This is a genomic window from Labrenzia sp. THAF82, from assembly GCF_009363435.1.
GTDB classification, from domain to species: domain Bacteria; phylum Pseudomonadota; class Alphaproteobacteria; order Rhizobiales; family Stappiaceae; genus Roseibium; species Roseibium porphyridii.
The window spans coordinates 815903-931245 of record NZ_CP045354.1 but is presented as its reverse complement, the minus strand read 5'-3'; the positions used below and the strand labels follow the sequence as shown (position 1 = coordinate 931245).

The window sequence follows — 115343 nt, the reverse complement described above, 5'->3', positions numbered from 1 at the left end:
CTGTCTGCGAACAGGATATGGTTGAGCGTGGAATGCACGGACCGGAAAAACGCACCTTTGTCCGCTTTTCGCTCCGCATCACTCAGATTGCCTGCCGCCTCATAGGCCTTTTGCGTCATCCAGCCATTATAGGCTGCCATGCGTCGATAAAGCTCAGGATCAATATGCGTCAACGTCAGTGACCTGCTGATTGCGCGATCACTTTGATCGGCGGATGCTCAACCTCTTCAAAGCGTTGGCTGTCTTCGTTCATGACCCTGAGTTCACCGGAACCGATATCGAACCAGGCACCGTGGAGCCGCAGGGTCTCGTCCTGAACAGCTTTTTCAACGAATGGAAATGTCATCAGGTTTTTCAGCGACTGGCGTATCCCGGCATATTCCATGGCCAGTTGCGGGTCGTCCGCCTGATCCAGAGGCATGCACGCCATTGCGATCGCAGCAGGTTCCAGCAACTTGATCCAACGGCCGATAAACTGTCCCGTTTCCATTGGCGCATTGGCATGTTCACGGAACGCTTTAACGCCGCCGCACTGTCCGTGACCCATGACGACGATATGCTTGACCTTGAGGCTACCGACCCCGAACTCGATCGCTGCACTGGTGCCGTGCTGACCTTCTGTATCTTCATAGGGCGGAACGAGATTTGCGACATTGCGTACAACAAAGAGCTCACCAGGACCCATGTTGAAGATGCCTTCGGGGGTTACACGGCTGTCGCAGCAGGAGATGACCATCACCTCCGGTTTTTGCCCGTAAAGGGCGAGCCTTTCGTGGGTCTCACGGTTCCTGACAAAACCCTTGTTCAGATAGCGTTCGTAACCATCCAGCAGATGCTTGGGCAAGCTCAAATGCCGATCTCCCGATTTGCGCTGCCAGCGTGGCAGCTTCCTCAAAAGACCTTTTTATCAGCTTCCTGAAACGAAAAAATCCGATGATATACGTATATTACCGTATAAATCAGAAGCGTTCCGCGCGCAGCACAGAGCAGTCTGTCACGGTGACGACACCGATGTGCCGTTCCACGACGCTGAAAGCCGCATCCAATAGCGCATCCAAGCGGTCAGGCCGGATGATACAGATAATCTGGATCATGCCACCAGCACGCGAAACCTGGCCTTCACGACTCCAGCGCCCGGACCGCCCGCTGCCGCCCATAACCGGCAAAATCGTATAGCCCGTCACACCTGCTCCATCGAGTGCATCCGTCAGCCGCGTTTCCATCGGTGCCTCGATGGTGATTTCGACTCTTTTGGCGTCTTTCATTTCCATGGCGACATCCTCAAATGACCTGCGCAAGCGATAGATATAGCGGAATACCGATCGTCAGATTGAACGGAAAGGTAATCCCGAGTGACATGGTCAGGTAAATTGATGGATTGGCTTCGGGCAAGGCAACCCTCATTGCAGCCGGCACCGCAATATAGGACGCCGATGCGCTCAGCGTCATGAGCAATACCGTGCCTCCCGTGGAAAGGCCGATCATGCTGGCGGCGATCAGACCGGCGAAGGAACCAATGATCGGCATGACAATACCGAAAAGGATCAACCCGGGACGCAGATAATGCGCACTCGACCTGAGGCCACGGCCAGCGACCAGACCCATATCCAGAAGGAACAGGCAAAGCACACCTTTGAAGGGAGCAACAATGAAGCTCTCGATATCCGACAAGCCTTGTGGACCCGACAGGAACCCGATCACGAAGGACCCGACCAGCAAAACGATTGAACCGTTAAAAAGAATTTCCCTTAAGAGCCCCTTGGAATCCTGTGCCCGGCCTTCATTGGCCGCCTGTGTTGAAAACCTGGCGGCAAGCCACAAGGCCGACAGGATCGCGGGCGCTTCCATGACGGCAGCAACGGCAACCAGATAGCCTTCGCTGGCTATGCCCTGGCTTTGCAGAACCGACGTGGCCGCGACGAATGTCACGATTGAAATCGAGCCGTAGTGGCCAGCGACCGCGGCTGCGTCCAACGCATCAAGCCGTGTCATCACTCGCAACAGGCCAAATGCAACAAACGGCAGGAGAAAAGACAGGATCAACCCCGCTATCAGCGAAAAAACCAGCGTGGCGTCGACACCATGATCGCTGACACTGACACCGCCTTTGAAGCCGATCGCAAATAATAGATAGATCGAGAGGGTTTTTGCAGCTGCCTCCGGCACCGAAAGGTCGGAGCGGACCAGAGCTGCTGCCAGGCCAAGAGCAAAAAACAGAATGATAGGCGACAACAGGTTTTGTGCCGCCAAATTCAAAATCGTATCGACCAAGACCAATGCGCCCCTGCTGCGGCCAAACCTCGAGATCAATCGTGGTTTGCACCAGATCTGCCCCACCCTTGTCGTCGCAAATTGCGAGATACGTAGGATTACTTACCCGCGACATAGCCGCTCGGCCAGCGGGACGCAAGAGCTGAGCGCTTAAGCTAAGGGGTGATCAACTGCCGGGTGGGCTGCAACGATGACTCAAGTCGCAACGTTGACTTCATGCGGCAGCGGCTCCGTATCGCCATGGTCTTCATAGGCATGACGAATGTTGTCCGCCGGCAATCGGTCCACGGGCCCCCGGAGCGGGTTGACCGGACCGTGATCAACGCTTGGTTCCAAGGCACTCAAGGCAGCCGCACGATAGGCCGCGACGCCGTCAAGCGCATGACTGTCAACAGGATGAGACTCTACAAGAACCGCCGGATTGTCCTCAGACCCTCCGGTTTGTGTTTCATGGCGCTCTGCGGTGTTACGCTTCTTTCTGCGGTCGTAGCCGGTGCCGTCACCGTCGCGGTCCGCTGGATACTCTGTCGCATGCGCCACGACCTGGGCCGAGTGCGGCCGCTCAATCGTCGCCATTCCGGCCTCCTGGCCATTCAGAGAGGGTTCGCCTTCTGGCAAACCTTCCTGAATATCTCAACAAAGAGTTAACAAAGCTTTACGTTAAGTTAACCCGTTGTTTCGGATAGGACAATAGCCAGCCCAACGTCAGGACAGAGCTGAACTATCCGCGCACTCCAGTTCGGTCGAGCTGTCCCGCCTTGCGCGGACTAGGCCGCCTCATCCGCACGCGTTCCGACAATTTTCACAACATCGGCCATGATGTCGGTTAGCTGGAAGTCCTTTGGCGTATAGACCGCCGCAACGCCCATGGCCTTCAGCTGCGCAGCATCCTCATCCGGAATGATGCCGCCCACCACGACTGGAATGTCATCTGCGCCTGTTGCACGCAACTTCTCCATGACATCTCGCACCAACGCCAAGTGAGACCCGGACAGGATCGACAGTCCAATCACGTGGACATCTTCCTCGACTGCCGCATTGACGATTTGAGCCGGTGTCAGTCGGATACCCTCATAAACCACTTCCATGCCGCAATCGCGCGCGCGCACGGCGATTTGTTCGGCACCGTTGGAATGACCATCGAGACCCGGCTTTCCGACCAGGAACTTCAACCGTCGCCCGAGCGTCTTTGAAACGACGTCAACGTCACCTCGAACCGCTGCGAGGTCACCAGCTTCATCACGCACTGCCTGACCGACGCCGGTCGGAGCGCGGTATTCTCCAAAGACCTGGCGCAGCGTTCGGCCCCATTCGCCCGTGGTGACGCCGGCCTTGGCCGCCGCGATCGAGGGCTCCATGATATTGCGGCCTTCCTGCGCGGCCGACTTCAAATCTTCAAGGGCTTGCTCAACAGCCGCATCATCGCGCGCATCGCGCCAGGCCTTGAGCTTTTCAATGGCCTCGCCTTCAACATGTTCGGGAACTGTCAGGATTGCACCATCGTCCCCCGTTGCCAATGGAGACGGTTCACTGTCCGTCCATCGATTGACACCGACGACCACTTGATCTCCAGCTTCAATTGCCGCCAATCGCGCCGAGTTGCTCTCCACAAGCTTGCGCTTCATATAACTGGAATCCACGGCCGCGACGGCACCTCCCATTGCGTCGATCCGGGCCAGCTCCTCACGCGCTTCCGCTTTCAGCGCTTCAACCTTTTTCGTGATCTCCGTCGACCCATCAAAAATGTCGGCATATTCCAGCAGATCCGTTTCGTAGGCGACAATCTGCTGCATTCTCAAAGACCACTGTTGGTCAAACGGACGTGGAAGGCCAAGCGCTTCGTTCCAGGCCGGCAACTGGACCGCACGCGCGCGTGCGTTTTTGGACAACACGACCGCAAGCATTTCAAGTAGGATGCGATAGACGTTGTTTTCCGGTTGCGGTTCGGTCAAGCCAAGAGAATTGACCTGAACGCCATAGCGGAAACGACGGTAACGCTCCTCCTCGACAGCGTACCGTTCACGGCAGATCTCGTCCCAGAGTTCAGTGAACGCACGCATCTTGCACATCTCGGTGACGAAGCGCATACCGGCGTTGACGAAGAAGGAGATCCGGCCGACCGCTTTGGGAAAGTCTTCGTCAGGAATGGCACCGCTAGCCTTCATGGAGTCCAAAATGGCGACAGCCGTTGCAAGCGCAAAGGACAATTCCTGGACCGGCGTGGCACCTGCCTCCTGCAAGTGATAGGAGCAGACATTCATCGGATTCCACTTGGGCATGTTGGAATATGTCCAGGCGATCACGTCCGTTGTCAGTCTGAGCGACGGCGCGGGTGGAAACACATACGTACCGCGAGACAGATATTCCTTGATGATGTCGTTCTGGGTGGTGCCTGAAAGAAGCCTCCGGTCAGCTCCCTGTTCGTCAGCGGCCGCAATATAGAGCGACAGAAGCCAGGGCGCCGTGGCATTGATCGTCATGGACGTGTTCATGCGTTCCAGCGGAATCTCGTCAAAGAGCGTATGCATATCGCCAAGATGAGCAACCGGCACACCAACCTTGCCGACTTCACCACGTGCCAGCTGATCATCAGGATCATACCCAGTCTGGGTTGGCAGATCGAACGCAACGGACAAGCCGGTCTGCCCTTTTGCGAGATTGCCCCGGTAGAGTTTGTTCGATTCAGCGGCTGTTGAATGACCCGCATAGGTCCGGAAAATCCAGGGCCGGTCCCGCTCCTGCCCCTTTTCACCTGTTGCGCTCATACCGCTATCTCCTCCGTGATCGACCGGCCTGCAAGACTACACATGAAATCCGTTCGCCTGATCAATCCTCAATTGGCCCAACACCCAGACCGTATAGCCACGATCAATGGACGTTCTAAGGCATTCTCCAGCCTGTTTTTTTCGCACTCGGCAACACGGCTTTGGTCGGTTTGTGACACCCCGCAACACGTGCACCCGAATTTACGCGCTTGCGAGATTTTTCTCTCGCAATGCAAAATATGCTTGGCATCAAAACGCAAGTTAAGCAATAGTCGAATAGATGTACGCGTCATTTTGAACAATAGTTGCGCAAAACCGGGTTTCGATCCGAACGCGCTTTGTGCAATTGCGAAATTATGCGGCGACCAAAAAATGCCCTGGGAGGGGAAGTATGACAGCAGCGCCTGAAGCCAATGACAACCTGACGCGGGGAGAAGCTCCCTTGAAAGATCTATATGAAGTCGGCGAGATTCCGCCCCTCGGTCATGTTCCCAAAAACATGTACGCATGGGCAATCCGCCGGGAGCGTCACGGCGCTCCGGAAGAGGCAATGCAGCTCGAGGTCGTACCGACCTGGGAGCTGGACAGCCACGAAGTGCTGGTCCTGGTGATGGCCGCAGGCGTCAATTACAATGGTATCTGGGCCGGTCTCGGAGAGCCCATCAGCCCATTTGACGGCCACGGAGCCCCCTATCACATTGCAGGCTCTGACGCGTCAGGCATTGTCTGGGCGGTCGGGGACAAGGTTAAGCGCTGGAAAGTGGGTGACGAAGTCGTCATTCACTGTAACCAGGACGACGGTGACGACGAGGAGTGCAACGGCGGCGACCCGATGTATTCCAACAGCCAGCGCATCTGGGGCTATGAAACGCCGGACGGTTCGTTTGCTCAATTCACCCGCGCTCAGGCCCAACAGCTGATGCCTCGCCCCAAGCACCTGACCTGGGAAGAAAGTGCTTGTTACACACTGACCCTGGCAACGGCTTACCGGATGCTGTTTGGTCATCACCCTCATGAACTCAAACCCGGCCAGAACGTGTTGGTCTGGGGTGCTTCAGGCGGTCTCGGTTCCTATGCTATTCAGCTGATAACCGCAGCGGGCGGCAACGCCATCGGTGTCATCTCGGACGAAGACAAACGCCAGTTCGTTATGGAGCTTGGCGCCAAGGGTGTTATCAACCGTAAGGACTTCAAGTGTTGGGGACAGCTCCCGGCGGTTGGCTCCCCGGAATATGCGGAATGGTTCAAGGAAGCTCGGAAGTTCGGCAAGGCCATCTGGGAGTTCACCGGAAAGGGCAACAACGTCGACATCGTCTTCGAACATCCTGGCGAAGCAACGTTCCCGATCTCAACATTTGTCTGCAAGAAGGGCGGCATGGTTGTGATTTGTGCGGGCACGTCCGGTTTCAACTGTACCTTCGACGTGCGCTATATGTGGATGCACCAAAAGCGGCTGCAAGGATCTCACTTTGCACACCTGAAACAGGCGTCAGCCGCGAACAAGCTCATGATCGAGCGTCGCATCGATCCTTACATGTCTGAAGTTTTCCCCTGGGATCAGATTCCCAAGGCCCACACCAAGATGTGGAAGAACGAGCATGCACCTGGAAACATGTCTGTATTGGTCTCTGCGCCGACCACAGGCCTGAGAACCCTGGAAGATGTGCTCGAAGCAGGCAAACGCTAACACAAAGAGCTCCCCAGAAGGCCATACTAAGAGCCTCAAGCAGCCTTGCCAGTCCGCTCAGCGGGCTGGCTTTTTTTGCACGAAATTTGCAACTCCTTAAGCTGCTGCCGCAATTCTGCTCGGGTTTCGCTCCATCACCTGTCGATGGCAAGCGAATCGCTGTCCTTTTGCGTCTGGAGCATCATTTCGTGATTGATTTACCCAAGGCCCGATCCGTCCTGCAACTGACCGCAGCCGGCCTCACTCTCATGATTGTGTCTGCCTGCATGGGTGAACGCCTGCAAACGCCGCCATTTTACCAGGATCTGGCGAAGACCGACGGACAGGTCGACCCTGCAACGGCGGCGCAGATGATATCTCAATATCGGATCAACAACGGCCTGCCGGCTGTGACACCGGATGCCCAGCTGACGGGCATTGCGCAAAGCCAGGCCGATGCAATGGCGGCAGCGGGATCAGTCAAGGCGTCGTTGGCTGCAAACCAGCAACTTGCCACGCGCATGAACAGCATTGGAGAGCCCAAAACCGCTGCGGCTGAAAACGTCAGCGCCGGCTACCGGACCTTTGCCGAAGCATTTTCCGGCTGGCGGGAATCTCCCAATCACAATCAGGTACTCCTGACACGCGACGCAACGCGTCTCGGCATTGCGACCGCGTATTCAGCCAATGCCAAGCACAAGGTTTTCTGGTCCTTGGTCATGGCAGGTCCAAGGCCGGCCCAGTAATGGACCGCCCTATTATCTGACGCTTTCAAAAGACCTTAGTAACGGCGCGGCGGATAGTAAGGCCGGTATGGGCGCACGACGCCTGGAGGCCGACGATAAATCGGATAGTTTCGATTGTACCGAGGCACACCGATGTAAACACCTGCGTTCGGGATCGGCCGACCATAGTAGTTGCCTCCACCGCCATAATTCAGATAGCGCCCGGACACCCAGCCCTTGGTGTTTGCAAATGCTGCATCACACCAGCTGAAATTCGCCGTACACCCGAACACTGTAACCGCACCGCCGTAAGGCACAGTGGTAATGACCGGATAGTTGGTTCCAGGTCCGGCACGCATGTTCAGGTTCGCCGTTGTATAGGCAATCGCCGGTCCGCCGGATTGGGCGGCCGCAGGCCAGGCCATTGCGCACAGCGCCAGGATTGCAAGCGGCAATCGGATCAATGTCATTCTCGTCAGCTCCAACAGGTTCGCCACGGCACCTTATCGCTTTGCACCCTCAAAGTGGCGAAACTGTAGCGGCTAAATGACAGATCCGTAAGCTGGTATCGGCCCGCTTGACGGGGAAATTTCCGCCCGGCGCAGGTCCTAAACGCCCAGGCGCGATCGAGTTTACTTGCATAAAGTGCACGCTTCGGCTTCATAATCGCCCTTTCCGGACAAGCGGGGAGGGGCTATGTGCGCGTTATCCAGAATATTCAGATCCATCACATTAAGCGTGGCATTTCTGGCAGCAGCGTCTGCGGCAAGTTACGCATTTGACGGGCATGCAGGGTATTACTATCCCGAACCCCAAACGCGGGAAGTCTATATCTCAGAGATCAAAACAGCCGCCGACGCCAGCAAACGGTCGCGAGCCGCATTCGTTGTCGGTCTCGCAACCCTTCAGGAAAAACAGTCCTGGCACCCGGGCTATCACCTGTTTGCAAAAGGCGGGGACCTTGAGAAGCTGATCATTGTCGCATCCGGCAACGGACAATACGACACGCTGTTTCGCTTGAGAGCGCTGCTTGCTTCACTTACGTCGAAAGCCCGCTCAACGGAACTCTTTGCCCTGTCCGATCAGCCTCATGAATTGAATTTCTTCGATTTCTGCAAACTGATCGGATTTAGTCAGGTGACCGTCAGCAACGGCAAGGACGTGGCACATCAGGTCAAGATCCGCTAGTGCAGGACTGGCGTTTCCTACCCAGAGCTTCGAAAATTCGAGCTTTCCGAGAACCGTTTAGCGCCGCAAGTCGCCCCGCAGCCAGGCGCGGTATTGCGATCTGGTCCCGAAGAATACGTTCCGGTCAACATCACCCTTGATTCCCTGGACACGGCCTTCCGCCGTATATTGCCAAAAGTACCAGTCATCGCGTTGATCGTAGATGTTGTTCGGATAGTCGGCCACGGACCTCAACCAGAACTGCTCACCCTTGAGCGCTCCGACCAGACGATCGCGGTGAAAATCGACCGAGGAATAGATAACCGGCCGCTTGCCGTAGTGTCTTTCCATTTCGTCGAGGAAGATTTTCATGTCCCGCACGATCTGTTCACGAGGGGGGCGAGTGGTACAGGTTTTGGAATGAGCATTCCATTCCATGTCCAGAACGAGTGGAATTGCCTGCGGGTCGACGGGAACGATTTCTTTCACCCAGGAGATCTGCTCTTCGACCGGGCGGCAGAAATAATAGAAATGATAAGCTCCCCGCGGAACGCCTGCCTTGCGTGCCCCGATCCAGTTATCCACGAAGCGTGGGTCGACATGATCCCCGCCCTCCGTGGCCTTGATCCAGGCAAAGGCCGCTCTTCCGGATTGTTTCACTGCCACCCAATCGATATCACCCTGCCAACGGGAGATGTCGATGCCGTGGACGGCATAGTCTTCAGGCGTTGGATCGGGGAAATCATAAGCTGCACAAGAGCTTAGAAAAATGAACCCAAAGACAGAACAAATGGACTTGATGAGCGCCAGCACAACATCCTCGGCAAAGTTAAGAAAGACTTTCCATCACTGCCCAAAATGCGCGGGATTTCCTAACGGAGTGTAGACGAATTCACGATTTCTGCGCACAAACACGTATCAACTTTCAACCCGAACCGCGATTAAGCGGAGATTGCGGCAGTTCAGAGTCCGAATTGACCCCTTCTCGCTTTTTCCGTGCACAGGCTCATTTGAGTGCCGGTTTTGTCAAAGAGTTGCGCTTCTCAAAGCTTCAACGAGTTATTTTTGAATTTGATTCTCGCCTTGCCCCCAGTGCGATTGAGAGACAACAGACCCAATGGCCAGTTCAGTCAGCCAGAAAATTCGCGCCCGCCTGATCCGATCATCCGTCCAGCCGCAGCTTTCACTGGACGAGGAAAGACGCCAATGGGAAGACGCGGTTTGTGACGACGTTATTGCAGAACGGTGCTCGGAAAAACCGGAGATGATCGCGGGCACCAGATGTCTTTGGCTGATGCCGGACAATCCTCAGCCTGACGACATTCTTCTTTATGCCCATGGTGGAGGACTGGTAACGGGAGCCATCGAAACGCATCGGGTTTTCTGTTCGCAAATCGCTGTTGCACTGAACCGAACCGTCCTGATGGTCGGCTACAGGCGATTGCCCGAACACCACACGTCAGCCCCGCGAGACGACTTTCTGGCCGTCTATTCTCATCTTATCGCCAAAGATGCCAAATCAGACCGGATTGCCTTTGCCGGAGACAGCAGCGGTGCAACCGTGATTCTTTCTGCGTTGCACCGGCTGCATGAGACAGGAACGGCACTGCCATATGCCGCCGTTTCTCTGTCAGGGGCCTTTGACACATCGCTTTCCGGCGAGAGCTTTCAAAGCAGAGCAGACGTAGACCCGGTCTTGTCGCCTGAAAGCCTGATCGACTGGCAAAAACACTTTATCGGCAGGATCGATCTGGCTGACCCGGTAATTTCTCCGCTCTTTGCAGAATTCCACTGTCTGCCACCGGTTTTGCTTCTCGCCGGTGATCATGAGCTCTGGCTGAGTGATTCCGTTCGTCTGGCAGAGCGGCTCAAGGCGAAAGGCATTAGTGCCTCGTTGTCGGTCTACCCGGACATGTGGCACGTCTGGCCAATGTGGCCAGAGCTCCCCGAGACAGTTGAAGCTTTTCTCGAAATTGACCGCTTTCTCACCAGAACGCGTCAGCTTGTGTAGCTGCCGGCTCTCCCCTTCCCCGACGCGAATCTGCGTCCTTCGGAACCTGAATTCGTTTGCACTTGCGCGCCGAATCCTTATGTCTTGACGGACCTCTAATCTTTGGCAGGAAATCCATGAGCGAACGGCTGAAACTCGTCACCTGGAACATCAATTCCGTCCGGCTTCGTATGCCGATCGTAGAACAGCTGATTGAGGAAGTTTCACCCGATGTGATTTGTCTGCAGGAAACCAAATGTCCGGACGCTAATTTTCCGGAAAATGCTTTCCGCAAGGCCGGTTACGAGCACATGGCCATAAACGGACAGAAGGGTTACCACGGCGTGGCAACGGTCTCCAAGCGGCCGCTGAGCAATGTCGAGAAGCGCGATTTCTGCAATGTCGGCGACAGCCGCCATGTCGCCGTGGATGTCCCCTTTAATGGCTCTGCCATGCGTGTGCATAATTTTTATGTTCCGGCAGGTGGTGATGAACCGAACCGGGACATCAACCCGAAATTCGGCCACAAACTTGATTTTATGACTGAAATGCAGTCGTGGCTACAGGGCGGCGAGACAGCGCGTCCAGCGGTACTGGTTGGCGATCTGAACGTAGCTCCCTATGAACACGATGTCTGGTCGCACAAGCAGCTTCTGAAAGTTGTCTCCCACACGCCGATCGAAACCGAACTTTTTGAAAAAGTGCGCGAAACCGGGGGATGGCTCGACGCCATGCGCCAATTCACACCGCTCGAAGAAAAGCTCTACACGTGGTGGAGCTACCGCGCGAAAGACTGGTCAAAGGCGGACAAGGGGCGCCGGCTTGACCATGTGTGGGTCTCGGAACCGCTTGTCCCGCACATTAAAGGCACATCGGTCCTGCGCGACGCACGCAGCTGGGAGAAGCCGTCGGATCATGCGCCGGTGATCGCCGAATTCACATCGTGACAATCACCTTGCCGCGCACACGGCGCGCCGCGATTTCATCAAGTGCTGCGCCAATGTCCTCAAGCGGATAAGTGCCGTGAATATGCGGCTTCAACTTGCCCTCCTGCACCCAGGCGAGAAGCTGCTGCATGTTTTTTCGATGACCCTTCCGGTCCCGGTCGATTGCCGCTCCCCAAAAAACACCCATGACGTCGCAGCCCTTGAGCATGACGATGTTGAGCGGAATTCTTGGAATGTCCCCGGCTGCGAATCCGATTACCAAAAAGCGCCCTTCCCATGCCGTTGCCCTAAGGGCCTGCTCTGAAAGGTCTCCGCCAACAGGATCATAGACAACGTCAACGCCCGTTCCTCCAGTCAGATCCTTGAGGCTTTCCTTGAGTGGTTGCCGGGAATAGTCGACGGTCAGATCCGCGCCTAGCGTTCTGGCAAAAGCCAACTTTTCCTCCGAAGACGCACAAGCGATGACTTTCGCCCCCATGACCGACGCAATTTCCACGGCAGCCTGTCCAACACCCCCGGATGCACCCAGGACTGCAACGGTTTCGCCAGGCTTGAGATTGGCGCGATCACGATAGGCATGCAACGTTGTGCCATATGTCACGATCAGACCCGCAGCGGTTTCAAATGGAATCTCATCCGGCAAACTGACGAGATCCTCCGCTGGAACCGCTACAAGTTCCCGCGCCGCGCCCCACCGCATGTACCCCATGACGCGGTCACCGGGCGCGAAAGCGGTCACATTCTCGCCAACCTGCTCAACAACTCCAGAGAATTCGGCACTTGGCGAAAACGGCATCTCCGGCTTGTACTGGTACTTTCCCTGTATGATCAGCGTGTCGAAGAAATTCAGCGCGCATGCCTTAACTCTCACAACAACGTCGCCGGGCTCTGCATCTGGCGCGGCGATGTCCTCAACAACAAGACTGGACGGTGGACCAAACGACTTGCAAAGACAGGCTTTCACGACAACCTCAATCATCCGGGTTAGCGGCAGCGTGCGCAAGACGTCCCCTGCCTGACGTTCCGCTACCCTAGCAAGCGTCACGGTCAACAGATATTGGCATTCTGGATAAAGCTCACCTTCAAAGCCGGATGAATTTCCGCTATGAGGCTGCCAATTGAAATCAGCGGACAAACGGATGCGCGGATATTTTGCAGTCGGGGCAGAAGGCCTCTCGAAACGAATGAACCTCGGCACGCTGATGCGTTCTGCCCATGCGTTTGGTGCAAACTTCTTCTTCACAGTCGATGCTGACAAGAAACTTCGCAGCGCGCCTCCGTCTGATACGTCCAAGAGCCCTGGCCATCTGCCGGTATTCAATTGGGACAGCGTCGACACCATGGATCTGCCTCGTGGATGCCAACTGGTCGGGATCGAACTCACCGACGATTCCATCGATCTGCCCAGCTTCGGCCATCCCCTCCAGGCGGCTTATGTCCTTGGACCAGAACGCGGATCGCTGTCGCCGCATATGATCGAACGCTGTGACCATATTGTGAAGATACCGACCAAGTTCTGCATCAACGTTGCCATGGCTGGTGCCATAGTCATGTATGACCGTCATCGCGCACTCGGCCGCTATGCGGACCGTTCGCTGACCGCCGGTGGCCCAAAGGTGGAGCGGCCCAAACATGTCAGTGGTGGCCCCGTCATGAGAACGGGACGCAAGGTTCCCGGCACCTGACGGATTGTCTGCCAGGACATTCCGATCTGTAGATGGATCTCGCATCCGGATCGGCAGAGGCGACAACGGGTGGTCATCAGCTGTGAAGTCAGGATTATTGGCCCGACTGTCAGCTCATACGTGCCAACGGAATGTTCTTTCCGGTCAATTCACTTGTCGCCTAAGAGCGGCAGCAGCAGAATCCAGCTTAAACCTGCGTGCAATTTCCTTGTAACCCTCAAGCCCGGTGCTTTCACCGTGAAAAGCAAGGCTTGAATCCAGAGCCTTACCCGATCTGATGTCCTGAAGCGTCATGACATCAGGGCTCAACTCGGAGACGAGCATGATAATCGGGTCGCCATCTTCTTCGTCGAAACGGGCACCAAACTCCATCCGCATATCGACCAGCTGCACGCCAATTCCGAAAAAGACCCCGGTCAGAAGATCGTTCAATCTCAGCGCTATATCGTTGATAACATTGATTTCTTCAGGTGCGATCAGATCAAATGCTGTCAGATGACTTACCGAAACACGGGTGGGTTTCTTGCCGAGCCTGTCAGGACGAACAAAGAACTCCAGCAGCGGTTCGGGAAAACGATAATTGGGCTCCAAACCAAAATCCGATACCAGGTCGCCTGCCGCAAGGTTGCGAACAACAAGATCGAACGGAAGCTGTTCGGTCTCGTAAACTGCCTGTTCCTGTTTTCCTGCACGCGACGCGTAGTGAGTATCAATGCCCTGATCTCGCACAAACTCATGCAGGTGAATCGAAATGGTATTTGCCAATGCCGCCTTGCCCGGAATGCTTTTCATTTCCAAGGCCGGATAGGTCAAGGCAATGTCGGAGACTTCAACGACCGGTCCGTCAGCCAAATTCTTGAAGATCCGGATATCCTCGTTAAGAATGTTGTCGTTCGGCAACTTCAGCCTCCCAATTCTTGAAGTATTTCATGCTTATCCGGGCGATCTGGCCTAGTATTCCGAGCTGCTTAGGACCGGGGACGAGCAGAACCCAAGTGTTGTCTTTGAAGCGGCAATCCATGTTCAGTGTCCTGACCCAGAGCACTCGGGAAAAAAAAGCGCCGCAGACCGCGCTTTCCACTCCCCTGATCTGCTGGTCCCAGTCCAGGGCAGCGTTTGAGAAAGTTGTTCGATCAAGGAGGTTGGAAAAATCGGACAAGCCTGATTGGTCCAGGATCAGAAAACTGGGTTCAAATTCAGCAGCGTCTTCCTGAAACACAAGATGCGACAACCCATTGGAAGAAATTACATATATATTCCAGATATTTGGGAAAAATTTAGAGGCTTTCCGGTATTCTCGGACGATGTGAAACTCCCGGCCACGATACAATTTCTCGAGCCACAAATCGCCACTCATTTGATCCCGTCCAAAAAGGACGCCGATGGTTCATGCCCCTGTTCCGCTGCCATATTGATCAGCACTTCCGCCCAGTCGAGATCTGTCTCGTTTTTCACCAAGTACATTGCCAGATTATAACCGGCATCCAGATCTCCGGCTTGGAACGCCTTAAGCAGCCAATAAGCGCAATCTTTTTTGTTCTCCGAAAAACTGTCACGACAATAAATATTACCGAGATTGAAAAACGCAGGAACAAATTCTGCAGCAGCACTTTCACTGTAATATTCTATTGCTTTTTCAGTACTTTGCTCGACTGTCCCACCTTCCTCATAGAACACACCGACATTGTATGATGCAACCGGACTGCCCTTGCGACTAGCGAACTCATAAAGATCAAAGGCAAATTCCAGGTCAGCGGCTGCCTCTGCCTTTTCCGCCAGTTGCAGAACGCCCGGTATGCCTTGTTCTTCAAACAGGCAGTTCATTTGCCGTGTTTCCTCCGTCTCCCTTTCACATGCGCCAGGAAACACCCTGCCATCTGTCCCGGAGGCGTTTGTGGTCAGATAGGCAGACCAACCCGAAAGGGCCGCGAAGAAACACAGCACCTGCGTGAATTTTCCAGGCCTCAGTCGGATAGTCTCAGCCCTCCATTCACAAATGCGCCTTTGTTGTTCGGTCCGACCCGGCTTCCGCTGCTGATTAAAGAATGAGAACCGGTAGAAAAATTGTATCGATATCCGGCAAATCCGCCGAGCGTGCTTGTCTTCTTCTTCTGACTGTAGTTCCAACCGATATCCTTCGTGGCGGCAACGAGACCCTTGGAGTCGAGGCCTTGCGAATAGGTGACACGCACTCTGTTCGGTACGAGGCGAACGAGCCTCCCACCCGTATTGCCCCAGAGTTTTCCGAGTTTGCTGGTCGCGTTTCTTCCCGAAAGGATATTGGCAAGATTGTTGTCGATATTCACCCGCACTTGCGCAGTGCCCGATGCTGTAATTCGGGTCTCATAGGTGGCTTTATAGACCCCAAGCCTTGTTCCCCATCTGATAACTCTGCTGGGGATCTTCGATGCTGGCAGCGTGCCACGATTGATAATCGCTCCCCCATCAGCACTCAATCGCTTTGCGAAATTCGCCGACCATCGGCTCGTTCTCGTTTTTGTCGCAGATCTCGTGGCTTTTGCCCGATCACCCCGGAACCCACCGCGGCGGGGAGGACCGCTGGAGAGCCTGGTTTTGTTTTCCACAAGACTGGAATATCGTGATCTTGGGGAACTTGCCTGGATATGCGCCCTGCCTACCGAGGAGCGCCGGTTGGAAGCTGTGGAGGGAGCTTTCGAGCTTCTGACAGCCTGTGCCCGGCTGCCTCGGTAGCCACCCCGCCGGGGTGGCCCTTGGGAAACCTGTGCCTGCCCCCCTGTGAGCTGGCTGTAACGCGACCGAGAGGAGCTTGCCGGAATATGCGCACGACCTTGAGAGGAGCGTGAGGCCGTCGTGTTCGTCCTCGCCATGGACCGGCCTGCCCGCACCTGTTGGGCCTTTAGCCCTCGATAGCCGCCCCGCCGAGATGGCCCACGCGAGACGTTTGCCCCGGACTGGGACAATCGACTCGATTGAGAGCGGGAAGAACTCGCCGGGATATGCGCTCGGCCAACCGAGGCGCTGGATCTGTTCCTCGTCGCTCCAGATCCCGAAGCTCTGACGGCCTGTGCCTGTTCTCCACGATATCCGCCACGTCTCGAAGGTCCGCCAGACATCACCGATGTCGCTCCGGTTTGCCGGCCTGATCGGGACCCAGAAGATGATGCACTGGTTTGAGTTCGCCCACGGGAACCGATCGTCTGGTTTCGGGTCACACCAGAATTTGAGGACCTTGTTGCCGCTGCCTGGGCACCCCGATAACCGCCCCGCTGGCTAGGCCCACGGGAAACCGTCGACGTGTTACGGGAAACCTGACTATACCGTGAGCGCGATGAACTGGCGCTGATATGGGCGCGGCCGCTCGAGCTGGCAGGCCTGCTGCTTGTTGTCGTTGAGCGGGAACTGCTCACGTTAGCCCGCGCGGCTTTGGCCCGGCTGCCTCGAAAACCGCCTCGGCTGGTGGGACCGCCAGAAGTTCTCGTCTGGCTAGTGGATATGCCGGGCGCACCGCTGCTCGTGCGCCGGCTTGAAGCGGTCGGTCTTGAAGATGAACTGGATCTGTTTGTGGTAGAACGGGACGAGCCGCCGCCACCCGATCCGCTGCCGCCTCCGCCACCGCCGTAAGCGTTTAGGCCTGAGACCGGGTTTACGAGAGCCTCTTTACCCCCGACAGTCAACTCGGAAGGCCATCGTCCGAGAGTGTCGCAGATCACTGCAATCTCACGGGTCGAAAGAACGCCCTCAGGAACAATGATCTCGTTATCTGTAACGTGAATAAGGGCTCGGCCTTGACCCGGAAGAAATGACATCCGCGATATCTCCTGAACAAGCCCCCGGAAAAATTACAAGAGGCATTTCGTAAACACAACACCTCAAGTTGCATGTTCTTGCATTTTTTTCTTGTAGACACCGCCAACCCGCACATAGTCCATCTTCTCGTAGAAACGCCCGATACGGTCGGCCTGATCCTGAGTGGAAACCGAAAAACAGATTTCGATGACGGACTTGGTTCGCGCCCAGGTCTCAAAGGCACGCATAAGTTTGATCGCAATCCGGGATTTGCGGTCCTCGGGATATATGTAGAACAACTCTTCGGCAGCCATGAGGTCGCGCGAAAAAATATAGTCGGTAACGTAGCCGAAGAGCGCGCCCTGAAGGCGCCCACGGGATTTGTGGACAAAGATCTTATGCGTTTCGGTCTCAGCCAGATACATTTCTGCAAATTCACGCGCCCGGAGCGGGTCGAAGGTGATTGAACGGTAGGCCGTTTCTGAAGCGATCGCTGCACCAAGGTTTATCAATGCATCAATATCGGAGGGCTCGGCAATCGAGACACCATCTTTGACAAGTTCACCTAACTCAAGCTCGCGGCCGCACCCCACCGTATGGCTGACCAACTTTCCCATACGCTCCTCCAGCAGGGCTTTCTGTTCTTCGCTGAGCTGATCCAGCGGTAAAACAAGGTCTCCCGGTGAAGCGGTGGCAACATACCGGTCCTGGCCATGAACGAGACCATTTTCGCCAAGAAGGTTGGCTTCTCTTGCTCTCAGTGCAGCCCGTAAGGCACTCGCGTCATGCGTGGGCGACTGCCCTGTGATCAGATTTTTACGTATCCGCCGCATCAGTTTGGCTCTTTCAAACTCTCATCAAGGGCTTTGTGGAATGGATCGGTGAGATAGGAGAGGATTGATCGCTTGCCGATCTTGATTTCCGCGGTGGATGTGATGCCAGGCAGCAGTTCAAATCCGGAGGGCAGATTTCTCAGTTTGTTGTGGGTGATGGACACCCGCGCCTTGTAGTAGACCTGCGTCTGCCCGCTGGACTGGTCTTGAAGGGCATCCGGACTAATCGAAGTCAGCTCACCTTCCAATGTGCCGTGCCGTTGAAACGGAAAGGGATCCAGCTTGATGCGGACGGGCTGTCCGACATGCACCCATCCGATATCCTGCGGCGTCAAGTCGAGTTCCACATCCAGTCCCTGATCGGTTGGGACGAATGTGAACAGCACTTCAGCGGCTTCGACAACCGACCCAACTGATTTGTTGGTGACCTCCAGGATGATGCCGTCCGAGTCGGCCCTGAACTCATCAAACTCGCCCATCTTCACGATCTTCTGCAGATCGAAACGCAACTGTTCAAGCTCCGTCGTAATTGCCAACAGCCGCTCCTCGATACTGAGCGCGTAAGACGACAGAAAGAGTTCCCGCTCCACCTGCACCACATTTTTCTGGCGCGCATACCGGTCCTGCTCCCGTTCCTTTTCCACTTGTGCGGCTTCCAGGCGCTCAACTTCCGTAGATGCCTCCTGAAATCGGATGCGTGAACCCGCATTTGATTTCAGGAGTTTTTCAGCGTTGTCGAGCTTGATCTTAGCCAGTTCTTTCTGCGCTCGAAATTGCGAAGCCTGTGCGCGTGCAACTTCGATCTGGGAATCAAGCGTCTGGACCTGAGCGTGAAATTTTTCCAGCGTTGCATCCTTCTCAAACTGACGCCGTTTGAAGAGTTCAAGCTGCAGATTGGAAAGTTCGGACGTTTGCTCGGGCCTGAAAGCAAGGCCGGATTGCTCGGCCTCGAGGCGCGCGCCTTCCAACTCAAGAAGGCGGATTTTTGCCTGAAGCTGACCCCTGTCGGCCTTGGTGAGCGTGGGATCCAGCGACGCTATCAAATTGCCTTCTTTGACGTAGTCCCCGGCCTTTGCATCCAAGCTCCGGATGACCGACGGTTGGTAAGGTTGCTTGACGACCGTTCTCGACTGACTGACCAGCTTGCCGCGTGCTGTGACGGTCCGGTCTATCTGAGCCCATGCGGCCCAACCGACTGCCGATACCATCAGAAACAGGATCGTATAAAGGGAAACGCGTGCCAGATACGGCAAGCGCTTCAGCTCCACTTCGACGGAGTCCGGCTGAAAGGGAATCGCATGCCGCTCGACCCTATCTGAGGTACCATCGGCAAGCTCGGACAGTTCAGTGGTTCTCCGGTAACCAAACGGATCACGCATAATCTGCCCCAAGAGCATTTTTCACCTGAATGTCCCACATTCTTTGAAACGCCGGGGAAAACCGCGGGCTCTGTTCATCCAGCAACTCCCGGCGTGGCGCGAAGGCTTCGACACGCCCCTTGTCCAGAACCAGAATGCGATCCGCGTCGTGCAGGGTCGACAAACGGTGTGCGATAATCAGCATGGTTCTGCCATCGGCTATCTTGCTCAGATTGCTTTGGATGATGGTCTCCGACTCAACATCGAGTGCGGACGTTGCCTCATCAAAAACAAGCAGCTTCGGATTGCGCAACAAGGCCCGCGCGATCGCCAGCCGTTGCCGCTGGCCGCCCGACAGATTTGTGGCATTTTCTTCCAAAAACGTGTCGTAGCCCGAAGGCAGGTCTTCAATAAAACCCGCCGCTCCGGCAAGCTGAGCAGCCTTCCTGACGTCTTCCAGCTGCGCGTGCGCCACCGTCAGGGCTATGTTTTCCCGAATGGTTCCGCGAAACAGGAAATTCTCCTGCAGCACGATGCCCACCGATCGCCGCAGATGCGCAAGATCGATTTCCCGGAGATCAATCCCATCGAATTTCACTCTGCCGTCGTTGACGGCATAAAGACCTTGCACCAATCGGGCCAGAGTGGATTTTCCCGACCCGCTTTCTCCAACGATGCCAATTGTTTCACCGGCCTCGATTGAAAAGGAGACATCCTGAAGCGCTGGCTTGTCCGAACCGTCATAGGTGAATGTGACGTTCTCAAAGACGATTTGCCCCGAGACATCCGGCGTAAGCGTTTGTGAGGAAGAATTGCCCTCCGTCCTGGTGTTCATGATGTTGCCGAGCATCCTGACGGCCAGACGCGCCTTTTGATACTCATGGATCATCTCGACAATCTTGATCAGGGGTTGGCTGACATTGCTGGACAGCATTTTGAAGGCAATCAGCTTGCCGACGGTCATGTCGCCTTTGAAGACCATATGAGCGCCCACAAATAAAATGACGACGGACATCAGCTGCTCTAGCGTTTGGACGATGCTCTCTGCCGTCGTTCCGATTTTATCGACTTTGAAGTTGGTTCGAACCGATTGCGCCGAGCTGTTGTCCCATATGCGGTTTCGCCGTGGCTCAAGAGCCATGCTCTTGATGGTCGAAATGCCGTGAATACTCTCCACAAGCAGGGACTGCCGCTCTCCTTCCGCCGAGTAAAGGCGCATGAGAGCGGAATAGAACGGACGGATCATTCCTGCGATGACCATGGCGATCAGAAGGGAGAAGCCCACCACGATCAGTCCAAGTTCCCAGCTATAGAGAAAAAGAAGCGGAATAAACACAAACAGCGCGGTCGCATCGAGGGCTGTGGTCAGAACGTTTCCGGTCAGAAAATCCCGGATTTCATCCGTTTGTTGCATATGCTTGGTCAAAACGCCGGCAGTCGAACGCTGAAAGAACGAAAGGGGCAACCGGACCAGATGACCGAACGTCCGGGTGGCCGTTCTCATATCGATTTTCGACGTTGCGAATGCGAGAAGGTAGTTGCGCAGAAAGTTGAAAACGCCTTGGAACAGCAGAACAATCACGACAGCGACCGCGAGCACATTCAACGTCTGAAAGCTCTGATGGACAAGCACCTTGTCGACCGTGATCTGGAAAAAGAGCGGGACGGCCAACGCAGTAGCGTGGATCATCAGAGCAATGAGAATGATCTCCGTGAACAGCACTTTCTGTTTAAGAGCCTCTTTGAAGAACCAGCCCAGGCCGAACTCGCTGGCAACGGCCTCATCCGTGGTTCTCCTGAAGAGATATATCGTGCCTTTCCAGCCACGACTTAAGTCTGTTGCTGCAATCGGTTCATGCTCGAATTGCTTTGTCTCCAGGCATCTTTGCGCTGAAAAAACATAGTCTCTGCCAGTTTCAGGATCTTCCGAGTAACCGGAAATTAGGAGGGTCTCGCCCGATTTGAGAACTAAAATGACCGGATAAGCCTGACCCAGCTTCCCAAATTGGCTCCAAGACAATCGCTTCGAAGAGACCTGCAAACCCAGATCCTGCGCAATTCGCAGAAGGCGCATCTCGGTAAGAGGTTCTTCTCCTATGGAGTATTCAAATTCAATCTTGGCGCGGTCTGCCGCCAACTCATGATGCTTAGCGATTTCGATAAGGTGATCAAGCGCTTGTGGATCGAGTTCGCCTTCATTCATGAGTGAAAATCTTCCATTGGCTTAAGTCTAAATAGTTGCTCACAGATCACAAATTCTATCAAAAGTTGTGTTTTTGCACGTAAGAATAGAGTGGAGCGATAAATGCAAGTTCAGCACCGTCTGGTGCCGGCTTTCCTTGTTATTCTTTTGTGAATTGACCTGAGCACAGCGACGGACGTTCCACCGGGATTGCTTTGCTGCTGAGCGCAATCAAAGCGCGTTTGAGTGACCGGACAGGTATTGGTACTTGGAGCGAAAATCGCATTTTTTACAATCCATTGCGCCAAAAAGGCACCTGCGGAACGGGTGCGGACAGTGTCCAGCTAACAACAATATCAGCCGGGAGCCGTTTTTCGATCGCCCGCGATTTCCCAGTTAAGATCCCGATCAAGTTCGGCATCAATGTGGCGATGGCCGGCGCAATGGCTGTCCGGGATCGTCGTCCGACCAACGCATTCCACACCGGCCGCTCCGTCCTCGCCGGCAAGCTCAGTGCAAGCGGCGCGGCCTCCTACAAGAATTTCCTTGCCTTGACAGCCTCGCGACAGTTTTCATTCTATCGCTGTGGGAGGCTGCTGATGACTGGAATACGGAAAGCAATTGCGGGACTGATTTTCTTTCTGGCCTTCGCCGGACCCGGTCCTGTCCTGGCTGCGGGCAAAGCCGCGCTCGTGATCGGCAACGGTGCCTATCAGGCGATGCCAGCACTGCGTAATCCGGCGAACGATGCCAACCTGATTTCAGCAAAATTGGTGGAACTGGGCTTTGATGTGGTCCGGATCATAGACGGAAACCGCCAGGATTTCTGGGATGGGCTGAAGCAATTCGGCCGCAAGGCACAAGGTGCCGATGTGGCCCTGGTGTTTTATGCAGGCCACGGCGTTCAGGTAAACGGTCGTAATTGGCTACTGCCCGTCGACGCGGAAATCGAAGCCTCAACGGATCTGCCGGCACAAGCGCTCAAGGCGAACGATCTTCTGGAGATCATGGAAGCATCCGGTGCGAAGCTAAAACTTGTTTTTCTGGATGCGTGCCGAAACAACCCGCTGCCAAGATCCTTGTCTCGCGGCGCCGCCAATGGCCTTGCCCGGTTGGAGGCGAATGCTGCCGGCATGATGATCGCCTTTGCGACTTCGCCGGGGGATGTCGCATTGGACGGAAGTGGCAACAACAGCCCGTTCACAGAAGCCCTTGCCCGTTTGATCGACACACCGGATTTGGAAGTGCGCCATCTGATGGGGAAGGTGCGCGAAAGCGTTTATGTCTCGACCGGTGAGCGTCAACTCCCCTGGTTGAACGAAGCGTTGATCGGCGAGTTTTATTTCGGAGGACAGTCGTCAGAAGCCGCCGCACCTGCGACCCAATCCGACGCGACAGCGGCCAAAGTGGATAGCGGGTCGGCCGCACAAACGGCTCCTCTCGTGGCAAGCCGGGCCGAACCGACGCACTTGCCGACACCGCCATATCATCGCGATCTCTGCCAGTCGGTAAGAGACCTCGGCGGCACTGTAGAGTTTTGCGCCAGTTCAATTCTCGATCCGCAATTCGGCAACCGCTATGGTCCGGGCAATCTGTTCGATCAAAATCCTTCGACAGCCTGGGTGGAAGGTGTCCGAGGCGACGGTGCCGGGCAGAAAATTCTGATAGCCTTCGACCGTCCGCGCCGCGTTGCAGGTTTTCAGATCACAAACGGCTATGCAAAGAACCGCGACATCTACCGAAAGAACGCACGCGTCAGAACCGCGATGATTACTTTGTCAGATGGCTCCACTCAAAGCGTGTCGCTGCCCGATGACATGCGCGCAAACCGGTTCACTTTCGGCGCGCCACAAGAAACGACATGGCTGGAGTTCGAAATCGGGTCCGTTTTTGCCGGCGCAAGATACAGTGATACAGCCGTATCTGAACTGATACCGATCTTTGCCGACTAGGTCGTACACTTGGAACTCACGGCAGCGCTATCGGCCGCCGTCAACATATTCTCCGTCGAACCGGAACACTGCGTGACCGCTGTTGTTGTGCTGCGGTGGCACACCCACGTACATCTGCATGAAGAGTGCACCTTTCGCGTCTTTGTAAAAGGGTGCTCCGTTCCAAAGCTTGATCTTGAAGACCTCGGCATTTTCGGTTTTGAACGCCTTCACCAGCATTGCCGGAACATGGGTGACCAACTGATGATGGAACTGAGACGCCTGAGTAAAGGTGATCAGATCCGCGTCATTTTCCATGATGCGCGGCCGCGAAAACCCACGCGTTATTCCACTGTTGCCAAGGGTGTAATCGACCACATTCCCGGGAGCTTCGGGATCGGGCAGCGTAATACTGGCCCGGTCCTGGCGGAAGGTCATCTCAAAGAACCTGATGTCCTTGCCAAGCGTGGTTTGAAATTGCACGAACGCATCCGACATGCCTTTTAACGACATATAGCTGTCGAAGGCGCGCAGGCTTTCCGGCAACGTCACTGAATGGATGCTGGCATCCGGGCGCACCCGCACCACAGCTTTTTCGCGGCCACCAGCGGCGCTCTGCAATTCTATGACCCACAACACGCCACGCTCGCTACCCGCTGGCGGCGGCCTGGTTGCCTCTACGCGATCGACATGGGTCCACCCCGCTGGCACCTCGGCGCGCGCGGCGGCAATGATCTGCGGCAAACGGGCCAGTCCGCTGGCCGTAACGGCGAATGGCAGGCTCCGGCCTGTCAAAGTGTAGAATGACATCGGCTTGGCTACGGCACCCCGGCGAAAGCTACCGCCGTTCCATCGATAGGCCTGGACTTGCGCCGGATCGGTCGGCTCCACAGCATCGATTTCAACGCCGTGGGTCAGAACACTGATTTTAAAAACACTTTCCCCCGTACCAAAGATATCAGCGAAACGGCCCTGTGCATTTTCGAAAGGCCAGTCGGATTGGGTCCGCAAATTCATCGAGCGGCCCCGCTCGGTATGGCTGATGTCGGCACCATCTAACCGCCCATCGGCCAAAACATAAACCTGACCGAATTCGCGGCCGCTTTTGATAGAAATGTTCCACTTAACGGCCCATTGGGTCTGTCCCAGGACCGGACCCAACGAGGCCACAGCCGACGTCACTTCGCCCGGCACTTTCGTCGGCAGGCCATCCGGTGCGCTACCGAGGATCTCCCACAATCTGGAAATCTGAACCTCTGCCTGACTGAAGCGCCCCGGCGGCACGATGAAATTCGGACCATCGGCCATGTGCATCGGCCCCTGAACACTATCCACGAAGCCCTGATCATTCTTGATACGCTGAACCGTCCAAAGATTGAATTCTTTTCCGTTTTGTCCAGTCGCGGCAATGACGGACAGACTGCCTGGCTGGAGCCGCAACCACAAAAGATCGCTACCGCCGATTTGCTCGCCCAAGAGTGTCCAGGCAGTGTCAAAAGTTTTCTTGTCGTTCAGATAGGTGTTTTGCGCCGATGCAGGTAATCCTAGCGAAACGATCAGAAGAAACGGCACGGCGCCGCAGAGCAGACGTAGCAATTTGGCCATAGCACACCTCGAACTTTCTTGAATGGATCTATCTCGTCCTCAAAAAACAACACGCTCAAAGGTCTCAAGTTGCGATCTATTCCAGTTTATAAGGCCTGCGAGTGCCTCATCCTTGGCGGACAGGCGACGCGCCATGGTCATGTCTTGCGCAATATCCGTCGCGGTCCGAAACTGCCCGGCAGGGTATCAATCTCGATTCCGCTTGGGCCGAAGCGCAGAACAGGCTTCACAACTATGAGCTATTAAAAAGTTCCGCCTTCAACCTTAGACGGCACGAAGCATACCGGATGTGATGCGGCTCACAATCGACCTCTTTTTCAATGTTCCATGGCTAATTGTGGCTTGAAATGGCCCGGAACGGCGTCAAAGCCCTTTGGAAATTAGCGTTTCTCGATCGCGAAACTGAAAGACCGGTTCGGAAAAGGCTCATCGCGCAGCGTGAAGTGCCACCATTCTCCTGCGTAGTTCCGAAAATTTCCAAGGCGCATAAGCTCGACAAGTTTCTTGCGCATTTGCTGCGCCTGCTTTCCCACAACCTTAGCATCGGTGCGGCTTGCCGGGTCGAAACAATCGAAGGGCGTACCGAAGTCCGCGGTGCCTAGGTCGCCTCGCGCGCAAACTGTCTGCTGTTTCCGGGGTTCGGCAACATCCAGAAACTCCAGGGAAACATCCACGGTTGACCCTCTGGCGTGACTGCTTTTGGCTCCGATATAACCCTGACGGATCAATTGTGACCGTGGAACAGACGGATAATACTCCCTGTCTGTCTCCTGCCCTGAGCCAACCCACGCGACCATGGCGTCAACGGCGGTCTGTGGGCGATAACAGTCAAACACAACGAGGGAATACCCGGACTGGACTGCAGCATTTTGCACTTTTGCAAGAGCCTTAGCCGCAGCTTCCGTCAAAACGCATTCCTTTGCCCCGTAACCGGGCAACCGTTTGCGCATGAAATTCTGCCGGCCAGCATATCGAATGTCCTGCCGGATATCGGGTACATAGTCTTTCAGATATACGAAGCCGTCAGGCATGGCATCGGCACTAGCGGACGGGCCAAGGCCCAACATCAAAGTCGTCACAAGAAGCAGACGACTAGTCCACATCAACCGCCTCGTCGGCTTCGATCAGCTGCCGGAGACGTCCAAACGCGAGCCTGATCCTGGACTTGACTGTTCCAAGCGGCAATCCGGTTGATTCTGAAATTTCGCTGTGAGACTGGCCGGCAAAAAAGGCCAGTCGAACGACTTCCTTTTGTTCGTCCGGCAATTTCGTCAAGGCAGCCCGCACCCGTTCCTCGCGCAGCCGCGCATCCATTTCGTCTGCGACATCCGGAAGAGGAGTCGGCTGCAACGCGGGTTCTTCGGGATCGAGCTCAGCGGTTTTTTGCCGCCGAAGCCTGTCAATGCGCCGGTTGCGCGCGATCCTGTAAAGCCAAGTGCTTGCAGAGGACTTTTTGGGGTCGAACAGATCAGCCTTGCGCCAAAGTGTCACCATGACATCCTGGGCGATCTCTTCAGCCAATGCGCCATCGGCGCCCTGGTTCATAAGATAACCCTTCAGACGCGGGGCAAAGTGATCGAACAGCTCCACAAAAGCGGTTTTGTCCCGCTCTGCAGCGACCCTTACGATCAGTCCGGAAAAATACTGCGCTTGCGCCAAAGGCCACTCTACTCCCTGCCGGCCGTTCGGTTACGCATCAATCTTTAGCAGGTTCGGCGATTTTCGAAAGGGGGGACTATAGTCTGCCACACTGTTGCCTCGATTAACCTTGAGAGCCATGAAGCTATGGATCGACGGTACCGAAAAATGAAGCGTCCAAAAAACAAAAAACAATTGCCGAGCTTCAACTCTTTCGTAACCCGCTTTAATTTATCATTAAAGCAAGGTTTATAAGACTGTCGGCAATTGAATAGAATTGACTGAAACTCAAGTCCAAACGGTGTGGAGATGATGAAAGCAAAATCGCTGGTTCTGGCCATTGCAGGTCTTGCTGTTTCGAGTGCAGTGGCTTTCGCGCAAACCCCGACGCTCATTAAGCAACACAAGGATTGGGCAGCTTATGCTCTGACGGGTGGCAGCGGGAAGGTTTGCTATGCGCTGACCAAGCCGACAACATTGCTGCCCGGCGACCGCAATCACGGAGATGTTTTCTTTTTCGTGACGTCACGGCCAGCCGAAGGTGTGAGCTCCGAACCGAGCTTGTTGGTCGGCTATCCCTTCAAGGACAAGTCTTCCGTGTCCGTGGACGTTGACGGTAAGACCTTCACGCTCTTCACCAACAATGATGGTGCATGGGTGGAAAATGCGGCAACAGAAGCCCAGCTGGTCTCAGCCATGAAGGCTGGCCGGGAAATGACGGTGGCCGGTGAATCCAGCCGAGGCACCCGCACGACTTACAAGTTTTCCTTGTCGGGTGTCACTGCCGCAATCGATACAGCAGGATCGGCCTGCCGCTAACGCGTCAGGTCCTTTTCACTTGCTGACAGCAAGCCGGGCGAGCAATTTCTGCTTTTCCGGGCAATTGCGTTTGCCGCGCACCCTTTGAGTGCGTGTAACACGCCCATTCAAGTCGCGAACCTTGATTTTCCGACCATTTTGTGGTTTTGGGAGCGCTTGAATTCTAACCTGTATGTCAGGTTGCCCGGCAGGCGCGTTTTCTTCTTAAAGAACAGCAATATCGTGCGCCGGATGAGATGATGGATCACGACATGGCGATTACGCTCGATATCGCGCATGACAACGCGAATGCGCCGACAATTTCAGCTGACCCGGCAAGTCAGCAGACGGCTGAGGAAAAACCGACACTGATCGGCCTGTCGCGCGAAGAACTTGGCGAGTTGCTTGGCACCATTGGCATACCGCAAAAACAATGGCGGATGCGGTCTTCGCAGCTCTGGCATTGGCTCTACGTGCGCGGTGTTTCCGATTTTTCGCAGATGACCAACATCGCCAAGGACCTGCGCCAGAAGCTTGATGATCATTTCTCGATTGCACGGCCCGACATCGTTTCCGAACAGATTTCTGTCGATGGCACACGCAAATGGCTGTTCCGGTTTCCCCCACGCGGTGCCGGTCGCCCCGTTGAAGTGGAAACGGTCTATATTCCCGAAGAAGGGCGCGGCACGCTTTGCGTTTCTTCTCAGGTTGGCTGCACGCTCACCTGCACCTTCTGTCACACCGGAACACAGAAACTGGTTCGCAACCTGACGGCTGAAGAAATCCTTTCGCAAATCCTGTTGGCCCGGGACCGACTGGGTGATTTTCCGGACGCCGACACTCCTCAGGGAGCGATCGTTCCGTCCGAAGGCCGCCTCATTTCCAACATTGTCATGATGGGAATGGGCGAACCGCTCTACAATTTCGACAACGTCAAGAAAGCGCTTCTGATCGCCTCCGATGGCGACGGCCTGTCCCTTTCCAAGCGCCGCATCACGCTGTCCACGTCCGGCGTCGTTCCCGAGATTTTCCGCACGGGAGACGAGATCGGCTGCATGCTTGCTATCTCACTGCACGCCGTTCGCGACGACCTGCGCGATGTCCTGGTTCCGATCAACAAAAAATGGAATATTGACGCTCTGCTGGACGCCTGCAGAAACTATCCGGGTCTCTCCAACGCCAAACGCATTACCTTTGAATACGTCATGCTGAAAGGCGTTAATGACAGCAACCAGGAAGCCCTTGAGCTTGTGCGTCTGCTGAAAGGCATCCCCGCCAAGATCAATCTGATCCCGTTCAACCCGTGGCCCGGGTCTGAATACGAGTGCTCAGATTGGGAACGGATCGAGGAGTTCGCCGATATCGTCAACCGCGCCGGTTACGCGTCCCCGATACGCACACCCCGCGGCAGGGACATCTTCGCTGCATGCGGCCAGTTGAAATCGGCATCGGAACGCATGCGCAAGAAGGACCGGGAAGCACTCGCAGCGTCCTGAATGCTCACCTCCTATGATCTGACCTACAGCGGCCAATTAGCGGCTGTTTTTGGTTTTTCTGGACGGCAATGCCGTTCAATATCGGACAATTCCGTGTGAACGTCATTTTTACCACCATGAATTACAGCAAAGGCTGCATTACCTATCCTTGAGGCACTCCAGTCTCGGCGACGGTCGGACGGTTTTTGAGGAGAAGGTCTATGCACATGAAGTCCGGCAGAACCATTTGTATTGCTTTTCTTATCGGTCACATCAGCACCGCAGCATTCGGTCAGAATGCAGGTATCGCAGGTATCGACAGTCACATTACCATTGAAAATCCGGCGGATTTGGCCGGCCCTGAAGCGTCGGCGATATATGACGACCTGAAAGATCGCCTCGCAACCAACTATGCGATGTCGCAGCTGAAGGAAATCGAAGACTACCAGTCATGGCCGCTCTTCAACACCGCACCTTACATCTCTGCTACGCACGGCCAGCGCTACGTCAACAACTATGCCAACGCTGTTGCATCGAACTACGCAGATCTCGAAGAGGGTGAGCTGCTTCCAACCGGTTCCATCCTGGTCAAGGACAGCATAACCGTGACCGACGATGGCGGTATTTTTCCAGGCGCATTGTTCGGCATGGAAAAACTTGCCTCCGGCGCAAGCCCGGAGACAGCAGATTGGCGCTATTTCATGGTCATCCCGGATGGCTCCATCTATGGCGATACAACGGGTGCCAACCCGGACCTCATGACGTATTGCCATGTGTGCCATGAAGCTGTTGCTGACCGGGACTATACGTTTTATGTGCCAGAAGATTTTCGGTTGACGCAATAGCGGTTTCTAGCGGGATCGGAAATCCGACAAAAAGGCCGCCCTGAGGCGGCCTTTTCGCAAGCTATTCAGGAAAAGCTTAAACCAGACCGTTCTTGGCCAGTGGCAGGCTGGTTACCCAGTTGCCTTTTGCCGCGGCGATCGCATTGGCGACAGCCGGACCGATTGGCGGTGTACCGGGTTCGCCGATACCTGTCGGAGCTTCATTCGAAGCAACAATATGCACTTCGATTTCCGGCATGTCGGACATGCGGATCGGCTCATAGGTGTCGAAATTGGTCTCTTCAACAACACCGTCAGCCAGCGTCACCTGATTGCGCAGGATCGCACCAAGGCCATATCCGATGCCGCCTTCAACCTGGGCCACAATATTGTCCGGGTTGATCGGCGTACCGCAGTCGACCGCAGCGACGACCTTTTCCACCTTCACCGTATCGTCATCCCGGAAAGAGATCTCGACAACTTCAGCAACATAGGAACCGAAGGACTTGTGCACGGCCACACCGCGGTGACGACCTTCAGCAGGTGGCGTATCCCAACCGGCCTTCTCTGCAGCAAGTTTCAACACAGCCACTTTCCGTGGATCGTCCTTGAGCATCTCCAGACGATAGGCGACCGGATCCTTCCCGGCTTCCTTCGCCAGGCGATCGATCATGGTTTCCATGACATAGGCCGTGTGCGTGTGACCGACAGACCGCCACCAGAGCACCGGAACCTGGGTTTCCTGGAAAGCCTGATCCATGTTCATCATCGGGAACGCATATGTGGTGTCATGCGCCCCTTCGGTCATGTTGTGGTCGACCCCGTCCTTCATGAGCATCTGCTCGAACGGTGTGCCCTTGATGATAGACTTGGCAGCAATGGTGTACTTGAACGCCGTGACATTGTTGTTCTCGTCGAGACCAACCTTGACCTTGTGCGCGGACATGGGGCGATAATACCCACCGGCCATATCGTCTTCACGGGTCCACACGATTTTCACGGGCGCAGCGTCCATACCGTCCGCCCGCATGGCCTGGGCAAGCGTTGTCGCCTCGACCACAGGATGCGCGTCCGCTTGCGCCCGGCGGCCGAAGGAACCACCGGCCCACAAGGTGTTGATCTTCACCTTCTCGAACGGAATCCCGAGCACGGTGGCAGCCACGTTGTGATCGATGGTCTGAATCTGGGAGCCAAGCCAGAGTTCGGCACTTTCACCATCAAAGGAAATCGCCACATCCAGCGGCTCCATCGCACCGTGGGCAAGAAACGGAAAATCGAAATCCTCCTCGATCACTCGAGCCGATGCTTCCAGAGCGGCATCGATGTCACCATCGTCGCGCACGTTCAAGCCCGGTTTGGTGGTCATTTCCTTCAGCTCTGCCATCATGACATCGCTGGAACGGGTTTCTGCAGCGCTGTCATCCCATTCAACTTCAAGCAGTTCACGCCCTTTGATCGCTGGCCACGTGGACGTTGCTATAACGGCGACACCATTCGGGATCTGCAGGACATTGACGACGCCGGGAACCTTCTTGGCTTCGGTCGCATCGAAGGATTTGACCTTGCCGCCAAAGCGGGGCGCGCGCGCAACCGTCGCAACCAGAAGACCATCCGGCTGAAAGTCCATTGTGTAGGTGTTTGGCGCACCGACTGTCTTGTTCTTGACGTCGACACGCGGGAATGACTTGCCGATATAGACCCACTGATCCGGTGTTTTCAGTGTGGGTTCGGCAGGCACATCTTCCGCGGCCGCCAGTCCGGCCAGCTCGCCAAGTGTCGCTGACTTGCCGGAAGCATGAGAGACGACACCGTTTGCAACTGAGATTTCGCCAGCCGGCACGCCCCAGTCCTTGGCTGCAGCAGCGACAATCATGGCTTTGGCAGCAGCGCCCGCCTGTCGGTATTGCATAAACGAATTCGCCATGGCGGTGGAACCGCCTGTTCCCTGAACACCAAAGAGCGTGTTGGCGTAGACCTGGGGATTTGACGGTGCGAATTCAGCCGAAACCTGTTCACGCGCGGCGTCCAACTCGTCGGCAACAAGTGTCGCCAGACCTGTCGCTGTGCCCTGCCCCTTGTCGAGGTGTTTGGACAAAACGACAACTGTATTGTCCGGACGGATATGGACGAACGGCTGGATCAACTCCCCGTCACCGGCAGCGGCCTGCGCTGCACGAGGCAGGTTCATCGCCAACACAAGCCCGCCGACTGCACCGGCGGAAATCTTCAGGAAGCTGCGGCGGCTTGGCTGAGCTGCTTCGAGCGGTTTTTGCAAGAGGTGCAACATCGGTTAGCCCTCCATCTTGTCAGAGGCAAGGTGAATGGCCTTGCGAATACGGGCATAAGTGGCGCAGCGGCAGACGTTTCCGTCCATGGCAGCGTCAATGTCTTCGTCTGTCGGCTTCGGCGTTTCGGCGAGCAGAGCCGTCGCGGCCATGATCTGCCCGGACTGACAATAGCCGCACTGCGGCACATCCAGTTCGTTCCAGGCCGTTTGCACTGCTTCGGCAGCTTTCGTGTTGATACCTTCGATGGTGGTGATTTCAGCACCATCCAGGTCTCCCACCAGTGTCTGGCAGGACCTAATGGCGACACCGTCCCAATGTACGGTGCAGGCGCCGCAGGCTGCGATACCACAACCGAATTTGGTTCCGGTCATTCCAAGTTCATCGCGCAATGCCCACAGCAGCGGGCTTTCAGGATCCGCATCAAGCGTGCGCGTTTCCCCGTTGATTTTTAGTGTAACAGACATGAGGAGGAGGCTCCTTTGGCTGGCCTTATCTGGCTAAAGGAAGTAAACTACACCGTGCAGTTTAGTCTCAGATTTCGCATCTGTAAACGCCACAGTTTACATAGGGCGCATTTTTTGGGATGAAAGGGCTGGGGCACCACAAACAGATGAATAGGCAATCCGGGGCGAAACGAGCTGACAATGTCGGTATCTGACCAGAAAAAGAAGCAGATCATCGAAGCGGCAATCGCGGAATTTCAGGAAAGAGGCTTCGCGGGTGCGAGCATGGATCGCATTTCAGATCGTGCTCAAGTCTCCAAACGGACTGTCTACAATCACTTTGAAAGCAAGGAAGTTCTGTTCAAAGGTATCAACCAATGCCTGGCCGATCAGATTAACTCGGCGTTGGAAATGCCATATGATCCGGACCTTCCTATCCGCGAGGCGCTGATCCGCCTGGGGTGGGCAGAAGGGGAATTGATGATCAATCCCTGTTTCATGAGCCTTGCCCGCATAATCATGAGTGAAACTATCCGTGACCCCGAACTCGCTGCGGATATGAACAGCCGCATGACCAAACTATCCGTTTTTGCCGAGCACATCCAGGAAGCCATCAAAGAAGGCAAGCTGTCCGCTGACGATCCATCGGTTGCGGCCGAGCAGTTTCTGGGCCTTCTCAAGTCAAGGGCTTTTTACCCCAATATCTATGCCAGTCGTGTGCCGGAGCGACCCGAGATGGAAAAGATTATTGAGGAAAGCGTCGACATGTTTTTGGCACGATACGCAGCAAAGGCGGTCTGACAGCCCTGCCCTGCCAAAACTGGCAAACCTCATCCAGCAGGCTTGCCTTAACGCTAACCTGCGTCGCCGACCGGCTTTTCCAGAAGTTTGCCCCAGCGGGTTCTTTCCGCCATCTGCTGCCGGGTTTCGTTCGAGATCAGTCCCTTGACATTTTCCGGCACCCAGCCACCGCCAAGACCCTTGTAGACAGCGATCAGATTGGTAAGCACATTCGCCTGTGCCGCGATAAGACGCGTCTCGGCCAGAAGCAGACTTCTTTGTGCATCAACCACCCGATTATATGACGCTGTACCGTCCTGATACTGCGCCTCGACTTCCCCCACCGAGCTACGGGCGGCCCTGACGCTGCGCCTGAGATAGACCGCTTCCTGCTTTGAGCGCAAAAATGCCGTGAGCGCATTTTCAACTTCTGCATAGGCGTTCAAAACCGTGTTCTTGTAGTTCAGAAGCGTTTCCTGAAACTCGGCATCCTGGACCCGAACGTTGTTCTGGATACGTCCATAGTTCAGAAAATTCCAGGAAAATCCGGGATTGATGAAACCTGCTGTCGAGCCGTTGTTGAAGAGGTTTGAAAAATCATCTGCCCTCACTCCGATAGCACCGGAGATGGTAAAGGCCGGCAGAAGATCCGCCTTGGCGACCCCGATCTGTGCCGATTGCGCAGCTGCCACATATTCTGCCTGCCGGATATCAGGGCGTCGGCGAAGCATATCGGCCGGAACGCCGATCGCGACTTCCGCTGGAACCCTCGGATAGCGGCCACCGGAACGGAGCCGCGACTTCATGCCTCCTGGCGGCTCACTCAACAGCAGGCTCAAGGCATTGTAAGCCTGTGAGAGTTCAGCTTCATAGCCGGGAATGGATGCGAGCGTGTTGTTATAAAGCACGGTGGCTTCATCGACATCCAGCTTGGTTGCAGCTCCATTTTCAAGGCGCAACCGAGTGAGATCGAGAGACTTCTTTTGAAGCGCGGCATTCTTGCGCGCCGACGTGATCAGCTGCTGTATTTCGCGCGCAGTGACGTAAGTGGCGGCAATATCACCGGTCAGCGTCACCAGTGCATCATCATAAGAAGCGATGTTGGCCTTGAGGTTCGCATCAGCAGACTGAATGTCGCGCCTTATCTTGCCCCAGACATCAATTTCCCAGGCGGCGTCGAAGCCGGTCGACACACGCGTAATGTGATCATTGACCAGCCCGACTCGCTCCAGATCACGTATGAACGGATCATTGGCACTGAAACGGATGCTTTTGGATCCGCCATTCAGTTCCTGAACTTGCGGAAACAGTTCACCGGTTGCAATACCGAGCTGCGCGCGGGCCTGGTAGACCCTGACACCGGCTGCCTGCAGTCCGACATTCTGCCGGTAAGCCTGCGCAATCAAGCTGTTGAGCGTTTCATCCTTGAAGACGTGCCACCACGGCACGGAATGGGCGCTGCGGCTGGTGAAACCGGTCCGGTTGTCGATGGTGAGATTGGCACCTTTGCTCCAGCTGTCGAGAACCGGAGCCTCGGGACGTTCGAAATCGGGTCCGACCATGCAACCACCAGCGAAGAGCACGCCTGCGAGCACCCCCCAACGACCCAATTTCCGCAACCGCCCCATACGCTGAAACTCTCACTCACACATCAAAGGGAACAATGAAATTGACCCACGAATAAAGTCGCATGTTCACACGTCTCAAAACCGCGACCCAGCCGCCGCCTCCACCGGTGTAAATGGCAGCTGCACCATGTGCACCCGCAGGATACCGTTTCAGTGCGGGGTCGTCGTCCAGATCGATCTCGACCGCAAATCGGCCTTGCGGGCTCATGAACATGAACTCAGGCACGCGGCCTCGCGGAATGATCTGGCCCTGTCCGGTACCATCCCAGATCGCTTTGACCTTACCCGTGAAAATCTGGCCCGGATAAATGTCGAGCGCCACTTCAACCGGCTGGCCTGGTTCCACGAATTTCAGATGTTCCTGGTAAAAAGTCGCCAGAAAATAGGGATCGGCGTCAGCAACGAACGCCGCGATTGATGCAACCCTGAATCCGCCGACGACGAGACCAGGCCGTGCCTGCTGGGAAATGATGACGCCGTCTTCCGGGGCATAGATTGTTGTCTGATCGACATAATATTGTGCCTGCTCGACCTGCGCCTCGGCACCGGCAACCTGCGCATTGACACCGTCTATCTTTGCCTCAGCGGCAAGTTGAGCCTTTTTCAGGTTGTCACGCGCTTCGTGCACCTGTGCTTGAGCTGCTGCGAGCTGCGCCTCCCATTTGTCGAGTGTCTCCTGTTTGGCTCCACCCTTGGGAACAAGGTCTGAATACCGCTTCACTTGCTGTGCCGCATAAGTTTCGTTGGCCTGCGCAGCCTCAAGCGAATCCTGTGCGATGTGAATGTCTTCTTCCAGAATGAGCGCATTCTGGCGTGCATCAGCCAGGTTTGCCACGGCCTCGGCCAGTTGAGCCGCATAAAGCGTCTTTTCGAACTGGTAAAGCTTGTCGCCTTTTTTCACCTTCTGGTTCTGAGCTATAAAGACCTCTTCCAAAACCGTTGGGTGTGGCAGGCGTGGCGCAATCTGGATTGTCTGCCGGATCACGTGCCCGTCAATCGTATACGGCGTGAAAAACCGGAGAAGCACGACCAGCAGGAAAAGGACGTGAAATCCAACCCAGAAGGTCACAACACCCCAGGCGATATTGAATTTCAGCCATCGAAACTTGTAAAAAACCAACCAGGCAAAGAGCGCATAAACACCCAGGATCAGAAGTGCGATCGTCATGTATGCGCACCATCTTCTGGTGATGAAGACTTGCCCGTTGGACTATTTGTCGGCGGCTCAGCCGCATCAGCTTCAGGTGCGAGCTTTTCTCCGCCCTGCCGTGCAGTGCCGTCTTCGGGTTCCATATCTGTGTTTTTCGGCAGCTTGCGAACGTCGACGGTCATGGAGTCGTGATAGGCCCAGATCAGGGCATGTATCCAGGGAAAGACAGTAAACAGCCCGATCCAGCCGCCGAGTTTTACCGATTCTGCATGCGGATGATTGCGTTTTTCCGCAAGTTTTCCGGGCAATCCGCCCAGCGTCACCATCACGTAAAAAAACGCAATGACCACCAGAATCAGGATTACGAAGGTCAGATAGTCATAGTGGTCGAGTTCAAAATCGATCAGACTCATACCGCCTCCCAGTCTGGCCGCTTGGTTCGTTCACTTCCTGTTAACACCCTCTTCCGCCTTCGGGTCAATTGCAAGTTTCAAACCTCACTCGTGTTACCTGCAGTCTGTTTCCTGCCTGCAACAGATTGTCCTGCCCTTGCTGACGCCTAAGGGCTTGCACCGGGTAAAGAACCGGCTAAATTGCCGCAAATTTTCAACGGCGCGGACATACCGCCCCAAAAGCGAACTGGACCCTTCCTCTATGGCGCATGGTGACATCAAGAAAGTCGTGCTCGCCTATTCCGGCGGCCTCGACACATCCATCATCCTGAAATGGCTGCAAACGGAATTTGACTGCGAAGTCGTAACCTTCACAGCAGATCTCGGCCAGGGAGAGGAACTGGAACCGGCGCGCCGCAAGGCCGAGATGCTCGGCATCAAAGAAATCTATATTGATGACCTTCGAGAGGAATTCATTCGCGACTTCGTCTTTCCGATGTTCCGCGCCAACGCCGTCTATGAAGGGGTTTATCTGCTGGGCACATCAATTGCCCGGCCGCTGATCTCCAAGCGCCTGATCGAAATTGCCGAAGAAACCGGCGCTGATGCGATTGCCCACGGTGCAACCGGCAAAGGGAATGACCAGGTTCGCTTCGAGCTCTCAGCCTATGCACTGAATCCGGACATTAAAGTTATCGCCCCATGGCGTGACTGGACGTTCAAATCCCGGACCGATCTGCTCGACTTTGCCGAAAAGCATCAAATCCCGGTGCCGAAGGACAAGCTCGGCGAGGCGCCTTTTTCTGTGGACGCCAACATGTTGCATTCATCTTCTGAAGGCAAAGTTCTGGAGGACCCTGCGGAAGAAGCACCCGGGTATGTTTACCAGCGCACAGTTGATCCTACAGAAGCGCCGGATGTCGTCACCGAAATCGAGATCGGTTTTGAAAAGGGCGATGCCGTTTCTCTCAACGGAGAAAAAATGTCTCCGGCAACGCTCTTCGCCAAGTTGAATGACTATGGCCGTGACAATGGCATTGGCCGCCTGGATATGGTCGAAAACCGGTTTGTCGGCATGAAAAGCCGTGGCGTCTACGAGACACCGGGCGGCACCATCCTGCTTACGGCCCACCGCGCCATGGAATCCATCACGCTCGACCGCGGTGCAGCGCACCTCAAGGACGAGTTGATGCCGCGCTATTCCGAACTGATTTACAATGGCTTCTGGTTCTCGCCAGAGCGCGAAATGCTTCAGGCCCTGATCGACAAGAGCCAGGAGCATGTCACCGGCACCGTGAGTTTGAAGCTCTACAAGGGCAACGTCATTCTGGTTGGCCGGTCCTCGCCTTATTCGCTTTATTCAGAAGAACTGGTGACGTTTGAAGACGATCAGGGTGCATATGACCAGAAAGATGCTGCCGGTTTCATCAAACTGAACGCCTTGCGCCTGCGCACTTTGGCCAAGCGTGACCGGCTCGGCTAACGAAGAATGATATGGAAAATCCAGCGGCAGATCTGACAGACAGTCTTGCAACTGCTGGATTTTTCGTGCTGGGCGGGTTCTCGCCCGGCCCGGGCGATCCGGTTCCGGTTATGACAGGTGGCAGGCACCCAAAGTCTTTGCTTCTTGTCGGCAGCACTGGGCCAACTCTCTGGCCGCGACTGACCTCAAGCCCGGAATTTTCTGACAACAGATCCGACCCGCTCGACCGCTACACGAAAAGAACTTTGAGTGCGATTGCCGGCGCGAATGATTTTGAAGCGCTGTTCCCGTTCGAAGGTCCTCCTTTTCATCCCTTTCAGCAATGGGCGCAGGCTTGTGGCGGATTTTCGCAAAGTCCGATGGGCGTCTTGGCCCATCACCGCTATGGACCCTGGACAGGATTTCGGGCTGCGCTCCTCTCAGAGCAAACATTCGATCTGGCGACCAGGTCTGACGTTGTGGGCCCATGTGAGACCTGCAGCGGAAAACCTTGCATCGCTGCCTGCCCAGTAGGCGCGCTTTCGGTCGAAAACGGGTATGACGTTCCCAAATGCCGCGACCATCTTGCCGCTACGGAAAACGCTACCTGCTGGAGCGGCTGTCTTGCCCGCAGAGCTTGCCCAATAGGTGAAGAGCACCACCAGGAACCTGCAAATGCTCGGTTCCATATGGGCAGTTTCGCTGACATTAGTCCTACTGAGTGATGGTAGTTGAAGCCATATCTTCCCGTGTCATTGAAGCGTTAGGATTCAAATGCAGCCAAGCAACTCTACCCGGCACAAATAACCCACGGCCTTGTCTAGTCCAAACTGGGGGATGATGGTCTCCGACTAAAAGGATTTGTGTGTTTTGTAGCTTCGGATTCAGCGCAATTTCACGAACTCGAAACAACACATCCATCCACATTTCAGTGATGTAACAGACCGTCCAATCGTCAAACAAAGTTTCGTTCCCGCAATTCAGCCGATTTGTTGCGGCACCGGGTTCAACAGGCAAATGAGTATTTAGTGTCAACCAATAAGAAAATTTTGGCTTCTTGCTTGGCTTTAGCAAGTAAGATTCGACAACATCTGCAATATCGAGATCGCATAGGCCTCTGAAAGTCAATCCACAAACCCGGTTCTCTGGCAAATGTCGACTTCCCTCAAGCTGCTCTTTAAAGAATAGTTTTTCGAAGCCAATTCTTGGGAACCATGTTTTTCTTTGAAACAGGTCTCCCCCAAATGCGTGAAATGCCGCGGTTTCATAGCCGTTGTCCCGATATTGAGCAGGTAGGCAATCAAATTCGCGCTCTTCTAAGTAGTCATAATAGTCCCCCCAACGACCGCACAACTCCCTCGATTCAGCGCTCGTTGTCGAACCCTTATAAGGTCCTGTTCCAGTAGCAACTTCAAATCTAGATTTTATTTCAGGCGTGTCGAAAATTTCCCAGAGCAGATTTTGATGAGCTGATCTTTCAAATGCTCCCATCCCTTCTATCATTACCACCAAGACATTTTGATCTGGGTGAATTGCAGAAAACGAATCTAGGTTCGTTTGGGAAACCGCGGAAGAGAATTTCGCACCACTCCGCAAGGTATTCGCCAGAGTGGACTGTGATGACAGATTCATTGAAACATCCGCGATGAGTATGAAACAGCAACACAGTATTGATGGGATCAGACTTACTTTTTTGAATTTTTCGCGATTTCGAACGATCAGGAATACGTAAAGCGCAACAAACAATAAAATCATACTTGCAAATAAAATGTACCCTGTGAAAGAAAATAGTTCCAAAGTTCCCAAGTACCTAACCGAATCTAAAAGCAGATACCAGTTGAGATTAAATACACCGGACACAACAATAGTTAAGTCTATACTGGCAACAATTATTGCGAGTATAATTAAAGATAAAAGCCTCAAATAAGCGCCGGCAACCGCAAGTATAAAATAGAGCGCGATAGGAAATATCCTGACTGGGCACACAAAAAAAGATAAAATGAAATAAGGAATGCTTGGCAGTATACAGGAAACAAACGCAAATATTATTGCATCCAAATATGATGTATCATTCGCGTCGGCACTACACCTACCGACATGAAGCGTTGCTTCTGCCATTTTAAATTAGTCTCCATAAAAAATACAATATAAAATTGTATTAGAGTATGGAAACTTAACGAACGCTTTCTGTTTTACAACTTATTCGCGAAACAATCAAAGATTTAGTTTTTTATGTTTAACAATGAATGAGTGCGTCCCTTCACATAAGTTTCTGCGCAAGAATTAACAGAAAATGGAAGTTAACACACTGTCTTGAAATGGAATTTCTCCCTCAAGCTGCATGTAGATCACTAATATCAGTCTTCTGGTCAACTAAATTTTGACCCGTTCAAACTAAGAAATCGATCTAAATCAACCAACACGGAATGGGTGCAAAACTCATAGGCTCCGTAAACGAAAATGGAATGGGCAAGTCCTTATTTATGTAAAAATAAAATATACAAGTAACTTATTTGATAGATATTTCCGAAACTAAGTTAAAGACCAATAATTACATATGAAATCACCGAACATATCTCCAAGGGGCATTAAAACCAGAAATGCGGTGAGCAAGAAAGAAATGTATGTGCTCACTATACTACTTGCTTCCGCGTCCGAAGGGTCGGCAAAAATGTGTTTTGTGGCTTTACTACTTCGTTCGGGGGTATGAGATCACAGTGTACCTTGTTCTGTTCACAATAAGCCGACTGATTTAGCGGGACCAAGACGACAAGAAGTTGGTGGCCAAGCTTCCACTTAATCCAGCTTCACCACACCCTCTTGATCCGGGCACGTCTCAAGAGCCTCGGCGGCTGTACGACCATCACCCAATGGGGCGTCTGGCCAGATTTCGGACAGTGGGATCAAGACGAACGCCCTGTCACCCATGCGCGGGTGCGGGATTTCCAGATCGGTCTCTTCGACTTTCTCAAGACCATAGATCAGAACGTCAATGTCGATCTTTCGCGGCCCCCAGCGGATGTCGCGCACACGACCGAGTTCGGCTTCAGTCTCCAGACACCGCTTCAAGAGGTCTTGTGGAGACAGTGTCGTATCCACCACGAGACATATGTTGACATAGTCATCCTGCGGGACCGGGCCCCAGGGAGGCGTGCGGTAGTCGGACGAACGCGTCACGACCGTGATGCCGTTGGTCCGGTCCAGCAGCTGGACGGCGTTTTCAAGATTTGCTTGCGGATCACCAAGATTGGATCCAAGCCCCAAGGCACAGCGTGTTGGAGCAAGAGGAGACTTTTTACTTATGGGCATTCAGATCGGGTTCCGTTCCAGCCAGGTTGCCTCCAGCATACGCACGCACTCGGCATGTGGACGCACGTCATGTGCACGAACTATGACCGCGCCTTTTGTCATCGCCGTAAGGTGCACGGCAAGCGAGCCGTATAACCGTTCTTCCATTTCGGCATTCAAGACGGTTCCAACCATCCGCTTGCGCGATGCCCCGGCCAAAAGAGGAAGGCCGTGCTTTTTTAAACTTTCGAAACGATTCAGGATGATGAAATTCTGGTCGATGGTCTTCCCGAATCCAAAACCCGGGTCGAGCAGCTGTTTTTCCTTAGGGATCCCCGCGCGGTCGGCCAATTCCATCGAAGCTTCAAATGCGCGGTCAATGTCACTGAGAATATCCAGATCAGCGTCGGCACTTTCCCGATTGTGCATCATCACCACGTGCACATCGGCTTCCGCGACAACGTCTGCCATTTCCGGGTCTTTCCGAAGCCCCCAGACATCGTTGACGATGACAGCCCCTGCATTGCACGCGCGCCGTGCGATTTCAGCCTTGTAAGTGTCGATAGAGACAGGCGTTCCAAGCGCGATGACACTTTCCAGAACCGGGTCGAGTCGTGACCATTCAACGTCAAGCGAGACAGGTTCCGAACCTGGCCTCGTGCTCTCGCCGCCGACATCCAGGATGTCTGCGCCTTCCGCAATCATCGTTCTGGCGTGATCAAGCGCTGCACTTGCCGCATTGTGATGTCCGCCGTCGGAAAAGGAATCCGGCGTGACGTTCAAGATGCCCATGACATGCGGGCGGCAGTCAGGAAGACGATATTCGGCGGCTTTCACGGTACTTGTAATCCCTGTTCGCAGGCACCTGATGCCTCTTTCACGATAAAGGGTCAAGCCGTTGTCGACGTGCTGTGCCGCAGACGACGGAATTGAGCTATTCTGCGGCTGCGGTTTGCGGTATCCGGCTTTTAAGAACCAGATATCCGACGATTCCGGCAATCGGCACCAACGGCAGAACCACACCGAAGCCGAGCAGTTGATCGCCCAGCAGGGCAATGATGACGCTCGCAACAATCGCGACACCACATTGCAAGAACCCGACCATGGACGATGCCGCACCGGCAATTCCCGGGAACGGCGCAAGGGACTCGGTGAAACTGGCTGGCAAAACCAGCGCCAATGCAAAGGTGAACAGGCCGACCGGAGCCATGACCGTGGCAATACTCGGCTCCTGTGTCAGCGTCAGGAAACTCATCAGAAGGGCTGCAACGACCCAGAGAGCCAAACCGAATGGCACGAGTTTTCTTGCTTCGACAAATCGCAACAAGCGGCCGGTGAGAACGGTTCCGACGATGAAGGAGCCGGATTGCAGAACCATGGTCAAGCCAAACTCCGAAGGCGACAGACCGACCTTGTGAATGAGAACGAACGGCAAGATCGTCGCAAACGTGTAAAGGCTGCCGAGGCCGCAGCCGATAAGAAGCGCAGGCGACATGAAACGCGGGTCGGTCAACAGGGTCATGTAGTTGGACGCCAGACGACGCGGTTTCAGATGATGTCTGCCCGGATCAGGATTGGTTTCGGCCTGAAAGAAGGCAACCGCGATCATGAGAGCAAGGCCATAGACAACCATGCACCAGAAGATTTCGCGCCAACCTGACAGCTCAAGAACGAAGCCTCCGATCGTCGGAGAGATGGCCGGACCAACCGCGAGCATCATGGCAATCGTATTCATGATCTTGGCCGAAGCTTCACCGGTAAACTGATCGCGCACAATCGCCCTGGAAACGGCAATGCCAACGGCAGCTCCTACACCTTGCAGTGCCCGCGCCACCAACATGAATTCGACGGTAGGGGCGAACGTCGCCAATATGCTTGACGTCAGGTAGAGCAGGAGAAACGCCATTGCGACCGGCTTGCGGCCGAAGGCATCGGACAGCGGACCACAAACGAGCTGCGCCAACGCAAAGCCGGCAAAATAGGAGGTTAAGGTCAGTTTGACAGCGCCGTCCGTCGTTCCGAAGGCTTCGACAAGCGTAGGCATGGCAGGTGTATATAGCGCCATTGAAATGGGACCGATGGCAACAAGTCCGGCCCCCAGAAGCGAAGTCCGTCTTGCGCTCATGATCGAGCTTTTTGACGTCATTTCTGTTTCCCTTTGGAAACCTCCTCAAGCAAACCGTCTTTCATGGTTTGCAGCAGCGCTTCCAGTACTTGCCTTTTGTCGGATGGGATGTTGTCCAGCGCCCTTGACCGCACGGCCTGAAGAGCTGTCCCGATATTTTCCAAAAGAGGCTGAGCCTTTGGGGTTAATTCAACCAGTTTGGCACGCCTGTCATTCGGGTCTGTACAGCGATTGATCAGTCCGGCTTTTTCCAGCGTATCGAGATACCCGACCAGGGTCATCGGCTCGACATACATGGCATCGGCCAGCACTGCCTGACGCTGGCCGGGCAAACGCCAGACATAGAACAGCGTTCGCGCCTCGCCTGCTGTCAGACCGGTATCGACTTTACTGAGTTCAGCTTCAAAATTCCGTCGCAACAACCGTGCAAGATCCACGACCAGCATGGTGACGCCGACATTCGGTTCCGGAAGACCCATTCCCGCCCCTTTTTAATAAGGTTACCTTACGAACTAGGGGCTAATCTTCACCAAGTCAATGCAACGAATGGACATCGCATTGCACAATTCCCCCGCCGCACGTATAAAGGCGCCAAATTCGGCCGGGTGCCGATCCGAAATTACCTGAATTCCAGACAATGTGTGCGGGTCCGCAGGGGCCCGCTCTGTCTTTTGGAGCCCATATATGAACCTTCGTAATATTGCCATCATCGCGCACGTTGACCATGGCAAAACAACGCTCATCGACGTCCTTTTGAAACAATCGGGCGCCTTCCGGGACAATCAGCGCACTGAAGAGCGCATGATGGATTCCAACGATATTGAGCGCGAGCGCGGTATCACCATTCTGGCGAAAGTGACTTCGCTGGTCTGGAAAGACACGCGGATCAATATTGTCGACACCCCAGGCCACGCAGACTTCGGCGGCGAGGTTGAGCGCATCCTGCATATGGTTGACGGCGTTATCCTTCTGGTTGACGCGGCCGAAGGCCCCATGCCGCAGACGAAATTCGTGCTTGGCAAAGCGCTCAAGCTTGGCCTCAAGCCGATAGTCGCCATCAACAAGATCGACAAGCCGGAACAGCGCGCGGAAGAAGTCCTCGACGAGGTGTTCGATCTGTTTGCGGCCCTCGATGCCAACGAAGACCAGCTGGACTTTCCGGTTCTTTACGGATCGGCCAAGCAGGAATGGATGGCGCAGGAGCCGGAAGGTCCGCAGGACAATATGGATCCGCTCTTCGACATGGTGCTCGACAAGGTCGCCGCACCTGCCGCCGAACCGGGCGAATTCCGCATGCTGGCGACAACAATCGAATCCGATCCGTTCCTTGGCCGCATTCTAACCGGCCGCATTGCCTCCGGTACGGCTCTGCCGAACATGCCGCTCAAGGCATTGTCTCGCGACGGCGGCTCTGTCGAAACCGGGCGTGTTTCAAAAATTCTCGCATTCCGCGGACTTGAGCGCCAGCCAATCGAAAAGGGCGAAGCGGGCGACATCGTTGCCATTGCCGGCCTGACCAAGGCAACGGTTGCCGACACGCTTTGCGCACCGGGAGTTGACGAGCCACTTCAGGCGCAACCGATTGACCCGCCGACGCTGTCCATGACTTTCCGTGTCAATGACAGTCCCCTTGCGGGCACCGAAGGCTCGAAGGTTCAGTCACGTGTTATCCGCGAGCGCCTGAAGAAAGAAGCTGAGGGCAACGTTGCCCTGAAGGTGGAAGACACGGACGAACCCGATGCCTTCATCGTGTCGGGTCGCGGCGAATTGCTTCTGGCAATCCTGATTGAAAACATGCGCCGCGAAGGTTTTGAGCTTGGCGTTGGCCGCCCGCGTGTCGTTTATCAGTATGACGATGCCAACAACCGGCTTGAGCCAATCGAAGAAGTTATCATCGACGTTGACGAAGAACATTCAGGCATCGTCGTCCAGAAACTTCAGGAGCGCAAAGCGGATCTGCTTGAAATGAAACCGTCAGGTGGTGGCCGGACGCGACTGGTCTTCCATGCACCGACGCGAGGACTGATCGGTTACCAGGCAGAACTCTTGTCGGATACGCGCGGTACGGCAATCTTCAACCGCCTGTTCCACGGATATGAGCCTTACAAGGGACCAATCCAGGGCCGTCACACCGGTGTGCTTCTCTCCAACGGCACGGGCGAAGCCGTTGCTTACGCTCTGTTCAACCTGGAAGATCGGGGCCCGATGATGATCGAGCCTGGAACCAAAGTCTATCCAGGCATGATTGTCGGAGAGCACACACGCGGCAACGATCTGGAAGTCAATGTTCTGAAAGGCAAGCAGCTCACCAACATCCGCTCTGCCGGCAAGGATGACGCGGTCAAGCTGACAACGCCAATGAAACTGACGTTGGAGGCCGCACTGTCCTATATTTCGGACGATGAGCTTGTGGAAGTCACACCAAGTTCCATCCGGCTGCGCAAGGCGATCCTCGACCCGCATGAGCGCAAACGCGCCGAGCGTGCGGCGAACAAAGAATCTGCCTGATACATACATCAGGAACAAAAGACAAAAGCCCGGGCAGGACCCGGGCTTTTTCATGCCTGTCATCCGACAGCGTTTCGAATGACGGTCAATCCGGCGGCAGCGGCGGCTATCCGCCGCTGCCGGCAGTCTTAGAAGTGCACCGATTTGGCATCCAGCGGCTTTTGAAGCGGCGGAGCGAACTTGGTCAGGTCGATACCCTCAACGGCCGTCTTGTACTCATCCACTGTCGGCGTTCTGCCGAGGATTGCTGAAAGGACAACGACAGGCGTTGAAGCAAGCAGGGACTCGCCTTTCTTGTCGCCCGAGTCCTCAACCACGCGTCCCTTGAAGAGGCGGGTTGATGTCGCCAGAACCGTATCGCCCTTTGCAGCCTTTTCCTGGTTGCCCATGCACAGGTTACATCCGGGCCGTTCCAGATAGAGGATGTTCTCGTATTCGGTTCGGGCAGTGTTTTTGGGCGCAGTGTCGTCAAACTCGAAGCCCGAGTACTTCTGCAGCACTTCCCAGTCGCCCTCGTCCTTCAACTCATCGATAATGTTGTAGGTTGGCGCGGCAAGAACCAGCGGAGCCTTGAAGTCGACGCTGCCTTTTTCCTTTTCCAGATTGCGCAGCATCTGGGCGACGATTTTCACGTCGCCCTTGTGCACCATGCAAGACCCGACAAAACCGAGATCGACCTTCTTTTCCGCACCGTAGTAGGAAATCGGCCGGATCGTGTCGTGGGTATACCGCTTGGAAACATCCGCGTTGTTCACATCCGGGTCGGCAATCATCGGTTCATTGATCTCATCAAGATCAACGACGACTTCCGCGAAGTACTCGGCATTGGCATCCGGTGTCAGGGCCGGTTTTTCTCCGGATTTGATTTCCGCGATGCGCTTGTCGGCGATATCGACCAGGCCCTGAAGCATTTGGACTTCATTGTCCATACCCTTGTCGATCATGACCTGAATACGGCTCTTTGCGATCTGAAGCGATTCAATCAGCGTCGCATCTTCGGAAATGCAGATTGACGCCTTGGCCTTCATTTCTGCCGTCCAGTCGGTGAAGGTGAAAGCCTGGTCCGCAAGCAGCGTTCCAATGTGCACTTCGATGATCCGGCCCTGGAAAACGTTGTCGCCAAACTGCTTGAGCATCTGGGCCTGCGTCGCATGAACAACATCCCGGAAGTCCATGTGATCGGCCATTTGCCCCTTGAAAGTCACCTTGACCGATTCAGGGATCGGCATGGTTGCTTCCCCGGTCGCTAGGGCAAGAGCAACCGTTCCGGAATCTGCACCAAATGCGACGCCTTTGGACATTCTGGTGTGGGAATCGCCACCGATAATGATTGCCCAGTCATCCACGGTGATGTCATTCAAGACCTTGTGGATCACGTCCGTCATGGAGTGATAAACGCCTTTCGGGTCGCGTGCGGTGATAAGGCCGAACTTGTGCATGAACGCCATCAGCTTGGGCGTGTTTGCCTGGGCCTTCAGATCCCAGACCGATGCTGTATGGCAGCCTGACTGGTAGGCGCCGTCAACAGTTGGTGAAAGAACCGTGGCCGCCATGGCCTCAAGCTCTTGAGAGGTCATCAGGCCAGTGGTGTCCTGCGAGCCGACAATGTTCACCTTGACGCGAACGTCGGAGCCAGCGTGCAGAACCTTGCCCGGCGTAACGCCGACCGCATTCCTGTTGAAGATCTTTTCAACCGCTGTCAGGCCCTGGCCTTCATGAGAAACTTCCTTGGAAGGAGCGAAAGCGGATTTCAATTCGACACCGAGCGTCTCGCAGGCAAAGCTCTGCAGCTTCTTGCCGAATACGATCGCATAGGACCCGCCAGCCTTCATGAATTCGAGCTTTTGCGGATTGAATGAGGCAGCGACATCAACAAGTTCTTCGTCGCCACCTTCGTTGTAGAGCTTCTTCTTCTTGGAGTTGATGGTCAGGACAGTGCCGGTTTCGACCGAATATTTCTGTTCCAGAACCGGATTGCCGTCGTTGTTGAGGATCGGGTTGCCGTCGGAATCCAGCTTCTTGACCCAGTTCTTAAGGTCGATGCCGATACCGCCTGTCACGCCTACAGTCGTCAGAAAGATGGGAGAGATGCCATTGGTGCCGGCCACGATAGGCGCGAAGTTTACGAACGGCACATAGGGGCTTGCCTGTTTGCCAGTCCAGAGCGCAACATTGTTGACGCCGGACATGCGCGATGAGCCCACACCCATTGTGCCCTTTTCCGCGATCAGCATCACCTGCTTGTCCGGGTGCTGAAGTTTCAGTGCCTGAATTTCCTCCTGCGCACGCTCGGAGATCATGCACTTGCCATGCAGTTCCCGGTCGGCACGGGAATGGGCCTGGTTGCCGGGGGACAGAAGGTCGGTGGAAATGTCGCCTTCGGCGGCAATATAGGTCACCACCTTGATTTCCTCATCGATCTCCGGGAGCCTCGTGAAGAATTCAGCTTTGGCGTAACTTTCAATAAGGTCTTTTGCAATCGCGTTGCCACTTGCAAAAGCCTCTTTCAGACGGTCCGTATCTGCCTCATAGAGGAATACCTGGGTCTTCAGCACATCGGCTGCATCTGACGCAATTGCCTGATCATCACCGAGCGCCAGATCGAGCAGAACCTCCACCGAGGGGCCGCCCTTCATGTGCGAAAGCAGTTCAAAGGCAAAGGATGAGGAGATCTCGGCAACGTCAGCCTGGCCGAGAATGATCTCTTTCAGAAACTTGGCTTTGACACCGGCAGCGCTCGTAGTTCCGGGCAAGGTGTTATAGATGAAGAACTTGAGAGACGCTTCCCTGTGCTCGTTCCCCTGATCCTTGATCTGGGCAACGATTTCTTCCAACAAGGCGCCGTCTTCTATGGGCTTTGGATGCAAGCCTTGCTCTTTGCGCGTGTCGATTTCTTTCAGGTAGTCTTGATACAAGCTCATGATGGTCCCGGCGTCCTGGTGTTGTTCGAAGCTTGACCACCGGATCGCAGTTTGTCTGGCGAGCCGGGAGAAGCTGGCTGAGCGCGGTTTTAATTCAGTATACAATGGTATGCAATATCTTTCCATTCGATAAATACGGGATTTTTCACGTTGCGGCATTTCAAGCGTCAACATGATCAAAAAGCGCGTTACCACCTCTTCAAGCGATCGATCGGCAACCTTAAATAAGCGTCGCGCAGCCGAGCCCTGTCTGGTGAAAAACGCCAAAGATTGCTATAGGAGCGCATTACAGAATTGCGGCGGCGAAAGAGGGAGAGGCTCTCTACCGCATCCCGCGAAAATGCGCTTGTTGAAGGACCTGTCCTGCTCCTGACCTGCGCTTTGAGAGAGTATGCAAGGCACCGGAAAAAACGCAGCCGGACCTTTGCGCAATGAAGGAGATTGCACGTCGTGACCCAGTCCCTCGACAGCTTCAAGTGTAAGAAAACGCTGACCGCAGACGGCAAGACCTATACCTATTTCTCAATTCCCGAGGCGGAAAAAAACGGTCTTGAAGGCGTCTCCAGACTGCCGTTTTCGCTAAAAGTTGTCCTTGAGAACCTTCTTCGCTTCGAAGACGGGCGCTCCGTGACCAAAGATGACATCATTGCTTGCGCGGAATGGCTCAAGACGAAAAAGTCCACTCATGAGATCTCCTATCGCCCGGCCCGTGTCCTGATGCAGGACTTCACCGGTGTGCCGGCCGTTGTGGACCTTGCCGCCATGCGCGATGCAGCCGTGAAGCTTGGTGGCGACCCGAAGAAGGTGAACCCTCAGGTTCCAGTCGATCTCGTCATCGACCATTCTGTCATGATCGACTTTTTCGGCACCAAGGACGCATTCAAGAAAAACGTCGATCTGGAATATGAGCGCAACCAGGAACGGTATGAATTTCTGCGCTGGGGTCAGTCTGCCTTCGACAATTTCCGCGCAGTCCCTCCGGGAACCGGTATCTGCCACCAGGTAAACCTTGAGTATCTGGCCCAGACAGTCTGGACCAGGGAAGACGGCGGCGAGACGATCGCCTATCCGGACACGCTTGTCGGCACCGACAGCCACACAACTATGGTCAACGGCCTTGCCGTTCTCGGTTGGGGTGTCGGCGGCATCGAAGCGGAAGCCGCCATGCTCGGTCAGCCGATTTCCATGCTGATCCCTGAAGTCATCGGTTTCAAGCTGACAGGCAAGCTGAACGAAGGCATCACCGCCACCGACCTTGTGCTGCGCGTGGTTGAAATGCTGCGCCAGAAGGGTGTGGTCGGCAAATTCGTTGAATTTTATGGCCCGGGCCTCGACAATCTCAGCCTCGAGGATGCAGCCACGATCGCCAACATGGCGCCTGAATATGGCGCAACATGCGGCTTTTTCCCGGTCGACAAAGAAACCTTGAAGTACCTGGAAGCAACCGGGCGCGACAAAGATCGCGTTGCGCTGGTCGAGGAGTATTCCAAGGCCCAGGGCATGTTCCGCACCGGCGGCGAAGAACCTGAGTTCACCGACACTCTGGAACTCGACATTTCCACCGTCGTGCCGGCCATTTCCGGTCCGAAGCGCCCACAGGACCGCATCAATCTCTCCGACGCCGCATCCGGCTTTGCCACAACCATGGCGGAAGAGTTCAAAAAGGCGGGCGAACTCGGCAAGCGCGTCAGCGTTGACGGCAAGGACCACGACCTTGGCAATGGCGACGTCGTCATCGCGGCGATCACGTCCTGCACCAATACGTCCAATCCCTCCGTTCTGATCGGTGCCGGACTGGTGGCGCGCAACGCCCTGGCAAAAGGCCTGGATGTCAAACCCTGGGTGAAAACCTCATTGGCGCCCGGCTCGCAGGTGGTGACCGACTACCTGGAGAAGGCAGGCCTGCAGGGTGACCTCGATGCTCTTGGCTTTGATCTCGCCGGTTATGGCTGCACCACCTGTATCGGCAATTCCGGTCCTCTGGATCCGGCAATTTCAAAGGCAATCAACGACAACGATCTGATTGCCTGTTCCGTATTGTCGGGCAACCGCAACTTCGAAGGCCGCGTCAACCCGGATGTCCGCGCAAACTATCTGGCCTCGCCGCCACTGGTTGTTGCCTATGCGATTGCCGGCAACCTCAATATCAACATCACCGAAGACCCACTTGGCAATGACAGAGACGGCAACCCCGTCTTTCTGAAGGACATCTGGCCGACCACGGAACAGATCAGCGATCTGATCCGCTCCTCGATCAACGAAGACATGTTCCGCACGCGCTATTCCGACGTCTTCAAGGGCGATGCGCACTGGCAGGCGATCAAGGTGGAAGGCGGCCTGACCTACACGTGGCCGGTGTCGTCTACCTATGTGCAGAACCCGCCTTACTTCGAAGGCATGACCATGGAGCCGAAACCGCTTCAGGACATCAACGACGCAGCGGTCATGGGTCTTTTCCTAGACAGCATCACCACTGACCACATTTCACCGGCTGGTGCGATCAAACTCGACAGCCCGGCAGGAAAGTATCTTTCAGAGCATCAGGTCGCACAAAAGGACTTCAACTCCTACGGCTCCCGCCGTGGCAACCACGAAGTCATGATGCGCGGCACATTCGCCAATATCCGTATCAAGAACCAGATGGTTCCTGGCGTCGAGGGCGGCGTCACCATGAAGGATGGCGAGAAGGAATGGATCTACGACGCCTGCATGGAATACAAAGAAGCCGGTACGCCGCTGGTTGTTTTTGCGGGCAAGGAATATGGCACAGGCTCGTCCCGCGACTGGGCGGCCAAAGGCACCAATCTGCTTGGTGTGCGGGCTGTGATCGCCCAATCCTTCGAGCGCATTCACCGGTCCAACCTGGTCGGCATGGGTGTCATTCCGCTCACCTTCAAGGACGGTGAAAGCTGGCAATCGCACAACATCACCGGCAAGGAACGCGTCACCATCAAAGGCATCGCCGATATCCAGCCGCGCCAGATGATGAATATGGTCGTCACTTATGAGGACGGCACCACCAAAACCATCGAGTGCCTGTGCCGTGTCGATACCGAGGATGAGCTGGAATACATCAAGGCCGGCGGCATCCTGCACTACGTGCTCCGGAACCTCGTGACTGGCTAAGGCGGGTTACACACGAACAACGATTTCAAGGCCGCTTTTTCAGCGGCCTTGATAGCTCTAAGCTTGGTAAACCCGGCGCTCTTTCCACGTCCATTGAAGGCAATTTCAGCTTCCGGAAAGAGTGCCTGAGGCCGACTGTATCACTTGATAAAAGATACTCTGCGTTGAGCCTGAATCCACAAAATCGCTGAAGATCTTGTAGTTGCAGTAATTTACAATCACAAACACGGAAATTGCGGCGGCCATATCCCGAAATCGCGGATTTTTTACAAAACCGGATACCCGTCCGTCGTCATCGCTCTTCTTGAGCGACATGAAGTCTGAGAATGTCATCAGCACGAAAAAGACAGTAGCAAGGGCTGGATATACCCGCGAGAGACTCTCGATGTCGTTGTAAAAGGGAAATGCATCGCCCCATATGAATACGGCTGTGAGAACGGATACCAGCGTCACCGTGTAGTGCCCGGCTAGAAGCATAAAGACCCTTCGGGGCTGGATGCTATCTATTTGGAATAGAATTCTCGCCATCGCCGTTACCAGTGAAAGCACAATGATGAGAAGCAATATGAAGCTGGTTTGAAATGCAACGGTCGTAAGCTTTTCTTGAATTCCCAGAAAAGGAGCACAATAGACGCTCAGCAATGCAAGCAGCGAGGCGACCGCAACAAGCTCCTGCCAGCCGATGTCTTTGGTCTCGAACACTGTGATGTAGTTTGTACGCCAGATCTGCACCAGCGTCTTGTCGTACTCTTCTGACATCTCTGCCATATCTTCAGTTTTCTTCAAAAAATTTGAGAGTAAAATTCACCGACGTTGGCGTCGAATTTAAAAATATATCATTGAAAGCCAAATAAAGGCCGACATGATCCGCTCTTAAAGTCCTATATATTCTCACACATACCTTACCGGGCCCACCATATCTTTGCATCACCACTTCCAGTATGTGGCTCAAGGTGTCGCCCGACAAGTTCATGTTGCCAGGGAACGCAAAGTTACTTCGTTTGGTAACATCACTAAACGTATCGGTGCCATCATCGAAGGTGAGGTGCCAACCCTTCTTTTTGTCGAACAAGTATCGAGCCCTTGAGACCAGTGACGATCCGGATGGCAAAGCACTGAGGTGGACCTCCTGGTAAACGTCCAAGTCGACGTCCGCGACAAGATTTGCATTGAACGGCGGGCGGGAAAATCTTTTGTCGAAATCAGCTCTAAGAGCCCTTTTGAGATTATCACCATACCCTACAAGAGCGCTCTTCCTGTATTCAATGGTCTCCGACAGCTTTCCGCTTTTGACGAGGTAGTAATTCTCACGCTTAGGCCCAGTCGTGTAATAGATCGCCTCGACCGGAACTTCGTTTTCAAATTCGGACACCAGAAGACTGTTCCCCCTGCGAATGCTCGCAGGGCGCCATTCGTCGTCCGAATGTCTCGATTTATACTTATAGTATACACCTTCACCGAAACCGGAGTTCTCGTGAAAGCTCACGAAATCGGCAGGACATGAAATATACTCAGTACTTATCGCTGCAGTAGACCAGGAAAACGCAGTAATAAAAGCGACGAGCGGCCTGATTAAGCTAGAGCCGAACATAGAATTTTCCCCAAAACCCCTAACCTGCTATTCTATCTTAAGGTGAGATTTTCCAAAAAGCCAACCTGCTTTGGGACACCTGATCACGACTGCTCCGGAACCTCTATCTCCGTTGGCAGCCTGATAATCGGACGCTTCGTAGCAGGGATAAACTTCGGCTCACAGTCTACTGTTAAGTTCCTGCGGCGTTCTCTGGGAGATTTCAATGTCAGATCCAAACTCATCCCAACTTTCCCTCATCGCGCCGGTTTTTCCGGTAAGCGATGTCGCCACCGCAGTCGCCTATTACCGGGACAAGCTGTTGTTCGAAGTGCGCTTCGAGTGGGCCGACAATGAAGCAGAGCCTACGCGTTATGCCATCCTCGGCCGTGACAAGATTGAGCTCCATCTGACGGGAGGCGACACGCCTCACCCGAGGACGGCTTATTGCTTCGTCGATGGCATCGACGGCTATTACGAATTGGCGAAAAAGGCCGGAGCCAACGTCACTGAGGACATCGGCGACCAGCCCTGGGAAATGCGTGAATTCGAAACGAAGGACCCGGATGGCAACGCGCTGATATTTGGTGAACACCTCAGCCGGATGACCGATTGAGCAAACCTCAAGCCTGACCAACGTTTCCGACTTCCTCACCGACCTGATCGGGAAGGATAAACGCTTTCCGTGCAGGGTTTTTTACGGGTCGGACGCGTAATGATTTCAATCTCGACTGCAACGGCTGTCCCGTGATTGTCATCACAACACACTTCTGAGCACTGACCTAAGGTAATCCTCATTGAACGCCTTCCGAACATTCGGATACCGGAGACGATAAATGTGGGATTTTGATTTCGGACGCGCCATCGGCCTGATGGTGCAAACTTTGCCTTATCTGATTTTTAGAGTGATCGTTTATGGCGCCATGGCCGCCGCATATGTGCTCGTGACCGGCCTTGGTGCCGGGGTCGGCTATGGGCTTGGCTGGATCGGCGGGCCTGACAGTCAGGCCGGCTTTGCCTTCTGGGGCGGCTTGCTGGGCTTCGGCCTCACCGCCACAGCGATTTACCTGTTGCGTGAATACCTGCTTTACACCGTAAAGGCCGGTCACATCGCAGTTCTGGTGGAACTGATGGACGGCAAGGAGCTGCCGGACGGTCAGGGACAGGTTGCTTATGGCGGGAGCGTCGTAAAAGACCGCTTTGTCCAATCCAGCGCCCTGTTCGGGCTGGATCAATTGATCAAGGGCGTTGTCCGGTCTATCAGCAGATTTGCCGAAGGCATTGCATCGGTTCTGCCGATCCCGGGCCTGAACGGACTGGTGTCCCTTTTCCGGGCCTTCTTGAAAGTCGCGGTCGGCTTCGTCGATGAAGTTATTCTGGCGCATGCGATCCGGACCCGCTCGGACAATGCCTGGGGCTCGGCGCGTGAAGCACTGGTGCTTTATGGCCAGAATTACAAGCCCATGTTGAAGAATGCCGCCTTCATCGCGCTCTTCACTTACCTCCTCGCCTTTGTGGTGTTTCTGGTGATGCTCGCGCCGGCTGCGGCGATTGTTTACCTGATGCCAGGCTCGTGGAGTTTTGGCGCGCTGGTGTTTGCCATTGTCTTTGCCTGGGCGGTGAAGGCAGCCGTGCTTGAACCGCTTGCGGTCACGCTGATGATGCAGGTCTATTTCAAGGTGACTGACGGCCAGGTACCGAACCCCGAATGGGATGCGCGGCTGTCTGAAATGTCGGACAAGTTCCAGGAGATCAAGGAAAAGGCCTTCACGACCAGCACCGGTGCTACCGCACCGGCTGAATAAGACCGACGTCACCACGCAAGTTGGTGACGAACAAGATTGTCAGGCGACCTGAAACCGTGTTCCATGCCTGACAATCATCTACTGTTTCAGGTTTTGGTGGAGATTTTCATGAAGTCGATTGCGAGCGCTGCACTTGTTCTGGGACTGTCAGGACAAATTGCCCATGCTGATCCGTGTCAGGATCGCTTCACCGAGCTTTATCTTCAGCTGGACCAGGGCGTTCCCACAAAGACGATCGCAATCAACGCTTTCAAGGGTGCTCCGCCTTCGACGAATGAATTTTTGTATCTGAACGAGGATCACTATCTGACGGTTCCAACCGAGCCGGCAGGACCCTGGGTGCTTGGATATGAGAACGTTCTCTACCAGTCCGCAGATGACGGAAAAAGCTGGCAAAAGATCCGGGAAATGGACACTGGCGGCAATGCCGATCAGGCCAGGGCGGACAAGTTGGCAAATGCTGAAACAATCCGGAACGCAGCCTGTTCAGAGGAGGAAATGAACGGCGAAACTCTGGATGTTGTCGCCGCCGACATCACCGTCAGCCAGGGTATGGTCACTGAAAACCGCTATACCTACTGGGTGCGGCGGGCAGACAGCTTCATCGTCAAGGCGGTCTATGACACCAAGGCGCCGAATTTCGAGATGGTGGTCACGCAGACAATCGAAAAGGCGCCGGGCCTGACCCTTCCGACACCTTGAGCGGGTTGACCACTGTCAGACTGATGATCCGGAAGGTTCACCCTCTGCCGCGATAGGACGGCACGCCCTGGTCCGGTATCCAGACACCTTCCGGTGCGGGACCCGTCTGATAGAAAACATCAATGGGGATTCCGCCCCGCGGATACCAGTACCCGCCGATCCTCAGCCAGTCAGGCTGGAGCAAGTCAACGAGGCGCTTTGCGATGGAGACCGTGCAATCCTCGTGAAAAGCCCCGTGATTGCGAAATGAGCCCAGAAACAATTTCAGGGACTTGCTCTCCACCAGAAAATCCCTCGGGACGTAGTCGATCACCAGATGCGCGAAATCAGGCGCGCCGGTAATGGGGCAAAGCGATGTAAATTCCGGCGCAACGAACCGCACCATGTAGCCAGTCCCTGCCTGCGGGTTCGGCACTTTTTCCAGCACAGCTTTCTCCGAATCATCCGGTAACTCAGTGGATGTTCCAAGCTGAGTGAGATTTTCATAAATGCTCTTGTCGCTCATGCAATTTTCCAAAACCCTGAGATGCTCTGAAATAGCCAGCGGTGGTTAGACCTCGGCAGGACGGCCTTTTAACAGGTTCTCTTTGAAAGAGAAATTCATCGACGAACATGCAGCGAAACATCCCATTTTTGCGCGCGCAATCATGCTGTTGACATTTCTCTACAATCGTATAGAAATTAATTTCTATACAGTCGAAGAGAAACTGAATTATGGCCCGACCCAAAGGTTATGATCCCGAAGAAATTGTGAAGCGTGCCACACACGCATTTTGGCAACACGGCTACCAGGCCCTGGGCGTTCGCGAACTGGAGCGCCTGACCGGGCTCAACCAGTTTGCGCTCCGAAGTGAGTTTGGCGGCAAGGAAGGCCTTTATCTTGCCGCGCTCAATTTTTATTCCGAACAGGCAATTTCAATCGCAATGGAGCCCATGAGAGACGGTGGCGGCGTCCCCGAAATTATTGCCTTCCTGCGGTCCTTGATCACCGATGGCTCAATGACGTCGAGCCCCCATGGATGCCTCGTTGTCAACACCGGCATCGAGAATGCACGGGTTGGCAGCGCGGATTTGGACAAAGCCGCCAGACACTATTGGAACGCTCTGGAAAAATGTTTCGAGGCATGCCTGCAAAACGCGATTGATGCCGAAAAAATTTCATCATCGATAGACGCCAAGACTTATGCCAAAGGACTTGTATCGGCGGTGATGGGTGTTCACGCCCAGAACCGACTGGAGGGGAAAAACACCGGTGGCCGGCACCTCGTCGATCTATTGTGCAAACAGCTGACATCACTGGAGACGTCATGACCCGGCATGCACCAGCTCTTGTCCAAATTGAGGGCCATGAAAGCAGCTGGACCATCCAGCGCGGCAACCTCAGATGCAATGTCGTCGGGCTCAAGGACGGCGGCACATGTCTTTACAGTCCTGTTGAAAAGACAAGCAAAGTCGTCGGAGAAGCAGCTCCGATCCGCTTCCTGCTCGCCCCCAATAACTATCACAACAAGGCCGTTCTTGAGCACCTTGCAGCGTTCCCGCAAGCAGAACCGGTCTGCTCCGACAAGGCCAGGCCGAGACTTGAAAAAATCACCGGAACGACATTCGGTTCTTTGACCGAACTGGCTGACGCTCTCCCCGATCATGTGACCATTCTTGAACCCGATGGTCTGAAGACAGGCGAAGTCTGGTTCCGTCTTCAGGGTGATGATGGCGTAACATGGATCGTCACCGATGCGTTTTGCGGCGTCTCGGAAAAGAAAGCTCCTGAAACAACACTTGGTTTTCTAAAGTCGTTCCCGAAATACGGCCTTGCCGACAAGAAAGTTTTTTCAGCTTGGGTTCAAAAGCAGTTGAAGGCTGAAACCCCAAACATGATCGTTCCCTGCCATGGCGGCATCGTGAGGGGGACCGATCTCAAGATAGATATTCTGGCGCTGCTCGAACAGCTTTAAACTCTCAGCCAACAGCCTCGAGACACGTCCAATTTGCATCACGCCCAGATCGCCATCCGCAAGCCCCGGTCATCCCGGCGATAGTCCTTCGGAAAGGGTTCGGCTTTCCCTTTCGAAATCCGCTCGGCAATCAGGGAATTGGCAGCCGCATCCAGAAGGTCATCCCTGCCACAACCGCGTGGTGGTTTCTGGTCCAGAAAGTCTTGCGGCAACCCGTGTGCCGTGAGCAGACCCCGGCGTTGATCCAGTCCCTCCGCGTTGGCCCGGCTTTTGACCTTTTTCGGAAGGCTCATCGCCTGTTCGCCATTCAACCGCCAAAAGGCCAGTTCGGGGTGCACCTCAAACACCCGTTCCTCCAGTTCCGGTGTCATGACTGCATCGATATCCCGCATTTTCGGAAAGAGGTAAAAACACTGCTTGGAAACCTTCTTGGGAGGTTCCGATGTCCTCATCGCAGCCTCGCAGGCCAAACGATAGTCCTCTTCGTAAACCGCGGGACGGGCCGGAACCTGAAAGACCGACGACTGGCGGTCACCAAGGTGCCGGCGCGCGGCTTTTTCCGGCCCGCGCCCTCCAGGTCCGATCGCGTCCGGCAAACCGATCGGCATATCGACGGCGATGATCGAAAGGGATGGCTTATGCTGAAGAATGTCCGCGAACGTCACAAACACCTTCAGAGCAATATCTTCCGGGTCTGCCAGGTTGCGCAGTACTGCAATCCAGCCGGCCTTACAGCCGTCGACACCAGCAACAAAATCCTGCCGGTCTTCAGACACGGGACTTTGCTTCCAGTATCCGCCTTGAAGTCACAAGCGCCATGGCGCGGACAACCGATTGCTGCTCTTCGGCAAACAGCAACTCATCAGCACCTTTCTTGACACTTCGCGCGACGAGCTCAAACACCGAGGCGGATGCCCGTTTCAGAGCTTCTTCGTCATCAAGGCCTTCAAGCAAGTTGCTCAAGAACAGTCCTGCAATCAGATCGCCTGTCCCGTGCGGCGGGTTCGCAATAACCGCATGTTCGGCAGCAACCGCACCACGGGGCCCCGCCAGCAGATTGGCAACCGCATTTCGGCGCATTGCCGGTGATGACGTAACGAGAACCCGCTCGTTGCCAAGGACACGTGCAGCAGCCAATGCGTCGAGCTCGCTTTCGACAGCGCGATCTGTCAACCAACCAAGCTCAAAGGTGTTGGGTGTTACGATATCGGCAAGTGGAACAAGCTTGTCGCGTATCGCATGTGCCGTCGCCTCGGGCACATAAAGACCACCTCCTGAGGCGGACGTGTGGTCACCCATCACAGGATCACACAAATAAGGTGCTTCCGGCGACTTTTGTTTGACCGCTTTCACCAGATCGGCAACAGCCTCTGCTTGCGAAGCCTCACCAAGATACCCCGAAATCACCGCCCCGACTTCACCGAGCTTGTCTGCGCCTGCAAGATCCGCGGCAATGGATCCGAACTCGGCGCTTGGTGGAACGATCCGGGTTCCTTTGCCATGCCCGGGATGCCAGGGAAGCAGTATAGTGGGCAGAAACCAGACATCGTGTCCGATCCGTTCCAGCGCAAAACTCAAACCTCTGCCGCTTATCCCCCCGCGGACCACCTGCGACGTGATGATGAGGATCGACTTTTTCTGTGGCTCGGGGTCACCATGCGTCATAATCTGCGTGTTCCCTGGAAGAGCGCTACTATCGACTGATGTCAGAAGGTCCGGATTCCTTAAGCGGCATCCGAGTTGGATTTAGGATCGGATCCATACCGTTTTTCAATATATTCCAGTACCATTTGCTTGAACTCGTCAGCGATGCGCTCACCACGCAGCGTCGTGACTTTCTCGCCGTCGACAAATACCGGCGCTGATGGTGTCTCACCGGTTCCGGGCAGCGATATGCCAATGTCTGCATGTTTGGATTCGCCCGGGCCGTTGACGATACAGCCCATGACAGCAACGTTGAGATTTTCAACGCCTGGATATTGTTCCCGCCAGGATGGCATGGAAGCGCGAATATGATCTTGAATATCGCCTGCAAGTTCCTGGAACACGGTTGACGTCGTCCGCCCGCAGCCCGGACATGCAGCGACAATCGGCACGAATGCGCGAAAGCCCATGACCTGCAGAAGCTCCTGTGCGACCTGCACTTCCCTGGTGCGGTCACCTCCCGGTTCCGGCGTCAGCGAGACCCGAATGGTGTCGCCGATGCCCTGCTGCAACAGGATGCCCATCGACGCGGCCGAGGAGACAATCCCCTTGGTGCCCATGCCTGCCTCGGTCAGACCAAGATGCAGGGCGTAGTCGCACCGGCGTGCCAGATCGGCATAAACGGCAATCAGATCCTGAACCTGGCTGACCTTTGCCGAAAGGATGATCTTGTCCCGCCCCATTCCAAGAGCTTCGGCGCGCTCGGCTGACAGAAGCCCGGATTGGATAATCGCTTCGCGCATAACGGCTGAGGCCGACACGGGCGCTTCACTTTCCGCGTTTTCATCCATCAGCTTTGTCAAAAGCTCCTGGTCAAGCGATCCCCAGTTGACGCCGATCCGCACCGGCTTTTCATATTTAAGTGCGATGTCGATGATTTGAGAAAACTGCGTGTCCCGCTTTGCCTTAAAACCGACATTGCCTGGGTTGATGCGGTATTTGTCCAGAGCTGCCGCGCAGTCCGGATAGTCATTGAGCAGCTTATGGCCAATATAGTGGAAGTCACCGACCAGCGGCACGTTTACGCCAATTCGCTCGAGCCGCTCCTTGATCCGCGGGACCTGGGCAGCTGCCTCTGCCCGGTCTACGGTAATCCGCACGACTTCGGACCCGGCACGCGCCAGCGCTGCCACCTGGGCAACGGTTGAATCCGCGTCAGCGGTATCAGTGTTGGTCATCGATTGCACCACAATCGGTGCGCCGCCACCAACCATGACGTTGCCAACGCTCACGCCGACGGAATTGCGGCGGGGCAGCGGGTTTGCGAAATCATCAATCATGACAGAAACCAATCGGACCTTTCACGTTTGCCAACCATATGAGGCATCTTGGCGCGACTTTCCAGCGAAGGATTAATGGCTGCGGCGAAAAAGGGCAATTTGCACCGGCGTCGCCTAGGCGCTTGCCAGCGTTCGTTGCATTCGCCAATGTGAACAATTACAACGCCAGCAGACAGTTTTAGACCTTTCGTTCCAGCTCATTTCAGGGAAACCGCATGTTCAAACGGCTTCTGACCGACTCAATCGCTATTGTATTCGGCAATCTCGAAACGGTTTTCAAAACGTGCGGTGCCTGGTTTGCGCTTCAGTTCGTCTTGTCATTGGTCGTTCTGATGATTGGCGGCGATATCTCCGGTGAAGCTCAAGTCGGCAATCTGTCCGGCACTGCAGTACTTTTGATCCTGATCAGCGCCGTGGTTGCCCTGGCAGCGTCCGCTTCAATAGCCGTCGCCTGGCACAGGTTCGGTCTTCTGGGCGAACAACCGGCGACGTTTCACCTAAAACTTGGTCCCCTGGAGCTGCAGTTTGTCTGGAAACTGATCCAGCTTTTTTTCATCTCAATGCTTGTGCTCATACCGGTCATGATCGTGGTGTCGCTGCTCGGCATGGCTTTGCCGCCAGTTGTCGGGGCCCTTCTGGCCGCAGGCCTTCTGCTATTCTGGATCATGCCCCATCTGGTGCGACTAAACCTCGTCTTGCCGGCTGTCGCGATCGAACGGCCAATAGGCATCATGGATGCACACAGACTTGGAAACGGCCTGGGTTGGCGCATGCTCTGGTCGCTGATCGTCTTGTCCCTTCCCTTCCTGCTCGTGAGCATGGGACTTCAATATGTTCTGGCGCTTGCCGGAGCCAGCCTCCCGGTTGTTCTCATTCAGATCAAGGTTCTGATTTTGAACGTGTTACTGCAGATCATCGTGACGGTGCTTGGCATCTCAGTAATTACGGCCGGGTATCGAATTGCGACAGAGCAGCCCGAAGTCAGCGACAACCCCGAAAGGACCTGACAAGGACACCCCATCTGGTGTTTATCGGCCAGAATCCCTACCTTGGGCGATGACAGCGGTCTATCCGGGAGCAGGATATGTTCATTACCGTGCTGGAACGGTCTTTTTCCTTGGCGCAGCACAATGTCGGCACGCTTCTCAAAACCGGCTGGGCCTATATTCTTCTTCTAATTGCACTCAATTTCGCAATTGGTGGCACCTTGATGCCAGAAAGTGGCTTCAAGACTGTTTCCTACATGACCGAACCGGTGGCCGAAGCCGACGAAGGAGCATTGCGTGCGCTCGCAGCGATCGCCAACCTGCTGGTCGGGTTTTCAATCGCGATTGCCTATGTCCGCCGCATACTGATTGAAGCCAACGATTTTCCGATCGTGTTCGGCAAACGCACCATTCGCGTCATTCTCAACCAGATTATCCTGGGGCTGATCGGCATGCTCTCGCTGATACCCCTTGTCATTGTTGCCTCCTTGCTGGCGGCCGTGACAGCCGGCTTCGGACTGTTGCTACTTTTTCTGGCGCCCTTCATTGCGCTCATGGTGGTCCAGCGCTTGTCTGTGGTGTTACCCGCCGCAGCCGTCGACGATCCCCTCACCTTGAAAGAAAGCTGGCGGGCGACATCAGGACTTGGCTGGGCCATGGCATTTGCAGCCCTCGTCATGAGCCTTCTGGCTGGATTTCTGATCGCAATGTGGGGCTTGTTGCTCAGCATCAGCGACGGTTTGTTGCCAGCCAGCGAACTTTGGCCGCAAATCAGATCTGCCATATTCCCGATGGGGACCATGCTCATTTTTGTCTGGATCTTCGCCAGCCTCCACGCGACGTTTTATGGATTAATTCGTGAGCGCTTTGCTGAAAAGCTCGGGTTGAAAACCGAGGACTACACAATGGCGGATGAAATAAAATCTGCCGCGCGAGCCAAAGCGCGCAAAGCACTGGCCGGAGCAAACCGGATGGATCGGCGTTAGTCGGCATTCGAAGCCGCACGCCGCAATGAACCGAGCTTTCGGGACGCCGCAATCACTTTTCATCATTCCGATGTTGCAGCGCGGCGTGAACTGGTCGAATGTTGGGCAACTGTTTTTCTCATCGGGAGATCTTGAATGCTTGCCAACAAAACCGCCGTCGTAACTGGCTCCACATCCGGTATCGGCCTTGGGTGCGCCAGAGCATTTGCGGCAAAGGGTGCCAATGTGGTGATCAACGGCCTCGGTGATGCAGACGAGATCGAGAAGACCCGCGCGGCCGTTGAAGCCGATTTTGGTGTGCGCTGCACCTATTCCGGTGCGAATATGCTGAGCGGTGACGAAATTGCGGCCATGATTTCCGACGCGGAGAAAGAATTCGGATCCGTCGACATCCTAGTGAACAATGCGGGCATCCAGCATGTCTCTCCCGTCGACGAGTTCCCGGTCGACAAGTGGGACGCAATCATCGCCATCAACCTGTCTTCTGCCTTTCATGCCGTTCGCGCGGCGCTGCCGGGCATGAAAACGCGCGGTTGGGGCCGGGTTATCAACACTGCCTCTGCGCACGCATTGGTCGCCTCGCCATATAAATCCGCTTATGTCGCCGCAAAGCACGGAATTGCCGGGCTGACAAAAACCGTTGCCCTGGAAGTCGCCGAACAAGGCATTACGGTCAATGCGATCTGCCCGGGTTATGTTTGGACGCCATTGGTGGAACGGCAAATCCCCGACACTATGAAAGCCCGTAATATGACCGAAGAAGAGGTCAAGAAAGACGTTCTTCTGAAGGCCCAACCGACCAAACAATTTGTGACCATCGAGCAGGTTGCCGCTTATGCCACTTTCCTGTGCTCAGATGATGCTGCGTCGATTACGGGGTCGATCCTTCCGATCGACGGTGGCTGGACTGCGCAATAACGCTTGTCAGGTCGATGACAGCTGATCACGGAGGGCCGCCGTGGCCTCGCCCAAGAAAATAAATCTCGCCCTTCAAGGTGGCGGCGCTCACGGCGCTTTCACCTGGGGTGTGCTCGACTGGTTTCTGGAAGACAGCCGCTTTGCAGTGGATGCCATCACAGGCACATCCGCCGGTGCCATGAATGCCGTTGTCATGGCCAGCGGTATGGAGGCAGGTGGAGAAGAAGGGGCCAGGGTCAGTCTCGAAGCCTTCTGGCGCGAGGTCAGCGCGCGCGCCCAGTTCAGCCCGATACAGCGTTCACCACTCGACATTTTGCTGGGGGAATGGAGCCTCGATCATTCGCCGAGCTATCTTTATTTCGACGTCATGTCACGCTTCGCCTCTCCTTATGAGTTCAATCCGCTGAACATGAATCCGCTCCGGGACGTTGTCGACGACATTGTCGACTTCGAGAAAGTGCACTGTTGTTCGGGACTCAAACTGTTCATAGCTGCAACCAACGTTTTTACGGGCAAGATCCGGATCTTCAGCGAAAAGGAGGTCACGATTGATGCGGTAATGGCCTCAGCCTGTCTTCCCCAACTTTTCCAGGCGGTCGAGATTGAAGGAGAGCCTTACTGGGACGGGGGCTTCATGGGCAATCCGCCCCTTTATCCGCTGTTCTACAACACAGACACCCCGGACGTTGTTCTTATCCAGATCAATCCGCTCGAGCGCAAACAAGTACCCAAAACCGCGCGGGAAATCGTCAACCGATTGAATGAGATCACTTTCAATTCAACGTTGCTTCGGGAATTGCGCGCGATTGATTTCGTCACTCGGCTTATTGAGGACGGCAAACTGTCCGATGAGGAATACACCAAGGTTCATATGCATCGGATATTTGCCAGCGAACTGAAACCGCTTCAGGCATCGTCCAAACTCAACGCCGAATGGAGTTTCCTGACCGAATTACGGGACCTCGGGCGCGAAACTGCCAAACAGTGGCTGGACACGCATTACGACGACATCGGCAAACGGTCGACCATCGACCTGCGGTCGGAATTCTCTTAACGCTTTGCTAACCGTATTTGCAGGCAGCCTTGCAAATTGCAATGCATGACTGGTGAAGCAATCCTAAATGAAATCAGTATCTAGTTCTGCAGGAGCGCCGCATGACTAGATCTTGATGCTTTTTTGACAAATTCAAACTGGCAAGGCTTTTGCGAATGAATTGGCACGCTGATTGTCAGGTTGTGCGTCGTCAGCGCTTTTGTGACGGAAGAAGCGGGCACCTGCGACCCCGCCCGCTTCTTCCCTCCGCTTCCTCCCGGTTGCTCATTTCCCCATAGCAAATCACTTCACAGGTTGGACAAATCCAGCGCTTCTTGACGTCCATCACATTTCTTTTTCATATTTTTCCGGTCTTGTGGGGTGCAGCGGTCCTTAAACTGCCGTTTTGGAGACCTATTTTTATAAGAAGCATTCAAAAAGGGATGAGCAATGGGCGACAAGGTATTCCAAATTCTGGCAGGCTGCCTCGGCGCCTTCGCGCTATTTGCGGTTTCAAACAGCGCGTTCGCCGAAAATGACCTGAAACGTATGGCGGAGATCAAGGAAAAGGGCGGATGCCCGAGCTGCGATCTGCGTCTGGCCGAACTCAGGTTCTTAAATGTCGAAAATGCAGACTTCAGCCGTGCCAACCTTCGCGAGGTCGATCTCAAAGAAGCGATCCTCCCAAATGCGAATTTCCAAAGAGCGGATTTCCGCAGAGCGGAGGCTGAGCGCGCAGATTTTTCCGGCAGTGACTTTACAGACGCAACCATGCGCTCCGTCGATCTGGAAAAAGCAAACTTGAGCAATGCCAAGTTTGAGGACACCGACCTTCGCGAAGCCGACCTCAACACGACCATCCTGACCGGCACCGCGTTCGATGGTTCGGATATCAGAAATGCCTCTTTCATCAGATCAGTTGCTGAAAATGCGTCCTTCAAAGGCGCAAAAATGGACGAGGTCAACCTGGAGCGCGTCGACCTGAGCAACGCCAATTTTGAAAATGCCCGACTTCGCCAGGCTAAGCTCGACCGCATCAAGGCACACAACACCAATTTTGCGAATGCAGATTTTAGCGGCGTCCGCCTTGTCAGTGCAGATCTGACAGGTGCGAATTTGACGGGCGTTGATTTCGATGGCGCGCTGCTCCGTAGAACACGCCTTGTCGGTGCGGATCTGACGGGAGCCACCAATCTCGATCCCAGCCGCATTCTTGGCGCTTGCGGAGATGAGAACACCAAGCTTCCGAGCGGCATCAAACTGATCAAGTGCTCTTACTAGGGTCAGTTTCCGTTCGAAATCTGTGCCAACAGCGAAAGAGCGCTTACCGGTTTCACTGGCTAAATTGTTGAAGTCGATTTTGTTTGCGGCCCGCCCAATCGTGCGGGCCGCTTTCTTTGATCAGGCCAGATGATGCACACTCTGGAGGCCATAGACCGGAGTAGGTAAACCTTCCATCCGCGCTTTCAGCTGCAGCGCCAGAAACTGCGAGTAGTGGCGGGACTGGTGAAGATTGCCACCATGGAACCACAACGCTTCCTGTTGGGTCGGCTTCCACATGTTTCGTTGTTCGCCTTCCCAGGGGCCTGGATCTTTGGTGGTGCTTGAACCAAGTCCCCAGACCTTGCCGACCTTGTCGGCCATATCCTGTCCCATCAAATCGGCAACCCAGCCGTTCATGGACCCATAGCCGGTCGCATAAACGATCAGATCCGCCTCCAGTTTGGACCCGTCGTTCAGAACCACCCCGTCTTCCACAACTTCAGTAACCTGACCGCGCTTCAACTTGATTTCACCGTCAATGATGAGCTGGCTGGCACCGATATCGATATAGTACCCGGAGCCACGGCGCAGATATTTCATGAAGAGGCCGCTGTCGTCGTCGCCCCAATCGAGCCAGAATCCAGCTTTTTCAAGACCATCATAGAAATCGGCATCGCGTTTCTTCATCTCTGCATAAGCAGGGATCTGGAACTCGTGCAGGATCCTGTAGGGCAACGACGCAAATATGAGATCGGCTTTTTCTGTCGTCACACCTGCCCCTACGGCCTCTTCGGAATAAAGCGCCCCAAGACCGACCTCCATGAGCGTATCGGACCTTACAATGTGGGTCGACGAGCGCTGGACCATCGTGACATCGACGTCTCCCTCCCAAAGGGCCGCACAAATATCATGGGCTGAATTGTTGGAGCCAACGACAACAGCTTTCTTGCCGCGATAAGCGTCCGGGCCTGGATGCTTTGACGAATGCTGCTGGTCTCCCTTGAAGCTGTCCATCCCGGGAAACACCGGAATATTTGCTTTGCCCGACATTCCCGTTGCCATGACGAGTTGCTTCGGGCGCAAGACGACTTCTTCGCCGTCACGGTCCACGACGATAGTCCATTCCTTTGCTGCTTCATCATACTTGGCTGACTTGGCGACCGAACGCGTCCAATAATTCAGTTCCATCACCTTGGTGTACATTTCCAACCAGTCCCCGATCTTGTCCTTCGGGCTGAAAACGGGCCAGTTCTCGGGGAATTTGATGTATGGAAGATGGTCGTACCAGACAGGATCATGAAGGCAGAGCGACTTGTACCGGTTGCGCCAGCTATCGCCCGGGCGGTCGTTCTTTTCCACGATGATAGTCGGCACACCGAGTTGGCGAAGCCTGGCGCCGAGTGCAATTCCGCCCTGCCCGCCGCCTATGATCACGCAGTACGGTTGCCTTGAGTAGCCAAGTTCCGCCGCCTCATTCTCCCGCTCCTCCTTCCAGGTCGTACGATGCTTTGCTGCACCGTGCTTGGCACCCAACGGCCGATCAAACCCTTTTGGCTCCTCGTGCCCCTTGAGTTCAACCATCGTTGTCAGAAGGGTCCAGATCTTTCCGTCCTTGAGCCTGAGCAGTCCATAGCCGCGGGCAAGCGCGGTTTCAAACTGGATCCAGGCTGTGACAACACCGCCTTCTTCCGTTGGAACTTCACCATCGGCCAGTTGCCAGTTCCTGGGCGCTGTTGAAGCCAGCTGATGTGATAGCAGGTCTTTGACCTGCTCCTTGCCTTCGACTGTTTTGATGTTCCAGGTGAAAGCGACCAGATCCCGCCAGTAGCAATCGTCCTGGAACATCTCCACCGCTTCATCGATCTTTCCTGTTTCAAGGGCATCGCCAAACGTCTTAAGAAACGTCTCGGTCTGGTGGATCAAAGGTGTGTCGAGCATTGCATTCCTCCCGCGGTACCGCTCTTTGTTCAGATGGGAGAGCATTGCAGAGGGCAGCATCGACTTGCCATCAAGCAGTGGTCCTTTGCGTGATTTAGACGCTCGAATGTGGTAGCGGCGTTGCGTGCGCAACAACGCGCAACAGTTGGGTCAGGTCTTGCGCAACAGGCCAGCCTTGCGCACCCGTCGCAGAACTGTCGAACGGTTTACGCCGAGACGCCGCGCAGTAACGGACATATTCCAGTTGCAGGCATCGAGAAGTGACTCCAGATCCTCTGTCGGGTCTGTCTCGATGTGCCTGGCAAGAGGGGGCGGCGGCAAGTCCGGCAGATCAATCACGGACCCTTCCGAAAGCGCTATCGCAACATCAAGTGCGGTTGCAAGTTCTCGAACATTGCCGCGCCATTCCCGCCCGCGAAGTTCGGCAAGTGCCGCCGGAGAAAGACGGAAGTTTCGGGGAGATCGTCTCAAGAGACGGTCGACCAACCATTCAAAATCCTGGCGATGACGCAGCGGAGTGACCGGCAGAACAGCCCCAGCCAGCCGGAAATAGAGTTCCGGCCGTATCAACTGGGCGACCTGAGGCCCGACGGGGTCCTGGCGCGTGGACGCGATCACCCTCAGATCGTCTCGCGATTCCAACAATGCCAGCACGGCACCTTGACCGTCAGCATCCAGATCTTCAATGCCTTTGAGGAAGAGCGTTCCTGCGCCAGCACTGCGCAATCCTTCGATCTGTGACCTGTTCAATCCTGAACAGGTCACGAGATGAAAAGACCTGTCGGCAGGACCGAGCACATGAACTGCCCGTGCAAGATACTCCTTACCAGTTCCCGTTTCTCCCAACAGCAGCAATGGGACTTGCGTCGGTGCAAGGCGTGCGAGCTTCGACATAAGCTGCCGCAGCATTGGATCAGGACCGCAGAAGCCACGCAAAGGTCCGCTAACGGAGCCCGTTTCGGAATGACGCGGGAGGCGCGCTGACTGTGGTGCAATGGCGTGCCCAAAGAGGCCTCGTCCATCCCGAAGACGAAGAACACGTTCCTCCGTTGGCCGGCCGCGCATGAGATCCGGCAATGCATCGACATCAAGATCCATATGCATGTCGATCCTGGTGCCGATCAACTCGGTTCGGCCTTCAGGCGCCAGACACTCTCTGGCCCCGTGGGTCATGCCGATAATCGTGCCGTTTTCATCGAGCGCGACAGCTGCCTCCGGGTCGACTTCCAGGAATTCAGCCGATGTTGAAAACCGCAAAACCCAGTCCCGGCGTGTCATGGCCATGAGGTTGGCCATTTCGACGCGCCTTACCGATGCCTTGACGAGGTTCATCGCAAGGTTCTGGCTCGACTTCGGAGAAGGGGACCGCAGCAACGAAACATCAAGAACAGCAGCAAGATTACCGCTTGTGTCGTAGATCGGCGCAGACGTGCAGGACAATGGCGTATGCGCAAACCCGAAATGATCACTTTGATGGATCGTCACTGCCTCGCCGGTAACAAGACAAGAACCAACACCACAGGTCCCCGCAAGCTCTTCCGACCAGTCCGACCCTAGATAGAGTCCAGCCTGTCTCAACTCGTCTTCAAACCGCGGATCGCCGAAGAAGTCCACGCAGATGCCCTTCGCATCCGCGAGCAAGAGGACATAATTCTGACCGGCAACCTGCTTGAAAAGACTTTGGAGGCCGGACCGGGCTGTCGCAATCAGACGTTCAGACTGTTCCTGGTGTTCGCGAAGCTGATCGGCAGTAACAATGTGCGCCGGCTCAGGACGCGTCGGGTCCATGCCGTAGGTTTCAACGCAACGGCGCCAGCTTTGCGAGACAAGCCCGTCCCGGCCTGTTTCAAAACCATTGAGAACCCGGTCGATCTCGCTCACATGTTCATGATCGCGCATGCCTTCCTCCCTCGGCATTGCCGTTACGATACTGTCACAAGTCGCAGGAGTGCAATACGCAGGCAACAAGTCCGACTGCGCGCACGCAATCAAGGCACTCGCAAGCCATCAGGACTGGAGCGAAGGTTTGCTTCTTTTAAGAGCTAAAGCCGGACAAAGTTACAACGGGCCGTCTGCTGCTGCGGGACGACCCGGTGTGATCTGCCTTCGGGAGAGGTTCTGAGCAGGCAGTTCCTGCTTCACGAAAAAAGGAGGCACAAGGCCTCCTTTTCAAATCGTCGCTTGTAAGGCCAACTCAATCGAAGAGATCAAATGCAAAGCGGTAGCTGACACCGACACCCAGGCTAAACTGGTCTTTGCTGCCGTTCCTTGCAATCGGGCTGTCAGCAGCATCGCCGACCAGACGGTCATACCCGCCCTGAATGTGCAAACGCACATCGTCGTTCCAATCATAGCTTGCACGAGCTGCCAGGCCGACGCTCTTAAACCCGCCACTTGGGTCATACCGCGTCAGGCGACCGCCACTTGCCGCGGCCTCGGAGCTTGTCACACCGAAATAGGTGTCCATGTAATCGTCCGTCGCAAAATCGGCTCGCGGACCGAAGGACACTTCCCACTTTTCAGCCGGATAGACGATACCATCGAGACCAAGCTGACCCACCTGCCCGGTGTGGCCGTTGATACCTTGGCGCAGCTCGGCAAAAGCACGGAAATGCTCTGTCCGGAACCCACCGCCGAGACCGAGTTCAACTGCCCAGTCAATGGTGCGTGTGCCGCGCAGATCGTTGCTGTCGCTCGCCTTGCGCTCGCCGATAAAGTTGAACGAGGGAAAGAAGAAAATTCCACTTTTCCGCCGACCGTCAACAACCTGCCCAAGTCCCGGCAGATAGAACCGGCCAACCGAAATGATCGGAAACGGATAGATCAGGTAAGAGTCCGCGGCTTCATAGCGCGGCTTGGCGATGGCGCCGATGCCCAGATCAACTACGAACTGACGATTGGCATCTTGAGCGGAAAGGTCACCACTTTGAGCCAGTGCGCTACCGGTCACGGCGCTCAGGGCAAGGGCAAGCGCAGCGCGCGAAAACAGCTTCAACATTCAGATAACATCCATAGGGATTCCCATTGGCAGGGAAGATAGCACGACTAAGACTTATACAAAGCCTAAGGAATCCCGGTTTTGTGCAACTGTTGCAATTTAGCATCGCTGGTTGCAGGCATTAAACATAACCCGGTTAAATGACAGCCCGCCTTGCAGCGGCCACGCCGGAAAGCTACATGATGACAAAGACTGATATTGAACGGCAACGGACCAGACCATGACCGCACTCTTCAACGTGATCCTCATTGCACTGGATCTCTACTTCTACATCATTATCGCCAGTGCGATTTTCTCCTGGCTCTATGCCTTCAACATCATCAATTCAAACAACCAGATCATCAATTCGATCGGCAGGGCGCTCTACAACCTGACCGAACCCGCTTTGAGGCCAATTCGCCGGTTTCTGCCGGATCTCGGCGGCATTGACATTTCGCCGGTTATCTTGCTGCTCGGGATTATCTTCCTGCGTCAGATCATTATCTTGAATTTGATGCCAATGTTCCGAGGGTACTGACCCGGTTCATCGAAAACGAAAAAAGCCCGGGCAACGACCCGGGCTTTTGCTGTATATCAGGCATTCCGCCTCAGTCCTCCAACACGCGCGCCTCATCTGGCAGCATGATCGGAATGCCGTTTCTGATTGGATAGGCCAGCTTGGCGGAGCGGGAAATCAGCTCCTGCGCTTCTGCATCATATTCCAGCGTGGACTTTGTTACCGGACAGACCAGCAACTCGAGCAGCTTGCGGTCGACGGTGCGTTCACTTGTTTCGTTCATAGTTGGTCAGTCTCTTAAAACAGCCGGCTTGGTGGAATTGATTTTTCAGCCGGCAGGGTCACTGCAGCGTTGAGCCGCCGTCATTTTGTGATTTTGCCAGATCCATCTCGGTGATCGCAATCAGGGTCTCCGCACGGGTTCTGAGATCCCTTGCTTCAAGCAAGGCCTGCTTCTCCTGAGGACCATAAGGACACATCATGCACAAGGCGTTGACTAGAACTTCCGTCTCAGCTTCAGAAACGCTCTGCCAATCCGCCTCCAGATTGTTTGCATCCAGATAACTGCGCAGGGTTTTCAAAAGACCATTTCGGTCAACGCCGTCTTCACCCTCACCGCACCTCAAATCGTTGGCAAAGGCGGCAAAGTCACACTCAACCTCACGGAACTGGCTGTAGCTCTTGCGTTCGTTTCCAAGTGCGAAACGGGTAATACCCTGGAGGGTGATCAGGTAACGCCCGTCTCCTGTTTCCTGAAAACTCGTCAAACGTCCTACACAGCCAACGCTCGCAAGATCCGGAGTATCCGGATCTCCGGCAAGACGCTCTGGCAAAGGTTGAACCATGCCGATTAATCGGTTGCCTGCAAGTGCGGCGTCAACCATGTCGATATATCGTTGCTCGAAAATATTTAGCGGCAATTGCGTCCTGGGAAGCAACAAGGCACCTGAAAGCGGAAATACGGGCAAGGCCGGTGGCAAATCCGCAATCGTCTCGTAAATGGCGTTTCCTGCCTGCATTACAGCGCCTTCATTGTTTTGGTTATTTTCGCGATATCGCCAGCATGATGCTTCCCTAAATGTGTGGCACTTGCTGCAATCGTCAAGCAAACAGGACGGCGGAAAGTTTCCGGCGGCCATAGGCGCTTGCCGGGTCCTTGAAGCCCCAGGCTTCAAAGAATTGCAGCAGCTGCTTGCGCGCACCGTCTTCGTTCCATTCCCGATCATTGCGCACGATTTCAATCAGCTGGTCGACTGCTCCGTTCTTGTCGCCCTTGCCGTTGAGGCCGAGCGCCAGATCGAACCGCGCCTGCAGGTCCTGCGGATCTTTTGCAATCCGCTCCTGAAGCCCGGCAAGGTCGCCGAGCGAGGCTGCCTGCTCAGCAAGATCAAGCGCTGCCTTTGCTGCCGTATAGGCTTCCTCGGAGCGTTTGTCTTCGGGAACCATGTCCAGGGCCTGGGTGGCACGCTCCAATTCATCTGCGTCAAGATAGCACTGCGCCAGACCGCAAATGGCCTTTACGTTGTCCGGCTCCATCTGCATCACAGCGCCGAAAAGCTGTGCAGCCTGACCGAAGTCCTTTTCAACAAGCAGCTGCTCGGCTTGTTCCAGAAAGGCATCCGCCTGATTGACAGGCGCCGGGCCAGCAAGCTTTTCGATGAATTCCTTCACCTGACTTTCCTGCTGAGCACCCATGAAGCCATCAACCGGCTGACCGTCCTTGAAGGCAACGACGGCCGGAATGGACTGAATGCCCATTTGCCCGGCGATTTCCGGGTGGTCGTCGATATTCATCTTGGCCAGCTTGACGGTTCCGCCGGCCGCCTTGACTACGGCCTCAATGATTGGCGTCAACTGTTTGCACGGGCCGCACCAGGGTGCCCAGAAATCCACCAGAACCGGCTGCTGCCGTGAAGCTTCCATGACGTCTGCCATGAAGGTCTGCGTGGTCACATCAAAGATGAGATCGCCACCGGTCGGACCATCTCCGCCGCCGTCGCCTCCAAAACCACCACCCTGGCTACCGTAGTCGCCACCCATGCTGGCGCCGAACCCGCCGCCGACCTGGCCGCCAATGCTGTAGTTGCCGTTACTCATGTGCCGCCTCTTAAACTTCGACGCTTCCGCTCGTTGCGGCGCGTCCTGAATCAAATCATGATATTCGGTTGAATTGGCCCCTAACATGGCTCCGCAGCGACCGAATTACAAATCCTGAAATCAGCCGGTCAAAGACCAGCTGCTTTTGCTTCTTCGCTCACCGCCAAAACAGCAACGCTATGTCCGCACGCTTTAGCAAATTTCAGCAGGTCACTGGCTGAAATCGACGTAGTCGCGTCATTTTTCAAGGGATGATAGTTCAGCACATCATGCTGCATCATGGCCGCGTCGAAGACGGGTGTCACCCGCTGGCTCTCGCGATCGTTGACAAGTGAGAAAGGCGTTACCGAACCGGGCTCCACACCCAGCACGTCCATCAGCAGGTCGGCGTTGCCAAACGAGACGCGGCCCTGTCCGCCTATGATCTGGTGAACCTTCTTGAGGTCAACCTCAGCATCGTGCAGCAGCACGATCAGAAACAGTCGGCCCTTCTTGTCCTTGACGAACAGGTTCTTGGTGTGACCGCCCGGGATCCTGTCGTGCAGATCGCCGGATTCGGCCACCGTGAACACCGGGTCATGGTCAGTCGTTGTGACCTCGATTTCCAGATCCTTGAAGAAGGTCATGAGGTCGTCACGGGATGCGGGCATGATTTTTCCTGAATTTTTCGCTTTCAGCGCTGTCTAACGCAATTTGGAAGGTGACGACAAGAAAAAAGAACGTAAAAAAGCGGCAGAATTCTGCGGATTTGAAACGAAGTAACGGCATAAACTCCACAGAACGACAGCCAAAAAAAATTCTGTAAATTCGGTGTTGCATTCCGTCTCAGCTTAGTCCATATACTGCGCCACCGACGCCGGGGCGATCTTCGCTGGGCGCTGGAACAATATGCGGGTGTAGCTCAGGGGTAGAGCACAACCTTGCCAAGGTTGGGGTCGTGGGTTCGAATCCCATCGCCCGCTCCAAAATTTCCTCACTTACCCCAGTGAGTTGAAGAAGCCGCCATTTGGCGGCTTTTTTCATGTTTAGGTCAACACCCTTCACATTCAAAGCAGTATCTGCTGCGCTGTACTTGCACCAAAAACAGCCATCTCATGGAGCCTGCTTCCGGGCGAAGGACACAAGCATCTGTTGTTCTGGAGAGCATTTTTTTGCTGTGAAGAATTTGTGCTTTTTCCCGAGTTTTGGCCGGTTTTGATCGATAAAAACCGTTTCGTCTAAAAATTGAGAAAAACCTGTCGTTGGCTCTGAACGAAGTATCAGGGCCTGACCTATAAAAAGGAAGATGCAATTTCCGGAAGAGCCTGTCGCTGTGGCGATCGATCCCGCGTTGTTGCCCTGCCTCTAGTACCTACTTCTGCAGCGGAGCTTCTCATTTCAAAAGCTCCGCTGCAGCTCTTATGGGAAGTCTAATCGGAGAGCTTGAGGAAGCGGCTGCCTTCGGCATGAGAACGCTCGGCAGCGTCAAGCGCGTGTTGCAACCGGGCACCGTGATCGAAATCCGGTTCGGCTTTGCTGTCGCCTCTGATTGCCGAAATGAACCGCTCATAGATTGTGGTCACAGGAGGGACGGTAAGCTCCTGCCATTCGGCAGTTTGTAGATCCGGCTCGCGGCAGATACGCAGACTTTCAGATCGCTGTTCGAAGAGAACTTCCAGCCCACCTTTGTCGCCATAAAGACGCAGGCGAAGATCGTTCAGGTGGCCGGTTGCGAAACGGGTCGCGCTGATGGTTCCGAGCGCTCCGTTCTCCAGCTCGGCCTGCAATGTGAAACTGTCGTTTGCATCAAGGGTATAGTCGCCGATCCGCCCACCTTCTGCCTTGTCGAAGGTTTTCAAGCGGCAGGAGAGATCGCGAACCTGGCTTCCGGCAGCAAAGGTCACGAAATCGATGATGTGAATTCCCACGTCACCGAGCACGCCTTTCGAACCATGTTCAGTCGAAAGACGCCAAAGCCACTGGCTTTCCGTGCGCCATTCCCCCCAGGCCGGTTGCGTCAACCAGCTCTGCAGGTAGGACGCCTCGAAATGGCGAGGAGACCCAATTGCCCCCGCGGCGACCAGTTTGGCTGCCTCCTGAAGAACCGCAACATTGCGATAAGACAGGTTCACCATACCCACCAGCCCCTCAGCACGGGCGAGTGCTGCCATTTCGTCGGCATGTTGGGCGTTGGTGGCCAACGGTTTTTCGCAAAGAACGTGTTTGCCCGCTTTCAGCAAAGGCATCGTTGTTGGATGGTGCGCGCCATCCGGCGTCACGTTGGCCACGGCATCGAATGCACCCCAGGATATCGCCTCATCCAGATCTGAAAACCGGTGAGGAATTGCGAATTCATCGCAAAACTCGGCCAACACATCCGTGCGCCTGTCGACACCTGCAACAAGCTCGACTCCAGGCATCTTCTGGAAAGCTTCGGCATGAACGCGCGCCATATTGCCCGTCCCCAGGACAAGCATCCGGACCGGTTTTTCAGAAGTCGTCATGAAATACTCCGTCCGCAGGAATGCCGAACACACGGCCACACCTGCGGTTTTGAAAAGGAAAGAATACTAGCGATACCCTTCTTCGCCTTCGGCGTGAAGTTTCGGTCCCCGTTCCTCGATTTTTTCCGGCGCCGCATCGACCGGCACATTCGGAGCTGCATTCGGGTCGGCCAGCCGGGCCATTGGGTTGAAGGCCCACTTGACACCGTTCTTCAACACCTGACGAACGTGGTCGTTGTAATAGGTCGGGTAGGTTTCGTGCCCCGGCCTAAAATAGAAGATGCTGCCCGCACCGCGTTTGTAGGTCAGGCCCGACCGGAACACTTCGCCGCCCTGGAACCAGCTGATGAAAACCGTTTCCAGCGGTTCTGGCACACCGAACGGCTCGCCATACATTTCTTCCATTTCCAGCTCGAAGCTGTCCGGCAGACCTTTGGTGATCGGGTGATTGCGGCTGGTAACCCAAAGCCGCTCGCGTTCACCGGCCTCGCGCCAGGTCAGATTGCAAGGTCCTCCCATCAGCCGCTTGAACGGTTTGGCGAAATGAGCGGAATGGAGAAACAACATGCCCATGCCAGACCAAACCGCATCGCAAACCCGGTCGACAACCTCGTCGGAAACGTCGCCATGGGCAGCATGACCCCACCACAACAGAACATCGGTTTCGCGCAACCGTTCTTCAGTCAAGCCATGCTCAGGATCCTGAAGTGTTGCTGTTGTGGCGTTGATATCGGGGTCTTCGTTCAAAGCCTCCGCAATGCACTCATGCATACCTTTCGGGTAGGTGTCCGCGACGATTTGGTTGTGCTGTTCGTGGACGTTTTCGCCCCAGACTACGGTTCTGATCGGCATTTGACCCTCCCGATTATGTGCGGTGTTTTGGATACGTAGGCTTCGGCAATCGACAAATTCCAAAGCGCTTTGGATAGCGCTATCATTGGATTTTGCAGGTGTCAAACGCACAATCACGTTAAGCAAAAAAATGTGTCCTGCTGCCTGTGACCGGACGCCACATTGGCAGCATTCTCAAAGGCAGAATAACATACCAAATGTTATGGTTTGTATGGAGGTGCCCATGAATTCTCTTCTGCTTTTCGCCAGCTTCCTCTCATTGCTGGTCTGTCTGCTTCACACATTTGCCGGCGGACGCGCCATCGCCGTTCCGCTTCTGAAAGCTCAGGATCTGCATCCGGTTCCGAAATACGTGACCTATTTCTGCTGGCACATCGTCACGATCGTACTTGCCATGCTTTCAGTTTTGTTTGTTGTTGCTGGTTTCCGGCCCCAAAGCCTGGAGTTGGCTTGGGTGGCAACAGCCCTTACAGCTTCATTCTTTCTTCTCGGCCTTGCAGTTCCTCCGATTAAGAAGCAGAAATACAAGGATATGCCGCAAGGCTGGCTGTTCCTGCCGATACTCATTCTAGGGGCTCTCGGTTCGGTCGGACTTTAGGCGGGCTCCGAGGACATCAGGTGCGGCATAACCTTGGAAAATCCAGTGCGCGGCAAAATCGAAAGCCAAGGATCGGAGCTCTGGCAGGATTGACGAGACATGGAAAGAGCAGCCAGGCAGGATGACTAAGCGCAAGCGTTTCGGAAAATCCGACTGGCTGTCGCTGGGACTGTCCCAGTTGAAATCGGATGGTCCTGCCGGACTGACCGTGGAGGCCCTTTGCAGCGCTGCCGAGCGTACACGCGGTTCGTTTTACCATCACTTCCAGGACCATGGTGTCTTCATCCTGGAAATGATGCAGGCATGGAAGCAGCAGCACACGCTGGATGTCGCCGACAAAACACTTGGCCCGGCAGTCAAAGACAGGCGCCAGAAACTGTCTCACCTTGCCAATCATCTGGATCATGAGCTGGAACGAAAAGTTCGTCAGTTCGCTCAGTCGAACAGTGCAACACGCGAAGTGCTGCAGGAAGTCGACAAGCTGAGAACCGATTTCGTCGCCGACCTTTACCGTGACCGCGGTCTGCCAGATGAAGAAGCAATGCAGATCGCTCAGATCGAGTATGCGGCCTTTGTCGGCGCTCAGATCGTCTGGCCCGACATGCCGGCGCAGGACCGCATGGCGCTAGACCGGAAATTCGCAAAGCTTGTCTCAAACGAATATGCGGTCGACAAGAACACGAAAGAGTGAAGTCGCGCTTCACCTTTAATTAACCAGGTTCGAACGTGACACGCTTCCCGCCTGCCGAATGTAACTGAATGGCAAGGACCTGACGCTAATCAATCTGCATCTTCAAATCGAGATGATCAGGTTACCGACATGCACGCGCTCCGTCAGCCCATAACCGCCGTTGTAATCATATTCTGGTTCAGTTTTTGGCTGCTGAACGGGCTCGACAAGTTCTTCGCCCGTCAGGACATCGGCTTGCTGCGCTGGTGGGGAAATCATCGGGTTGAAAAGTTCACCATGTATTTTGACAGGCTTTCGCTCGACCCCGCGTTCATCCAGGCGACACTGATCTTTGCCGGCGTGGTCGAATTTGCTGCTGCCGCGTTTTTTGTGGTGGCCGGTGTCAGACTGGTTCAGGGAAAACCCGGCGTGGCCTATCGCACGGACCTTGCCATCACGGTCTCAATCGTAGTGTTCCTTGGCTTCACGATCTTCGACGTTGTGGTTGGTGACCGGGCAGAACTGCTCGAGCACTCAACCTATATCGGTGTTCTCTTGATGTCGTTCCTGGCCGTGTCGGCGGAAAGTTTCTTCCAGCATCTTCGCGACCTCGACAGCAAGAGCGCGATCAACCGTCACTTCCCGCCAAAGGCTCAATAGCCGGCCGTCAAGGCGCCGGGGCGCCTCGGATCGGATGCTCCGGCAAGAACATCGCCCACCTTCATGATCGACTGGGTCGAGCCCATCGCATTCTTGACCTCCACTTTGTGCCCCTTGGCTTCAAGCAGCTTGATCGTGTCCGGCGACAGGCCTTCCTCGATCCTGATCTCATCCGGCAGCCATTGATTGTGAACACGAGGGGCGGCAGTTGCTTCAGCAATGCTCATCTTGTGATCGACGATGTTCATGATGATCTGAAGAGTGGTCGTGATGATGCGGCTCCCTCCGGGTGAGCCCGTCGCCAGAAAAAACGTCCCATCCTTGAACACCAGTGTCGGGCTCATTGACGACAAGGGGCGCTTGCCGCCTTCAACAGCGTTGGCGGTGCCACCAATCAATCCATAGGCGTTTGGAACGCCCGGCTTTGCCGAAAAATCATCGAGCTCGTTGTTAAGCAGCACACCTGTCCCATCGGCCGTCATCCCCACGCCGTAGGAAAAGTTGAGCGTATAGGTGTTGGAAACCGCGTTACCGTCCTTGTCGACAACTGAAAAATGCGTGGTTTCGTTGCTCTCGTAAGGAAGCGGATCCGCAGGCTTGATCTGCTCAGAGGGTGTCGCCACTTCCAGATCGATTGTTTTGACAAGTTCGGCCGCATAAGCAGGTGACGTCAGTCCTTTGACCGGAACATCCACATAGTCGGGATCGCCCAGATACTTCGACCGGTCAGCATAAGCCCGCCGCATGGCTTCTGCCATGACGTGGATCGTATCGGCCGAATTCGGACCGAACTCCGCGATAGGGAAGGCTTCGAGCATATTAAGGATCTCAACAATATGAACACCGCCAGACGATGGTGGCGGCATGGACGCAACCTCGTATCCCCGATAGGTGCCGGTGACCGCGTCGCGCCAGACCGGTTCGTAACCGGCGAGATCATCAACGGTCATGCCGCCGCCCGCCTGTTGAACCTTTGCCGCAATCCGTTCGGCGGTTTCACCTTTGTAAAACCCTTCAGCTCCCTTGTCGGCGATCGTCCGCAAGGTGTTGGCCAAATCGCTCTGGACCAGAGTTTCACCCGGCAAATAAGGCACACCACCGGCCTTGTAGAAAATCTCAGCCGTTGCAGGGTCCTTCGTCAAACGCTCAACCCTTGCCGCGAGAGCGCCCGAAAGGCTTGGAGTTACCGTGATGCCTTCGTCTGCAAGCTTGATGGCTGGTGCCACAAGATCAGCCCAGCTGAGGTTGCCGCTGCCATGTTTGTCAAAGGCTTCGGCAAATCCGGCAACCGTCCCGGGCACTCCAACTGCAAGACCGGAATACCTCGACTTGTCCTTGTCCGGCTCGCCGTCATCGCCAAGAAACATGTCCTTGAACGCGGCAGCCGGTGCCTTTTCCCGATAGTCCAGTGCTTTGGTTTCATCGCTGGCGGACATGTGGATCATCATGAAACCTCCACCGCCCAGATTCCCCGCGCGCGGCAACGTCACCGCAAGGGCAAAACCCGTTGCAATTGCCGCATCGACGGCATTTCCGCCTTGCTTCAGGATATCAACGCCGACTTGCGTCGCGACGGCTTCCTGACTGGCAACCATCCCGCTTTGCGCCGTGACGGAATGGAAGCGGTCGGTGAGTGAATAGATCGGCGTCTCCTGTGCCGCAACGTGCTGCACTGGCAAGGCGATGAGTGTTGACGCAACGCCGAACACCGACAGAAATGACTTGAAACACACACGCATGGCCGCCTCCGAAACAATGAACAAGGACCCACTGTGGCTGAGGACAACGCGAGTAGCAATTCAAAAACGCGCGGTGGTTGAGGGATTGATCCACCGCAAGGCGTTTATGTTGATTAGCGGCCATCCTCAATCCGTCAGTTGACGCCTTAGATGAACACTGGCGAAAACAAGGAGGGTGCATGACCGGCAATTCAGTTCGCAACCAGGCAACCGCATATCGCACGGCGTGTCTTGCTCTGCCCGTCCTCGCGGCAGCTGTTTTGGGACTATCGGTTTCTACAGCAACTGTGCAGGCAGCAGACGCTTCTGTTGGAAAGACTCTTGCGCTGCAATGGTGCTCCTCTTGTCATCTCGTCGCAGAAGACCAGAAAACCGCCTCCAGCGTATCTCTTCCCAGCTTCTACGACATGGCCGGAGATCCGGGTTGGACCGAAGAAACCCTCGCGACATTTCTTGCCGATCCGCACCCGAAAATGCCCAACATGTCGTTGCAGACACGGGAAATCGCCGACCTTGCCCGCTACATCAGTTCACTGCAGCCATAAGCTGTCTCAGAGCGCAAATTCCGCCAGCATGGCAGCGTGATAAGACCCTGCATAATCACTGCCATCTGCATCGAAAACCTCGTCGAGCAGATCGTAGTTGAACACCTTGAAATCGACTGTACAGTCGGTCATGGCCGCACTCGCCAGAATGTGGTCAAGCGCTTGTCCACGCCCTCTGTGAATGACCGTTTGACGGCGTTCGGGAGGTAGGGCGCGGTCGAGTTGGAACAATCGCCTTTTTTCCAGATCGGGTGAGCCGGTGTCATCAGGGTCGGCGCGAAGCAACCTCAAAGTGCCGGTTTCCCCGGTCGCGTTGAAGTCTCCCGCAAGCACGATCCGGGCTTCTTCATTGTCATCAAGCAGCTCCTCCACCGCGAGGCGTAGTTCGAGTGCCTGCGCAGTCTGCTTGAAAACCGACAACTGATATCCTTCCGCCCAGGCAGCAATGTTTTTCCATGATCGGTCAGCTCTCTTAGCACCGCGGATCATAGCGGCGATCGGTGCACGCAAATGGACGGCGAAAAGATGAAGAGGTGTCGACGCCCCTACGTCAATTTCCGCCTGGAGAACAGGCCGCTCGAAAAGCACCGTTTGCGGGCTTTCGTAGGGCGGCTCGGCAGTTTTGGGTTGCCAGAGGGCCGGGTGAGCATGCAATTGATAGAGACTTGAATACCCTCGAACAGGATATCTGGAAAGGATCACCAGATTGTGCCTGTCTCCCGGACCTTTCCCGGACGGACGATCACTCGTTGCCCGGTGGAAAGCCTCATACGGTGTTCCTTGCAAAAGCTGATCCAGAGCCAGAAATTGTCGTTTCTTGTTGCCTTTCACTTTTTGCGCATTCACCTCCTGTAAGCAGAGAATGTCAGCGTCTAGCTCAAGTATTTTCGGCTTTAGCGCTCTCAACCTCGGTGCCAGTGCCTCTGGATCAAATTTGTCCGATCCAAATGATTCCAGATTGAATGTCGCAAGTCTCATGAACGCGTCCGGGTTTCCAGGTCAGTCGTCTGGAACCATAGCGATGCGCGGCAGCCAGTGGTAGAGAGGCCCGACTGGTGAATTCGGAGACCTTCATGAGCAATGACATCTGTCCGTGCGGCAGCAACTGCAGTTATGAAGCATGTTGCGGTCCTTATGTTGACGGAAATGCACTGCCCGAGACAGCCGAGGCGCTAATGCGTTCACGCTACTCGGCCTATGTGAAAGGCAAGATTGCCTACCTGAAAACGACATACTGGCCCAAGTATCAGGCAGAATTCGATGAAGTTGGCACAGCGCGATGGGCGGCGGAGAACCATTGGACGGGTTTGAACGTTCTGAAGATCGAAAAGGGTCTCAAGACAGACCGGGACGGCACAGTTCTTTTCGAAGCCAGTTACCTCGCTGCTGGCAAATTGAACACTCATCGGGAATTAAGCCGGTTCCGCAAGAAGGCGGGACGCTGGTACTACGTCGAGGCAATCTGAATGCGACCGCACCATCAATGCTTCGACGGTGCGGTTGCCATGAATTGACGAACCTAGTTTCGTCCGGCCATCACACCGCCATCCACGTCCCAGATTGCACCAGTCACCCAGCTTGCTTCATCTGAAAGAAGAAAATCGACCGTCGCTGCCACATCCTCAACCGTACCGATACGGCCGACGGGATGGAATGCATCAAAACCCTTGAGTGTCTGTGAGATCTCGTCTTTCGGAATGAACGCTCCATAGATAGGTGTTTCCACCACCGCAGGCGCGACGGCATTTACGCGAATACCTTTTTCGCCGAGTTCCATAGCCAGGTGCTGTGTCATGGAATGCAGGCCTGCCTTGGCCATCGAGTATGCCGAAGATGGCGTTGCCTTGATTGCCTGATGCGCCCACATGGACCCGATGTTGACGATTGATCCCGATCCGGTCGCGGTCATTTTGCGGGCGACGGCCTGGGTCAGCAGGAAGGTGCCTCTATTGTAGTCGTGGTAGAGGTCATAGTCCTGGGCAGTATGATCGAGGTAGGGTTTCGGACTGAAATAACCTGCCGCGTTGACCAGATAACGAATGTTGCCTTCAAGTGCGTCGACTTTACCGACCAGCGACTGCACTTCGTCCGTATTTGTGACATCGGCCTGCCAGGTCATCACGTCAACGGAATGCTCCGCCTCGATATCCGCCTTTGCGGTCGAAAGTTTGTCGGCATTCCGCCCGACCAGAACTGGTGTCACGCCGCGCGCGGCAAGCCTTTTCGCGGTCGCCAATCCCATTCCGGATGAACCGCCTTGAATGATTGCAAAGATCTGGGCCACTGCTTCAACTCCTATTTATCTACTAGTTGGTAGGTATAGAGATGTATCAACTCTCGACCCGGCAAAGTCAACACTTATCTATCAATAGGTAGATAACACTCATGTGACTGACCAGATTGATTTGCGACGTCCGATCGAAAGCAAGGGAAACTGAAGAAAACAGGCACGTTCTCGATAGTGCCTAAAAACTGTCCGGCCCCTGCGATTGGCGGCGGGTGCAGGGACCGGACTAAACTGCGGATCGAAGGGGAGGCAGCCCTCATCATCCGCAATGCAAAATCAGATTTCTCTCATTCGGGCCAATGATTAGGGCCGTTGAAGGAGTAGTGACGACTCAGCATCAGTATGTTCTCTATTTGTTCCAATCTGCTGTTGTAAGTCAAGTGGATTGTTTCATCCTCCTTTGAGCCATTTTCCATCTCGAAATCCTATTTCATCACGCATCTGTGAAATCAAAGCCGTCCAGTTCCCCAGTTCGCTAGAGAAAATTAAGTCCCTCATGTCACAAATACGGAATATTTGCTGCAAAGGACCCGTCGTTGCGTTTCACTTCCAACTCCTGGACAAAGCGTCTTCACAGCGCCTCCTGGCCTCAGGTTTTGGGCAAAGGAGGTGAACAGATTAGAGCTGTCTTGAATGGCAAGGGCAGCGACAATCACGCCGCGGGCCGCATGGCGGTATCCACGTTTGCCATCCGGATCGGTGGTGCTGCGCTCGCGTATCTTTCGCAGATTGTCTTCGCGCGCGCGCTCGGTGCGCATGACTACGGCATCTATTCTGTTGCGTGGACCTTGGTCATCATACTCGGGGTCATGTCCTGCGGCGGGTTCTCTGCCTCCGCCAACAGGTTCCTGCCACAATACCGGCAGGCGGGCGATCTGGATGGTCTGCGCGGTTTCCTTTTTGCAAGCCGGGTTTCGGCTTTCTTGATAGGCGCTGCAACGGCTATTCTGGGTATTGGCATAGTGTTTCTGGTCAGCCCGATCATAGAGCCCTACTACGTCCAACCCATCGCGATTGTCTTGCTGGCGCTGCCGTTCTTTGCGTTCGGACTGGTCCAGGATGGCATTGCACGAAGTTACGACTGGTCGTCCCTGTCGATGTTGCCGACCTATATCTGGCGGCCACTCACCATCCTGATATTGCTTTTTGTGGCGATATTCGCCGGACTGAAAGCAGATGCCCTCACAATGGCAACCGTCGCAATTTGCGCGGCGATGCTCATCGCGCTCTATCAGTATTTGCAGCTCAGCCGCCGGCTTGCGCACCAGGTACCGATCGGTCCGCGCAGGATTGAGTTGAAAAACTGGATCCTGATCTCATTGCCAATGTTGATGGTGGATGGATTTCTGCAGCTGATCACCAGTGCCGATGTCATCATGGTCAGTTTTTTCCAGGATCCGGACGAAGTCGCCATATATTTCGCGGCCTCACGCACGTTGGCCCTGGTGCATTTTGTCTATTTCGCAGTTCGTGCGGCATCGGCACACAGGTTCTCCGACTATATGCACAGGCAAGACCAGAAGGGCCTTGAAGACTATGTTCGCAAAGCCACACACTGGACGTTCTGGCCGTCGCTTTTGGCAGGTGCAGGGCTTTTGCTCATCGCCCCGTTGCTTCTGGCCCTCTTCGGCAGTGGTTATGAAAGCGGTTACCAGCTGATCGCCATTTTGATGATCGGCGTTCTCGCGCGTGCATCTGTTGGTCCTGCCGACGCGCTATTGACCATGACAGGGCATCAGAAGAACTGCGCCGGTATTTATGCGGTCACGTTTCTGCTCAACGTTCTTCTAAACCTTGCCTTCATTCCGCTACTTGGCCTCGCCGGTGCGGCGATCGCAACAAGTTGCGCGATTCTTTTTGAAGCATCAGCGCTTGCATTGGTTGCCAAACGCAAGCTGAATATCACGACATTTGTTCTTCTATTGCTTTTTCCACCCAAGGACCGCCAGGTTGATCAGTGATCAGACAGCCGCACAGCAGTACCAGATCCTTGAGTTCGATCCGCTGAGCGCAACGGTTCCGGAAGCGGACTGGCGGCAGCTTGCGAAACTTTCAATCGATCCCAATCCGTTTTTCGGGCCTGAATTCCTAAAACCGTTTCTGGAGCACACGGCCAACAGGGCGGTTCGCCTTGTCGTCGTCAGAGAAAAACAAAAGCAGTACTGGCTGGCAGCTGCACCAGTCGGTCGCCGCAGACTTGGCATTGCCTTTCCCGTCACTTCGACCTGGGCAACTGAGTATTCTCCGCTGGGAACACCGCTCTTGCACCCGGATGCCTCACAAGGCGCAATTGCCGCCTTTCTGCATGCGATGGGCGGCTCAAAAGGTGTGCTCGCTTTCCCCTATCTCCCGCTCCACTCTGCATCAGCTGACAGATTGAGATCGGCGATGGCGGAACGTTATCGCTCGACGGCATGTGCGACCAGAGCAGCTCACGCAGCCGGCGAGACCGGGAACCAACAGCTTGAATCGGCCTATAGCGGCAAACGGCGCAAGGAAATGCGCCGCCTCTTGCGCAGACTTGATGACCACGGCACGACGCGGTTTTCCAGTTTGTCTGGCCACGAAGCCGTTCAGGGATTTGAATCCTTTCTGCATCTGGAAGCCAAGGGCTGGAAAGGACGGGCGGGAACCGCACTTTTGAGCACACCGGAAACCGCAGCATTCGCGCGCGCGGCAATTGCAAACCGCTCAGCAGAAGACGGTGTTCGTATCGATCAGCTTTGGGCAGGCAACACACTTGTGGCCGCACTGGTCCTCTTTGTGGAGGGGGGAGCTGTTTTTTCCTGGAAAATCGCCTTTGACGAAGAGTTCGCCCGATATTCTCCGGGAGCCCAGATTGCCGTACATGCGTTTCGGGAAAACCTGAAACTGAATGGCTTCAAAGGCGCGGATTCCCTTGCCATTCCAGGACACACCATGATTGAGCCACTTTGGAGAGGACGCCTTGAAACCTGCACGTTGCTTTATTCAGGAGGGGCATTCAGCGCACAGCTTTGCGCTCTGTGTCAGGCGGACCTGGAATTGGAACAGCGGCTTCGGCGCCTTGTGAGACAGCTCAAGAAACGCGTCAGGCCCTGATCGATATCTCGTCACGCGCCTGCTGACGAAGTTTCCGGCGTATGACCTTGCCAGTGGTGGTCATCGGAAGCTCATCCACAAATTCGATCTCTCGCGGGTATTCGTGCGCAGACAACCTTTCGCGAACAAATCCGCGAATGTCGTCTTCGAGCTGCTCACCACCTTCTGCGTCCGGTTTCAAAACGACATAGGCTTTGACGATCTCGGTGCGCAGCGGATCGGGCTTGCCAATAGCTGCCGCCAGCGCGATCGAAGGGTGCTTGATCAAACAATCCTCGATTTCCCCCGGACCGATCCGGTAACTTGCCGAGGTGATGATGTCATCGTCTCGCCCGACAAAATGAACATACCCATCCTCATCCATGACCCCCTGGTCACCGGTAATCATCCAGTCATCAATGAACTTGTCCCGGGTTGCTTCTGGCTTGTTCCAATATTCCAGAAACATCACCGGATCCGGCCGCTTCACGGCAATTTGCCCGAGTGTTTCAGGTGGCAAAGGCATGCCTGTGTCGTCGATAATGGCAACGGCGTGCCCGGGAATTGCCTTGCCGATGGCGCCGGAACGGCTGACGCCGAGTTCTGCGACAGACCCAAGAACCGCATTGCATTCGGTTTGTCCATAAAACTCGTTGACCGCAAACCCGAATTCTCCCTGGAACCAGTCATACGTTTCGCGCCCAAGGGACTCGCCTGCAGAACCAACGCTCCTCCAGGCGAGATTGAAGCGGCGGGCAGGACTGTCTACGGCTCGCAGCATTTTCAGCGCTGTTGGCGGAATGAAGGCATTACGGACGCCTTCTCGTTCAAGCAATTTAAAGGCGAATTCGGGATCGAATTTTCGGGTGGCATGAGACAACACAGGAACGCCGAGTGTAAGCGCCGGAAACAACGCGTTCAACAAGCCGCCGGCCCAGGCCCAATCCGCCGGCGTCCAAAGAAGATCACCGTCTCGCCCCAGGAAATTCTGTGAAAGCTCAATCCCCGGCATGTGCCCGAATAGGACCCGGTGCCCATGCAACACACCTTTAGGCTGACCGGTTGTTCCCGACGTATAGATCATCAGCGCGGGATCATCTGGTGTGGAGGCAATAGTTTCGAAGCGATCCGATGCCTTGGCTTGCAGATCGTCGAAACAACAGACCCCTGATTGCGGTCCATCCGTGGAGACGACAAGGTCAAGATCGGGAAGATCCTCACGGATTTGGGAGAGTTTTTCGAGCCCTGCGGAATCGGTCACAAGCGCCTTTGCGCCGGAATCCGACAAGCGGTACCGCAAGGCCTCCAAACCGAAAAGTGCTGCAAGAGGAACGGCGATTGCGCCGATTTTGTAGGCAGCAAGATGTGCAACCGCGGTTTCAGGAACCTGAGGCAATAGCAGTGCCACCCGGTCACCTCGCCTGATGCCTTTCGCGACAAATGCATTGGCAATTCGATTGGCGGCCTGATTGAGACGCTGGTGGCTCCAGTCCCGTACATCGCCATTCGTCAGCACTTGGCGAATTGCCAGACGCTCTGGATCTTTCGCAGCCCACACGTCGCTGATGGCGGCAGCCATGTTGTAGGTTGCGGGCAAAGACCATTGAAAACGGGTGTTCAGCGTTTCGTAGTCGCCGGCAGGTTCCAGCATGCATGTTTCCCGATGCTATATTTTTGGGCAGCGGAGTGTAAGGCGACGAATGCTGCAGCGCAATAGAGCGGAACTCAACGCCGCGCCAACGGGTGCGCGCTCTCGACGAGCTCCCTCAGACGTTCATCGAGAACATGGGTGTAAATCTGCGTCGTTGAGATATCGGCATGACCGAGAAGCTGCTGCACAACGCGCAAATCAGCACCGTTTTGCAGAAGATGCGAGGCAAAGGCATGCCGGAGTACATGCGGTGAGACTTTTGTCGCCGGAAGTCCGGCTGCAACTGCCAGATCCTTGAGTTCCCTTGCAAAATGCTGACGTGTCAGGTGACCGCTGTCACCGTGAGAGGGAAACAGCCAGGGACTTTTCTCATAAGCGCCTTCCGCCGACCTCAAGGCCACATAATCTTTCATGGCGGCCTGTGCGGCATGGGACAAGGGGACCAAACGCTCTTTGCCACCTTTGCCGGTGATTTCGATGAGGCGCGCGTCGCGCAAAGCTGCGGTAACCGGAAGCGCAACAAGTTCAGAAACGCGCAGTCCAGTGGCATAAAGAACTTCTATAAGCGTATAGAGGCGCTGTGCACGCAGGCGGGCAGCCGAACTCTTCTGGGGCGTTACAGCACCCCGTTCAGCAGTTTCAATCAATCGGTCGACATCGTCGACAGACAACACTTTTGGAAGTGCTGCTCGCCGCTTGGGTGCTGACAATGTGCGTGTCGGATCATCCTCTCGAACACCTTCAGAGTAGAGGAACTTGTAGAACTGTTTGAGGGCTGACAATCTCCGGGCCTGTGACGTCTCGGCAAACCCTCGGCGGTTCAGATCCCCGAGATACGCTGAAATCTTGTCTGTGCCGGCATCGGCAAGGTTTGTGCGACCGAGAAATCCCGAGAAGTCTTCAAGATCACGGCGATAGCTTTCAAGCGTGTTTTCGGCCGCACCACGCTCTGCTGCCAACATCTCAAGAAACGTTTCGAGATCGAAACCGGTTGCCAAATCAGACCCTATCGGCCAAAGCCGTCCTTCTTGACGCGAACGGTAATCTCCCGCTCACGCGGGTCGACGAAATTCGCCAGCGCAAACACCGCGCCATAGCCAAGTGCACCCAGCAGCAACAACACCAGCAGCAGGCGGGTCAGGGTTGGCACAAGCGGACTCCCGAGCAAAAAGCGTGAATGCCATAGGCGAATCGGTCACCGGATTGTTTCAAGAAGACCCCGTCCAGCGCAAGTGATGACGTTAAGGTATCCGAAACAAGATCAGCCCGTGTCTTTTTTGGTGAATATGATACAACGCCGCCATGACGAAAAATGACAAGACACAGGACCTGGAAACGGGCCCTGAGTGGACAAATGCCAGAGATATCGATTTGGCCGGGCTCCTTAAAAAGCTCGGGCATCGCTCTATTGTTTTGGTTGGAATTATGGGCTGCGGAAAATCCACAGTCGGCAAGCGGCTTGCCCAGCGCCTGGGTCTTGAATTCATCGATGCTGATTCCGAAATAGAGCGTGCAGCAAACATGACGGTATCAGAAATTTTTGCAGAACATGGCGAACCTTATTTCCGCAGTGGCGAAGAACGGGTCATTGCGCGGATATTGCGAGAGGGTCCCCAGGTTCTTGCCACCGGTGGCGGCGCCTTCATGAGCGATGCCACCCGCCAGGAGATTTCCGAACACGGGGTTTCGATCTGGTTGAAAGTGGATTTTGAAACGGTCATGGCACGCGTTCGGCGCCGGTCAACGAGACCGCTGCTGCAAAATCCCGATCCTGAAGGCACGATGCGAAACCTTCTGGCAAAGCGCGAACCCGTTTATGCGCGTGCTGCGCTGACCGTCACATCCAAGGAAGTACCGCACGAAACGGTGGTCGACCAGATCGTCATCACGTTGGCCGACTATCTTGATCGCGACGATGCGCAAAGTGCCTCGGCAGCATCCTGAAACACAGAAATTCAAAGACAAAATGACAATGGAAGCAAACGTGGCTGACGCAGCCGAAGCAGAGCGAACTCAGGTCAAAGTCGATCTCGGCGCCCGCAGCTACGACATCAAGATCGGGCGCGGTGTGATGGATGCGGCCGGCGCGGAGATCGCCGCCGTCTTGCCCGGCGCACGCCTTGCAGTGGTTGTTGACGAGACGGTTGCGAAATTGCATCAAAAAGCGTTTTCCGAAAGCCTCAATGCCGCTGGCCTTGAACACACCGTGCTGACCGTGCCTAGCGGCGAAAGCAGCAAGTGTTTTCGGGAATTCGAACGCCTCTGTGATGAAGTGCTGGCGGCAAGGCTGGAACGTGGCGATGGCATTGTCGCTCTTGGCGGCGGTGTCGTTGGCGACCTCACAGGCTTTGTTGCGTCTGCGGTCCGTCGCGGCATGTCTTTCATCCAGGTTCCGACCACGCTTCTGGCTCAGGTAGACAGCTCCGTCGGAGGTAAAACAGGCATCAACGCCCGGCATGGCAAGAATCTCATCGGAGCATTCCATCAACCCGCATTGGTTCTCGCCGACACGGCTATTCTGGATACATTGCCGATCCGCGATTTTCGCGCAGGCTATGCGGAAGTTGCCAAATACGGCCTCCTTGGAGATGAGCCTTTCTTCCGTTGGCTGGAAGCCAACTGGAAAGCGGTCTTTGCAGGAGGTCCCGAACGCGACCAAGCCGTCGCCCGGTCCTGCCAGGCCAAAGCCGATGTCGTGGCCGCTGATGAACTGGAGGCGGGACGACGTGCATTGCTTAATCTCGGCCATACTTTCGGCCACGCACTTGAAGCAGCCGTCTCGTATGAAACCGAGCGCGTCGTGCACGGAGAAGGTGTCTCGATCGGAATGATGCTTGCGCACGAGTTTTCAGAAAAACTGCAGCTGATTGACGAGGTGACCGTTGCGCGCGTCCAGAAGCACCTGACAGATGTCGGACTTCCGGTCTCGCTGAAAGATGTTCCAGGCCAGTTACCACCTGCAGAAACCTTTATGGACATCATCGCTCAGGACAAAAAGGTCAGTCGCGGCGCACTCACGTTCATTTTGACCCGCGGTGTCGGTGAAGCCTTTGTTGAAAAAGGCGTCGATCCGGCACTGGTATCGGATTTCCTCAAGGAGAAACTTGAAACATGATGGAAACGTCTCTCTGGCTGGCGGTCGGCGCCATTCTGGTGCTTCTGTTCCTGTCCGGTTTCTTCTCCGGCTCCGAAACGGCGCTGACCGCAGCTTCGCGAGCGCGCATGCACCAGATCGAAAAAAACGGCGATTGGCGAGCCCGGGTGGCCAGCCGGCTAATTGCCAACAGGGAAAGGCTGATCGGCGCGCTGCTGCTTGGCAACAACCTTGTCAATATTCTGGCATCCGCGCTCGCCACGAGTGTTTTTCTCTCGCTTTTCGGCGAAGCGGGCGTAGCTTTGGCGACCCTGGTCATGACGGCTCTGGTTCTTGTTTTTGCGGAAGTCCTTCCAAAAACATGGGCCATTTCAAATCCGGAACGATTTGCCGTGATGGTTTCACCCATTGTGCGGGTGGTGGTTGCCGTCTTCGGACCGGTTGTTGCTGGCGTCGAGGTGATCGTTAGGATGATCTTGCGCGTTGTCGGCATCAACGTCGGAGCTGACACCTTCATCTTGTCCGCGCATGAAGAACTGCGCGGCGCTGTCGATCTGCAACATATCGAAGGCGGTCTGGAAAAGGGTGAACGCGACCGCCTCGGCGGCCTTTTGGACCTGGCCGAACTGGAAGTGTCCGACGTCATGGTTCACAGGACCAACATGGTCGCCCTCAATGTTGACGAGGACCCTGCAAAGCTTGTCGAGGCCGCCCTCGCCTCTCCGTACACACGGCTGCCTCTTTGGCGCGGTGAAAGCGACAATTTTGTCGGCGTCCTTCATGCAAAGGACCTGCTGCGCGCACTCCACGCAGCCGATGGTGGCACCGACGGCATAAACATTTTGGACATTGCCGCACCTGCATGGTTTGTGCCGGACACGACCAGCCTTCAGGATCAGTTGAACGCGTTCCTGCGACACAAGTCCCACTTCTCGCTCGTCGTCGACGAATATGGCGAGGTGATGGGCCTTGTGACCCTGGAAGACATTCTGGAAGAAATCGTGGGGGAAATCGCGGACGAGCACGATGTGGAACTGGAAGGCTTGAGACCACAAGCTGACGGCTCGGTCATTGTGGACGGGTCAGTGCCTATCCGTGACCTCAACCGTGCGGCAGACTGGAGCCTGCCCGACGATGAAGCGACGACTATCGCCGGACTTGTCATTCACGAAGCGCGCATGATTCCGGAAGAACGCCAGATATTCACGTTTCACGGTTTCAGGTTCACGGTCCTGCGCCGAGAGAAAAACAGGATCACGCGCCTTCGGATCATGCCGCTTGGCCAGATACCTGGCGCAAAAGCTCCAGCTGTCGCTCCAACGACACGGATCGAGGCATAAGGTATCTTTTCGCAGTTAAGCAGTGTCGCTCCACGCGGGCGGCGAGGGAGAGGCTGAGCGACTAGCCGGCCACTCTTGCCGCACGAGGATCAGGTTCATTGTCGGACCGGATCTCCAGAGCCAGCGCATGTACACCGCTCTCCAGTTCTTGCGCCAACAGGTCATTAATTGCCCTGTGGCGCGCGACGCGGTTCATGCCTTCGAAGGCGGCCGAGGCAATCTGGACCCTGAAGTGGGTTTCTCCGCCTTCACGCCACCCGCCATGACCCTTGTGCTTGTCTGACTCGTCTATGACGTTCAGAAATGAGGGGGAAAAGGCCGCGTGAAGCTTGTCGGCAATGATCTGTTTTGTACTCATATGCGTTTATGTGACGTATGCGAATTCGAAGTTCAAGTCTTTGCTGGCTCGACCGGGCCTGATAAGGTTTCGGGCTGTCCGACCTCCGGGAGCCACTGCTTGGCAAAATAGCTTTGGATACCGGATCAATGAAACGACCGGCGGGTTGCCCGCCGAGGCTCAGGCTTCAATATTTCGCACCATGAAACTGGATTCAAAAATTTTCGACGGTATTCGGGTCAAGCCGGACAAGGAGCGGGCGCAACAGGATCGCCATCCGGTCTGCGACCACCCCGGCTGCAACCGTCCTGGAATGCACCGGGCACCGAAAGGTCGCAATCGGGAGGGGCAGTATTTCAACTTCTGTGTCGACCATGTCCGCGAGTACAACAAGTCCTATAATTATTTCAACGGGATGGGCGACGACGACGTCCGGAGCTATCAAAAAGATAGCCTGACAGGACATCGTCCGACCTGGAAAATGGGTGTGAATCGCCAGGCTGCAGACGGGCCTGACGGGTTCGACGCGAGGGAAGGTATGCGCTCCAATGCGCAACGCCGTGCAGAATCCATACGTCGTCCGCGCCAAAGAAAATTACTAACGCTTGAAAAACGCTCCCTGGATGTGCTCAATCTGCCATACACAGCCCGTGGCGATGAGATCAAAGCGCGCTATAAAGAGCTTGTTAAATTGAACCATCCGGATGCCAATGGCGGTGACAGGTCTTCCGAAGACCGCCTGCGGGAAATTATTCAGGCCTACAACGTCCTGAAAAAAGCCGGTTTCCTTTAAGCCCGCAGGGTCCTGCAGGCTTTCCCCAAATGACCCTTCCCGACATTCGGGACAGCGGAGGACTGATGACTGAGACGACGACCGCGGCTATGGCCATGCCGGATACTGAAGTTTCTGTAAGTGAGGTTTTCGGCTTCAAGTCGAATCTCAAGGTACCGGCATTTTCCACCGCATCCGAGCATGTGCCCGAGCGCGACGAGGACTACCTGTTCGACCGGGCTACCACGCTGGCCATTCTGGCAGGCTTTGCGCACAATCGGCGCGTCATGGTGACCGGCTATCACGGTACGGGCAAGTCGACGCATATCGAGCAGGTGGCAGCCCGTCTCAACTGGCCCTGTATCCGCGTCAATCTGGACAGCCACATCTCGCGTATCGATCTTGTCGGCAAGGATGCGATCGTCATCAAGGACGGTCAGCAGGTCACCGAGTTCAAGGACGGCATTCTGCCCTGGGCCTACCAGCATAATGTCGCGCTTGTGTTCGACGAATACGATGCCGGTCGCCCGGACGTGATGTTTGTGATCCAGAGAATTCTGGAATCGTCCGGCCGCTTGACCCTGCTTGATCAAAGCCGCGTTATCCGCCCGCACGCCGCCTTCCGTCTGTTTGCAACTGCAAATACCGTGGGACTCGGAGATACCTCAGGTCTTTATCACGGCACGCAACAGATCAACCAGGCTCAGATGGACCGCTGGTCCATTGTCACAACGCTGAACTATCTGCCACATGACAATGAAGTCGACATCGTTTTGTCGAAAGCAAAGCATTTCCAGACAGACGAAGGCCGCACTATCGTCTCCAAAATGGTGCGTCTGGCGGATATGACCAGAAATGCGTTCATCAACGGCGACCTGTCTACGGTCATGAGCCCGAGAACGGTCATCACATGGGCGGAAAATGCCGAAATTTTCGGCGACGTCGGATTTGCCTTCAGACTGACCTTCCTCAACAAATGCGACGACATGGAACAATCGCTGGTCGCAGAGTTCTATCAGCGCTGTTTCGGCGAAGATCTGCCGGAATCTTCCGTAAATGTCGTCATGAGCTGAGGGTAACATGGCGCCGAGGCCGGGACACAACACACTGCCGGGAAACAAGCCCGCACCAAGTACCGAACCGTTCAAGCAGTCGGTCAGCGGCACCATGCGCGCCATTTCCGGCGAGTCGGAACTGGAGGTCGTTTTTTCTGGCGACCGCCCGGGACTGTCTGGCATGTCCGCCCGATTGCCCGAACCCTCTCGCAAGGTCAATGCCCACGAAGTGGCGGTAACGCGCGGCTTGTCAGATTCCATGGCATTGCGCATTGCCTGCCATGACAAGACTGTTCACGCCAAGAACATGCCGCAGGGACCGGAAGCCCGGGCCATTTTCGAAGCCGTCGAGCAAGCACGCTGCGAGGCTGTCGGAGCGCGCCGGATGCAGGGTGTCGCCGACAATCTGGCAGTGATGCTGGATGACCGGTTCCGCAAATCCGGTGCGGCGGATGTTGCCAGCCGGGAAGATGCGCCGCTTCAAGACGCTCTGTCTCTCATCGTTCGCGAAAGGCTGACCGGAGCCAAGCCGCCGGAAAGCGCGGAAAAACTCGTCGATATGTGGCGCGGATGGGTTGAAGACAAGGCCGGTGAGGACTTGGACCGCCTGGAGGCGGAAGTCGAAGATCAGTCTCACTTTGCCGCTCGTTTGCGGGACGTTTTGAAATCACTCGATATGGCCGATGAGATTGGCGATACCGACGATGAAATGGACCCAGACCAGAACGAGGACGACGGCAACAACGACGAAGCTGAAACGGGAGACGACAGCGAGGAAAACACCGGCGAACAGGAATCCTCACCGCAGGAAATGGACATGTCCAGCGAAGAGCAGGACAGCGGTGATACGGAAGCTGCCGAAGCCGACATGGACGACTTCGCCGAACAGGATATGATCGAGGACTCCGAGGAGCCTGGTGAAAGCGAGCAGTCCGAAAGCCCGTTCTCAAACCGTCCCGAGACTGACTATCGTGTCTTTACCTTCCAGTTCGACGAGACGGTAACGGCGGAAGAGCTGTGCGATACCGCCGAGCTTGACCGACTTCGCGGCTTTCTCGACAAACAGCTGACGCACCTGCAAGGGGCCGTTGCCCGGCTTGCCAACCGCCTGCAGCGCAAGCTGATGGCGCAGCAAAGCCGTGCCTGGGACTTCGATCTGGAAGAGGGCCTGCTGGATACCGCACGTCTGACACGCGCAGTCACGGATCCGATGGCCCCGCTTGCATTCAAGCAGGAACGCGACACCAATTTCCGCGACACGGTCGTGACGCTGCTCCTGGACAATTCAGGATCCATGCGCGGTCGACCGATCACGGTGGCTGCCACATGTGCCGATATTCTAGCGCGCACCTTGGAGCGCTGCGGCGTGAAGGTGGAAATTCTCGGCTTTACGACCAAGGCCTGGAAAGGTGGACAATCACGGGAAAGCTGGATCGGAGCCGGAAAACCACCGACACCCGGCCGCCTCAACGACCTGCGTCATATCATATACAAATCCGCTGACGCTCCCTGGCGCCGTGCAAGGCGCAACCTGGGCCTGATGATGCGTGAAGGCCTCCTGAAGGAGAACATTGACGGCGAAGCGTTGCTCTGGGCTCATGACCGGCTTCTGGCCCGTCCGGAACAACGCCGGATCCTGATGATGATTTCAGATGGCGCGCCGGTGGACGACACAACACTGTCGGTCAATCCGGGCAACTATCTGGAGCGGCATCTGCGCTATGTGATCGAAGACATCGAAACCAGATCGCCTGTTGAGCTGATCGCGATCGGGATCGGGCACGATGTGACCCGCTACTACCGGAGAGCTGTCACCATTGTCGATGCCGAAGAACTTGCCGGGGCGATGACGGATCAACTTGCCGATCTCTTTGACGACGAAGTCGACACATCAATGCAGACCCGCGGCCGGCGCCGAGCCGGGCGCCGATAACACTTGAGCTGATGACGAGCGCGCTGGAAAAACGTCGCAAGCTTCGAGGATACCTCGTCGCGGCCGTGATGTTTCTGTGCGCCTGCGGCACTTGGCAAGGTCATGCGTTCGCTCAGCAATTGCTGACGAAGGGCGAACCCGTAAAGGTGCGCACCAAGGATATCGAGACGTTCCGCATCGGCCATGAAGACATCGAATTCGGCAAACTGACCTTTCTTGGCGGATTGGAGCTTCTGGCGTCAGATCGGAAGATCGGTGGCCTTTCGGGCCTGATCAGCCTGGACGGCGGTGATCGCTTCCTGGCAGTGACCGACAACGGTCACTGGGTAACAGGTGCCATCGAGCAGGCTCCGAACGGCCGCCCGCTTGACATAAAAGATGTTTCCTACGCCCAACTGCTCGGACATGACGGCAAAACGCTGACCGCGCGCTGGGGCCACGATACGGAAGCTCTGACCCTTTCAGAGACCGGCCTTTATGTGACCGCAGAAACGCGCAATGCCATCTATCACTATCCCTGGCCAATCGCGACCGGCAAGGAACAGATGATCGGAGAGGTTGCCCTTGTCGACGAGATCAGGTCACTACCACGCAATGCCGGCCTGGAATCCCTGGCAACGCCGCCTGAAGATGGACCGCTTGCCGGAAAGCTGATCGCCATTGCGGAATCATCTCCGAGCGACTTTCAGGACCTCAAGGGCTACATCATCGGCCCGGAAGGTACGGAACGCTTCAGCATCAATCGCGAGAACCGCTTCGATGCGACGGATGCTGCGTTTTTGCCGAACGGTGATCTGGTGCTGATGGAGCGCCGCTTTAATCTGCGAGACCTGATCGGCCTGCGCTTGCGAAGGTTTGAGGCCGCTTCAATCTTGCCGGGAGCAAAGCTCGAAGGTGAAATCCTGTTGGAAGCAGACTACGGCTATCAGATCGACAACATGGAAGCTCTCAGCATCCACCAGAATGACAAGGGTGAAACAATCCTGACCCTTCTGTCCGACAACAATCGCTCCTTGCTGCAAAGAACGGTGTTTTTACGATTTCGGCTGGACGAATAGGCTCACTGTTTCCTTCCACTTGAGCCTTACCAAAACAAATCCAGGCCCTTTGTGCGACCCTGATTGGCGACATTCACTTCAGCCTTCAGAACGCTCCTTCGAGGTGCGATCCCGCTCATACATCGTCTCGATCGAGAATTCAGGCAGCCAGCTTTCCCGGCGAATAGTCCAGAGTTCATACGTTGGCGTGAGCTGATCCGGTGCGTCCAGCGCGCCCAGATTGATCTCGATCTCATCCAATGTGCGAGAGTAAACGGACGAGCCGCATTCCGGACAAAAGAACCGTCCAGCAAAGTCCTTCATATCACCCTTGATGAAAACAGCATCTTCCGGAAAGACCGCGGAAGCATGAAAAAGTGCGCCATGTTGCTTACGGCAGTCCATGCAGTGACACAGACCGACGCGATAGGGCTTCCCAGACGCGACAAAACGCACTTTGCCGCACAGACAGCCACCTTCAAATTTCTGCATACTTCGCACCCAGTGAAACCTTGGTCAGGAGATGTGCAAGCCTGCGGTGTTTCAGCCAGGAATGCAATTGCAACAACATGTCCGCATCCGAAAAGGATCACAGTCGGACTTGAACCAAAAATGGCGCCCGATCGAGCGCCACTTGAGAAGTTCCAGGGTTCTTGTTGCCTCAGGCAGCAGATCCGTTGGGAACTGGTTGGAACAGGCCAAGTACAATCCGGTAAGGCGCGAGCAACGCAACCGCCACCAGCATCTTCACGAGGAAGTCTCCAGCTGCCAGCGACACCCACAGCAGTGTCTGCGTTCCTTCGCTGATCCCGAGAAACGGAACCGGGAAAGCCAAAGAACCGTCGTCCATGCCGAAGAAGCCGTCAATGAAAGCAAAGCTCGCGGCGAAGGCGATACCGAAGAACAGGATGGTGTCGATCATCGAGCCGATGAGCGACGAGGTGATCGGCGCCTTCCACCAGGCCATCCGGCGCAGGCGGTCAAAGATCGTGACATCGAGCAGCTGAGCCACCAGGAATGCGGTTCCGGATGCAATCAGGATGCGTGGTGTCGTGAAGGCTTCATCGGCCGTCCAGAAAAGCAGCGGAATGACGATTGCCAGAACGAAGCCGGAAATGACCACGCGGCGCGCGGCCGTGGGTCCAAAACGGCGGTTGGTCAGATCCGTTACCAAAAACGCAACCGGATAAGTGAATGCGCCCCAGGTCAGCGTATCGGCCAGATTGATACCGCCGACGATTTGCTGCACAGGAAACTGAACGAGGTAATTGGAGGCCACAACAACGAGCGCCATCGCGAGGATCGCGATGGCGTAATGGCCCACGGAGAAGCTCCGGGTGTCTGTCATCTTATTGCCCTAACGGGAATTAAGCGGCTGCGGCTTCCGCCTGCTTGCGCTTGATGCTGGTTTTGATCTTGCGTGCGGCTGTTGAAAGCTCAGCATCGCTGGCTTTCATAAGGTAGGCGTCAAGACCACCGCGATGCTCGACGGAGCGCAGTGCGTGTGCGCTGACCTTCAGCTTGAATGTCTCACCAAGCGTATCGCTCATCAGAGAGACATTGCACAGGTTCGGCAGGAACCGGCGGCGGGACTTGTTGTTCGCGTGTGAGACGTTGTTGCCTGTCATCACATCTTTGCCGGAGAGTTCGCAACGGCGTGCCATGATATCACCTTTTGTTTTCGCGGCTGGGCCGTTACTTGGAACCCAGCAAGTCCAAACCGGAACCGGCGCGGACCTTAGGTCCGGCGACATCGTCTCCGGCATTTCTCGGAAAAAGTTGCCCCGCTATAATGGCAGCGCGCGCGCAGGTCAAGAGATCTGAGCCCCATTGGGGAATTTCTCTGACTTAATTCGCAGAAGTGCCAAGCGTTAACCAGTGAGTTACCATAATTTAGAATGATTGATTTCGTTCTGCACGCTGATTTCATGCTATGGTTACCGTTGCGGAACACTTCAAGGCGCGGGGGCGCAATTTGCTGCCGTTTTGGCAGGCCGGAGGTTTTAAAGTGTTTGGTTTGACGTCTCTCGGGCGGCTGGTCGCCCTGCCGATGGTTGTTGGCGCACTGCTGGTTACACCCGCAGAAGCCAAGAAAACGAATATCGGCGGCCTTTATGCAATTTCGATTGCCGGCTTCAAGATCGGCAAGGGCACGCTCTCGCTGGCCATGAAAGGCAACGCCTATTCCGCCAAAGTCAGCCTTGCGCCGGCCGGGATCGGAACACTGTTCTCCACCGGCAAAGGAGGCGCTGAGGCGTCAGGATGGCTGGTTGGCTCAAAGGTTGTTCCCTCCAAGTACCGCATGGCTTCCCAGGCTTCCAACATCGACTTTTACGTCAAGTTGAACCAGGGTTCAGGCCATATACGCTCCTCAGACGTTGCGCCGCAATTCAAACCGAATGCCGAGCGCATCAAGGTTACTCGCCGTCATAAACGCAATGCGATCGACCCACTGAGCGCTGCGCTGATGCCGGTGGGACGCGCAAAGGACAGCCTGGGCCCTAAAGCGTGCAGCAGAAAGCTGCCGATTTTCGACGGCTGGACCCGTTTCGACATCAAGCTGAGCTATCAGGGAACGAAGGAAGTTTCCGGCCGTGGCTATGACGGACCCGTTGTTGTCTGCAAAGCCCGCTGGGTGCCCATTGCAGGTCATCGGCCCTCGAAGGAGTCGGTCAAGCGCATGGCTCGCGCCAAAATGGAAATCTGGATCGCTCCTCTTGGGCGGGACAACGTTTTGATCCCCTATCGCATTTCCATGGACACCAAAAACGGACGGCTCGTGGTTGAAGCGACCAAGCTGAGCGTTGATGGCGCTGCCAGCAAACAGTCCGCGCGCCGCTGATCCGGCTCGAAACCCATGGCCAGTTCGGTTCATTTCAAGGCTTCTTCTTGAAATAAGGTCTAATCAGAGCCCGGAACAACAGCCGAGGCTTGCGCCCCCTTGCGTCTCTTGTTACAGCCCTCCACGTTATGACAACACGGTGAATGCCGTGACCCGTCAATCATTTCCGGATCGACCGATTATTAAGGTGGTGCCGGCTTGTTCAGGTAACCGAGTAAATGCACAGCTATTTGGAATTCGAAAAGCCCGTTGCAGACATTGAAGGCAAGATCCAGGAACTGAAAGCCCTCGCGGCTGAAGATGGTGAAGAAGTCAATGTCGACAGTGAAATCGAACGGCTGAAAACCAAATCGTCGCAGACACTGCAGGACCTCTACGGCAAACTGACTCCCTGGCAGAAAACACTTGTTGCCAGACACCCGGACCGCCCACACGCCGTCGATTACATTGCCGGACTGATTGAAGATTTCACGCCGCTCGCCGGCGATAGAAAATTTGCGGAAGACCATGCCCTTATTGCCGGGATCGGCCGCTTTCGTGGTCAATCCGTTGCAGTTCTTGCGCAGGAAAAAGGCCACGATACGGAATCCCGGCTAAAGCACAATTTCGGCATGGTCCGCCCCGAAGGCTACCGCAAGGCCGTCAGGGTCATGGAAATGGCGGAACGCTTCGGTCTGCCGCTGGTGAGTTTTGTCGATACGTCCGGGGCGTATCCGGGCCGGGGTGCGGAAGAACGCGGACAGTCCGAAGCCATTGCCAGATCTACGGACAAGGGTCTTGGCCTCAGCACTCCTTCGGTTGCCGTTGTAGTCGGGGAAGGCGGGTCAGGCGGCGCCATCGCGATCGCGACGTCAAGCCGGGTGCTGATGCTCGAACATGCCATCTACTCCGTGATTTCGCCGGAAGGCGCGGCCTCAATCCTTTGGCGCGACAGCGCCAAGGCACAGGACGCTGCGACAGCCCTGAAAATCACGGCTCAGGACCTGAAGCAATTGGGCGTGATTGACGAAATTGTCGGCGAACCCGTCGGTGGTGCGCATAGAGCACGCGAAATTGTGATCGACAGCACTGGCAAGGCAATCGAGACTGCTCTGAAGAGCATGGCGGAGCTTTCCGCTGAGGAATTGCGCAAGCAACGCCGCGAGAAGTTCATCTCCATTGGCCGCACGCTCGGCTGATGTCTCGGCAAGCATTCCATTGAAATTGTGAGTATTTTGCTCGGTTTAAAGCGGCTTTAAGCCGCTTTTGCCTTGCTATGGCCAGAATTTACCCTCATTCAGGCCAAGTTGGGCACGTTTTTCATTTGGGGAAAAAGTTGTTCTGATCACCGGAATTTGCATCGCGAAGGCAAACCCGGTCCAGTAACCTATCGTCAACCATCATTCCCTAGCCTTTGCGCGGGGGCGAGACGCAGGGAATGCGACCGGACCGCGTAGGGCTTTCGCTAGGTTTGGAACGCTTTCCAACAAGTTTGGGATAGTAATAATGGTGTTTCGGCGTGTTTTAGAATCGCCAGCAGGCCAGCTGAAGACAGGGCAACGCCGAAAGGGCCGCAAAGCGGTCAGGCTGGGTGCTGCCATTCTCGCAGCAGGTTTTCTCGCGGCTTGCCAGGCAGATGAATTCAGCGCCGGCCCCAACAAGGCCAACCTGCCGGTCAGCGCTTCACTCAAGCGCAAGATGAACGATCTCAACATGAGTTCGACATCGCCGATCATGATCCGCATTTTCAAGGAAGAGTCACAACTCGAGGTCTGGAAGCAGACGCGCTCGGGCAAATACAAGCTCCTTGAAGACTTTGAAATCTGCAAATGGTCGGGCAAGCTCGGTCCGAAATTCAAAGAAGGTGATCGTCAGGCGCCGGAAGGTTTCTATGAAATCACGCCTGCGTTGATGAACCCCAATTCCAGCTATCACCTGGCCTTCAATCTCGGTTACCCGAACCGGTATGACCAGTCTCATGGGCGCACCGGATCGCATCTCATGGTGCATGGGGCATGCTCTTCTCGCGGCTGCTACGCCATGACCGACGAACAGGTGCAGGATATCTACTCGCTCGCTCGCGACAGCTTTAAGGGCGGACAACGTTCCTTTCAGGTTCAGGCATATCCATTCCGCATGACACCGGAAAACATGGCGCGTCACCGCGACAGTGACCATCTGGATTTCTGGAAAATGCTGAAGACCGGATACGACCATTTCGAAGTTGCCAACGTACCGCCAAAGGTCACTGTCTGTGAGAAGAAATACGTCTTTGATGCGACAACGCTGGTTGAAGGTGTTCCCTTCCGTGCTTCGGCCAAATGCCCCGAATACCAGGTAAGCCCGCGACTTGCCTCGGCAGTTGCCTCAAAACAGAAAAAAGACAACACCAAGTTCCAGCAACTTGCAGCACGTTACGATGCACGCGAAGAGCGTCAGAAGCGTTGGGAAGACCGCTCAAACCGCCTGGCGGAAGTCCTGGGCGGCGGTGAAGACACCCAGACTGCGGCAACGGATGCCGGTGCAAATGCGCCCGCAACACCGGCGCAACAAACGGCGTCCACAAGTGCGCCAGGAACCCCGGCGCCAGCAGCCGACACACCCTCCTCAACCGTTGAAACAGCTTTTGCTCCTCAGGAAAACAGTCGTGGCAGCTCTGTTGGCGGCTTCTTCAAACGCTGGGTTCCCTTCGGTTCCAAGGCTACAAATGAAAGTGCCAGCGTCGGCGCGATCAGCACGGAAGTCGTTCCAGCTTCCAAGCCGTGACCTCATTGCCTCTGGATTTCCGCCTCTGATCAACTGAGAGGCGGCAAACCTTTTGACACGCCTGTCTGAAGGACCGACGGGTCATAGGCCTTGCGCGCAAACACGTCCCGAACCAGAGGTTCAAAACTTTCCAGCGGATCGTATTCATAATCCGGATCGAATGAACTTTGATCCCAGCGCTCGCAGAAATCCGCACAGGCTTGAAAATGCATGTGGTCCTTGAAACGATCCCGCGCATTTCCATCCCAGCCATAGTGATGGGCATAGTAGATCATTTGAAAGATGCCGTGATGCTCGACCACCCAGGCCACCTCGTCACGAACAAACGGACGGATGACTTCAGCTGAAAACCGATCATGGTTCTGCGGTGCCAATCCGTCGCCGACATCGTGCAGCAATGCACCGACAATCCAGTCGATATCAGCACCTTCCCTGCGTGCCCGGGTCGCGGACTGGAGCCCATGTTCAAGCCGGGTGATCTTGTAGCCCGAAAGCGTGTCTTCACCTTGGCGTCGAAGTTCGGCGAAAATCCGGTCTGCGGTCAAACCATGATACGGTTTTTCTGCCTCGGCCAGCAGATCATAGTCCTGCTTCGTGCCGTCTTTCATCTGCGTGAACGAAACGGTTTTCATGGTTGATGCGCCTCCATAGTCCTCACCTGAATGTGGGCAATCGAAACTCATCTTGTCCAGGGCAAATCCGGCGTGGGCAGTCTTCGAAACGACCGGAAGCCGGATCGGTAGACCCTATTTCGGCATCATCGCCCAGTAGTCGAAGTCGAGGATCACTTCATCCAGGTATTTCCCGTCAGCAGTCTTGTCGGGGAAGTCCGCACAGGACCGGTTCTTGGTCGCGACAAGGCGAAGTCGCAAAGCGCCGACATCAGATCGTCCATCAATATCCGACTTGTCCAGCACTTCCGACCAGGCATAGACCGTGTCACCCGCCCCAAGCGGTCCGACGTGACGGCCGCCGTTGATGCCGCTGATATGGAATGCATTGGCAAGGCCATTGAAGGACAGCGCTCTTGCGATCGAAATCACATGACCCCCGTAGACCAGCCGGTGACCGAACCGGCTGTGGGCTTCCGTGTGCTGGTTGAAATGCACCTTGGCCGTATTTTGATAAAGACGGGTTGCCATTTGATGCTCGGCTTCTTCAACGGTCATTCCATCGACATGATCGATTTTTTCACCGACCTCATAGTCGTCAAAGCGGAAACCCGACCCTGAAAGGTCGTTGTCCCAGTTAGCCGCATCCAACAACGGAACGGCAGTTCCCAGTGACTGAGGATCCAAAGCCGCTGGCAGTTCGGGCACAACGGCCTCGGGCGCGGGGCTATCTGCATCGCGCTTGTTGACCATCACCCAGCGGACGTAATCCAAAACCTCTGTCCCGGTGGAAGTGTAGCCGGTGGATCGCACGTAAACGACGCCGGTTTTCCCGTTGGAATTTTCTTTCTTGCCGATGACTTCCGAAACGGTCGAGATTGTATCTCCGGGATAAACCGGAGCCAGAAAACGCCCCCCTGCATACCCCAGATTGGCAACTGCATTGAGTGAGATGTCCGGAACGGTTTTACCAAAGACAATATGAAACGTCAGGAAATCATCGACCGGAGCCTGCGCATAACCAAGCGATTTGGCAAATGCATCTGAGGATTGGACTGCGAACCGGGAGCCATACAACGCTGTATAGAGTGTCTGGTCACCACTGGTGACAGTGCGCGGCGTTGCGTGTCGGATCACTTGCCCGACTTTGAAATCTTCAAAAAAATTGCCGCGATTGGTCTTGCTCACCTGCGCCTCCCGTATTCTGTGTTCTGCACGGGAATAAAGCCTATTGCAGCGCACACTAGCAAGTACGACGATGTGCCAAGCTAGCCTTTGCACCCAACCGATGCGCACGAGGACACTGGAAAGGGCCTATTCAGCGGCGCTGGTTTCTGGCTCTTGCCGCACGCCCGAGTTTCAACAACGCTTCGGACAGGACCGGCACACCGAGCGGATCATTCAGTCGGGAGATCCGGGTTGCTTCGCTGAGGATGTCCATCGCTTTTTCAAGATCCTTCAGTGCCCAGATTCGCAATTGTTGCGAGAATTTCGGCTTGCGGCTGAAGAAAACAGGGGGGCGCTGGCCATCAATGACCGCCTGTGCGCTCTTGCCCTGGTCGACATCGATACGCATACGGTGCAGTTGCTGAAAATGCTTGAGTGCCTGATTGGCAATGACGGATGCTTTCGATCCCGCTTCGGCCAAACGCTCCAGGCCATGATCCAGCATGGCAAGATCGCCGGTAGCGGCGGCATCAATCAGTTCCGATGTCTCGAAGGCAGAGGCGTCACCGATGATGGCTTCAATGTCTTCACTGTCGATGCGGCCTTTGTGGAGTGCATAAAGACAGAGCTTCTTTAGTTCCCCCCGGCTCGCCATCCGGTCGCCACCCAGCAAGCTATGCAATGACGCACGCGCTTCCCGGGTTATGGAGAGACCGGCTTCGCGGGTTTCTTCGTCGATCAGATGATCGATGCCCCGATCGCTGTCGGCATAGCACGGCAAGGCTATGGCACGCTTGTGCGTCTCGACAAGTTTCCTGAGGCCAGCGCCCTTCTTGATATCCCCAGCTTCAAGAACGACAAGGGTCTGCCAGTCATCCAGTTTGAGAACCGGCTCCATTGCGGGGTTGAGGTTCTTGCCGCTGGCGTCCTTGACCCAGACGATCCGGCGACCGCCGAAAAGTGGGACTGTCAGCACCTCGTCAATGAGTCGATTGGGGTCTGCGCTGATATCAGCAGCGTCAATCTTGATCAGATTGAAAGGGTCGCTATCCCCTTCAGACGCTTTGTTGACGAGCCGTGTTGCCCGCTCCGATACCAGTCCGGTGTCCGGACCGAACACAAGCACCACGCCACCAGCGTCAGGTGGATTGGCAACGAACCGATCGATTTCCGCAGCTTTCAGAACGGTCACGGCCGGCGCACCTCTGCCAGAAAACTATTGCTGGCTTGCAAAATAGCCCGCAACACGAGCGGTGATGTCATCGGCAACCGACTTGGCAACCCGTTCCTGAGCATCCCGGTAGGCACGCGTATTGGCAAACCGTTGATCCGAGAAGTCATAGGAAGCGGTCTTGAAGGCCCGGCCCGACATCAACGTTTCATCGGTCGACAGGTCACTCAGGACAAAGGTCGAATTCATCGTGGTGTTGTAGGCGGACGGCACATCTGCAAACCGTTCCACACCAACTTCAGAATTGCTGACGTCAATCAGCACCTTCAGCCTGTATTTCTTGGCCGGCGCTTCACCGCCGCGCTCAAACCTGTAAGTCAGCTCATTGTAAAGAACACGCGAAGCATCGTTGTTGGCAAACTGAGCATCGATCGAATCCAGATCGATGGCCGCCATTTCAGCCGCGACGGGTGACGAAACCGACCCGAATTCCCCGGTGCTCGTGCCGTAGAGCGGGCGCACCTGACACCCGCTCAAAAGGACTGCTGCTGCAAATCCAACGCAAAGTGCACCGCGGCGCCAGGCGGCTCTCTTCTCGAAGATGTTGTCAAACAACGACATTTACGATCCTTTGCGGCACAACAATGAGCTTCTTCGGTGAATTTCCGTCCAAAGCCTTGCGAACGAAGTCAAGCGCCAGAGTAGCCGCTTCGACCTCTTCTTTGGAAGCGTCTTTTGCAATTGTCAGTTCGCCGCGCCGTTTGCCATTCACCTGGATCGGATATGTGACACTGTCTTCAACCAACAGTTCACTCTCCGGCTCGGGCCATTTGGCCTCGGAAATCAGGTTGTCATGACCAAGCGCAGACCAGCATTCTTCCGCCAGATGCGGCATCATGGGCGCCATCATCTGGACGAGAAAATCGGCAGCTTCCCGGATTGCATAACGTGCTGCTCCGTCGGCATCACCGTCGTTGAAGGTTTTGCTGATCGTGTTGACCAGCTCATAAAGACGGGCAACGGCCCGATTGAAACCGAGGCCTTCCAGATCATTTGAAACGGCGGCCAAAGTTTTGTGGCTGGTCCGGCGCAACTCAAGCGCCTTTCCGCTCACTTCTGGCGCAGTTCCACCGCGAGGTTCGATCTTTTCCGAAATCTCTCCGATCAAACGCCAGACACGCTGGACAAAGCGCCATGCACCCTGAACGCCATCTTCGGTCCAGATGACATCACGCTCCGGTGGGCTGTCAGACAGCATGAACCATCGGGCTGTGTCTGCGCCATAGGTGTCGATGATGTCTGTCGGATCGACCGTGTTGCGTTTGGACTTCGACATTTTTTCAATCGAGCCGATGACAACCTCTTCGCCTGAATCAAGCAGCGTCGCGCGCCGTGAACCGTCGACTTCCTCGATCTTGATTTCCGCAGGTGCAATCCATTGACCGTTGGCACCTTCGCCGAGACGGTAGGTCTCGTGCGTGACCATGCCCTGCGTAAAGAGACCCTTGAACGGCTCTTTCAGATCAAGCGCACCAACTTTCTGCATCGCGCGGGTGAAGAAGCGCGAATAGAGCAGGTGCAGGATCGCATGTTCGATGCCGCCGATATACTGATCGACCGGCAACCAGCCATTGGCCGCAGCAGGGTCGGTCGGCTCATTGCAGTCCGGTGCCGTGAACCGCGCAAAATACCAGGAACTGTCGACAAAGGTATCCATGGTGTCGGTTTCACGTTTGGCCGGTTTCCCGCATTTCGGGCAGGTGGTATCGCGCCAGGTCGCATGTCGATCCAGCGGATTGCCCGGTTTGTCGAAATTGATATCATCCGGCAACTGAACGGGCAGGTTCTCGTCTTTTTCCGGCACGACACCGCAGTCGTCGCAGTGAACGACCGGGATCGGACAACCCCAGTACCGCTGGCGTGAAATACCCCAGTCGCGCAGGCGAAAATTTACCTGACGCTCTGCCTGAGGCGTTCCATCGACGCTGACCGTCTCCAGTTTCTTCGCAACCGCTTCCTTAGCATCCGCAATTGACAGACCGTCCAGGAAGTCCGAATTGAAAATCGTGCCGTCGTCGGTGAAAGCCTCAGTGCCGACATCGAAACTTGCCGGATCTGCATCCTTCGGCAAAACAACGGGTTTGACCGGCAACTCATATTTGCGTGCAAAATCCAGATCGCGTTGATCGTGTGCAGGGCACGCAAAAATGGCCCCGGTTCCGTAGTCCATCAGGATGAAATTGGCGACATAGACCGGCAACTCCAAAGACACGTCCAGGGGATGCCTGACCCGCAGACCGGTATCGATACCCTTCTTTTCCGCTTTTTCAATGGCTTCTTCCGAAGTTCCAACCCGGCGGCATTCCTCAATGAACGCCTGCAGCTCCGGATTGCCCTCGGCAACCTTCAACGAGATCGGATGATCGGGCGAAAGCCCCATGAACGATGCCCCATACAGGGTGTCCGGCCGCGTGGTAAAGATCTCCAGCGTCTTATCGCCTGTTGGTGCTGCTTCGGTAAATTCAAACCGCACACGGAGGCCTTCCGAACGGCCGATCCAGTTCTTCTGCATCAGACGAACCTTGTCCGGCCAGCGGTCGAGAGTATCGATCGCCTCCAGCAGATCTTCCGAAAAGTCAGAGATCTTGAAGAACCATTGGGTCAACTCGCGCTGCTCTACCAGCGCCCCCGATCTCCAGCCGCGGCCGTCGATCACCTGTTCGTTCGCCAGAACCGTCATGTCGACAGGGTCCCAATTGACCTTGGCGTTCTTACGATAGACCAGACCGGCTTCCAGGAACCTCAGGAACAGGCGCTGCTGCTGCGTGTAGTACCCTACATCGCAGGTCGCAAATTCACGGCTCCAGTCCAGCGAAAGACCCATGATCTTGAGCTGGTCTCGCATCGTGGCAATATTTTCGTAGGTCCAGTCCTTTGGGTGAACCTTGTTTTGCATGGCTGCGTTTTCTGCCGGCATGCCAAAGGCGTCCCAACCCATCGGATGCAGAACATTGAAGCCTTTTGCACGCTTGTAGCGGGCAACCACATCGCCCATGGCGTAATTGCGCACATGACCCATGTGAATACGGCCGGACGGATAGGGGAACATTTCAAGGACATAATACTTGTCGCGCGGGTCGTCGTTATGCGTGACGAACACATCCTTGTCGTTCCAGACCTTTTGCCAGCGCGCTTCGACTTCGCGCGCGTTGTACCGTTCCGTTGCCATCAATTATGCCGTTTGTTCTTGCCGCCGGATCTGGCGGAATTTGTGAATGAATGACTGCCGGACTGTCACCAGAAATCCTGCCCGCGGTCAACATGTGTCAGACGTTTGTGCCTGCTGAAGCCTGTTTATTGCGCAAAGCCGCATCCGTAAAGCGGTTGGAGCGGTGGATCGGGTACCTTTTCCGGTCAAAAGCGCACAAGAAGTCGACCTTTGTGAAGATGCGCCACTCACAGACAGGCCCTTCAACACCGATGAACAAGATGCCATTTGAAGCTGATTTCAAACATGGTTATGACAGACCCCATGTAGCCAATGTCTGAGACCGGAGTGTCTCTATCGTCAGTCTGTTTTCTCATGGAGCACTTGATGACCGATGCCGCTGAGCGTCTCGCCGCGACCCTGACCGACATCAATAAGGCTGAGTCCGAATTCGGCCGGGCATCAGGGTCGGTCACGTTGATTGCCGTATCCAAAACATTCGACAGCGCATCAATTCGCCCGGTCCTGGAGGCCGGCCAACGTGTTTTTGGCGAGAACCGGGTACAGGAGGCAATGCAGAAATGGCCCGGATTGCGTGACGACTTTGATGAGATCGAATTGCATCTGATTGGCCCCCTGCAGTCCAACAAGGCCAAGGAAGCCGTTGCAACTTTCGACGTGATTCATACCGTGGACCGCCTGAAGATCGCGAAGGCACTGAAATCGGAGATGGACAGGCAAGGTCGCCAGCTGCCGTGTTTCATCCAGGTCAACACCGGCGAGGAACCACAAAAGGCGGGGATAGCCCCTCAGGACGTTGACGCCTTCATTAGCGCCTGCCGCGACGACGTCGGACTGGATATTGTCGGCCTCATGTGTATTCCGCCTGTTGATGAAGCTCCAGGCGAGCATTTTGCCCTTCTGGAGAAGATCGCTGCCCGTAATGCGATCAAAGGCCTCTCCATGGGTATGTCGTCGGACTACAAGACCGCGGTTGGTTTTGGTGCGACTCACGTTCGGGTCGGCTCGGCAATTTTCGGGGCACGAGATTACCGTTAAGTGGCGTTTGGCACAGACATTCGCAGCAAGAAAGCCTTTCTCAGTCGCGAAGCTGCCTGAAACTGTCAAAATTGACAGGAATTTGACCAACCAGTGACTGAATCTTTACATCGGCCACAACAATGCCGCGACTTTTTCCTCAAGCGGCCCTTTGCCCGTCGCGATCCGGCAGCAAAGTCCTCCCTGTTCCGGTTCGACGGGTCGCAGGGACCTGACGAATGGACGGAACACCAAGACCAAAACCAAACAGTTGGAGGTCATATCATGTCCAAACGTCTTACTGCCGCGATCCTCGTTGGTGCTTTCACCGTTTCTTCTGCGGCTCTTGCACAGGGCATGTCCTTTGAGGCGGTCGACAGCAACCAGGACGGTTTCGTAACTTTTGAAGAAATCACGGCTGCTGTTCCGACCATGTCGGAAGATCTTTTCAAGGCCGCAGATGCGAACCAGGACAGCATGCTGGATCCGGACGAGTTCGCAACAGTTCAGCCGTAACAGCGGTTTCGGGCGGTTACCCCCCATAACTCCGCCAGCGCGGCGCAGCCGCCCGATCAAGACCATCGCCGGAGGTCACGCCGGCGGTGGTTTTTCACGTTTGGCCAGACCAAAGTCGTTTTTGTGGCTGAATGAGCGGCTCTGGGTTTCATACATCCCGAATGACTCAAGTGTTTGTTGAGTTATCGTAATGATTGATCGGCACAGATCTCATTGACCCCAAATTGCAGCTTTGCCAGACTGGTCGGCGTATTTGGGAGGAAATCATGAAAACATTGAATTGGGCGCTCGGCGCCGCAATTGCGCTTGGTCTTTCTGCTGGCTCCACTTTGGCAGCCGACACAACATTGCGGATTTCGCTGCAACTGCCGCTCACCAGCCATCTCGGCCAGAACCTGCTCCTCTTCAAGGAAGAAGTGGAAAAGAATTCAAACGGTGACATCGCGGTCGAAATTTATGATTCCGCCCAGCTTTACAAGGACAAGGAAGTTCCGGCAGCTGTCGGGTCCGGCGCAATCGAGATGGGTGTCGCCTCACTGACCCGATATGTCGGGGACGTTCCGGCAGTCGACATCTTCTATCAGCCGTTCCTGTTCGATACCGAAGAAAAGGTTCGTGCAGCTGTCGCCCCGGGGTCAGCTGTCCGTGGACCGTTGGACGAGGCCATCCAGGATACGGGATCGACCGTCTTGTGGTGGCAGGCCTATGGCGGCGCCATCATGCTGTCCAAGGAAGCACCGATCAAGACACCTGAAGACATGAAGGGCAAAAAGGTTCGTGTCTTCGGCAAGACGCTTGGTGACTTCGTCAAGGCAGCCGGTGGAGCGCCGACACTGATTTCAGGTTCAGAGCAATATCTAGCGTACCAGCGAGGCACCGTTGATATTGGCATGACCGGTGTTTCCGGCGTGAAATCCAGAAAACTCTGGGATGTCATGGACACGATCACCGTCACCAACAATGCGGACATTGAGTTCATTGTCGTCGTCAATACGGACTTCTGGAACGGGCTGTCCGAAGAGCACAAGGCGATTGTGCAGGCAGCGGCATTGACGGCAGAAAACGATGTTCGTGATCGCATGTCGCAGATCGAGGCGGACGCCTATAAGGCGGCCGAAGAAAACGGCATGACGGTTTATCGTCCGACTGCGGAGGAAATCACCGCATGGAAAACCGTCAGCGAACCCGTCTACGAGGCCTATATCGAGAAAACCGGCGATCTGGGTCAAAAGATCATGGATGCGGCGAAAAAGCTCTGATCCTACCGAAACGCGACTGTTGCAAGCGATGACTGGCATATTGCCGGTCATCGTACGCTTTCGTTTTTATCTGACTCCAGTTCGTCAGAGCCGTTTTTGCGGATAATTTCCTGGCCGCCGCCCATCCTGAGGGTTCCATGACAGCCTTTTCATCATTCCTGCGCGCCCTGGCGTGGATTGCCGCTCTCCTGTTCTTCTGTGCCGGAGGAATGCTGACCTATGAGGTAGCCGCTCGATACCTCTTCATTGCGCCAACGATCTGGGCTGCCGAGCTTTCGCAGCTTTGCCTCATCTGGGGAACGATGCTGGCGATGCCCTGGCTGCTTCAATCCGGCCGCCACATAGCCGTTGATGCAATCACAGAGCGCCTTGGGCCGCTTGGGAAACGGCTTTGCTACGGTTTATCGATGTCGGCCGTCGGCCTTTTCAGCGTAATTGTCACATGGTTCGGTGGCGACATTTTCTGGGATTCCTTTGAACGTGGCAGAACCACGGGCTCCATGCTCGATCTGCCGACATGGGTTGCCGAACTGGCAATCCCGGTCGGTTTTGCCCTTCTCTTTGTTCAAGCCTTGATAGAAGTCTTGAAAGCGATGCGCGGAACAATGCTCGAAGCGGGTGAGCGTTCATGACCACAGTTCTGATCCTCGCAGCGCTTTTCAGCCTTCTTCTGATCCGCGTTCCGGTTGCCTTCGCCCTCGGCGGGCTTGGGCTGGCCCTACTTCTGTTTGGCGGCTTTTCACCGCTTATGGCTCCACAGGCCATTCTTTCTACGCTGGATGGTTTCATTCTTCTGGCCGTGCCGCTTTTCCTGCTTATGTCCAACATCCTTTTGAAGGGCGGGGTGGGCAAGGATCTCTTTGCAGCGGTTCATGCCTGGGTCGGACATTGGCCGGGCGGCCTTGCTGTCGCGACCATCATTTCATGCGGCATCTTCGCTGCGATATCTGGTTCGTCCGTGGCAACCGCGGCAACGATTGGCACAGTTGCCATCCCTGAAATGATCGAACGCGGATATCAGAAACGTTTTGTCTATGGATTGCTGGCCGCCGGCGGCACGCTTGGCATTCTCATCCCGCCGTCCATTCCGATGATCGTATACGGCTTCGTCACGGAGCAATCCGTTATTGCGCTATTTCTTGCAGGGATAGGTCCGGGCCTTCTTCTGCTCACGCTGTTCATCATCTTCTCCATGATCTATGCGCGCTGGTTCGGCGGTTTTGAAGCGGTTCCGGCTGCGGATTGGGAAACGCGGTTCTGGGCATCACTGCGCGCTTTGCCGTCGGTTCTGTTGGCTGTCTATGTGATCAGAGTGATCTATATCGGCGCTGCAACCCCGACCGAAGCGGCCGCGATCGGTCTTGCAGGTGCACTTGTGATTACGCTCGCGATGCGACGTCTGACCTGGTTGTCCTTCCGTCAGGCAATCTTCGACAGCATGGTTACGACCGTGGCAATCCTGATGATCGTTGCCGGTGCAAAAGTTTTCGGCAAGGCAATCACGCTCTATCGGATACCTCAGGACATCTCGATGTTCATCAGCCAGAACTTCGATACCCCGCTGACCTTTATTCTGGTCGTCTCGGTCGTCCTCCTGATCATGGGTCTGGTGTTTGAAGCCCTGTCCATGGTTCTGATCATGACGCCTGTTCTCTTGCCGGCCGCACTGATCCTCGGTTTCGATCCGATCTGGTTCGGCGTCTACATGGTCGTGATGGTTGAATGCGCTTTGATCACGCCGCCTGTCGGTCTTAATCTTTACGTGATCCAGTCGGTCGCCAAATCCAAATTGTCAGAGGTCGCCCGCGGCGTGCTTCCGTTCCTGGGGTTGATGCTGTTCAGCGTTGCCATCCTCTATTTCTGGCCCGCTTTGGCCCTTTATATACCCTTCAATTTCTGAGGTTCGTACCATGCCATCTCCGGCCGACACCCTCCGTACGCTTCTGGCGCAGGACAAGCTGCACGTGATGCCCTGTTGCTATGACGCGCTATCGGCAAAACTGATTGAGCAGGCGGATTTCGATCTGACCTTCATGTCCGGGTTTGCCGCCTCCGCAAGCCGGATCGGCCAACCCGATCTCGGCCTGATGTCTTATTCAGAGGTGCTTGACCAGGCCAGAAACATTGCCGATGCCGTTTCCATACCGATCATCGCCGACGGTGATGAGGGCTATGGAAACGCCATGAATGTTCGCCGGACAGTCACCGGCTTTGCCAAGGCAGGCGCGGCAGCCGTCATGATTGAGGATCAGCTAGCGCCAAAACGCTGCGGACACACGCCTGGAAAGGCAGTTGTATCGCGGCAGGAAGCTTGTGATCGCATTCGGGCCGCCGTTGACGCACGCGCAGACGGAGCCGACATTCTCATTCTGGCCCGCACAGACGCCCGCCACGAACATGAACTCGGTGAAGCCATCGAAAGAGCTCGCATGTTCAAGGAACTTGGAGCTGACATTCTTTTCGTCGAGGCACCAAAAACCGTCGCCGAAATGGAAACCATTTGCCGGGAGCTGCCGGGGCCAAAGATGGCCAACATCGTGGAGGGGGGTGAAACACCCGACCTCTCCCACAAGGATTTGCAGGAGATTGGATATGCCATCGCCGCCTATCCGCTGACCCTGATGGCCAGTGCCATGAGGGCGATGGTCGGCACTTTGGAGCGCCTGAAACTTGATCAGGACCGCACGCCGGATCTCATGAGTTTCGCGGATCTGCGAGATCGCATCGGTTTCAACAAATATTACGAAGTGTCAGAACGCTACGACACGTCGCGAAGGGACAAATAGCCCGGCAAGCAGAGAACTAGTTGTTTTTCTTCTGCTTGCCGAAAACATTGCCCAGAAGGCCTGCTGGCAGCCCGAATCCTTCTTCCACCGCCTTTAGAACCTCTTCGTCGTCAACCTCACCATCAATGACCTTTTGAACGTTGATTTGCGTGTTGCCACCAGTCGCCCGTTCAATGACCTTGTTGGCGGTATCGACCAGTTCTTGCGAGGGTTCTTTGTTGCCTTGCAGGATGGAGATCAATTCGCCACCCGTCTTCTGAAGCTGTTTGTAGGCTGCTTCTGGGTTCTCCAGAATGCCTTTGATATCCGGATAGATCCGGGGATCATTCCAGGACCCTTCGATCACGATGGGCACGCCAAGACCTGCCATTTTCTTATCCTCGCCCTTGCGGCGGGGTTGAGGAGCTTGTCCTTCCA

General features: G+C 55.3%; 111 protein-coding genes and 1 tRNA gene (2 of these 112 running past the window's edge). 52 read left to right on the top strand and 60 right to left on the bottom strand.

All coding sequences use genetic code 11. The features are described 5' to 3' along the window. The 6 genes from FIV00_RS04595 to FIV00_RS04570 form a co-directional block, all read right to left on the bottom strand. Positions 1-173: the 5' end (the start) of a DinB family protein gene (locus FIV00_RS04595; protein WP_209006808.1), read on the bottom strand. 349 nt of this gene lie to the left of the window's left edge; the window shows 173 of its 522 coding nt (coding positions 1-173); the start codon lies at positions 171-173; the stop codon falls past the left edge of the window. 2 nt (positions 174-175) lie between these two features. Next, on the bottom strand, positions 176-850 hold the full coding sequence (locus FIV00_RS04590; RefSeq protein WP_152499648.1) for a carbonic anhydrase: 675 nt from the start codon (positions 848-850) through the stop codon (positions 176-178). Positions 851-959: 109 nt separating this feature from the next. Then, positions 960-1271, bottom strand: a complete 312-nt coding sequence (locus tag FIV00_RS04585) for a P-II family nitrogen regulator (protein WP_152499647.1) — start codon at positions 1269-1271, stop codon at positions 960-962. A gap of 10 nt (positions 1272-1281) precedes the next feature. Then, positions 1282-2271, bottom strand: a complete 990-nt coding sequence (locus FIV00_RS04580; protein WP_152499646.1) for a sodium-dependent bicarbonate transport family permease — start codon at positions 2269-2271, stop codon at positions 1282-1284. A gap of 195 nt (positions 2272-2466) precedes the next feature. Continuing rightward, on the bottom strand, positions 2467-2847 hold the full coding sequence (locus FIV00_RS04575) for a hypothetical protein (protein WP_152499645.1): 381 nt from the start codon (positions 2845-2847) through the stop codon (positions 2467-2469). 191 nt (positions 2848-3038) lie between these two features. Next, entirely contained in the window at positions 3039-5036 is a 1998-nt protein-coding gene (locus FIV00_RS04570; RefSeq protein ID WP_152499644.1) for a protein meaA, read from the bottom strand. Positions 5037-5427: 391 nt separating this feature from the next. On the opposite strand from FIV00_RS04570, the gene ccrA reads away from it, so the two are divergent. Beyond that, positions 5428-6723, top strand: a complete 1296-nt coding sequence (ccrA, locus tag FIV00_RS04565) for a crotonyl-CoA carboxylase/reductase (protein WP_152499643.1) — start codon at positions 5428-5430, stop codon at positions 6721-6723. 188 nt (positions 6724-6911) lie between these two features. Next, on the top strand, positions 6912-7448 hold the full coding sequence (locus FIV00_RS04560; RefSeq protein WP_247649340.1) for a CAP domain-containing protein: 537 nt from the start codon (positions 6912-6914) through the stop codon (positions 7446-7448). Positions 7449-7483: 35 nt separating this feature from the next. Here FIV00_RS04560 and FIV00_RS04555 read toward each other — a convergent pair whose 3' ends face one another. Beyond that, on the bottom strand, positions 7484-7897 hold the full coding sequence (locus FIV00_RS04555; RefSeq protein ID WP_152499642.1) for an SH3 domain-containing protein: 414 nt from the start codon (positions 7895-7897) through the stop codon (positions 7484-7486). Positions 7898-8123: 226 nt separating this feature from the next. On the opposite strand from FIV00_RS04555, the gene FIV00_RS04550 reads away from it, so the two are divergent. Further along, complete coding sequence (locus tag FIV00_RS04550; RefSeq protein ID WP_152499641.1) at positions 8124-8615, top strand: hypothetical protein; 492 nt, start codon at positions 8124-8126, stop codon at positions 8613-8615. Positions 8616-8672: 57 nt separating this feature from the next. On the opposite strand, the gene FIV00_RS04545 is transcribed toward FIV00_RS04550, so the two are convergent. Further along, on the bottom strand, positions 8673-9407 hold the full coding sequence (locus FIV00_RS04545; RefSeq protein WP_152499640.1) for a GH25 family lysozyme: 735 nt from the start codon (positions 9405-9407) through the stop codon (positions 8673-8675). A gap of 304 nt (positions 9408-9711) precedes the next feature. Between FIV00_RS04545 and FIV00_RS04540 the strand changes: the two genes are divergently transcribed. Both FIV00_RS04540 and xth read left to right on the top strand, forming a co-directional pair. After that, entirely contained in the window at positions 9712-10605 is an 894-nt protein-coding gene (locus FIV00_RS04540) for an alpha/beta hydrolase (RefSeq protein WP_152499639.1), read from the top strand. Between the two features lie 116 nt (positions 10606-10721). After that, on the top strand, positions 10722-11531 hold the full coding sequence (gene xth, locus FIV00_RS04535) for an exodeoxyribonuclease III (RefSeq protein WP_152499638.1): 810 nt from the start codon (positions 10722-10724) through the stop codon (positions 11529-11531). On the opposite strand, the gene FIV00_RS04530 is transcribed toward xth, so the two are convergent. After that, positions 11521-12495, bottom strand: a complete 975-nt coding sequence (locus FIV00_RS04530; protein WP_152504107.1) for an NADPH:quinone oxidoreductase family protein — start codon at positions 12493-12495, stop codon at positions 11521-11523. The two genes, xth and FIV00_RS04530, sit on opposite strands and share 11 nt — an antisense overlap. Before the next feature lie 175 nt (positions 12496-12670). On the opposite strand from FIV00_RS04530, the gene FIV00_RS04525 reads away from it, so the two are divergent. Further along, positions 12671-13216, top strand: coding sequence for an RNA methyltransferase (locus FIV00_RS04525; RefSeq protein WP_152499637.1), 546 nt, complete (start codon positions 12671-12673; stop codon positions 13214-13216). A 144-nt stretch (positions 13217-13360) separates the two neighbouring features. Here the strand turns inward: FIV00_RS04525 and FIV00_RS04520 are convergent, their stop codons facing one another. The 3 genes from FIV00_RS04520 to FIV00_RS30065 form a co-directional block, all read right to left on the bottom strand. Further along, positions 13361-14116, bottom strand: a complete 756-nt coding sequence (locus FIV00_RS04520; RefSeq protein WP_152499636.1) for a phosphoribosylaminoimidazolesuccinocarboxamide synthase — start codon at positions 14114-14116, stop codon at positions 13361-13363. Between the two features lie 453 nt (positions 14117-14569). Continuing rightward, positions 14570-15040: a tetratricopeptide repeat protein gene (locus tag FIV00_RS04510; RefSeq protein ID WP_152499635.1), complete on the bottom strand. Its 471-nt coding sequence runs from the start codon at positions 15038-15040 to the stop codon at positions 14570-14572. Between the two features lie 140 nt (positions 15041-15180). Further along, complete coding sequence (locus FIV00_RS30065) at positions 15181-16065, bottom strand: hypothetical protein (RefSeq protein WP_152499634.1); 885 nt, start codon at positions 16063-16065, stop codon at positions 15181-15183. A 589-nt stretch (positions 16066-16654) separates the two neighbouring features. Here FIV00_RS30065 and FIV00_RS29605 point away from each other — a divergent pair. Next, positions 16655-16819 (top strand): hypothetical protein, encoded by a 165-nt coding sequence (locus FIV00_RS29605; protein WP_173005882.1) that lies wholly within the window; start codon positions 16655-16657, stop codon positions 16817-16819. 248 nt (positions 16820-17067) lie between these two features. Here the strand turns inward: FIV00_RS29605 and FIV00_RS04500 are convergent, their stop codons facing one another. The 3 genes from FIV00_RS04500 to FIV00_RS04490 are packed head-to-tail and all read right to left on the bottom strand — an operon-like array spanning position 17068 to position 21378. Then, entirely contained in the window at positions 17068-17817 is a 750-nt protein-coding gene (locus FIV00_RS04500) for a GNAT family N-acetyltransferase (protein ID WP_152499633.1), read from the bottom strand. Continuing rightward, complete coding sequence (locus FIV00_RS04495) at positions 17817-19196, bottom strand: HlyD family type I secretion periplasmic adaptor subunit (RefSeq protein WP_173005881.1); 1380 nt, start codon at positions 19194-19196, stop codon at positions 17817-17819. The genes FIV00_RS04500 and FIV00_RS04495 overlap by 1 nt, the downstream gene beginning before the upstream one ends. Continuing rightward, a complete protein-coding gene (locus FIV00_RS04490) occupies positions 19189-21378 on the bottom strand; it encodes a peptidase domain-containing ABC transporter (protein WP_152499631.1) in 2190 nt (729 codons plus the stop codon). Before FIV00_RS04490 ends, FIV00_RS04495 begins: the two co-directional genes overlap by 8 nt. A gap of 578 nt (positions 21379-21956) precedes the next feature. On the opposite strand from FIV00_RS04490, the gene FIV00_RS04485 reads away from it, so the two are divergent. Beyond that, positions 21957-23309: a caspase family protein gene (locus tag FIV00_RS04485; RefSeq protein ID WP_173005880.1), complete on the top strand. Its 1353-nt coding sequence runs from the start codon at positions 21957-21959 to the stop codon at positions 23307-23309. 27 nt (positions 23310-23336) lie between these two features. Here the strand turns inward: FIV00_RS04485 and FIV00_RS04480 are convergent, their stop codons facing one another. From FIV00_RS04480 to FIV00_RS04470, 3 genes are all read right to left on the bottom strand, one after another. Then, positions 23337-24893 carry a hypothetical protein gene (locus tag FIV00_RS04480; protein ID WP_152499629.1) on the bottom strand — a complete coding sequence of 519 codons (1557 nt, stop codon included), beginning with the start codon at positions 24891-24893 and terminating at the stop codon, positions 23337-23339. A 380-nt stretch (positions 24894-25273) separates the two neighbouring features. Continuing rightward, complete coding sequence (locus FIV00_RS04475) at positions 25274-25996, bottom strand: M15 family metallopeptidase (protein WP_152499628.1); 723 nt, start codon at positions 25994-25996, stop codon at positions 25274-25276. Continuing rightward, the gene (locus FIV00_RS04470) at positions 25986-26552 is read right to left on the bottom strand and encodes a sigma-70 family RNA polymerase sigma factor (protein WP_152499627.1); all 567 of its coding nucleotides are present in this window, start codon (positions 26550-26552) and stop codon (positions 25986-25988) included. Before FIV00_RS04470 ends, FIV00_RS04475 begins: the two co-directional genes overlap by 11 nt. A gap of 288 nt (positions 26553-26840) precedes the next feature. Here FIV00_RS04470 and FIV00_RS04465 point away from each other — a divergent pair, with 288 nt between their 5' ends. From FIV00_RS04465 to FIV00_RS04455, 3 genes are all read left to right on the top strand, one after another. Beyond that, positions 26841-27350, top strand: coding sequence for an invasion associated locus B family protein (locus FIV00_RS04465; protein WP_152499626.1), 510 nt, complete (start codon positions 26841-26843; stop codon positions 27348-27350). A gap of 251 nt (positions 27351-27601) precedes the next feature. After that, the gene (gene rlmN / locus FIV00_RS04460; RefSeq protein ID WP_152499625.1) at positions 27602-28825 is read left to right on the top strand and encodes a 23S rRNA (adenine(2503)-C(2))-methyltransferase RlmN; all 1224 of its coding nucleotides are present in this window, start codon (positions 27602-27604) and stop codon (positions 28823-28825) included. A gap of 200 nt (positions 28826-29025) precedes the next feature. After that, complete coding sequence (locus tag FIV00_RS04455) at positions 29026-29649, top strand: cytochrome P460 family protein (RefSeq protein WP_152499624.1); 624 nt, start codon at positions 29026-29028, stop codon at positions 29647-29649. Between the two features lie 76 nt (positions 29650-29725). On the opposite strand, the gene FIV00_RS04450 is transcribed toward FIV00_RS04455, so the two are convergent. Then, on the bottom strand, positions 29726-31915 hold the full coding sequence (locus tag FIV00_RS04450) for a xanthine dehydrogenase family protein molybdopterin-binding subunit (RefSeq protein WP_152499623.1): 2190 nt from the start codon (positions 31913-31915) through the stop codon (positions 29726-29728). Positions 31916-31918: 3 nt separating this feature from the next. Next, on the bottom strand, positions 31919-32380 hold the full coding sequence (locus tag FIV00_RS04445; protein ID WP_152499622.1) for a (2Fe-2S)-binding protein: 462 nt from the start codon (positions 32378-32380) through the stop codon (positions 31919-31921). A gap of 180 nt (positions 32381-32560) precedes the next feature. On the opposite strand from FIV00_RS04445, the gene FIV00_RS04440 reads away from it, so the two are divergent. Then, on the top strand, positions 32561-33160 hold the full coding sequence (locus FIV00_RS04440; protein WP_152499621.1) for a TetR/AcrR family transcriptional regulator: 600 nt from the start codon (positions 32561-32563) through the stop codon (positions 33158-33160). Positions 33161-33213: 53 nt separating this feature from the next. Here FIV00_RS04440 and FIV00_RS04435 read toward each other — a convergent pair whose 3' ends face one another. From FIV00_RS04435 to FIV00_RS04425, 3 genes are all read right to left on the bottom strand, one after another. Further along, positions 33214-34701, bottom strand: coding sequence for an efflux transporter outer membrane subunit (locus FIV00_RS04435; protein WP_173005879.1), 1488 nt, complete (start codon positions 34699-34701; stop codon positions 33214-33216). Between the two features lie 82 nt (positions 34702-34783). Further along, positions 34784-35935 carry an HlyD family secretion protein gene (locus FIV00_RS04430; protein WP_152499619.1) on the bottom strand — a complete coding sequence of 384 codons (1152 nt, stop codon included), beginning with the start codon at positions 35933-35935 and terminating at the stop codon, positions 34784-34786. Continuing rightward, positions 35932-36330, bottom strand: coding sequence for a DUF3302 domain-containing protein (locus FIV00_RS04425; RefSeq protein ID WP_152499618.1), 399 nt, complete (start codon positions 36328-36330; stop codon positions 35932-35934). Before FIV00_RS04425 ends, FIV00_RS04430 begins: the two co-directional genes overlap by 4 nt. 241 nt (positions 36331-36571) lie before the next feature. Between FIV00_RS04425 and FIV00_RS04420 the strand changes: the two genes are divergently transcribed. Next, positions 36572-37792, top strand: coding sequence for an argininosuccinate synthase (locus FIV00_RS04420; protein WP_152499617.1), 1221 nt, complete (start codon positions 36572-36574; stop codon positions 37790-37792). An 11-nt stretch (positions 37793-37803) separates the two neighbouring features. After that, complete coding sequence (locus FIV00_RS04415) at positions 37804-38496, top strand: hypothetical protein (protein WP_152499616.1); 693 nt, start codon at positions 37804-37806, stop codon at positions 38494-38496. Here FIV00_RS04415 and FIV00_RS04410 read toward each other — a convergent pair. The 5 genes from FIV00_RS04410 to FIV00_RS04390 form a co-directional block, all read right to left on the bottom strand. Then, positions 38486-39889: a sulfatase-like hydrolase/transferase gene (locus FIV00_RS04410; RefSeq protein ID WP_152499615.1), complete on the bottom strand. Its 1404-nt coding sequence runs from the start codon at positions 39887-39889 to the stop codon at positions 38486-38488. The two genes, FIV00_RS04415 and FIV00_RS04410, sit on opposite strands and share 11 nt — an antisense overlap. Before the next feature lie 678 nt (positions 39890-40567). After that, positions 40568-41080, bottom strand: coding sequence for a 2-amino-4-hydroxy-6-hydroxymethyldihydropteridine diphosphokinase (gene folK / locus FIV00_RS04405; RefSeq protein ID WP_173005878.1), 513 nt, complete (start codon positions 41078-41080; stop codon positions 40568-40570). Continuing rightward, entirely contained in the window at positions 41081-41896 is an 816-nt protein-coding gene (gene folP / locus FIV00_RS04400; protein ID WP_247649339.1) for a dihydropteroate synthase, read from the bottom strand. A gap of 97 nt (positions 41897-41993) precedes the next feature. Beyond that, positions 41994-43205: a multidrug effflux MFS transporter gene (locus tag FIV00_RS04395; RefSeq protein WP_152499614.1), complete on the bottom strand. Its 1212-nt coding sequence runs from the start codon at positions 43203-43205 to the stop codon at positions 41994-41996. Next, positions 43202-43663 carry a MarR family winged helix-turn-helix transcriptional regulator gene (locus FIV00_RS04390; RefSeq protein ID WP_152499613.1) on the bottom strand — a complete coding sequence of 154 codons (462 nt, stop codon included), beginning with the start codon at positions 43661-43663 and terminating at the stop codon, positions 43202-43204. Before FIV00_RS04390 ends, FIV00_RS04395 begins: the two co-directional genes overlap by 4 nt. Before the next feature lie 205 nt (positions 43664-43868). Between FIV00_RS04390 and typA the strand changes: the two genes are divergently transcribed. After that, positions 43869-45692 (top strand): translational GTPase TypA, encoded by a 1824-nt coding sequence (typA, locus tag FIV00_RS04385; RefSeq protein ID WP_152499612.1) that lies wholly within the window; start codon positions 43869-43871, stop codon positions 45690-45692. A 128-nt stretch (positions 45693-45820) separates the two neighbouring features. Here the strand turns inward: typA and FIV00_RS04380 are convergent, their stop codons facing one another. After that, the gene (locus FIV00_RS04380; RefSeq protein WP_152499611.1) at positions 45821-48613 is read right to left on the bottom strand and encodes a bifunctional aconitate hydratase 2/2-methylisocitrate dehydratase; all 2793 of its coding nucleotides are present in this window, start codon (positions 48611-48613) and stop codon (positions 45821-45823) included. A gap of 450 nt (positions 48614-49063) precedes the next feature. Here FIV00_RS04380 and acnA point away from each other — a divergent pair, with 450 nt between their 5' ends. After that, the gene (acnA, locus tag FIV00_RS04375; RefSeq protein ID WP_152499610.1) at positions 49064-51739 is read left to right on the top strand and encodes an aconitate hydratase AcnA; all 2676 of its coding nucleotides are present in this window, start codon (positions 49064-49066) and stop codon (positions 51737-51739) included. 105 nt (positions 51740-51844) lie between these two features. On the opposite strand, the gene FIV00_RS04370 is transcribed toward acnA, so the two are convergent. Both FIV00_RS04370 and FIV00_RS04365 read right to left on the bottom strand, forming a co-directional pair. Continuing rightward, positions 51845-52525 (bottom strand): hypothetical protein, encoded by a 681-nt coding sequence (locus tag FIV00_RS04370; RefSeq protein ID WP_152499609.1) that lies wholly within the window; start codon positions 52523-52525, stop codon positions 51845-51847. Beyond that, a complete protein-coding gene (locus FIV00_RS04365; RefSeq protein ID WP_152499608.1) occupies positions 52512-53111 on the bottom strand; it encodes a hypothetical protein in 600 nt (199 codons plus the stop codon). Before FIV00_RS04365 ends, FIV00_RS04370 begins: the two co-directional genes overlap by 14 nt. A gap of 424 nt (positions 53112-53535) precedes the next feature. On the opposite strand from FIV00_RS04365, the gene FIV00_RS04360 reads away from it, so the two are divergent. The 3 genes from FIV00_RS04360 to FIV00_RS04350 all read left to right on the top strand — a co-directional run bounded on the left by FIV00_RS04360 (position 53536) and on the right by FIV00_RS04350 (position 55816). After that, positions 53536-53925, top strand: coding sequence for a VOC family protein (locus tag FIV00_RS04360; protein WP_152499607.1), 390 nt, complete (start codon positions 53536-53538; stop codon positions 53923-53925). 220 nt (positions 53926-54145) lie between these two features. Continuing rightward, positions 54146-55114 (top strand): hypothetical protein, encoded by a 969-nt coding sequence (locus FIV00_RS04355; protein ID WP_152499606.1) that lies wholly within the window; start codon positions 54146-54148, stop codon positions 55112-55114. 108 nt (positions 55115-55222) lie between these two features. After that, entirely contained in the window at positions 55223-55816 is a 594-nt protein-coding gene (locus FIV00_RS04350) for a hypothetical protein (RefSeq protein ID WP_152499605.1), read from the top strand. Between the two features lie 37 nt (positions 55817-55853). On the opposite strand, the gene queF is transcribed toward FIV00_RS04350, so the two are convergent. Next, complete coding sequence (gene queF, locus FIV00_RS04345; protein ID WP_152499604.1) at positions 55854-56321, bottom strand: preQ(1) synthase; 468 nt, start codon at positions 56319-56321, stop codon at positions 55854-55856. Positions 56322-56530: 209 nt separating this feature from the next. On the opposite strand from queF, the gene FIV00_RS04340 reads away from it, so the two are divergent. Together FIV00_RS04340 and FIV00_RS04335 are read left to right on the top strand one after the other, a co-directional pair. Beyond that, on the top strand, positions 56531-57127 hold the full coding sequence (locus FIV00_RS04340; protein ID WP_152499603.1) for a TetR/AcrR family transcriptional regulator: 597 nt from the start codon (positions 56531-56533) through the stop codon (positions 57125-57127). Beyond that, on the top strand, positions 57124-57771 hold the full coding sequence (locus FIV00_RS04335; RefSeq protein WP_152499602.1) for a hypothetical protein: 648 nt from the start codon (positions 57124-57126) through the stop codon (positions 57769-57771). The genes FIV00_RS04340 and FIV00_RS04335 overlap by 4 nt, the downstream gene beginning before the upstream one ends. Positions 57772-57809: 38 nt before the next feature. Here FIV00_RS04335 and FIV00_RS04330 read toward each other — a convergent pair whose 3' ends face one another. The 3 genes from FIV00_RS04330 to ispG are packed head-to-tail and all read right to left on the bottom strand — an operon-like array spanning position 57810 to position 60755. Then, entirely contained in the window at positions 57810-58547 is a 738-nt protein-coding gene (locus tag FIV00_RS04330; RefSeq protein WP_152499601.1) for a DUF429 domain-containing protein, read from the bottom strand. Then, entirely contained in the window at positions 58540-59436 is an 897-nt protein-coding gene (pdxY, locus tag FIV00_RS04325) for a pyridoxal kinase (protein ID WP_152499600.1), read from the bottom strand. The genes FIV00_RS04330 and pdxY overlap by 8 nt, the downstream gene beginning before the upstream one ends. A 59-nt stretch (positions 59437-59495) precedes the next feature. Beyond that, positions 59496-60755 (bottom strand): flavodoxin-dependent (E)-4-hydroxy-3-methylbut-2-enyl-diphosphate synthase, encoded by a 1260-nt coding sequence (gene ispG, locus FIV00_RS04320; protein ID WP_152499599.1) that lies wholly within the window; start codon positions 60753-60755, stop codon positions 59496-59498. 215 nt (positions 60756-60970) lie between these two features. Here ispG and FIV00_RS04315 point away from each other — a divergent pair, with 215 nt between their 5' ends. From FIV00_RS04315 to FIV00_RS04295, 5 genes are all read left to right on the top strand, one after another. Further along, positions 60971-61762: a hypothetical protein gene (locus FIV00_RS04315; protein WP_152499598.1), complete on the top strand. Its 792-nt coding sequence runs from the start codon at positions 60971-60973 to the stop codon at positions 61760-61762. Positions 61763-61839: 77 nt separating this feature from the next. Further along, complete coding sequence (locus FIV00_RS04310; RefSeq protein WP_152499597.1) at positions 61840-62727, top strand: 4-hydroxy-3-methylbut-2-en-1-yl diphosphate synthase; 888 nt, start codon at positions 61840-61842, stop codon at positions 62725-62727. 135 nt (positions 62728-62862) lie between these two features. Then, positions 62863-63645, top strand: a complete 783-nt coding sequence (locus FIV00_RS04305) for a 3-hydroxybutyrate dehydrogenase (protein ID WP_152499596.1) — start codon at positions 62863-62865, stop codon at positions 63643-63645. A gap of 40 nt (positions 63646-63685) precedes the next feature. Then, complete coding sequence (locus FIV00_RS04300; RefSeq protein ID WP_152499595.1) at positions 63686-64699, top strand: patatin-like phospholipase family protein; 1014 nt, start codon at positions 63686-63688, stop codon at positions 64697-64699. 429 nt (positions 64700-65128) lie between these two features. Beyond that, positions 65129-65959, top strand: coding sequence for a pentapeptide repeat-containing protein (locus FIV00_RS04295; RefSeq protein ID WP_152499594.1), 831 nt, complete (start codon positions 65129-65131; stop codon positions 65957-65959). A 120-nt stretch (positions 65960-66079) separates the two neighbouring features. Here FIV00_RS04295 and FIV00_RS04290 read toward each other — a convergent pair whose 3' ends face one another. From FIV00_RS04290 to FIV00_RS04280, 3 genes are all read right to left on the bottom strand, one after another. After that, positions 66080-67879, bottom strand: coding sequence for an NAD(P)/FAD-dependent oxidoreductase (locus FIV00_RS04290; RefSeq protein WP_152499593.1), 1800 nt, complete (start codon positions 67877-67879; stop codon positions 66080-66082). Positions 67880-68029: 150 nt separating this feature from the next. Beyond that, positions 68030-69778, bottom strand: coding sequence for a sigma-54-dependent Fis family transcriptional regulator (locus FIV00_RS04285; RefSeq protein WP_152499592.1), 1749 nt, complete (start codon positions 69776-69778; stop codon positions 68030-68032). 295 nt (positions 69779-70073) lie between these two features. Further along, complete coding sequence (locus FIV00_RS04280) at positions 70074-70877, bottom strand: MipA/OmpV family protein (protein WP_152499591.1); 804 nt, start codon at positions 70875-70877, stop codon at positions 70074-70076. A 220-nt stretch (positions 70878-71097) separates the two neighbouring features. On the opposite strand from FIV00_RS04280, the gene FIV00_RS04275 reads away from it, so the two are divergent. Further along, positions 71098-71394 carry a YggT family protein gene (locus FIV00_RS04275; RefSeq protein WP_152499590.1) on the top strand — a complete coding sequence of 99 codons (297 nt, stop codon included), beginning with the start codon at positions 71098-71100 and terminating at the stop codon, positions 71392-71394. A gap of 70 nt (positions 71395-71464) precedes the next feature. Here FIV00_RS04275 and FIV00_RS04270 read toward each other — a convergent pair whose 3' ends face one another. The 4 genes from FIV00_RS04270 to FIV00_RS04255 form a co-directional block, all read right to left on the bottom strand. Further along, the gene (locus tag FIV00_RS04270; protein WP_152499589.1) at positions 71465-71656 is read right to left on the bottom strand and encodes a Trm112 family protein; all 192 of its coding nucleotides are present in this window, start codon (positions 71654-71656) and stop codon (positions 71465-71467) included. 58 nt (positions 71657-71714) lie between these two features. After that, positions 71715-72392 carry an LON peptidase substrate-binding domain-containing protein gene (locus FIV00_RS04265; RefSeq protein WP_152499588.1) on the bottom strand — a complete coding sequence of 226 codons (678 nt, stop codon included), beginning with the start codon at positions 72390-72392 and terminating at the stop codon, positions 71715-71717. Between the two features lie 82 nt (positions 72393-72474). After that, positions 72475-73413: a thioredoxin gene (gene trxA / locus FIV00_RS04260; RefSeq protein WP_209006963.1), complete on the bottom strand. Its 939-nt coding sequence runs from the start codon at positions 73411-73413 to the stop codon at positions 72475-72477. Between the two features lie 185 nt (positions 73414-73598). Continuing rightward, complete coding sequence (locus tag FIV00_RS04255) at positions 73599-74120, bottom strand: prolyl-tRNA synthetase associated domain-containing protein (protein ID WP_152499586.1); 522 nt, start codon at positions 74118-74120, stop codon at positions 73599-73601. Positions 74121-74360: 240 nt separating this feature from the next. Between FIV00_RS04255 and FIV00_RS04250 the strand changes: the two genes are divergently transcribed. Further along, positions 74361-74435, top strand: a tRNA-Gly gene (locus tag FIV00_RS04250). 444 nt (positions 74436-74879) lie between these two features. On the opposite strand, the gene FIV00_RS04245 is transcribed toward FIV00_RS04250, so the two are convergent. Beyond that, positions 74880-75953 (bottom strand): Gfo/Idh/MocA family protein, encoded by a 1074-nt coding sequence (locus FIV00_RS04245; protein WP_152499585.1) that lies wholly within the window; start codon positions 75951-75953, stop codon positions 74880-74882. Positions 75954-76019: 66 nt separating this feature from the next. Beyond that, on the bottom strand, positions 76020-76805 hold the full coding sequence (locus tag FIV00_RS04240; RefSeq protein ID WP_152499584.1) for a ThuA domain-containing protein: 786 nt from the start codon (positions 76803-76805) through the stop codon (positions 76020-76022). Positions 76806-77028: 223 nt separating this feature from the next. Here FIV00_RS04240 and FIV00_RS04235 point away from each other — a divergent pair, with 223 nt between their 5' ends. The 3 genes from FIV00_RS04235 to FIV00_RS04225 all read left to right on the top strand — a co-directional run bounded on the left by FIV00_RS04235 (position 77029) and on the right by FIV00_RS04225 (position 78733). Further along, positions 77029-77403: a hypothetical protein gene (locus FIV00_RS04235; protein ID WP_152499583.1), complete on the top strand. Its 375-nt coding sequence runs from the start codon at positions 77029-77031 to the stop codon at positions 77401-77403. Between the two features lie 121 nt (positions 77404-77524). Continuing rightward, positions 77525-78094: a TetR/AcrR family transcriptional regulator gene (locus tag FIV00_RS04230; protein ID WP_152499582.1), complete on the top strand. Its 570-nt coding sequence runs from the start codon at positions 77525-77527 to the stop codon at positions 78092-78094. A 129-nt stretch (positions 78095-78223) separates the two neighbouring features. Beyond that, positions 78224-78733, top strand: coding sequence for a hypothetical protein (locus tag FIV00_RS04225; RefSeq protein ID WP_152499581.1), 510 nt, complete (start codon positions 78224-78226; stop codon positions 78731-78733). Here FIV00_RS04225 and ggt read toward each other — a convergent pair. Then, positions 78727-80472 carry a gamma-glutamyltransferase gene (gene ggt / locus FIV00_RS04220; protein WP_152499580.1) on the bottom strand — a complete coding sequence of 582 codons (1746 nt, stop codon included), beginning with the start codon at positions 80470-80472 and terminating at the stop codon, positions 78727-78729. The two genes, FIV00_RS04225 and ggt, sit on opposite strands and share 7 nt — an antisense overlap. A 179-nt stretch (positions 80473-80651) precedes the next feature. Between ggt and FIV00_RS04215 the strand changes: the two genes are divergently transcribed. Beyond that, positions 80652-81017, top strand: coding sequence for a cytochrome c family protein (locus FIV00_RS04215; protein WP_152499579.1), 366 nt, complete (start codon positions 80652-80654; stop codon positions 81015-81017). A 6-nt stretch (positions 81018-81023) separates the two neighbouring features. On the opposite strand, the gene FIV00_RS04210 is transcribed toward FIV00_RS04215, so the two are convergent. Next, complete coding sequence (locus tag FIV00_RS04210; protein ID WP_152499578.1) at positions 81024-81995, bottom strand: endonuclease/exonuclease/phosphatase family protein; 972 nt, start codon at positions 81993-81995, stop codon at positions 81024-81026. 95 nt (positions 81996-82090) lie between these two features. Between FIV00_RS04210 and FIV00_RS04205 the strand changes: the two genes are divergently transcribed. After that, the gene (locus FIV00_RS04205; RefSeq protein WP_152499577.1) at positions 82091-82483 is read left to right on the top strand and encodes a YchJ family protein; all 393 of its coding nucleotides are present in this window, start codon (positions 82091-82093) and stop codon (positions 82481-82483) included. A gap of 53 nt (positions 82484-82536) precedes the next feature. Here FIV00_RS04205 and FIV00_RS04200 read toward each other — a convergent pair whose 3' ends face one another. Further along, positions 82537-83301: an SDR family NAD(P)-dependent oxidoreductase gene (locus tag FIV00_RS04200; protein WP_152499576.1), complete on the bottom strand. Its 765-nt coding sequence runs from the start codon at positions 83299-83301 to the stop codon at positions 82537-82539. A gap of 539 nt (positions 83302-83840) precedes the next feature. Here FIV00_RS04200 and FIV00_RS04195 point away from each other — a divergent pair. Further along, a complete protein-coding gene (locus FIV00_RS04195; RefSeq protein WP_209006807.1) occupies positions 83841-85265 on the top strand; it encodes a lipopolysaccharide biosynthesis protein in 1425 nt (474 codons plus the stop codon). Then, positions 85255-86385 carry a GNAT family N-acetyltransferase gene (locus tag FIV00_RS04190; protein ID WP_152499575.1) on the top strand — a complete coding sequence of 377 codons (1131 nt, stop codon included), beginning with the start codon at positions 85255-85257 and terminating at the stop codon, positions 86383-86385. The genes FIV00_RS04195 and FIV00_RS04190 overlap by 11 nt, the downstream gene beginning before the upstream one ends. Here the strand turns inward: FIV00_RS04190 and FIV00_RS04185 are convergent. The 3 genes from FIV00_RS04185 to FIV00_RS29600 form a co-directional block, all read right to left on the bottom strand. Beyond that, positions 86375-88015 carry an AMP-binding protein gene (locus tag FIV00_RS04185; protein ID WP_152499574.1) on the bottom strand — a complete coding sequence of 547 codons (1641 nt, stop codon included), beginning with the start codon at positions 88013-88015 and terminating at the stop codon, positions 86375-86377. The genes FIV00_RS04190 and FIV00_RS04185 overlap by 11 nt on opposite strands. 74 nt (positions 88016-88089) lie before the next feature. Continuing rightward, a complete protein-coding gene (xerD, locus tag FIV00_RS04180; RefSeq protein ID WP_152499573.1) occupies positions 88090-89013 on the bottom strand; it encodes a site-specific tyrosine recombinase XerD in 924 nt (307 codons plus the stop codon). Positions 89014-89021: 8 nt separating this feature from the next. Beyond that, positions 89022-89165: a hypothetical protein gene (locus FIV00_RS29600; RefSeq protein WP_173005876.1), complete on the bottom strand. Its 144-nt coding sequence runs from the start codon at positions 89163-89165 to the stop codon at positions 89022-89024. Between the two features lie 152 nt (positions 89166-89317). On the opposite strand from FIV00_RS29600, the gene FIV00_RS04175 reads away from it, so the two are divergent. From FIV00_RS04175 to FIV00_RS04165, 3 genes are read left to right on the top strand one after another with little or no spacing between them, the layout of a single operon-like run. Then, entirely contained in the window at positions 89318-89959 is a 642-nt protein-coding gene (locus FIV00_RS04175; protein WP_152499572.1) for a shikimate kinase, read from the top strand. A 28-nt stretch (positions 89960-89987) separates the two neighbouring features. After that, on the top strand, positions 89988-91130 hold the full coding sequence (aroB, locus tag FIV00_RS04170) for a 3-dehydroquinate synthase (RefSeq protein WP_152504102.1): 1143 nt from the start codon (positions 89988-89990) through the stop codon (positions 91128-91130). Then, a complete protein-coding gene (locus tag FIV00_RS04165) occupies positions 91127-92449 on the top strand; it encodes an HlyC/CorC family transporter (protein ID WP_152499571.1) in 1323 nt (440 codons plus the stop codon). The genes aroB and FIV00_RS04165 overlap by 4 nt, the downstream gene beginning before the upstream one ends. A 61-nt stretch (positions 92450-92510) precedes the next feature. On the opposite strand, the gene FIV00_RS04160 is transcribed toward FIV00_RS04165, so the two are convergent. Continuing rightward, positions 92511-92807 (bottom strand): BolA family transcriptional regulator, encoded by a 297-nt coding sequence (locus FIV00_RS04160; RefSeq protein WP_152499570.1) that lies wholly within the window; start codon positions 92805-92807, stop codon positions 92511-92513. 181 nt (positions 92808-92988) lie between these two features. On the opposite strand from FIV00_RS04160, the gene FIV00_RS04155 reads away from it, so the two are divergent. From FIV00_RS04155 to FIV00_RS04140, 4 genes are all read left to right on the top strand, one after another. Next, complete coding sequence (locus tag FIV00_RS04155) at positions 92989-93579, top strand: J domain-containing protein (RefSeq protein WP_152499569.1); 591 nt, start codon at positions 92989-92991, stop codon at positions 93577-93579. A gap of 65 nt (positions 93580-93644) precedes the next feature. After that, the gene (cobS, locus tag FIV00_RS04150) at positions 93645-94631 is read left to right on the top strand and encodes a cobaltochelatase subunit CobS (protein ID WP_152499568.1); all 987 of its coding nucleotides are present in this window, start codon (positions 93645-93647) and stop codon (positions 94629-94631) included. Positions 94632-94638: 7 nt separating this feature from the next. Continuing rightward, positions 94639-96546, top strand: a complete 1908-nt coding sequence (gene cobT / locus FIV00_RS04145; RefSeq protein ID WP_152499567.1) for a cobaltochelatase subunit CobT — start codon at positions 94639-94641, stop codon at positions 96544-96546. Between the two features lie 11 nt (positions 96547-96557). After that, positions 96558-97604 (top strand): esterase-like activity of phytase family protein, encoded by a 1047-nt coding sequence (locus FIV00_RS04140; protein ID WP_209006806.1) that lies wholly within the window; start codon positions 96558-96560, stop codon positions 97602-97604. A gap of 78 nt (positions 97605-97682) precedes the next feature. On the opposite strand, the gene FIV00_RS04135 is transcribed toward FIV00_RS04140, so the two are convergent. From FIV00_RS04135 to rpmB, 3 genes are all read right to left on the bottom strand, one after another. Continuing rightward, a complete protein-coding gene (locus FIV00_RS04135; RefSeq protein ID WP_152499566.1) occupies positions 97683-98075 on the bottom strand; it encodes a GFA family protein in 393 nt (130 codons plus the stop codon). Between the two features lie 169 nt (positions 98076-98244). Continuing rightward, complete coding sequence (locus tag FIV00_RS04130; RefSeq protein WP_152499565.1) at positions 98245-98931, bottom strand: queuosine precursor transporter; 687 nt, start codon at positions 98929-98931, stop codon at positions 98245-98247. A 19-nt stretch (positions 98932-98950) separates the two neighbouring features. Next, on the bottom strand, positions 98951-99247 hold the full coding sequence (rpmB, locus tag FIV00_RS04125; RefSeq protein ID WP_152499564.1) for a 50S ribosomal protein L28: 297 nt from the start codon (positions 99245-99247) through the stop codon (positions 98951-98953). 344 nt (positions 99248-99591) lie between these two features. Between rpmB and FIV00_RS04120 the strand changes: the two genes are divergently transcribed. The 3 genes from FIV00_RS04120 (at position 99592) to FIV00_RS04110 (ending at position 103170) form a co-directional block, all read left to right on the top strand. Then, on the top strand, positions 99592-100425 hold the full coding sequence (locus FIV00_RS04120; RefSeq protein WP_209006805.1) for a DUF3108 domain-containing protein: 834 nt from the start codon (positions 99592-99594) through the stop codon (positions 100423-100425). A gap of 218 nt (positions 100426-100643) precedes the next feature. After that, a complete protein-coding gene (locus tag FIV00_RS04115; protein ID WP_152499562.1) occupies positions 100644-101603 on the top strand; it encodes an acetyl-CoA carboxylase carboxyltransferase subunit alpha in 960 nt (319 codons plus the stop codon). A gap of 307 nt (positions 101604-101910) precedes the next feature. Then, a complete protein-coding gene (locus tag FIV00_RS04110) occupies positions 101911-103170 on the top strand; it encodes a murein L,D-transpeptidase family protein (protein ID WP_152499561.1) in 1260 nt (419 codons plus the stop codon). A 29-nt stretch (positions 103171-103199) separates the two neighbouring features. Here the strand turns inward: FIV00_RS04110 and FIV00_RS04105 are convergent, their stop codons facing one another. The 5 genes from FIV00_RS04105 to leuS all read right to left on the bottom strand — a co-directional run bounded on the left by FIV00_RS04105 (position 103200) and on the right by leuS (position 109348). Further along, a complete protein-coding gene (locus tag FIV00_RS04105) occupies positions 103200-103802 on the bottom strand; it encodes an HD domain-containing protein (RefSeq protein WP_152499560.1) in 603 nt (200 codons plus the stop codon). 114 nt (positions 103803-103916) lie between these two features. Next, a complete protein-coding gene (locus FIV00_RS04100; protein ID WP_152499559.1) occupies positions 103917-104969 on the bottom strand; it encodes a MaoC family dehydratase in 1053 nt (350 codons plus the stop codon). Between the two features lie 130 nt (positions 104970-105099). Further along, entirely contained in the window at positions 105100-106140 is a 1041-nt protein-coding gene (gene holA, locus FIV00_RS04095; RefSeq protein ID WP_152499558.1) for a DNA polymerase III subunit delta, read from the bottom strand. Positions 106141-106164: 24 nt separating this feature from the next. Continuing rightward, positions 106165-106740, bottom strand: coding sequence for a hypothetical protein (locus FIV00_RS04090; protein WP_152499557.1), 576 nt, complete (start codon positions 106738-106740; stop codon positions 106165-106167). Beyond that, entirely contained in the window at positions 106727-109348 is a 2622-nt protein-coding gene (leuS, locus tag FIV00_RS04085) for a leucine--tRNA ligase (RefSeq protein ID WP_152499556.1), read from the bottom strand. The genes FIV00_RS04090 and leuS overlap by 14 nt, the downstream gene beginning before the upstream one ends. Positions 109349-109398: 50 nt before the next feature. On the opposite strand from leuS, the gene FIV00_RS04080 reads away from it, so the two are divergent. The 7 genes from FIV00_RS04080 (at position 109399) to FIV00_RS04050 (ending at position 114926) form a co-directional block, all read left to right on the top strand. Next, complete coding sequence (locus FIV00_RS04080) at positions 109399-109668, top strand: hypothetical protein (protein ID WP_152499555.1); 270 nt, start codon at positions 109399-109401, stop codon at positions 109666-109668. A gap of 46 nt (positions 109669-109714) precedes the next feature. Further along, positions 109715-110386: a YggS family pyridoxal phosphate-dependent enzyme gene (locus FIV00_RS04075; RefSeq protein ID WP_152499554.1), complete on the top strand. Its 672-nt coding sequence runs from the start codon at positions 109715-109717 to the stop codon at positions 110384-110386. Between the two features lie 264 nt (positions 110387-110650). Next, a complete protein-coding gene (locus FIV00_RS04070) occupies positions 110651-110881 on the top strand; it encodes a hypothetical protein (RefSeq protein ID WP_152504100.1) in 231 nt (76 codons plus the stop codon). Between the two features lie 266 nt (positions 110882-111147). After that, positions 111148-112140: a TRAP transporter substrate-binding protein DctP gene (gene dctP, locus FIV00_RS04065; RefSeq protein ID WP_152499553.1), complete on the top strand. Its 993-nt coding sequence runs from the start codon at positions 111148-111150 to the stop codon at positions 112138-112140. 137 nt (positions 112141-112277) lie between these two features. Continuing rightward, positions 112278-112772 (top strand): TRAP transporter small permease, encoded by a 495-nt coding sequence (locus FIV00_RS04060; protein WP_152499552.1) that lies wholly within the window; start codon positions 112278-112280, stop codon positions 112770-112772. Continuing rightward, positions 112769-114040, top strand: a complete 1272-nt coding sequence (locus FIV00_RS04055; RefSeq protein WP_152499551.1) for a TRAP transporter large permease — start codon at positions 112769-112771, stop codon at positions 114038-114040. Before FIV00_RS04060 ends, FIV00_RS04055 begins: the two co-directional genes overlap by 4 nt. A gap of 10 nt (positions 114041-114050) precedes the next feature. After that, a complete protein-coding gene (locus FIV00_RS04050; RefSeq protein ID WP_152499550.1) occupies positions 114051-114926 on the top strand; it encodes an oxaloacetate decarboxylase in 876 nt (291 codons plus the stop codon). A 16-nt stretch (positions 114927-114942) separates the two neighbouring features. Here FIV00_RS04050 and FIV00_RS04045 read toward each other — a convergent pair whose 3' ends face one another. Further along, a protein-coding gene (locus FIV00_RS04045) for an AsmA family protein (RefSeq protein ID WP_152499549.1) crosses the window boundary here: on the bottom strand, positions 114943-115343 show its 3' portion. Its footprint extends 2494 nt past the window's final position; 401 of the gene's 2895 nt are visible here — the last part of the coding sequence; the start codon falls outside the window, past its right edge — the gene reads right to left on this strand; its stop codon occupies positions 114943-114945.

Excerpts from the sequence above, each read along its gene's own strand:
- FIV00_RS04585 (WP_152499647.1), bottom strand. The coding sequence starts at position 1,271 with ATGGAAATGAAAGACGCCAAAAGAGTCGAAATCACCATCGAGGCACCG.
- FIV00_RS04575 (WP_152499645.1), bottom strand. The coding sequence starts at position 2,847 with ATGGCGACGATTGAGCGGCCGCACTCGGCCCAGGTCGTGGCGCATGCG.
- FIV00_RS04570 (WP_152499644.1), bottom strand. The coding sequence starts at position 5,036 with ATGAGCGCAACAGGTGAAAAGGGGCAGGAGCGGGACCGGCCCTGGATT.
- ccrA (WP_152499643.1), top strand. The coding sequence starts at position 5,428 with ATGACAGCAGCGCCTGAAGCCAATGACAACCTGACGCGGGGAGAAGCT.
- FIV00_RS04555 (WP_152499642.1), bottom strand. The coding sequence starts at position 7,897 with ATGACATTGATCCGATTGCCGCTTGCAATCCTGGCGCTGTGCGCAATG.
- FIV00_RS04550 (WP_152499641.1), top strand. The coding sequence starts at position 8,124 with ATGTGCGCGTTATCCAGAATATTCAGATCCATCACATTAAGCGTGGCA.
- FIV00_RS04540 (WP_152499639.1), top strand. The coding sequence starts at position 9,712 with ATGGCCAGTTCAGTCAGCCAGAAAATTCGCGCCCGCCTGATCCGATCA.
- xth (WP_152499638.1), top strand. The coding sequence starts at position 10,722 with ATGAGCGAACGGCTGAAACTCGTCACCTGGAACATCAATTCCGTCCGG.
- FIV00_RS04525 (WP_152499637.1), top strand. The coding sequence starts at position 12,671 with ATGCGCGGATATTTTGCAGTCGGGGCAGAAGGCCTCTCGAAACGAATG.
- FIV00_RS04510 (WP_152499635.1), bottom strand. The coding sequence starts at position 15,040 with ATGAACTGCCTGTTTGAAGAACAAGGCATACCGGGCGTTCTGCAACTG.
- FIV00_RS30065 (WP_152499634.1), bottom strand. The coding sequence starts at position 16,065 with ATGGCGAGGACGAACACGACGGCCTCACGCTCCTCTCAAGGTCGTGCG.
- FIV00_RS04500 (WP_152499633.1), bottom strand. The coding sequence starts at position 17,817 with ATGCGGCGGATACGTAAAAATCTGATCACAGGGCAGTCGCCCACGCAT.
- FIV00_RS04495 (WP_173005881.1), bottom strand. The coding sequence starts at position 19,196 with ATGCGTGATCCGTTTGGTTACCGGAGAACCACTGAACTGTCCGAGCTT.
- FIV00_RS04490 (WP_152499631.1), bottom strand. The coding sequence starts at position 21,378 with ATGAATGAAGGCGAACTCGATCCACAAGCGCTTGATCACCTTATCGAA.
- FIV00_RS04485 (WP_173005880.1), top strand. The coding sequence starts at position 21,957 with ATGACTGGAATACGGAAAGCAATTGCGGGACTGATTTTCTTTCTGGCC.
- FIV00_RS04480 (WP_152499629.1), bottom strand. The coding sequence starts at position 24,893 with ATGGCCAAATTGCTACGTCTGCTCTGCGGCGCCGTGCCGTTTCTTCTG.
- FIV00_RS04475 (WP_152499628.1), bottom strand. The coding sequence starts at position 25,996 with ATGTGGACTAGTCGTCTGCTTCTTGTGACGACTTTGATGTTGGGCCTT.
- FIV00_RS04465 (WP_152499626.1), top strand. The coding sequence starts at position 26,841 with ATGATGAAAGCAAAATCGCTGGTTCTGGCCATTGCAGGTCTTGCTGTT.
- rlmN (WP_152499625.1), top strand. The coding sequence starts at position 27,602 with ATGGCGATTACGCTCGATATCGCGCATGACAACGCGAATGCGCCGACA.
- FIV00_RS04455 (WP_152499624.1), top strand. The coding sequence starts at position 29,026 with ATGCACATGAAGTCCGGCAGAACCATTTGTATTGCTTTTCTTATCGGT.
- FIV00_RS04450 (WP_152499623.1), bottom strand. The coding sequence starts at position 31,915 with ATGTTGCACCTCTTGCAAAAACCGCTCGAAGCAGCTCAGCCAAGCCGC.
- FIV00_RS04445 (WP_152499622.1), bottom strand. The coding sequence starts at position 32,380 with ATGTCTGTTACACTAAAAATCAACGGGGAAACGCGCACGCTTGATGCG.
- FIV00_RS04440 (WP_152499621.1), top strand. The coding sequence starts at position 32,561 with ATGTCGGTATCTGACCAGAAAAAGAAGCAGATCATCGAAGCGGCAATC.
- FIV00_RS04435 (WP_173005879.1), bottom strand. The coding sequence starts at position 34,701 with ATGGTCGGACCCGATTTCGAACGTCCCGAGGCTCCGGTTCTCGACAGC.
- FIV00_RS04430 (WP_152499619.1), bottom strand. The coding sequence starts at position 35,935 with ATGACGATCGCACTTCTGATCCTGGGTGTTTATGCGCTCTTTGCCTGG.
- FIV00_RS04425 (WP_152499618.1), bottom strand. The coding sequence starts at position 36,330 with ATGAGTCTGATCGATTTTGAACTCGACCACTATGACTATCTGACCTTC.
- FIV00_RS04420 (WP_152499617.1), top strand. The coding sequence starts at position 36,572 with ATGGCGCATGGTGACATCAAGAAAGTCGTGCTCGCCTATTCCGGCGGC.
- FIV00_RS04415 (WP_152499616.1), top strand. The coding sequence starts at position 37,804 with ATGGAAAATCCAGCGGCAGATCTGACAGACAGTCTTGCAACTGCTGGA.
- FIV00_RS04410 (WP_152499615.1), bottom strand. The coding sequence starts at position 39,889 with ATGGCAGAAGCAACGCTTCATGTCGGTAGGTGTAGTGCCGACGCGAAT.
- folK (WP_173005878.1), bottom strand. The coding sequence starts at position 41,080 with ATGCCCATAAGTAAAAAGTCTCCTCTTGCTCCAACACGCTGTGCCTTG.
- FIV00_RS04395 (WP_152499614.1), bottom strand. The coding sequence starts at position 43,205 with ATGACGTCAAAAAGCTCGATCATGAGCGCAAGACGGACTTCGCTTCTG.
- FIV00_RS04390 (WP_152499613.1), bottom strand. The coding sequence starts at position 43,663 with ATGGGTCTTCCGGAACCGAATGTCGGCGTCACCATGCTGGTCGTGGAT.
- typA (WP_152499612.1), top strand. The coding sequence starts at position 43,869 with ATGAACCTTCGTAATATTGCCATCATCGCGCACGTTGACCATGGCAAA.
- FIV00_RS04380 (WP_152499611.1), bottom strand. The coding sequence starts at position 48,613 with ATGAGCTTGTATCAAGACTACCTGAAAGAAATCGACACGCGCAAAGAG.
- FIV00_RS04360 (WP_152499607.1), top strand. The coding sequence starts at position 53,536 with ATGTCAGATCCAAACTCATCCCAACTTTCCCTCATCGCGCCGGTTTTT.
- FIV00_RS04355 (WP_152499606.1), top strand. The coding sequence starts at position 54,146 with ATGTGGGATTTTGATTTCGGACGCGCCATCGGCCTGATGGTGCAAACT.
- FIV00_RS04350 (WP_152499605.1), top strand. The coding sequence starts at position 55,223 with ATGAAGTCGATTGCGAGCGCTGCACTTGTTCTGGGACTGTCAGGACAA.
- queF (WP_152499604.1), bottom strand. The coding sequence starts at position 56,321 with ATGAGCGACAAGAGCATTTATGAAAATCTCACTCAGCTTGGAACATCC.
- FIV00_RS04340 (WP_152499603.1), top strand. The coding sequence starts at position 56,531 with ATGGCCCGACCCAAAGGTTATGATCCCGAAGAAATTGTGAAGCGTGCC.
- FIV00_RS04335 (WP_152499602.1), top strand. The coding sequence starts at position 57,124 with ATGACCCGGCATGCACCAGCTCTTGTCCAAATTGAGGGCCATGAAAGC.
- pdxY (WP_152499600.1), bottom strand. The coding sequence starts at position 59,436 with ATGACGCATGGTGACCCCGAGCCACAGAAAAAGTCGATCCTCATCATC.
- ispG (WP_152499599.1), bottom strand. The coding sequence starts at position 60,755 with ATGATTGATGATTTCGCAAACCCGCTGCCCCGCCGCAATTCCGTCGGC.
- FIV00_RS04315 (WP_152499598.1), top strand. The coding sequence starts at position 60,971 with ATGTTCAAACGGCTTCTGACCGACTCAATCGCTATTGTATTCGGCAAT.
- FIV00_RS04310 (WP_152499597.1), top strand. The coding sequence starts at position 61,840 with ATGTTCATTACCGTGCTGGAACGGTCTTTTTCCTTGGCGCAGCACAAT.
- FIV00_RS04305 (WP_152499596.1), top strand. The coding sequence starts at position 62,863 with ATGCTTGCCAACAAAACCGCCGTCGTAACTGGCTCCACATCCGGTATC.
- FIV00_RS04295 (WP_152499594.1), top strand. The coding sequence starts at position 65,129 with ATGGGCGACAAGGTATTCCAAATTCTGGCAGGCTGCCTCGGCGCCTTC.
- FIV00_RS04290 (WP_152499593.1), bottom strand. The coding sequence starts at position 67,879 with ATGCTCGACACACCTTTGATCCACCAGACCGAGACGTTTCTTAAGACG.
- FIV00_RS04285 (WP_152499592.1), bottom strand. The coding sequence starts at position 69,778 with ATGCGCGATCATGAACATGTGAGCGAGATCGACCGGGTTCTCAATGGT.
- FIV00_RS04280 (WP_152499591.1), bottom strand. The coding sequence starts at position 70,877 with ATGTTGAAGCTGTTTTCGCGCGCTGCGCTTGCCCTTGCCCTGAGCGCC.
- FIV00_RS04275 (WP_152499590.1), top strand. The coding sequence starts at position 71,098 with ATGACCGCACTCTTCAACGTGATCCTCATTGCACTGGATCTCTACTTC.
- FIV00_RS04270 (WP_152499589.1), bottom strand. The coding sequence starts at position 71,656 with ATGAACGAAACAAGTGAACGCACCGTCGACCGCAAGCTGCTCGAGTTG.
- FIV00_RS04265 (WP_152499588.1), bottom strand. The coding sequence starts at position 72,392 with ATGCAGGCAGGAAACGCCATTTACGAGACGATTGCGGATTTGCCACCG.
- trxA (WP_209006963.1), bottom strand. The coding sequence starts at position 73,413 with ATGGGTGGCGACTACGGTAGCCAGGGTGGTGGTTTTGGAGGCGACGGC.
- FIV00_RS04255 (WP_152499586.1), bottom strand. The coding sequence starts at position 74,120 with ATGCCCGCATCCCGTGACGACCTCATGACCTTCTTCAAGGATCTGGAA.
- FIV00_RS04245 (WP_152499585.1), bottom strand. The coding sequence starts at position 75,953 with ATGACGACTTCTGAAAAACCGGTCCGGATGCTTGTCCTGGGGACGGGC.
- FIV00_RS04240 (WP_152499584.1), bottom strand. The coding sequence starts at position 76,805 with ATGCCGATCAGAACCGTAGTCTGGGGCGAAAACGTCCACGAACAGCAC.
- FIV00_RS04235 (WP_152499583.1), top strand. The coding sequence starts at position 77,029 with ATGAATTCTCTTCTGCTTTTCGCCAGCTTCCTCTCATTGCTGGTCTGT.
- FIV00_RS04230 (WP_152499582.1), top strand. The coding sequence starts at position 77,525 with ATGACTAAGCGCAAGCGTTTCGGAAAATCCGACTGGCTGTCGCTGGGA.
- FIV00_RS04225 (WP_152499581.1), top strand. The coding sequence starts at position 78,224 with ATGCACGCGCTCCGTCAGCCCATAACCGCCGTTGTAATCATATTCTGG.
- ggt (WP_152499580.1), bottom strand. The coding sequence starts at position 80,472 with ATGCGTGTGTGTTTCAAGTCATTTCTGTCGGTGTTCGGCGTTGCGTCA.
- FIV00_RS04215 (WP_152499579.1), top strand. The coding sequence starts at position 80,652 with ATGACCGGCAATTCAGTTCGCAACCAGGCAACCGCATATCGCACGGCG.
- FIV00_RS04210 (WP_152499578.1), bottom strand. The coding sequence starts at position 81,995 with ATGAGACTTGCGACATTCAATCTGGAATCATTTGGATCGGACAAATTT.
- FIV00_RS04205 (WP_152499577.1), top strand. The coding sequence starts at position 82,091 with ATGAGCAATGACATCTGTCCGTGCGGCAGCAACTGCAGTTATGAAGCA.
- FIV00_RS04185 (WP_152499574.1), bottom strand. The coding sequence starts at position 88,015 with ATGCTGGAACCTGCCGGCGACTACGAAACGCTGAACACCCGTTTTCAA.
- FIV00_RS04175 (WP_152499572.1), top strand. The coding sequence starts at position 89,318 with ATGACGAAAAATGACAAGACACAGGACCTGGAAACGGGCCCTGAGTGG.
- aroB (WP_152504102.1), top strand. The coding sequence starts at position 89,988 with ATGGAAGCAAACGTGGCTGACGCAGCCGAAGCAGAGCGAACTCAGGTC.
- FIV00_RS04165 (WP_152499571.1), top strand. The coding sequence starts at position 91,127 with ATGATGGAAACGTCTCTCTGGCTGGCGGTCGGCGCCATTCTGGTGCTT.
- FIV00_RS04160 (WP_152499570.1), bottom strand. The coding sequence starts at position 92,807 with ATGAGTACAAAACAGATCATTGCCGACAAGCTTCACGCGGCCTTTTCC.
- FIV00_RS04155 (WP_152499569.1), top strand. The coding sequence starts at position 92,989 with ATGAAACTGGATTCAAAAATTTTCGACGGTATTCGGGTCAAGCCGGAC.
- cobS (WP_152499568.1), top strand. The coding sequence starts at position 93,645 with ATGACTGAGACGACGACCGCGGCTATGGCCATGCCGGATACTGAAGTT.
- cobT (WP_152499567.1), top strand. The coding sequence starts at position 94,639 with ATGGCGCCGAGGCCGGGACACAACACACTGCCGGGAAACAAGCCCGCA.
- FIV00_RS04140 (WP_209006806.1), top strand. The coding sequence starts at position 96,558 with ATGACGAGCGCGCTGGAAAAACGTCGCAAGCTTCGAGGATACCTCGTC.
- FIV00_RS04135 (WP_152499566.1), bottom strand. The coding sequence starts at position 98,075 with ATGCAGAAATTTGAAGGTGGCTGTCTGTGCGGCAAAGTGCGTTTTGTC.
- FIV00_RS04130 (WP_152499565.1), bottom strand. The coding sequence starts at position 98,931 with ATGACAGACACCCGGAGCTTCTCCGTGGGCCATTACGCCATCGCGATC.
- rpmB (WP_152499564.1), bottom strand. The coding sequence starts at position 99,247 with ATGGCACGCCGTTGCGAACTCTCCGGCAAAGATGTGATGACAGGCAAC.
- FIV00_RS04115 (WP_152499562.1), top strand. The coding sequence starts at position 100,644 with ATGCACAGCTATTTGGAATTCGAAAAGCCCGTTGCAGACATTGAAGGC.
- FIV00_RS04110 (WP_152499561.1), top strand. The coding sequence starts at position 101,911 with ATGGTGTTTCGGCGTGTTTTAGAATCGCCAGCAGGCCAGCTGAAGACA.
- FIV00_RS04105 (WP_152499560.1), bottom strand. The coding sequence starts at position 103,802 with ATGAAAACCGTTTCGTTCACGCAGATGAAAGACGGCACGAAGCAGGAC.
- FIV00_RS04090 (WP_152499557.1), bottom strand. The coding sequence starts at position 106,740 with ATGTCGTTGTTTGACAACATCTTCGAGAAGAGAGCCGCCTGGCGCCGC.
- leuS (WP_152499556.1), bottom strand. The coding sequence starts at position 109,348 with ATGGCAACGGAACGGTACAACGCGCGCGAAGTCGAAGCGCGCTGGCAA.
- FIV00_RS04080 (WP_152499555.1), top strand. The coding sequence starts at position 109,399 with ATGACTGCCGGACTGTCACCAGAAATCCTGCCCGCGGTCAACATGTGT.
- FIV00_RS04075 (WP_152499554.1), top strand. The coding sequence starts at position 109,715 with ATGACCGATGCCGCTGAGCGTCTCGCCGCGACCCTGACCGACATCAAT.
- FIV00_RS04070 (WP_152504100.1), top strand. The coding sequence starts at position 110,651 with ATGTCCAAACGTCTTACTGCCGCGATCCTCGTTGGTGCTTTCACCGTT.
- dctP (WP_152499553.1), top strand. The coding sequence starts at position 111,148 with ATGAAAACATTGAATTGGGCGCTCGGCGCCGCAATTGCGCTTGGTCTT.
- FIV00_RS04060 (WP_152499552.1), top strand. The coding sequence starts at position 112,278 with ATGACAGCCTTTTCATCATTCCTGCGCGCCCTGGCGTGGATTGCCGCT.
- FIV00_RS04055 (WP_152499551.1), top strand. The coding sequence starts at position 112,769 with ATGACCACAGTTCTGATCCTCGCAGCGCTTTTCAGCCTTCTTCTGATC.
- FIV00_RS04050 (WP_152499550.1), top strand. The coding sequence starts at position 114,051 with ATGCCATCTCCGGCCGACACCCTCCGTACGCTTCTGGCGCAGGACAAG.